Source organism: Pseudomonas sp. 06C 126, from assembly GCF_001855215.1.
Lineage (GTDB): Bacteria > Pseudomonadota > Gammaproteobacteria > Pseudomonadales > Pseudomonadaceae > Aquipseudomonas > Aquipseudomonas proteolytica.
Genome location: NZ_MIFU01000108.1, coordinates 51,819 through 165,241, shown reverse-complemented (window position 1 = coordinate 165,241; position 113,423 = coordinate 51,819). Strand labels below are relative to the sequence as shown.

General features: G+C 58.5%; 116 protein-coding genes, 1 tRNA gene and 2 pseudogenes (2 of these 119 cut by a window edge). 41 read left to right on the top strand and 78 right to left on the bottom strand.

The genetic code is table 11. The annotated features are described in order from the left end of the window. Positions 1–647 carry the 5' portion of a protease SohB gene (sohB, locus tag BHC62_RS21645; RefSeq protein ID WP_070996102.1) on the bottom strand. It extends 376 nt beyond the left edge of the window, so only the first 647 of its 1,023 coding nucleotides appear in the window; its start codon is at positions 645–647; its stop codon lies off the left edge, out of view. Between the two features lie 193 nt (positions 648–840). Here sohB and BHC62_RS21640 point away from each other — a divergent pair, with 193 nt between their 5' ends. From BHC62_RS21640 to BHC62_RS21625, 4 genes are all read left to right on the top strand, one after another. After that, complete coding sequence (locus tag BHC62_RS21640) at positions 841–1,551, top strand: histidine phosphatase family protein (protein ID WP_029293701.1); 711 nt, start codon at positions 841–843, stop codon at positions 1,549–1,551. Between the two features lie 56 nt (positions 1,552–1,607). Beyond that, positions 1,608–1,922, top strand: coding sequence for an SCP2 sterol-binding domain-containing protein (locus tag BHC62_RS21635; RefSeq protein WP_029293699.1), 315 nt, complete (start codon positions 1,608–1,610; stop codon positions 1,920–1,922). A 188-nt stretch (positions 1,923–2,110) separates the two neighbouring features. After that, positions 2,111–3,481, top strand: coding sequence for a VOC family protein (locus tag BHC62_RS21630; RefSeq protein ID WP_070996101.1), 1,371 nt, complete (start codon positions 2,111–2,113; stop codon positions 3,479–3,481). 263 nt (positions 3,482–3,744) lie between these two features. Further along, positions 3,745–4,641 carry an EamA family transporter gene (locus BHC62_RS21625; RefSeq protein WP_070996100.1) on the top strand — a complete coding sequence of 299 codons (897 nt, stop codon included), beginning with the start codon at positions 3,745–3,747 and terminating at the stop codon, positions 4,639–4,641. Between the two features lie 80 nt (positions 4,642–4,721). On the opposite strand, the gene BHC62_RS21620 is transcribed toward BHC62_RS21625, so the two are convergent. From BHC62_RS21620 to BHC62_RS21580, 9 genes are all read right to left on the bottom strand, one after another. Then, positions 4,722–4,943, bottom strand: a complete 222-nt coding sequence (locus BHC62_RS21620; protein WP_029293687.1) for a YdcH family protein — start codon at positions 4,941–4,943, stop codon at positions 4,722–4,724. Positions 4,944–5,021: 78 nt separating this feature from the next. Beyond that, entirely contained in the window at positions 5,022–7,559 is a 2,538-nt protein-coding gene (locus BHC62_RS21615; protein ID WP_070996099.1) for an excinuclease ABC subunit UvrA, read from the bottom strand. Between the two features lie 58 nt (positions 7,560–7,617). Then, positions 7,618–9,735, bottom strand: coding sequence for a PAS domain-containing hybrid sensor histidine kinase/response regulator (locus BHC62_RS21610; RefSeq protein WP_070996098.1), 2,118 nt, complete (start codon positions 9,733–9,735; stop codon positions 7,618–7,620). Between the two features lie 265 nt (positions 9,736–10,000). Then, positions 10,001–13,099, bottom strand: a complete 3,099-nt coding sequence (locus BHC62_RS21605; protein ID WP_218124029.1) for an error-prone DNA polymerase — start codon at positions 13,097–13,099, stop codon at positions 10,001–10,003. Then, on the bottom strand, positions 13,075–14,490 hold the full coding sequence (locus BHC62_RS21600; protein ID WP_070996096.1) for a DNA polymerase Y family protein: 1,416 nt from the start codon (positions 14,488–14,490) through the stop codon (positions 13,075–13,077). Before BHC62_RS21600 ends, BHC62_RS21605 begins: the two co-directional genes overlap by 25 nt. 7 nt (positions 14,491–14,497) lie before the next feature. Next, on the bottom strand, positions 14,498–15,109 hold the full coding sequence (imuA, locus tag BHC62_RS21595; protein WP_070996095.1) for a translesion DNA synthesis-associated protein ImuA: 612 nt from the start codon (positions 15,107–15,109) through the stop codon (positions 14,498–14,500). After that, complete coding sequence (lexA, locus tag BHC62_RS21590) at positions 15,109–15,717, bottom strand: transcriptional repressor LexA (RefSeq protein ID WP_070996094.1); 609 nt, start codon at positions 15,715–15,717, stop codon at positions 15,109–15,111. Before lexA ends, imuA begins: the two co-directional genes overlap by 1 nt. 63 nt (positions 15,718–15,780) lie before the next feature. Beyond that, a complete protein-coding gene (locus BHC62_RS21585) occupies positions 15,781–16,419 on the bottom strand; it encodes a ribonuclease T2 (RefSeq protein WP_070996093.1) in 639 nt (212 codons plus the stop codon). Between the two features lie 105 nt (positions 16,420–16,524). Then, entirely contained in the window at positions 16,525–17,493 is a 969-nt protein-coding gene (locus BHC62_RS21580; RefSeq protein ID WP_070996092.1) for a Gfo/Idh/MocA family protein, read from the bottom strand. A gap of 141 nt (positions 17,494–17,634) precedes the next feature. Here BHC62_RS21580 and BHC62_RS21575 point away from each other — a divergent pair, with 141 nt between their 5' ends. Then, positions 17,635–17,997, top strand: coding sequence for an NUDIX hydrolase (locus tag BHC62_RS21575; protein WP_029293678.1), 363 nt, complete (start codon positions 17,635–17,637; stop codon positions 17,995–17,997). Between the two features lie 3 nt (positions 17,998–18,000). Here the strand turns inward: BHC62_RS21575 and BHC62_RS21570 are convergent, their stop codons facing one another. Beyond that, on the bottom strand, positions 18,001–18,249 hold the full coding sequence (locus BHC62_RS21570; protein ID WP_029293677.1) for a DUF1652 domain-containing protein: 249 nt from the start codon (positions 18,247–18,249) through the stop codon (positions 18,001–18,003). 97 nt (positions 18,250–18,346) lie between these two features. Further along, entirely contained in the window at positions 18,347–18,493 is a 147-nt protein-coding gene (locus BHC62_RS28640) for a hypothetical protein (protein WP_176770983.1), read from the bottom strand. On the opposite strand from BHC62_RS28640, the gene BHC62_RS21565 reads away from it, so the two are divergent. Continuing rightward, positions 18,492–19,436 (top strand): sensor domain-containing diguanylate cyclase, encoded by a 945-nt coding sequence (locus BHC62_RS21565; protein WP_070996091.1) that lies wholly within the window; start codon positions 18,492–18,494, stop codon positions 19,434–19,436. The genes BHC62_RS28640 and BHC62_RS21565 overlap by 2 nt on opposite strands. 409 nt (positions 19,437–19,845) lie before the next feature. On the opposite strand, the gene BHC62_RS21560 is transcribed toward BHC62_RS21565, so the two are convergent. Beyond that, complete coding sequence (locus tag BHC62_RS21560) at positions 19,846–20,175, bottom strand: hypothetical protein (protein WP_070996090.1); 330 nt, start codon at positions 20,173–20,175, stop codon at positions 19,846–19,848. A gap of 169 nt (positions 20,176–20,344) precedes the next feature. Here BHC62_RS21560 and BHC62_RS21555 point away from each other — a divergent pair, with 169 nt between their 5' ends. Further along, positions 20,345–20,890, top strand: coding sequence for a hypothetical protein (locus tag BHC62_RS21555; protein WP_070996089.1), 546 nt, complete (start codon positions 20,345–20,347; stop codon positions 20,888–20,890). A 58-nt stretch (positions 20,891–20,948) separates the two neighbouring features. On the opposite strand, the gene BHC62_RS21550 is transcribed toward BHC62_RS21555, so the two are convergent. From BHC62_RS21550 to BHC62_RS21530, 5 genes are all read right to left on the bottom strand, one after another. Continuing rightward, the gene (locus BHC62_RS21550) at positions 20,949–21,587 is read right to left on the bottom strand and encodes a hypothetical protein (protein ID WP_029293673.1); all 639 of its coding nucleotides are present in this window, start codon (positions 21,585–21,587) and stop codon (positions 20,949–20,951) included. Between the two features lie 119 nt (positions 21,588–21,706). Beyond that, positions 21,707–24,184, bottom strand: a complete 2,478-nt coding sequence (locus BHC62_RS21545; RefSeq protein ID WP_070996088.1) for a TonB-dependent siderophore receptor — start codon at positions 24,182–24,184, stop codon at positions 21,707–21,709. A 102-nt stretch (positions 24,185–24,286) separates the two neighbouring features. Then, positions 24,287–25,231, bottom strand: a complete 945-nt coding sequence (locus BHC62_RS21540) for a FecR family protein (RefSeq protein ID WP_029293671.1) — start codon at positions 25,229–25,231, stop codon at positions 24,287–24,289. Next, the gene (locus tag BHC62_RS21535; RefSeq protein ID WP_070996087.1) at positions 25,231–25,773 is read right to left on the bottom strand and encodes a sigma-70 family RNA polymerase sigma factor; all 543 of its coding nucleotides are present in this window, start codon (positions 25,771–25,773) and stop codon (positions 25,231–25,233) included. The genes BHC62_RS21540 and BHC62_RS21535 overlap by 1 nt, the downstream gene beginning before the upstream one ends. Positions 25,774–26,025: 252 nt before the next feature. Continuing rightward, on the bottom strand, positions 26,026–28,173 hold the full coding sequence (locus BHC62_RS21530; RefSeq protein WP_070996086.1) for a TonB-dependent receptor domain-containing protein: 2,148 nt from the start codon (positions 28,171–28,173) through the stop codon (positions 26,026–26,028). Positions 28,174–28,343: 170 nt separating this feature from the next. Between BHC62_RS21530 and BHC62_RS28635 the strand changes: the two genes are divergently transcribed. The 5 genes from BHC62_RS28635 (at position 28,344) to BHC62_RS21510 (ending at position 31,611) form a co-directional block, all read left to right on the top strand. Next, complete coding sequence (locus tag BHC62_RS28635) at positions 28,344–28,505, top strand: hypothetical protein (protein ID WP_166647865.1); 162 nt, start codon at positions 28,344–28,346, stop codon at positions 28,503–28,505. Positions 28,506–28,510: 5 nt separating this feature from the next. After that, complete coding sequence (locus tag BHC62_RS21525; RefSeq protein ID WP_029293668.1) at positions 28,511–29,149, top strand: helix-turn-helix domain-containing protein; 639 nt, start codon at positions 28,511–28,513, stop codon at positions 29,147–29,149. Positions 29,150–29,215: 66 nt separating this feature from the next. Beyond that, positions 29,216–29,725 carry a hypothetical protein gene (locus BHC62_RS29385; RefSeq protein WP_029293667.1) on the top strand — a complete coding sequence of 170 codons (510 nt, stop codon included), beginning with the start codon at positions 29,216–29,218 and terminating at the stop codon, positions 29,723–29,725. A gap of 350 nt (positions 29,726–30,075) precedes the next feature. Then, entirely contained in the window at positions 30,076–30,912 is an 837-nt protein-coding gene (locus BHC62_RS21515) for a 5'-nucleotidase, lipoprotein e(P4) family (RefSeq protein ID WP_070996085.1), read from the top strand. A 258-nt stretch (positions 30,913–31,170) separates the two neighbouring features. Next, positions 31,171–31,611, top strand: coding sequence for an HIT family protein (locus tag BHC62_RS21510; RefSeq protein WP_029293665.1), 441 nt, complete (start codon positions 31,171–31,173; stop codon positions 31,609–31,611). Here the strand turns inward: BHC62_RS21510 and BHC62_RS21505 are convergent. From BHC62_RS21505 to BHC62_RS21465, 9 genes are all read right to left on the bottom strand, one after another. Then, positions 31,598–32,725 (bottom strand): fimbrial protein, encoded by a 1,128-nt coding sequence (locus BHC62_RS21505; RefSeq protein WP_070996084.1) that lies wholly within the window; start codon positions 32,723–32,725, stop codon positions 31,598–31,600. The genes BHC62_RS21510 and BHC62_RS21505 overlap by 14 nt on opposite strands. Continuing rightward, positions 32,722–35,319 carry a fimbria/pilus outer membrane usher protein gene (locus BHC62_RS21500; protein WP_029293663.1) on the bottom strand — a complete coding sequence of 866 codons (2,598 nt, stop codon included), beginning with the start codon at positions 35,317–35,319 and terminating at the stop codon, positions 32,722–32,724. The genes BHC62_RS21505 and BHC62_RS21500 overlap by 4 nt, the downstream gene beginning before the upstream one ends. Positions 35,320–35,352: 33 nt before the next feature. Next, positions 35,353–36,099 (bottom strand): molecular chaperone, encoded by a 747-nt coding sequence (locus BHC62_RS21495; RefSeq protein ID WP_029293662.1) that lies wholly within the window; start codon positions 36,097–36,099, stop codon positions 35,353–35,355. Positions 36,100–36,171: 72 nt separating this feature from the next. Continuing rightward, the gene (locus BHC62_RS21490; RefSeq protein ID WP_070996083.1) at positions 36,172–36,720 is read right to left on the bottom strand and encodes a fimbrial protein; all 549 of its coding nucleotides are present in this window, start codon (positions 36,718–36,720) and stop codon (positions 36,172–36,174) included. 321 nt (positions 36,721–37,041) lie between these two features. Continuing rightward, on the bottom strand, positions 37,042–39,384 hold the full coding sequence (locus tag BHC62_RS21485) for an ATP-binding protein (protein WP_070996082.1): 2,343 nt from the start codon (positions 39,382–39,384) through the stop codon (positions 37,042–37,044). Then, entirely contained in the window at positions 39,381–41,771 is a 2,391-nt protein-coding gene (locus tag BHC62_RS21480) for an ATP-binding protein (protein WP_083335471.1), read from the bottom strand. The genes BHC62_RS21485 and BHC62_RS21480 overlap by 4 nt, the downstream gene beginning before the upstream one ends. Next, positions 41,768–42,433, bottom strand: a complete 666-nt coding sequence (locus tag BHC62_RS21475; RefSeq protein WP_029293655.1) for a response regulator transcription factor — start codon at positions 42,431–42,433, stop codon at positions 41,768–41,770. Before BHC62_RS21475 ends, BHC62_RS21480 begins: the two co-directional genes overlap by 4 nt. A gap of 131 nt (positions 42,434–42,564) precedes the next feature. Beyond that, positions 42,565–43,230, bottom strand: a complete 666-nt coding sequence (locus BHC62_RS21470; protein ID WP_029293653.1) for a response regulator transcription factor — start codon at positions 43,228–43,230, stop codon at positions 42,565–42,567. A 384-nt stretch (positions 43,231–43,614) separates the two neighbouring features. After that, positions 43,615–44,949 (bottom strand): EAL domain-containing protein, encoded by a 1,335-nt coding sequence (locus BHC62_RS21465; protein WP_070996081.1) that lies wholly within the window; start codon positions 44,947–44,949, stop codon positions 43,615–43,617. A gap of 299 nt (positions 44,950–45,248) precedes the next feature. Between BHC62_RS21465 and proP the strand changes: the two genes are divergently transcribed. Beyond that, entirely contained in the window at positions 45,249–46,751 is a 1,503-nt protein-coding gene (gene proP, locus BHC62_RS21460; protein WP_029293649.1) for a glycine betaine/L-proline transporter ProP, read from the top strand. Between the two features lie 300 nt (positions 46,752–47,051). Here the strand turns inward: proP and BHC62_RS21455 are convergent, their stop codons facing one another. Beyond that, the gene (locus tag BHC62_RS21455; RefSeq protein ID WP_371128928.1) at positions 47,052–47,375 is read right to left on the bottom strand and encodes an aminoglycoside phosphotransferase family protein; all 324 of its coding nucleotides are present in this window, start codon (positions 47,373–47,375) and stop codon (positions 47,052–47,054) included. Between the two features lie 168 nt (positions 47,376–47,543). Next, positions 47,544–47,750, bottom strand: a complete 207-nt coding sequence (locus tag BHC62_RS21450) for a hypothetical protein (protein ID WP_070996141.1) — start codon at positions 47,748–47,750, stop codon at positions 47,544–47,546. A gap of 229 nt (positions 47,751–47,979) precedes the next feature. Here BHC62_RS21450 and BHC62_RS21445 point away from each other — a divergent pair, with 229 nt between their 5' ends. The 3 genes from BHC62_RS21445 (at position 47,980) to BHC62_RS21435 (ending at position 49,773) form a co-directional block, all read left to right on the top strand. After that, positions 47,980–48,585: a hypothetical protein gene (locus tag BHC62_RS21445; protein WP_029293642.1), complete on the top strand. Its 606-nt coding sequence runs from the start codon at positions 47,980–47,982 to the stop codon at positions 48,583–48,585. Between the two features lie 31 nt (positions 48,586–48,616). Next, positions 48,617–48,847 carry a DUF6434 domain-containing protein gene (locus BHC62_RS21440; protein WP_070996080.1) on the top strand — a complete coding sequence of 77 codons (231 nt, stop codon included), beginning with the start codon at positions 48,617–48,619 and terminating at the stop codon, positions 48,845–48,847. A 176-nt stretch (positions 48,848–49,023) separates the two neighbouring features. Next, a complete protein-coding gene (locus tag BHC62_RS21435) occupies positions 49,024–49,773 on the top strand; it encodes a nucleotide excision repair endonuclease (protein ID WP_029293638.1) in 750 nt (249 codons plus the stop codon). A 286-nt stretch (positions 49,774–50,059) separates the two neighbouring features. Here the strand turns inward: BHC62_RS21435 and BHC62_RS21430 are convergent, their stop codons facing one another. Next, on the bottom strand, positions 50,060–50,431 hold the full coding sequence (locus BHC62_RS21430; protein ID WP_070996079.1) for a hypothetical protein: 372 nt from the start codon (positions 50,429–50,431) through the stop codon (positions 50,060–50,062). A gap of 126 nt (positions 50,432–50,557) precedes the next feature. Further along, on the bottom strand, positions 50,558–50,878 hold the full coding sequence (locus tag BHC62_RS21425) for a hypothetical protein (RefSeq protein ID WP_029293635.1): 321 nt from the start codon (positions 50,876–50,878) through the stop codon (positions 50,558–50,560). A 369-nt stretch (positions 50,879–51,247) separates the two neighbouring features. Here BHC62_RS21425 and BHC62_RS21420 point away from each other — a divergent pair, with 369 nt between their 5' ends. From BHC62_RS21420 to BHC62_RS21395, 6 genes are all read left to right on the top strand, one after another. Next, positions 51,248–51,811: a phosphoglycerate mutase family protein gene (locus BHC62_RS21420; protein WP_070996139.1), complete on the top strand. Its 564-nt coding sequence runs from the start codon at positions 51,248–51,250 to the stop codon at positions 51,809–51,811. A 246-nt stretch (positions 51,812–52,057) separates the two neighbouring features. Then, on the top strand, positions 52,058–52,555 hold the full coding sequence (locus BHC62_RS21415; protein WP_224791095.1) for an RNA polymerase sigma factor: 498 nt from the start codon (positions 52,058–52,060) through the stop codon (positions 52,553–52,555). Between the two features lie 5 nt (positions 52,556–52,560). Further along, a complete protein-coding gene (locus BHC62_RS21410; RefSeq protein ID WP_071610057.1) occupies positions 52,561–53,496 on the top strand; it encodes a FecR family protein in 936 nt (311 codons plus the stop codon). A gap of 76 nt (positions 53,497–53,572) precedes the next feature. After that, positions 53,573–55,978 carry a TonB-dependent receptor gene (locus BHC62_RS21405; RefSeq protein ID WP_070996078.1) on the top strand — a complete coding sequence of 802 codons (2,406 nt, stop codon included), beginning with the start codon at positions 53,573–53,575 and terminating at the stop codon, positions 55,976–55,978. Between the two features lie 269 nt (positions 55,979–56,247). Continuing rightward, positions 56,248–56,850 (top strand): hypothetical protein, encoded by a 603-nt coding sequence (locus tag BHC62_RS21400; protein WP_070996077.1) that lies wholly within the window; start codon positions 56,248–56,250, stop codon positions 56,848–56,850. 55 nt (positions 56,851–56,905) lie between these two features. After that, entirely contained in the window at positions 56,906–57,214 is a 309-nt protein-coding gene (locus BHC62_RS21395; RefSeq protein WP_070996076.1) for a hypothetical protein, read from the top strand. A 115-nt stretch (positions 57,215–57,329) separates the two neighbouring features. Here the strand turns inward: BHC62_RS21395 and BHC62_RS21390 are convergent, their stop codons facing one another. From BHC62_RS21390 to BHC62_RS21375, 5 genes and pseudogenes are all read right to left on the bottom strand, one after another. Next, positions 57,330–58,370 (bottom strand): GGDEF domain-containing protein, encoded by a 1,041-nt coding sequence (locus tag BHC62_RS21390; RefSeq protein WP_070996137.1) that lies wholly within the window; start codon positions 58,368–58,370, stop codon positions 57,330–57,332. Between the two features lie 29 nt (positions 58,371–58,399). Beyond that, positions 58,400–58,615, bottom strand: coding sequence for a hypothetical protein (locus BHC62_RS21385; RefSeq protein ID WP_133714811.1), 216 nt, complete (start codon positions 58,613–58,615; stop codon positions 58,400–58,402). Between the two features lie 199 nt (positions 58,616–58,814). After that, positions 58,815–59,180: pseudogene (locus BHC62_RS29380) on the bottom strand (methyl-accepting chemotaxis protein); the annotation flags it as partial. A 186-nt stretch (positions 59,181–59,366) separates the two neighbouring features. Next, a pseudogene (locus tag BHC62_RS29375) lies at positions 59,367–60,083 on the bottom strand (PAS domain-containing protein); the annotation flags it as partial. A 90-nt stretch (positions 60,084–60,173) separates the two neighbouring features. After that, complete coding sequence (locus BHC62_RS21375; RefSeq protein WP_070996073.1) at positions 60,174–61,067, bottom strand: hypothetical protein; 894 nt, start codon at positions 61,065–61,067, stop codon at positions 60,174–60,176. A gap of 319 nt (positions 61,068–61,386) precedes the next feature. Between BHC62_RS21375 and BHC62_RS21370 the strand changes: the two genes are divergently transcribed. Next, positions 61,387–62,601 (top strand): aldose 1-epimerase family protein, encoded by a 1,215-nt coding sequence (locus BHC62_RS21370; RefSeq protein ID WP_070996072.1) that lies wholly within the window; start codon positions 61,387–61,389, stop codon positions 62,599–62,601. 343 nt (positions 62,602–62,944) lie between these two features. Next, the gene (locus BHC62_RS28325; protein ID WP_143007573.1) at positions 62,945–63,397 is read left to right on the top strand and encodes a hypothetical protein; all 453 of its coding nucleotides are present in this window, start codon (positions 62,945–62,947) and stop codon (positions 63,395–63,397) included. A gap of 152 nt (positions 63,398–63,549) precedes the next feature. Here the strand turns inward: BHC62_RS28325 and BHC62_RS21365 are convergent, their stop codons facing one another. From BHC62_RS21365 to BHC62_RS21355, 3 genes are read right to left on the bottom strand one after another with little or no spacing between them, the layout of a single operon-like run. Beyond that, positions 63,550–64,029: a YbaK/prolyl-tRNA synthetase associated domain-containing protein gene (locus BHC62_RS21365; RefSeq protein ID WP_083335469.1), complete on the bottom strand. Its 480-nt coding sequence runs from the start codon at positions 64,027–64,029 to the stop codon at positions 63,550–63,552. Between the two features lie 16 nt (positions 64,030–64,045). Next, positions 64,046–64,804, bottom strand: coding sequence for a TSUP family transporter (locus BHC62_RS21360; protein ID WP_029293609.1), 759 nt, complete (start codon positions 64,802–64,804; stop codon positions 64,046–64,048). A gap of 4 nt (positions 64,805–64,808) precedes the next feature. Beyond that, the gene (locus BHC62_RS21355; protein ID WP_256324407.1) at positions 64,809–66,068 is read right to left on the bottom strand and encodes a TauD/TfdA family dioxygenase; all 1,260 of its coding nucleotides are present in this window, start codon (positions 66,066–66,068) and stop codon (positions 64,809–64,811) included. On the opposite strand from BHC62_RS21355, the gene BHC62_RS21350 reads away from it, so the two are divergent. Continuing rightward, a complete protein-coding gene (locus BHC62_RS21350; RefSeq protein ID WP_070996070.1) occupies positions 66,004–66,936 on the top strand; it encodes a LysR family transcriptional regulator in 933 nt (310 codons plus the stop codon). The genes BHC62_RS21355 and BHC62_RS21350 overlap by 65 nt on opposite strands. 547 nt (positions 66,937–67,483) lie before the next feature. Continuing rightward, a complete protein-coding gene (locus tag BHC62_RS21345) occupies positions 67,484–67,783 on the top strand; it encodes a hypothetical protein (RefSeq protein ID WP_070996069.1) in 300 nt (99 codons plus the stop codon). Positions 67,784–68,041: 258 nt separating this feature from the next. Here the strand turns inward: BHC62_RS21345 and BHC62_RS29060 are convergent, their stop codons facing one another. Next, entirely contained in the window at positions 68,042–68,374 is a 333-nt protein-coding gene (locus BHC62_RS29060) for a hypothetical protein (RefSeq protein WP_256324411.1), read from the bottom strand. Here BHC62_RS29060 and BHC62_RS27545 point away from each other — a divergent pair. Beyond that, entirely contained in the window at positions 68,273–68,767 is a 495-nt protein-coding gene (locus tag BHC62_RS27545; RefSeq protein WP_256324409.1) for a LysR substrate-binding domain-containing protein, read from the top strand. The two genes, BHC62_RS29060 and BHC62_RS27545, sit on opposite strands and share 102 nt — an antisense overlap. A gap of 82 nt (positions 68,768–68,849) precedes the next feature. Here BHC62_RS27545 and BHC62_RS21340 read toward each other — a convergent pair whose 3' ends face one another. After that, a complete protein-coding gene (locus BHC62_RS21340; RefSeq protein WP_070996068.1) occupies positions 68,850–69,740 on the bottom strand; it encodes a LysR substrate-binding domain-containing protein in 891 nt (296 codons plus the stop codon). Between the two features lie 115 nt (positions 69,741–69,855). Here BHC62_RS21340 and BHC62_RS21335 point away from each other — a divergent pair, with 115 nt between their 5' ends. Both BHC62_RS21335 and BHC62_RS21330 read left to right on the top strand, forming a co-directional pair. After that, a complete protein-coding gene (locus BHC62_RS21335; RefSeq protein ID WP_029293593.1) occupies positions 69,856–70,296 on the top strand; it encodes a PACE efflux transporter in 441 nt (146 codons plus the stop codon). A gap of 50 nt (positions 70,297–70,346) precedes the next feature. Continuing rightward, entirely contained in the window at positions 70,347–70,877 is a 531-nt protein-coding gene (locus BHC62_RS21330) for a hypothetical protein (protein WP_070996067.1), read from the top strand. A gap of 341 nt (positions 70,878–71,218) precedes the next feature. Here BHC62_RS21330 and BHC62_RS28630 read toward each other — a convergent pair. Beyond that, a tRNA-Ser gene (locus tag BHC62_RS28630) sits at positions 71,219–71,322 on the bottom strand. 425 nt (positions 71,323–71,747) lie between these two features. On the opposite strand from BHC62_RS28630, the gene BHC62_RS21325 reads away from it, so the two are divergent. The 5 genes from BHC62_RS21325 to BHC62_RS21305 are packed head-to-tail and all read left to right on the top strand — an operon-like array spanning position 71,748 to position 75,163. Continuing rightward, positions 71,748–72,095 carry a metalloregulator ArsR/SmtB family transcription factor gene (locus tag BHC62_RS21325; protein WP_070996066.1) on the top strand — a complete coding sequence of 116 codons (348 nt, stop codon included), beginning with the start codon at positions 71,748–71,750 and terminating at the stop codon, positions 72,093–72,095. A 22-nt stretch (positions 72,096–72,117) separates the two neighbouring features. Next, positions 72,118–73,401 carry an arsenic transporter gene (locus tag BHC62_RS21320; RefSeq protein ID WP_070996065.1) on the top strand — a complete coding sequence of 428 codons (1,284 nt, stop codon included), beginning with the start codon at positions 72,118–72,120 and terminating at the stop codon, positions 73,399–73,401. A 28-nt stretch (positions 73,402–73,429) separates the two neighbouring features. Beyond that, entirely contained in the window at positions 73,430–73,900 is a 471-nt protein-coding gene (locus BHC62_RS21315; RefSeq protein ID WP_070996064.1) for an arsenate reductase ArsC, read from the top strand. 9 nt (positions 73,901–73,909) lie between these two features. Continuing rightward, positions 73,910–74,608, top strand: coding sequence for an arsenical resistance protein ArsH (arsH, locus tag BHC62_RS21310; protein WP_070996063.1), 699 nt, complete (start codon positions 73,910–73,912; stop codon positions 74,606–74,608). 9 nt (positions 74,609–74,617) lie between these two features. Beyond that, positions 74,618–75,163 (top strand): arsinothricin resistance N-acetyltransferase ArsN1 family B, encoded by a 546-nt coding sequence (locus tag BHC62_RS21305; RefSeq protein ID WP_070996062.1) that lies wholly within the window; start codon positions 74,618–74,620, stop codon positions 75,161–75,163. A 386-nt stretch (positions 75,164–75,549) separates the two neighbouring features. On the opposite strand, the gene BHC62_RS21300 is transcribed toward BHC62_RS21305, so the two are convergent. Both BHC62_RS21300 and BHC62_RS21295 read right to left on the bottom strand, forming a co-directional pair. Further along, a complete protein-coding gene (locus BHC62_RS21300; RefSeq protein ID WP_070996061.1) occupies positions 75,550–76,665 on the bottom strand; it encodes an HD-GYP domain-containing protein in 1,116 nt (371 codons plus the stop codon). Further along, a complete protein-coding gene (locus tag BHC62_RS21295) occupies positions 76,658–80,605 on the bottom strand; it encodes a response regulator (RefSeq protein WP_256324406.1) in 3,948 nt (1,315 codons plus the stop codon). Before BHC62_RS21295 ends, BHC62_RS21300 begins: the two co-directional genes overlap by 8 nt. A gap of 466 nt (positions 80,606–81,071) precedes the next feature. Between BHC62_RS21295 and BHC62_RS21290 the strand changes: the two genes are divergently transcribed. The 3 genes from BHC62_RS21290 (at position 81,072) to BHC62_RS21280 (ending at position 82,425) form a co-directional block, all read left to right on the top strand. Continuing rightward, positions 81,072–81,278 carry a hypothetical protein gene (locus BHC62_RS21290; protein WP_070996059.1) on the top strand — a complete coding sequence of 69 codons (207 nt, stop codon included), beginning with the start codon at positions 81,072–81,074 and terminating at the stop codon, positions 81,276–81,278. A gap of 96 nt (positions 81,279–81,374) precedes the next feature. After that, positions 81,375–81,722, top strand: coding sequence for a hypothetical protein (locus tag BHC62_RS21285; protein ID WP_070996058.1), 348 nt, complete (start codon positions 81,375–81,377; stop codon positions 81,720–81,722). Positions 81,723–81,744: 22 nt separating this feature from the next. Next, positions 81,745–82,425, top strand: a complete 681-nt coding sequence (locus BHC62_RS21280) for an SOS response-associated peptidase family protein (protein ID WP_070996057.1) — start codon at positions 81,745–81,747, stop codon at positions 82,423–82,425. On the opposite strand, the gene BHC62_RS21275 is transcribed toward BHC62_RS21280, so the two are convergent. The 22 genes from BHC62_RS21275 to BHC62_RS21170 form a co-directional block, all read right to left on the bottom strand. Then, on the bottom strand, positions 82,422–83,216 hold the full coding sequence (locus tag BHC62_RS21275) for a DNA adenine methylase (RefSeq protein WP_070996056.1): 795 nt from the start codon (positions 83,214–83,216) through the stop codon (positions 82,422–82,424). The genes BHC62_RS21280 and BHC62_RS21275 overlap by 4 nt on opposite strands. Before the next feature lie 67 nt (positions 83,217–83,283). Continuing rightward, entirely contained in the window at positions 83,284–83,802 is a 519-nt protein-coding gene (locus BHC62_RS21270; RefSeq protein ID WP_070996055.1) for a lysis system i-spanin subunit Rz, read from the bottom strand. After that, on the bottom strand, positions 83,802–84,227 hold the full coding sequence (locus BHC62_RS21265) for a cell wall hydrolase (protein ID WP_070996054.1): 426 nt from the start codon (positions 84,225–84,227) through the stop codon (positions 83,802–83,804). The genes BHC62_RS21270 and BHC62_RS21265 overlap by 1 nt, the downstream gene beginning before the upstream one ends. Before the next feature lie 60 nt (positions 84,228–84,287). Then, positions 84,288–84,503, bottom strand: coding sequence for a hypothetical protein (locus BHC62_RS21260; RefSeq protein ID WP_070996053.1), 216 nt, complete (start codon positions 84,501–84,503; stop codon positions 84,288–84,290). 68 nt (positions 84,504–84,571) lie between these two features. Continuing rightward, positions 84,572–84,826 (bottom strand): hypothetical protein, encoded by a 255-nt coding sequence (locus BHC62_RS21255; RefSeq protein WP_070996052.1) that lies wholly within the window; start codon positions 84,824–84,826, stop codon positions 84,572–84,574. Beyond that, positions 84,823–85,122 carry a hypothetical protein gene (locus BHC62_RS21250; protein WP_070996051.1) on the bottom strand — a complete coding sequence of 100 codons (300 nt, stop codon included), beginning with the start codon at positions 85,120–85,122 and terminating at the stop codon, positions 84,823–84,825. Before BHC62_RS21250 ends, BHC62_RS21255 begins: the two co-directional genes overlap by 4 nt. Beyond that, positions 85,122–85,559, bottom strand: coding sequence for a hypothetical protein (locus BHC62_RS28745; RefSeq protein ID WP_159908066.1), 438 nt, complete (start codon positions 85,557–85,559; stop codon positions 85,122–85,124). The genes BHC62_RS21250 and BHC62_RS28745 overlap by 1 nt, the downstream gene beginning before the upstream one ends. Before the next feature lie 22 nt (positions 85,560–85,581). After that, positions 85,582–86,235 (bottom strand): hypothetical protein, encoded by a 654-nt coding sequence (locus tag BHC62_RS21245; RefSeq protein ID WP_070996050.1) that lies wholly within the window; start codon positions 86,233–86,235, stop codon positions 85,582–85,584. A 325-nt stretch (positions 86,236–86,560) separates the two neighbouring features. Next, positions 86,561–91,126 (bottom strand): phage tail protein, encoded by a 4,566-nt coding sequence (locus BHC62_RS29055; protein WP_083335468.1) that lies wholly within the window; start codon positions 91,124–91,126, stop codon positions 86,561–86,563. A gap of 57 nt (positions 91,127–91,183) precedes the next feature. After that, positions 91,184–91,762 (bottom strand): tail assembly protein, encoded by a 579-nt coding sequence (locus BHC62_RS21230; RefSeq protein ID WP_070996048.1) that lies wholly within the window; start codon positions 91,760–91,762, stop codon positions 91,184–91,186. Beyond that, positions 91,759–92,514 (bottom strand): C40 family peptidase, encoded by a 756-nt coding sequence (locus BHC62_RS21225; RefSeq protein WP_070996047.1) that lies wholly within the window; start codon positions 92,512–92,514, stop codon positions 91,759–91,761. Before BHC62_RS21225 ends, BHC62_RS21230 begins: the two co-directional genes overlap by 4 nt. A 3-nt stretch (positions 92,515–92,517) precedes the next feature. Further along, positions 92,518–93,267 carry a phage minor tail protein L gene (locus BHC62_RS21220; RefSeq protein WP_070996046.1) on the bottom strand — a complete coding sequence of 250 codons (750 nt, stop codon included), beginning with the start codon at positions 93,265–93,267 and terminating at the stop codon, positions 92,518–92,520. 10 nt (positions 93,268–93,277) lie between these two features. Next, a complete protein-coding gene (locus tag BHC62_RS21215; protein ID WP_070996045.1) occupies positions 93,278–93,616 on the bottom strand; it encodes a phage tail protein in 339 nt (112 codons plus the stop codon). 2 nt (positions 93,617–93,618) lie between these two features. After that, on the bottom strand, positions 93,619–96,912 hold the full coding sequence (locus tag BHC62_RS21210) for a phage tail tape measure protein (protein ID WP_070996044.1): 3,294 nt from the start codon (positions 96,910–96,912) through the stop codon (positions 93,619–93,621). Positions 96,913–96,964: 52 nt separating this feature from the next. Further along, complete coding sequence (locus BHC62_RS21205; RefSeq protein WP_070996043.1) at positions 96,965–97,375, bottom strand: hypothetical protein; 411 nt, start codon at positions 97,373–97,375, stop codon at positions 96,965–96,967. Between the two features lie 20 nt (positions 97,376–97,395). Beyond that, the gene (locus BHC62_RS21200) at positions 97,396–97,818 is read right to left on the bottom strand and encodes a hypothetical protein (protein WP_070996042.1); all 423 of its coding nucleotides are present in this window, start codon (positions 97,816–97,818) and stop codon (positions 97,396–97,398) included. A 118-nt stretch (positions 97,819–97,936) separates the two neighbouring features. Then, positions 97,937–98,215, bottom strand: a complete 279-nt coding sequence (locus BHC62_RS21195) for a DUF1799 domain-containing protein (RefSeq protein ID WP_070996041.1) — start codon at positions 98,213–98,215, stop codon at positions 97,937–97,939. 47 nt (positions 98,216–98,262) lie between these two features. Next, on the bottom strand, positions 98,263–98,643 hold the full coding sequence (locus tag BHC62_RS21190; protein ID WP_032877397.1) for a phage tail assembly chaperone: 381 nt from the start codon (positions 98,641–98,643) through the stop codon (positions 98,263–98,265). Positions 98,644–98,646: 3 nt separating this feature from the next. Then, a complete protein-coding gene (locus BHC62_RS21185; RefSeq protein WP_070996040.1) occupies positions 98,647–99,303 on the bottom strand; it encodes a phage tail protein in 657 nt (218 codons plus the stop codon). Positions 99,304–99,375: 72 nt separating this feature from the next. Then, on the bottom strand, positions 99,376–99,795 hold the full coding sequence (locus tag BHC62_RS21180; protein WP_070996039.1) for a phage tail terminator-like protein: 420 nt from the start codon (positions 99,793–99,795) through the stop codon (positions 99,376–99,378). Beyond that, positions 99,792–100,448: a hypothetical protein gene (locus tag BHC62_RS21175; RefSeq protein WP_070996038.1), complete on the bottom strand. Its 657-nt coding sequence runs from the start codon at positions 100,446–100,448 to the stop codon at positions 99,792–99,794. Before BHC62_RS21175 ends, BHC62_RS21180 begins: the two co-directional genes overlap by 4 nt. Next, positions 100,445–100,813, bottom strand: coding sequence for a hypothetical protein (locus BHC62_RS21170; protein ID WP_070996037.1), 369 nt, complete (start codon positions 100,811–100,813; stop codon positions 100,445–100,447). The genes BHC62_RS21175 and BHC62_RS21170 overlap by 4 nt, the downstream gene beginning before the upstream one ends. 24 nt (positions 100,814–100,837) lie before the next feature. Between BHC62_RS21170 and BHC62_RS21165 the strand changes: the two genes are divergently transcribed. Further along, on the top strand, positions 100,838–101,146 hold the full coding sequence (locus BHC62_RS21165; protein ID WP_070996036.1) for a hypothetical protein: 309 nt from the start codon (positions 100,838–100,840) through the stop codon (positions 101,144–101,146). 1 nt (position 101,147) lies between these two features. On the opposite strand, the gene BHC62_RS21160 is transcribed toward BHC62_RS21165, so the two are convergent. The 11 genes from BHC62_RS21160 to BHC62_RS21110 all read right to left on the bottom strand — a co-directional run bounded on the left by BHC62_RS21160 (position 101,148) and on the right by BHC62_RS21110 (position 109,943). Then, entirely contained in the window at positions 101,148–101,651 is a 504-nt protein-coding gene (locus tag BHC62_RS21160; protein WP_070996035.1) for a DnaT-like ssDNA-binding protein, read from the bottom strand. A 59-nt stretch (positions 101,652–101,710) separates the two neighbouring features. Next, complete coding sequence (locus tag BHC62_RS21155; protein WP_070996034.1) at positions 101,711–102,295, bottom strand: hypothetical protein; 585 nt, start codon at positions 102,293–102,295, stop codon at positions 101,711–101,713. A 47-nt stretch (positions 102,296–102,342) separates the two neighbouring features. Continuing rightward, entirely contained in the window at positions 102,343–103,308 is a 966-nt protein-coding gene (locus BHC62_RS21150; protein ID WP_070996033.1) for a major capsid protein, read from the bottom strand. Positions 103,309–103,320: 12 nt separating this feature from the next. Further along, positions 103,321–104,049: a hypothetical protein gene (locus tag BHC62_RS21145; protein ID WP_029295015.1), complete on the bottom strand. Its 729-nt coding sequence runs from the start codon at positions 104,047–104,049 to the stop codon at positions 103,321–103,323. Positions 104,050–104,129: 80 nt separating this feature from the next. After that, on the bottom strand, positions 104,130–104,498 hold the full coding sequence (locus tag BHC62_RS21140) for a hypothetical protein (RefSeq protein ID WP_070996032.1): 369 nt from the start codon (positions 104,496–104,498) through the stop codon (positions 104,130–104,132). 32 nt (positions 104,499–104,530) lie between these two features. After that, positions 104,531–105,622, bottom strand: coding sequence for a minor capsid protein (locus BHC62_RS21135; RefSeq protein ID WP_070996133.1), 1,092 nt, complete (start codon positions 105,620–105,622; stop codon positions 104,531–104,533). Continuing rightward, complete coding sequence (locus BHC62_RS21130; protein WP_070996031.1) at positions 105,597–107,015, bottom strand: DUF4055 domain-containing protein; 1,419 nt, start codon at positions 107,013–107,015, stop codon at positions 105,597–105,599. The genes BHC62_RS21135 and BHC62_RS21130 overlap by 26 nt, the downstream gene beginning before the upstream one ends. After that, positions 107,012–108,334: a terminase gene (locus BHC62_RS21125; RefSeq protein WP_070996030.1), complete on the bottom strand. Its 1,323-nt coding sequence runs from the start codon at positions 108,332–108,334 to the stop codon at positions 107,012–107,014. The genes BHC62_RS21130 and BHC62_RS21125 overlap by 4 nt, the downstream gene beginning before the upstream one ends. Then, positions 108,309–108,785, bottom strand: coding sequence for a DUF2280 domain-containing protein (locus tag BHC62_RS21120; RefSeq protein WP_057959957.1), 477 nt, complete (start codon positions 108,783–108,785; stop codon positions 108,309–108,311). The genes BHC62_RS21125 and BHC62_RS21120 overlap by 26 nt, the downstream gene beginning before the upstream one ends. 31 nt (positions 108,786–108,816) lie before the next feature. After that, positions 108,817–109,431, bottom strand: a complete 615-nt coding sequence (locus BHC62_RS21115; protein ID WP_070996029.1) for a putative metallopeptidase — start codon at positions 109,429–109,431, stop codon at positions 108,817–108,819. 74 nt (positions 109,432–109,505) lie between these two features. Next, on the bottom strand, positions 109,506–109,943 hold the full coding sequence (locus BHC62_RS21110; RefSeq protein ID WP_070996028.1) for a GNAT family N-acetyltransferase: 438 nt from the start codon (positions 109,941–109,943) through the stop codon (positions 109,506–109,508). A gap of 331 nt (positions 109,944–110,274) precedes the next feature. Between BHC62_RS21110 and BHC62_RS21105 the strand changes: the two genes are divergently transcribed. Further along, positions 110,275–110,607, top strand: coding sequence for a hypothetical protein (locus BHC62_RS21105; protein ID WP_143007571.1), 333 nt, complete (start codon positions 110,275–110,277; stop codon positions 110,605–110,607). A gap of 104 nt (positions 110,608–110,711) precedes the next feature. Then, positions 110,712–111,158 carry a lipoprotein gene (locus tag BHC62_RS21100; RefSeq protein ID WP_029294999.1) on the top strand — a complete coding sequence of 149 codons (447 nt, stop codon included), beginning with the start codon at positions 110,712–110,714 and terminating at the stop codon, positions 111,156–111,158. A gap of 52 nt (positions 111,159–111,210) precedes the next feature. Here the strand turns inward: BHC62_RS21100 and BHC62_RS21095 are convergent, their stop codons facing one another. Then, the gene (locus BHC62_RS21095) at positions 111,211–111,546 is read right to left on the bottom strand and encodes a phage holin, lambda family (RefSeq protein WP_029294997.1); all 336 of its coding nucleotides are present in this window, start codon (positions 111,544–111,546) and stop codon (positions 111,211–111,213) included. A gap of 796 nt (positions 111,547–112,342) precedes the next feature. On the opposite strand from BHC62_RS21095, the gene BHC62_RS21085 reads away from it, so the two are divergent. Continuing rightward, on the top strand, positions 112,343–113,423 hold the 5' portion of the coding sequence (locus BHC62_RS21085; protein ID WP_070996027.1) for a GGDEF and EAL domain-containing protein. The gene runs 689 nt beyond the window's last position; 1,081 of the gene's 1,770 nt are visible here — the first part of the coding sequence; it begins with the start codon at positions 112,343–112,345; its stop codon lies beyond the right edge, outside the window.

The window sequence follows — 113,423 nt, the reverse complement described above, 5'->3', positions numbered from 1 at the left end:
GCGGTCAGCACTTCGAAGTCGATATCGTGCTTTTTCAGCAGGCGGTTGACGTTGGGCAACTGGGCTACCACGCCAATCGAACCGAGGATCGCAAACGGTGCACTGATGATCTTCTCGCCGATGCACGCCATCATGTAGCCGCCGCTGGCCGCAACCTTGTCGATGCACACCGTCAACGGCACGCCCGCCTCGCGGATGCGTGCCAATTGCGACGAGGCCAGGCCATAGCTGTGGACCATGCCACCGCCGCTTTCCAGGCGCAGCACCACCTCGTCCTTGGGCGTCGCCAGGCTCAGCAGTGCGGTGATTTCATGACGCAGGCTCTCGGTGGCCGAGGCCTTGATGTCGCCGTCAAAATCCAGGACAAACACCCGTGGCTTGGACTCGGGGGTTTTCTTGTGTTTTTTCTCGGCCTTGCCCTGGGACTTGCGCAGGGCCTTGAGCTGATCCTTGTCGAGCAGGGTCTGCTCCAGGCGCTCGCGCAGGCCTTTGTAGAAATCGTTGAGCTTGCTGACCTGCAACTGCCCGGCATTCCTGCGCCGGCCCTTGCTGCGCAACGCCGCGAAACTGATCAGCACCACCAGGATGGCGACGACCAACGTGACGGTTTTAGCCAGAAAACTTGCATACTCAGCCAAAAACTCCATGGGACTCCTTACAGATACGGTGCGCCAGGCGCGGATTGCCCCAGCATACCGATGGGACTGCCGGTGAGCCAGAGCTGAAACCCCTTGAAACGGGCCTCTAACGAGCTTTTAAAACAAGCGTATGTTTTTTCATTGACAGCTTCCCGGCATCCTCATAACCTCGCCAGACTTTCAACGTACCGGGTGAACGGACGTGGGCAGCATCTATTTGATTCGACATGGCCAGGCCTCCTTCGGTGCAGACGACTATGACGTCCTGTCGCCCGTCGGTGTGCAGCAGGCACAGGTACTGGGCAGCCACCTGGCGGATCTGGGCCTGATGTTCGACCGCTGCGTGTCGGGCGACCTGCGCCGCCAGCAGCACACCGCCAACGCCGCGTTCGAGTCCATCGGCGCCCAAGGCTTGCCGGTGCCGCCCCTGGAAATCGACAGCGCCTTCAACGAATTCGATGCCGACGCGATCATCCGCGCCCTGCTCCCGGATTTGCTCGACAGCGAGCCCGAAGCCCTGGAGATCCTGCGCAACGCGCCACACAACCGTAGCGAGTTCCAGCGGATCTTCGCCCTGATCATCGAGCGCTGGCTGAGCGGGACCTACGACACGCCCGGCCTGGAAAGCTGGTTGGGGTTTGTCGAACGGGTCCGGGGTGGCTTGCAGCGTCTGCTAGAGGCGGCGGACAACTCCCACAAGATCGCGGTATTTACCTCTGGCGGCACCATCACCGCCCTGCTCCACCTGATTACCCGCATACCTGCCGCCCAGGCTTTCGAGCTGAACTGGCAGATTGTCAACACCTCGCTCAACCACTTGAAGTTCCGTGGACGCGAGGTGGCACTGGCTTCCTTCAACAGCCATACCCACTTGCAACTGTTGAAGGCGCCGCAGCTCATCACTTTCCGATGAATTGCGGCCAACCGTGACCCCAAGGTCACTGGCACCACCCATAAAAGGATCGAACCATGACTGACGTAGCTAAAGCCGTAGAAGCAATGAAAGCCAAATTCAACCCAGGCGCCGCCGACGGCCTGGACCTGGTGTTCGGTTTCCGTATCGACGACACCCAGAACTTCTCGCTGGTGGTTAAAAACAACACCTGCGAACTGCTGGAAGGCGAAAACCCTGACGCCCAAGTGACCCTGGTCATGGACGGCGACACCATGAAAGGCATCGTCGACGGTTCCACCGACGGCATGCAGGCCTTCATGGGCGGCAAACTGCGCACCGAAGGCGACATGATGCTGGCGATGAAGCTGAGCGAACTGTTCCCGGCCTGATCCAGGGCAACCTGGGTTGACCAATCCCGCCTGCCCAGGCGGGATTTTTGTTTGTACCGGTTCCCGCAGTGGAACTCATTCATTTGCAGAATGAAGTCCAGAGGAATCTTCATTTGCACCCACGGGCAACGCCCAACAAAATCTGGCTCACGGCCCATACCACCGTTATCGCAGCCAGGATTTTTTCTATGCCTACCCCGCGCCATATCAGCCCCGACGACATCCGCAAAGACTTCTCCAAGGCCATGTCCGACATGTACCGCGAGGAAGTGCCGCTGTATGGCGCGCTGCTGGAGTTGGTGGCCGACACCAATGCCCGGGTGCTGGCGAGCGATCCCGACCTGGCGCGGCAACTGCAGCGCACCGGTGAAATCCAGCGCCTGGACATGGAGCGCCACGGCGCCATCCGCCTGGGCACTGCCCTTGAACTGGCAACCATCAGTCGCCTGTTTGCGGTGATGGGCATGCACCCGGTGGGCTACTACGACCTCACCCCGGCCGGCGTGCCAGTGCATTCCACGGCCTTTCGCGCAGTGCATGAAAGCGCCTTGCAGACCAGCCCGTTCCGGGTCTTCACCTCGCTGCTGCGCCTGGAACTGATCGAAAACCTTGAACTGCGGGCCTTTGCCGAAGCCGCCCTGGGCAAGCGCTCGATCTTCACCCCACGGGCGCTGGCCCTGATCGAACAGGCCGAAGCCGACGGTGGCCTGAATGCCAACGATGCCCAGGCCTTTATCCAGCAAGCCCTGGAAACCTTTCGCTGGCACCACACAGCCACCGTCAGCGCCGCCCAATACCAACAACTCAGCGCCCAGCACCGGCTGATTGCCGATGTGGTGGCCTTCAAGGGCCCGCACATCAATCACCTGACCCCACGCACCCTGGACATCGACCGCGTACAAGCCGACATGCCCGGCAAAGGCATCACCCCCAAGGCCGTGATCGAAGGCCCACCCCGCCGCCAATGCCCGATCCTGCTGCGCCAGACCAGCTTCAAGGCCCTCGACGAAGCCATCGCCTTTACCGATGCCACGGGCAGCCACAGCGCACGCTTTGGCGAAATCGAACAACGTGGCGTGGCCTTGACGCCCAAAGGCCGGGCACTCTACGACCAGTTGCTCAACGCCGCCCGGGATGAACTGGGCGCCTTCCCCAATGAGGCCAACGCCCGGCGCTACACCGAACTGATGGAGCAGCACTTCCAGGCATTCCCGGATAACCACCGGGCCATGCGCGAGCAGGGGTTGGCGTTCTTTCGCTACTTCCTGACCGACAAGGGCCGCGCAGCCGATAAGAGCCCGCTCCCCAATCTGGACGCACTGCTTGAGGCCGGTTACGTGGCAATCGAACCGTTGGTGTATGAGGATTTTCTGCCGGTCAGCGCGGCGGGGATTTTCCAGTCGAACCTGGGCGATGCGGCGCAGAGTCACTACGCGGCCAACGCCAACCAGGCCGAATTCGAACAGGCCCTGGGCCGCCAGACCATTGATGAGTTGCAGCTGTACGCCGACACCCAGCAGCGCTCGATCGACGCCTGCCTGCAGGCGCTGCGCACCTAGAGAGTAGAGTTCGCCCGACACCACAACGCAATCCATGCGCAGTCAACGTGCCCCAGGGTCGGGCGAACGGTTGGGATAATAGGCAGTGCAGGGGTGGCTGTCCTTGTGGCAATTCTGAAGAAATATGGAGACTCCCCGAGCAGGCTCGCGACGAGGAGTGTGACGTAGCGGAAAAGTACTACATTGATTTGGGACACCCTCGGTTTGCCATACATCCCACTCGATACAATGCTGAAGAGACACTCTGAACAATCCATCAGCTCATGCCTCAACTTTCCCATTCAGCCACTTACACTTGGGCATTCTTTTGCGGCGCTACAGCAAACATCCTGCTGGGCGCGTCGTCCCTCTATTGGCGAGAACTGGGAGAACTCACCCCCCAAACACTGGTTACCTATCGGGTACTCATATCACTAGCCACCGTAATCATGGTGATTGTTGCAAGCAGAAACCTCAGTAACTTAAGACTTTTAGACCTGAAAACGCTATTTCTGCATTGCGTAGCATCTCTACTACTCGCTATAAACTGGGGTGCTTTTATATGGGCCTCTATAAATGGGCACATTCTGGAAAGCGGCTTCGGGTATTTGCTAGCGCCCGCCCTGTCCATCGGCATAGGTTTATTTATTTACCATGAGCCTCTCAAACTCACTCAAGCACTGACACTCCTTATATTAGTTAGCTTGGTGATCCTGCTCATTATCTACAGCAACGAACTCAAGCATTGGGTTTATTTATTAATTGCTTCTACGTGGGGCGCATACACTTGCCTAAAAAAGGCTACCCCGCTAACGGCTATAAATGGTCTGCTAGTAGAAACTATTTTTTTGAGTATTTGCATAGTGCTAGGTTGGGCAGCAGGCATCTGGACATTTACCTTGCCCAAAAACGTTACAAGTCACTCGCAATGGCTGATTCTCTTGGCCGGATGCATATCCGTTACACCTCTAGTCTTATTCGCGTATGCAGTAAGAAAACTGCCGCTTTCCACAACAGCGGCCTTTCAATTCATACTACCTTGCACACAACTGATAGTTGCACTGACCTTTTACAAACAATCTATATCCGCAGGCACCATGATGGTGTTTCTGGCAGCTTTCGGGGTATTGCTGTGCTTGCTGATCTATGAAGTTTCCGGCTTGGCTCCCAATAAAACGTAAAAAATTGCCGCAGCCATCGTAAACCTTAAGCAGTCAAAGGCGCGATCTCCTCGCTCCCTTGACTGGCTTCACTTCGCGGATCAAAGCAACTGGGAAATTTCATCCTTGATCAACAAGCGCCTCTCCTTCAGCTTCTTCAATTCATCATCGTTGCCGGCTGCTTTTTCGGCGCTCAACACCAGTTCATCGACAGTCTTGTATTTATCAAGCAACGCGTTCAGGTGAGGGTTCTCTGCCCGGCGTTTGTCGACGACGTCCTTGCTCAACCCCAAATCCTGATAAAGATCATGTTTCACTGGCATGAAGTACCTCCGCAAGTTAATCAATGACTGGTACACCTTGAAGCTAGCCCATCCATGGGCCTCTTGTCATGCCCAAGGTCAATTCCCCGGGCCCAGCTCGCGTGCGAGGAACGGTGCGGTGCGGCTGGTTTTGCTTTGGGCGACGTGTTGGGGCGTGCCGCTGGCGACGACTTGGCCGCCCTGGTCGCCGGCGCCTGGGCCGATGTCGATGACCCAGTCGCTCTGGGCCACCACGCGCATTTCGTGTTCGACCACAATCACTGTGTGACCGGCGTCCACCAGATGGTTGAGTTGCAGTAGCAGGCGGTCAACGTCACGGGGGTGCAGGCCGGTGGTAGGCTCGTCGAGGACGTACAGGGTTGCGCCCCGCGCGGTGCGTTGCAGTTCGGTGGCCAGTTTGATCCGCTGGGCCTCGCCGCCGGACAGTTCGGTGGCCGGCTGGCCCAGGCGCAGGTAGCCCAGGCCGATGTCGCGCAGGACCTGCAACGCACGCAGTATGCCCGGCTGTTCGGCGAACACGTCCACCGCCTGTTCGACGGTCAGGCCCAGTACCTGGGCAATGTTCAGGCCCTGCCAGGTAATCGCCAGGGTCTGGGGGTTATAGCGCGCGCCGTGGCAGGTGGGGCAAGGGGCGTAGACGCTGGGCATAAACAGCAATTCGACGCTGACAAAACCCTCGCCCTCGCAGTTCGGGCAGCGACCCTTGGCCACGTTGAAGGAGAACTGCCCGGCATCGTAGTGGTGTTTTTTCGCGGCTGGGGTGGCGGCGAACAGTTTGCGCACGTTATCGAACAAGCCGGTATAGGTCGCGAGGTTGGAGCGCGGGGTGCGGCCGATGGGCTTCTGGTCCACCTGTACCAGGCGGCGGATCTGTTCCAGGCCCGCGCGGATGCGCCCGCCGCTGGTTTGCGGTGCCGGGTCTTGCAGGTCGGGCTCATCCTCGCTGACCACCGCCCGCCCCAGCCCCTCACCCACCAGGTCCAACAGTGCCTGGCTGACCAGGCTGGATTTACCCGACCCCGAAATCCCCGTCACCGCCGTAAAACAACCCAGGGGGAAGTCCACGCTCACCTCGTCGAGGTTATTGCGGCTGACCCCTTCCAGGCTGAGCCAGCCACTCGGCGCACGACGCGAAGGGTTCAGCGGTTGCGGCTCGGCAAACAGGTATTCGCGGGTCTGTGAGGCTTGGACCTGTGCCAGGCCTGCCGGTGGGCCGCTGTACAACACTTGGCCGCCCTGCTCGCCGGCAGCCGGCCCGACGTCGATCAGCCAGTCGGCGCGGCGCATGGTTTCCAGGTCGTGCTCCACCACAAACAGCGAGTTGCCGGCGGCTTTCAGGCGCTCAAGGGCGGTGAACAAGGCCTCGCCATCCGCCGGATGCAAACCGGCCGACGGTTCATCCAGCACGTAGATCACCCCGAACAACTGCGAGCCCAATTGCGTCGCCAGGCGCAGGCGCTGCAACTCCCCAGAGGACAGGGTCGGCGTACTGCGCTCCAGAGACAGATAGCCCAGGCCCAGGTCGGTCAGGGTGCTGACCCGCTCCAGTAAATCCTGGGCGATACGTTGGGCGGCCAGGCGTTTTTCCAGCGAAAGTTTTACCCGCCCTTTGCCCTCGGCCACCGGACGCAGGAGTTGCGCCAGTTGCAACAGCGATAGCTGCGACAACTCGCCAATATCCACCCCAGCAAACTTCACCGACAGCGCCGCCTTGTTCAGGCGCTTGCCCTCGCACAGGGGGCACGGGCTGCCTTGCATGAATTGCGCGACACGCTTTTTCATCAGCGCGCTCTGGGTGTGGGTGAAGGTATGCAGGATGTAGCGCCGGGCGCCGCTGAAGGTGCCCTGGTAACTGGGTTCGAGCTTGCGCTTGAGGGCGTCGCGGGTTTGCGCCGGGGTCAAGCCGGCGTACACCGGCACCGTGGGTGTTTCCTCGGTGAAGAGGATCCAGTCGCGCTGTTTTTTCGGCAGCTCGCGCCAAGGGATATCGACGTCGTAACCCAGCGTCACGAGAATATCCCGCAGGTTTTGCCCCTGCCAGGCCAGTGGCCAGGAAGCCACGGCACGCTGGCGAATGGTCAAGGAGGGATCGGGCACCATCAGCGCCTCGGTCACTTCATACACGCGGCCCAGGCCGTGGCACTGCGGGCAGGCGCCCTGGGGCAGGTTGGGCGAGAAGTCCTCGGCGTACAGCATCGGCTGCCCCGGCGGATAGCTGCCGGCACGGGAATAGAGCATGCGGATCAAACTGGACAAGGTAGTCACGCTGCCCACTGACGAGCGCGTGCTCGGCGTACCCCGCTGCTGTTGCAACGCCACGGCGGGCGGCAAGCCTTCGATGGAGTCCACATCCGGCACGCCCACCTGGTCGATCAGGCGCCTGGCATAGGGCGCCACCGACTCGAAATAGCGCCGCTGCGCCTCGGCATACAGGGTGGAAAACGCCAGGGACGACTTGCCCGACCCCGACACCCCGGTGAACACCACCAGGGCATCCCGTGGGATGTCCACATCGACATTGCGCAGGTTATGTTCACGGGCGCCCCGCACCCGGACAAAACCGGGGCGCGCGGCAAGAAGATTGGTGCCTGGCGGCAAGTGGCGCGCTGAAGTCATGGTCAACCTTGTTGAGGGTGGCAGGTCCTGCGGTGGAGCCAGGAACCGGGGCAAACGTTCAATTACGTGCATTGAGTACTGAGCGTACCCGCTGCGCGAGGGCATCAGGGCTATAGGGTTTACCCAGCAGGTGAATATCGGCTCCCAACTGGTGATTGCTGGAAAGCACGTCGCGGGTATGCCCGGAGGTAAACAACACAGCAACGGGCGGCTGTTGTACCTTGGCCCACTCGGCCAGGTCCGTGCTTTTGAACCGCCCCGGCATGACCACGTCGGTAAAGATCAGGTCCGGCCGCAAACCGGTGCGCAGCATCAACATCGCGTCATCGCCGTCCTCGGCAGTGAGCACCGTGTAGCCGGCCTGTTGCAGCAACTCCACCGCCGCGGCACGTACACCTTGGTTGTCCTCCACGACCAGGATGGTTTCGCGGCCGCCTTCCTGCAACACCACCTGGGCAGGCGTTTCCTCGCTTTCCGGCTCAAGGCTGTGGGGGAAGTACATCTGCACTACGGTGCCCTGGCCCGGCTCGCTGCTGACCTGCACATGCCCGCCACTTTGCTTGACGAAACCAAACACCATGCTCAAGCCCAGGCCGGTGCCGTGACCGTCTGGCTTGGTGGTAAAGAACGGCTCGAAGACCCGCCGCAGCACCGCCGGCGACATGCCGGCCCCGGTGTCGCTGACGGACAGGCGCACATATTCACCGGGGGCAATCCCGTTGCGGCTGCCCTCCTCGGGCGACAAGGTGATGTTTTCACCGGTGATGCGGATCACCCCCTCGCCCTTCATGGCATCCCGGGCATTGATCGCCAGGTTGAGCACGGCATTTTCCAGCTGATTGCGATCGACATGGATGCACCACGGGTCTTGCGGCAATTGCACATCGATCTGGATGGTTTCCCCCAGTGCCCGCTGCAGTAACTCACCCAGGCCTTCATAAATGCGCCGGGGGTTGAACACCGCCGGTGACAGGGGCTGGCGCCGGGCAAACGCCAGCAGTTGCGAAGACAGCTTGGCGCCGCGTTCGACGGCAGCCAGGGCAGCCCCGACGCGCCGTTGTACCTGGGGGTTATCCCGTTCATGGCGAGCCAGCAAGTGCAGGTTGCCGGCAATCACCTGCAGCAGATTATTGAAGTCATGGGCCACGCCCCCCGTCAGCCCGCCAATGGCCTCGAGCTTCTGCGACTGGCGCAACTGGTCCTCGGCGGCCGAGCGCGCCTGGACTTCGGCGGCGACGCGCTGCTCCAGATTGTGGGTGAGCTTGAGCAGGGACTCTTCCGCGATCTTGCGCACATGGATATCAATGATCACCCCGGGAAAGCGCAGCGGCTGCCCCTGCGCATCCAGTTCGCAGCGCCCGCTGGCCAGTACCCACAGATAGCTGGCGTCAGGGCGGCGCACGCGAAATTCGACGTTATATGACCCGCCGGCTTCCAGGGTGCGGGCGATCAGGCGGCTGACCCGCGCCAGGTCATCGGGATGGATGATCTCGGTGGCGGTGGCGATGGGCAGGCCCTGCTCCACATCGTCCATGGACAGGCCCAGGGTGCGGGCGAAACGCTCGTCTCCCGACAGGCGATCCGGCAACACATCCCAGACAAATGAGCCCAGCAACGCCCCGGCATTGAGCGCCAGTTGCAAACGCTCGTCCGCCACACGGTAGGCACCCTCGGCTTCCTGGCGCAAACGCTCGGACAGCACGTGCGCGGTGGTCTCCACGACAATCGCCAGCACCCCGGCCGGCTGCTGGTCGTTACCGGCTACCGGGCTGTAATAGAGGTCCAGCCACAAGTCTTCGGGTTGACCATTGCGCAGCAGCGTCAAGGCCTTGTTGCGATAGGACAAGGTGCCGCCGGCCAGGCAGGTGCTCATGACATGCCGGTTGAAGTCGGCCACTTCCGGCCAGCCCTGCTCCACCGGCATGCCCAACAGGGACGGATGCCGGCCGCCGGCAAACACCGAGTAACTGTCGTTGTAGATCATGTACCCGGCGCGCCCCCAGAGCATCACCATCGGCACCGGCGAGGCCAGGAGCATCTGCACGGCACAGGTCAGGCTGGTGGACCAACTGTCAATCGAGCCCAGGTCCGTGTTCGACCAGTCAAAGGCACGAATCCTTTGGGCCATTTCACCGCCCCAGCCGTCACAACCATGGGTATTGGATAAAAATTGCATGGACCCTGCTCATACAAAGAGAAGACGTTCGCCAAGGTTGGAGCATAGCGGTGCTGGATGGTTTCACTCTGTATCAATGTGGTTAGGGGGCTGCCCCTCGCTGGGTTGCGCAGCAAGCTCCAGAACCTGCCACCTCGGGGTGTCTGGTGGAGCATGGTGAGGGGGTTGGGGTGGCTTTGCCACCCAGCGCGGGGCAAGCCCGCTCGCCACGACAAGCCTCCCTCCGCCACAAAGGGTGTTTTTTGAAAGAAGAGCGTTGTACCCCTCAGCGGAAATCCCGGCTACGCACGCTGATCCCCGCCAACAGTGGCGTCAGGTCGCTCAGGCGGCCAGCGATCAAATGGCGGACTTCGCCCACCGCTTCCCAGCGACCATCCACCTTGAGCAGCCGTGAGTTCACCAGCACCTGGCGCTGACGCTCGGCCAGGTCGCGCCAGACCACCACGTTGATGTTGCCAAACTCGTCTTCCAGGGTCACGAAGGTCACGCCGCTGGCAGTGCCCGGGCGCTGGCGCCCGGTGACCAGGCCGGCAACGCTGACATTGCGCCCATGCTCCACCGCCTGCAGCTCCTGTGAGCTGCGGCAGCGCCGCGCGTGCAATTGATCACGCAACAGCGCCAAGGGATGGGGCCCCAGGGTGGTGCCCACGCTGGCATAGTCGGCGTACAGGTCTTCGCCGACGCTGGGTGCCGGCAGTTGCACCGCCTCTTCCTGCGGGCTCGATGCCCCGGCAAATAATCCCAGTTGCTTCTCCACCCCGGCCACGTCCCAGCGCGCTTGATGCCGGTGCCCGGTCAACTGGCGCAAGGCCCCGGCATCCGCCAGCAGTTCCTGGGCCCGGCTGTCCAGTCGGGCGCGCTCGCCCAGGTCGGCGATATCGCGAAACCCTGCGCCCTGACGGGCTTTTTCGATACGCCGGCCCTCGTCTTCGCGAAAGCCGCTGATCATGCGCAAGCCCATGCGAATCGCCGGTTGCTGGCCGTCGATGGGTTCCAGGCTGCAATCCCAATCACTGGCGGTCACGTCCACCGGGCGAATCTGCAGGTGATGGCGGCGCGCATCCTGCAGGACCTGGTCCGGGCTGTAGAACCCCATGGGCCAACTGTTGATCAGGGCGCAAGCGAACGCCGCCGGCTCATGGCATTTGAGCCAGCAACTGGCGTAGGTCAGCAAGGCGAAACTGGCCGCGTGGGACTCGGGAAAACCATAGCTGCCAAAGCCCTTGATCTGCTCGAACACCTGGGCGGCAAAGGCCTCGCTGTAGCCGTTGTTGAGCATGCCGGCGCGCAGCCGCTGGCGATGGGGCTCCAACCCGCCATGGCGCTTCCAGGCCGCCATCGAGCGGCGCAACTGGTCAGCTTCGCCGGGGGTGTAGTCCGCCGCGACAATGGCGATCTGCATCACTTGCTCCTGGAACAGCGGGATACCCAACGTGCGCTTGAGTACCGCTTCCAGCTTGGGCGACGGATAGGTCTCGGGCTCTTCCTTGTTCCGTCGGCGCAGATACGGATGCACCATGCCGCCCTGGATCGGCCCGGGGCGCACGATGGCCACCTCGATCACCAGGTCATAGAACGTCTTGGGCTTGAGCCGGGGCAACATGGACATCTGCGCCCGTGACTCGATCTGGAATACGCCGATGGTGTCGGCGCGGCTGATCATCGCGTAGGTTGCCGGATCTTCCGAGGGCACCGTCGCCAGTGTCAGGTCGCGGTGACGATGGCGGCGCAGCAGGTCGAAGCAACGGCGGATCGCGCTGAGCATGCCGAGGGCCAGGATATCGACCTTGAGCAGGCCCACGGCGTCCAGGTCATCCTTGTCCCATTGGATGATGGTGCGTTCGGCCATGGCGGCGTTTTCCACCGGCACCAACGTGTCCAGCGGTTGCTCGCAAATCACGAAGCCACCGGGGTGCTGGGACAGGTGGCGCGGGAAGCCGATCAGTTGCTGGGTCAAGCCCAGGACCCGTCGCAAGACCGGGCTGTCCGGGTCAAAACCACCCTCGCGCAAGCGCTCAAGGGGCGGCGCTTCATCGCTCCAGCGCCCGCAGCAATCGGCCAGGGCATTGACCTGATCCGGTGGCAGGCCCAGGGCCTTGGCCACATCACGCACCGCGCCGGCACCGTGGTAGCTGCTGACCACTGCGGTCAAGGCCGCGCGGCGCCGGCCATAGCGCTGGAACACGTATTGCAGCACCTCTTCGCGGCGTTCGTGCTCGAAGTCCACATCAATGTCCGGCGGTTCGTTGCGTTCCCGGGACAGGAAGCGCTCGAACAACATGTTCATCCGGCTGGGATCGATTTCGGTGATGCCCAGGGCAAAGCACACTGCCGAGTTGGCCGCCGAGCCACGGCCCTGGCAGAGGATCGAACGGCTGCGGGCGTAGCGCACGATGTCGTGCACGGTAAGGAAATAGCTTTCGTAGCCCAGGTCGCTGATCAACTCCAGTTCATTATCGATCTGCTCCAGGGTCTTGGCTGACGCCCCCTCGGGCCAGCGCTGGCTGATGCCCTCTTCGGTCAAGGCGCGCAGCCAGGACTTGGCGCTCTGCCCTTGCGGCACCAACTCCCTGGGGTATTGATAGCGCAACTGGCCCAGGTCGAAGGTGCAACGGCGGGCGATCTGCAGTGACGCCTCGAGCAAGCACGCCGGATACAGCGCACCGATCGCCTCCAGGCTGCGCAAGTGCCGCTCGCCATTGGGGTGCAGGCGCTCGCCGGCTTGCGCCACCGGCAGATGGTGCCGGATGGCGGTCATGGTGTCCTGCAAGGCGCGCCGGCTCCGCACATGCATATGCACATCGCCACAGGCCACGGTTGGCAGGCCCAGGCTGGCGGCCAGTTGCAGACGCTGTGCCAGGCGGCGGGCATCGTCCTGGGCGCAATGCAGTTCTATCGCCAGCCATAGCTGTTGATTGAAGGTGTCGCACAACCACTGGCCATCGGCAGGTGTATCACCCTCCTCGGCCAGCCACAGCACCAGCAACCCCGGCACCGGGTCGGCGAAGTCTTCGCGCAACAGGCGGTACTGGCCTTTTTCGGCACGGCGCCGGGCCTGGGTGATCAGCCGGCACAGGTGCTGGTAGCCCTGTAGGTTCTCCACCAGCAACACCAGTTTCGGGCCGTTCTCCAGGCGTACCTCACTGCCGACGATCAACTCCAGCCCGACCTCCTTGGCCGCCTGCCAGGCCCGCACGATACCGGCCAGGGTGCATTCGTCGGTGATTGCCAGGGCGTGATAACCCTGCTGCTTGGCGCGCTCGAACAACTCGCGGGCACTGGACGCACCGCGCTGGAAGCTGAAGTTGGACAGGCAATGCAGCTCGGCGTAGCCCTGCATCATGCAAACCAACCCTGCAGCCACAACCCGGCGCTGTCACCCACGGTGCGATAAGCCCAGCCTTGCTGCCCGGCGCGGGTACGCACCAGGTAGTAGTCGCGGCGGATATCCGCGCCATCCCACCAACCGGACTCGATGCGCTCCGGGCCCAGCAGGATCTGGACACCCTGCTCGGCCAGCAAGGTCGGCTCATTGAGCAACCAGCCAGGGCGTTGCACCGGGCTCAAGGGTGGGCAGACGCGGCTGTCGCTGCCCGGTAGCCAGGCACACTCGGGGCGATGGTCAGCATGAAAGCGCAAGCCCTGCACCGCCTCATCCCCCAGACGCGCCCGCAGACGCTCGCGCAATTGTGCCCAGGGCAGGGTTTGCTGCGGGCGCTCGTCGAACAGGTCCTGGCGCTGGGGCACAAACACCGGCAGGTCCTCGGCCAGCAGGCGCAGGGCATGTACGGGCGCGGCCACTAGCACCTGCTCCAGGCGGCCACGGGCCAGTTCAAACAGCATCGAAGGTTCGCGCTCGGCACTCAGCAGGCCCACCGTGATCACGCTGTCCGGCGCCTCGGCATGCTCCAGGTGCAGGGCAAAACGCTGCACGCCACTGTCGCGGCCACAGAGGAACGCCGCCAGGTCGCCGGTCAGGCGCCGTAAGGGAAACAACAGGGCCTGGTGGGACTGCACATCGAAATTCAATTCGATGCGCAGGTCAAAACGATCCGGCGGCTGATAAAAATCCAGGGCCAGCGGCCGTTGCCCGGTCAAGGCATCCAGGTGCTTGAGCAACCCTGCGTCAAACCGCCGGGCCAAGGTATGCCGGGGCAACGCCTGCACTTGGGCCAGGGTCCGCAGGCCCATGCGCGACAAGGCCGTGGCGGCTTGCGGGTCGATGCCGACGCGATCGATGGGCATCGGCCCAAGGGCTTGCTGGAGGCCCTCGGCATCGGCCACGGCCAGGCTGTCGTAGGCATTGGCCAATACGCGCGCGGCGGCCGGGTTGGGGGCGGCAACGATACGGTGGCGAAAGCCCAGGTCGGTCAGTTCCTCGCGCAAGCGTGCTTCCAGCAGCGGCCACGGCCCGAACAGGCCAAGGCTCGACTCGATTTCAAACAGCAAGGCCCGCGGATAGAACACGCTGACCTGGGAGCTGAAACCATAGGCCCAGGCCGCGAGCAGTTGCTGGCAGCGGTCGATCTCCACCGGGTCGTATTCGACGCAGGCAAAGGCCTTGGTCAGGGCATGGGCCGCGGTCAGGGATTGGCCGGGGCGCAGGCCCAAGGCACGCGCGGCGGCATTGACGGTTTGCAGCACCCGGCGTTGTGGCGGGCCGGCCAACAACGCCAAGGGTTGCTCGGGCTCGGGGCGCTGACGCAAGACCCCGTCCAACGCCAATTGCGGGAAGACAATACACACCCAGCGCATATCAACCTCAGTGCCCGCTGGCCAGGGCAATGGGCGCGGGATGGGCCAGGCCACCCCGGCACTTGAGTACCCGCACCTGATGCGGCTCGACGGCCAGGCGCAGGGCCGCCGGTGACGGGTTGATCGCCTCGCCCATGGCCCGCCAGGCAAACGCCAGGGTCTGGCCGGTCTCGGCAGCCACCTGCAAGCGGCGCAAGGCCCGGTCATCGGCCTTGCGCGGCCAGCACAGCACCGCGCCGCAACTGCCCGAACGCAGGCATTGCTCGGCCGCCCACAAGGCATCGCGGTCATCGGCCTGGATCACCGAGAGCTGGCGCAGGTCCACCCCGGCGTTCTGCCAGGCGTGGGGGTATGGGGTATACGGCGGTGCCACCAGCACAATGCGCTCGCCGGCCGCCGACAGCCGCGCCAGGGTCGGCCAGACCAGTTGCAACTCACCCACGCCCTGCTGGGCCACGAGGATTTCGCTCAAGGCCGATTCTGGCCAGCCACCGCTGGGCAACACCGCATCCAGGGCCGCCAGCCCCGTGGGATGCACACTGGCCGGCGGCGCGGCCGGCCGCCCCTTCCAGACCCGCCCGCCATTGAACAGCGAGTCCAGTGCAACCACGGCGCCCATCAGCCTGGCCTCACCAGGCCACAGAACACACCCTCGATGGCCAGGTCCTGGTCGGGACGGACCACGATAGGTTGATAAGCAGGGTTGCGCGGCAACAGACGCACACTGTCGCCCGCCCGCTCGAAACGCTTGATGGTGACTTCGCCATCCAGGCGCGCCACCACTATCTGCCCGTTCAGCGCCTCGGCACTGCGCCGCACGCCCACCAGGTCGCCATCGAGAATGCCGTCTTCGATCATCGAGTCACCCTGGACCCGCAACAGGTAATCCGGAACCCGGACAAAGGTCGCAGGGTCGAGCATCAACCGTGCGTGCACTTCGGCGTCGGCGCCGATGGGCAGGCCAGCTGCAACGCGGCCCAGCACCGGGACATCCAGCCATTCGGGGCGGGCCGGTTGATTGAGCAGGCGAATACCCCGGGCCTGGTTCGGGTTGACCTCGATAAACCCGGCCTCGGTCAACGCCAGCACGTGTTTGCGCGCCACACTGCGCGAGGCAAAACCGAAGGCCTCGGCGATCTCGGCGAGGCTGGGGGGCTGACCTTGCTGCGCGATACGCTCGCGGATGAAGTTCAGGATGGCGCAACGGCGGGGAGTGAGAGTCGTCATGGAGTACCTTTGTACTCCTGTGGGAATTTTCTGACAATAGCCGCTAGTCAGAAGCCCACCCACCTATCGCTGGGCTGGAATCCGCAGTTCGCCAGCGCGGCATTGCGTCTTGATGCTCTGCGGGCAACCGGTAAAGCGCAGCTCCTTGCTCAAGCAGACCCGCACCTCCGACAACACCTTGCCCTTGCAGATCACGGCCATGCCGTGGCGCCCCATGCTGGGGTTGCTCTCGCGAAACAAAGCTTCAATGTCCCTGGCTGCAAGGGGGCCCGGCACATTGAAAGGCTCGAACGCCTGGGGAATCTGCACCACACCCAATGCCGTATCAGTCTTGTCCAGATACTCGGATGCATCTACGCCGCTGCATGTGCCGTGCTTGGCCCACTCATGCTTGAGCAGTTTCTCGGTGACAAACAATGACATGCCCTTGGCCACGTCCTCGGCCGACAACCGCGACTGCGGCAGGCAAGATGCCGGCCAACCGCCTCGCGCATATTGTGGCCACAGGCCATGCAACACAAAGCCGTAGCCCTTGCCCGTGCATTGCTGGTCCTGCGGGTGGGTGAGGCAAAAAGTCGGCGACCAGGACAGTGACAACACATAAAAATCAAAGTCCCCGGCTTGCCCCTGATGACGGGGGGCGGCATCAGCCAGGGCGGTCAATACCAGGCACAGGGCGATCCAGGAGGTTCTCCATCTCATCAAGCAAATCCTTAAATAAACTAAGCGGCCATTGTTATGAACGACTACCCCGCAACGCCGTCAGGTAACGCGCCGCCCTACTGTCGAAAGCTCAACAACTGTGGGTCACGGCTTGCGCTGCAACACCCGATCCATGATGCGGTCGGTCTTCAAGGCCTCGATCGCCAGTGCCGGGTGCACACTCTCGCCGCGGATATGCGCGTTCATACCCAGCACGTGGTGCCACTGGATATGGGGGTGATGGGCAATATGCAGGGTCTCGCTGACCTCGGCTTCGAGCTGCAACGGCTGCTCGTCGAACACTGAAAAAGTGATACGCCCTGTGCTGCCGATCAACTCGACCCGGTCCTCGCGCCGGTCAGCCACAAAGTTCCAGCAGCCCATGCCCAACGCACCCGAGCTGAAGCTCCAGCAGGCGGTGACGGCGTCTTCCGCCACATAGCGCCCGGCCTGGCGCGCGGTATAACCCGTGACCTCGACGATATCCCCCGCCAGGTACTGGAACAGATCGAAACCGTGGCTGGCCAGGTCGGCAAAATAACCACCACCGGCAATCGCCGGATCCGTACGCCAGTTGCTGGCATGGGTATCTGTCGGCGCTGGCGGCTTGCACAAGGTCCAGCTCAGGTGCCGCAACTCCCCAATGCGCCCTTCCTGCAACCAGGTACGCACCTGCTGGAAGCGCGGCAGGGAGCGCCGGTAATAGGAGACAAACAGATGCAGCCCGGCCCGCTCGAAAGTGCGCTGCATCAAGGCGCTCTGCTCGGCATTCAGCGACATCGGCTTCTCGACGCAGCAATGCTTGCCCGCCGCCGCCACCAGCAGGCTGTATTCCAAGTGGCTGGCCGGTGGCGTGGCGATGTACACCGCATCTACTTCAGGGTCATCGATCAGCGCCTGGGCATCGGTGTAAAACCGGGCAATCCCGTGGCGTGCCGCATAATCGCGCACCGCTTCCTCACGACGCCCCATCACGGCGACCAGGGCCGAACCTGGCGCTTTGTAGAAGGCGGGTCCACTCTTGACTTCAGTAACACTGCCACAACCGATTATGCCCCAGCGGATGGTGCTCATCTGACTTTCCTTCACCGGTATTTTTTCAGTTGGGCAGTATCAGCGTTTTCCTGCACGGTCTCCAGCCTCTCCCCATAAAGACCCAGCATGACAATTGCATTACACTTTTGTGACAGTCATCCAGCTGCGGGGGCACAGACGATGAAAATACGCGCAACGGTGATTTGCGAACACGAGGGGCACATTCTGTTCGTGCGCAAGGCCAGGTCGAAATGGGCATTGCCCGGTGGCAAGGTCGAGCGCGATGAACGCCCGGTCGGCGCGGCCGAGCGTGAGCTGCAAGAGGAAACCGGGCTGCACGTGGATGGTTTGTTGTATCTGCAGGAGTTGAAGGCCAGTGACACGCTGCATCACGTGTTTGAAGCCTCGGTGGTCAACATCGACCAGGCCCGGCCCTGCAATGAAATCATCGACTGCCAATGGCATGCCTACAGTGCGCTGGAGCAGTTGGATGCGACCGACGCCACCAAGCGCATTGTCCGCTCGTTTCTACGCAGGCTCTAACGCCTAGCCGAATGCCGCAAACCCACGGCGCCCGGCCTTGAGCTCGGTGCGCAGCTCGCCGATCAGGTTGGAGATGGCACGGATGCTATCCAGGCCCTGGGGCGAGACGCCGGTCAACAGCAGGTCGACGCGACCGGACTCGGGCTCGAATACGCGGATGGTCAAGAAACCCTCGGGGTTGACGCTACAGTCGCAGGACAGCGGGACGAAACCGGACGCCATGATGCGGCTCAACTCAACGATGGGAATCATCCTGGGCACCCTTGTTCGCACATGACGCGATGGACGTGATCCCTGCAGGTTAGATCAGGTTATGCAACCCGTGTGGCCAATCCTACGAAAGTGTTAGCTACCCCACATTTTTGCGCGAACGCGCTGGTGCAATGGCGTCAGAAAAACCACGCCGCAACCTCTCATCCGAGGTTGCCAGCGGCGCTTGATTCTTGGCAAGGATCACCAGATGCTCATGGTTTTTGCCGATCTGGAGCATCTCCATGCGCCGCGACATCCCGAGCGAACCCGACAGCGCCGTGTACAAAACCCTGCTGGAGTCGACCAAGGCCATTCCCTGGCGCATCGACTGGCAGACCATGACCTTCAGCTACATCGGCCCGCAGATCGAAACGCTGTTGGGCTGGACGCCCCAGAGCTGGGTCAGCGTCGACGACTGGGTCGAACGCATGCATCCGGATGACCGCGAATACGTGGTCAATTTCTGCGTGTCGCAATCGCGGGCCGGCGTCGACCACGAGGCCGATTACCGTGCCTTGACCAGCACCGGCAACTACGTGTGGATTCGCGACGTGGTGCATGTGGTGCGCAAGGAGGGCGAGGTGGAGGCGCTGGTGGGCTTCATGTTTGATATCAGCGAGCGCAAGCAGACCGAGGAGCACCTGATCCGCCTGCAAAAACAACTGGAAGAGTATTCGTTCCAGGATGGCCTGACCGGCATTGCCAATCGGCGCATGTTCGACACCGTACTGGAGCGAGAGTGGAGCAGCGCCCTGCGCAGCCAGTTGCCGTTGTCGCTGATCATCCTCGATATCGACTACTTCAAGCAGTACAACGACCACTACGGCCATATCAAGGGCGACGAATGCCTGCGCCAGGTCGCGCGCACCTTGTCAAAAGCCGCCAACCGGCCACGGGATTTCATTGCGCGTATCGGTGGTGAAGAGTTTGTCTGGTTACTGCCCGAGACCGATGCTGCGTCGGCCAGGCGCGTGGCCGAGCGCTGCCTGCACCTGATCCGCCAACAACAGATCGAGCATGCTCATTCCAGCGTGTCGCCACTGTTGAGCTTGAGCCTGGGCGTGGGCACCACCACGGTCAAGCCAGGCAGCGAGGCCTTGACCTTTGTCGAGGAAGTGGACAAACAGTTGTATCAGGCCAAGCGCAATGGCCGGATGCGTGCTGAGTTTTTCGAAGCCATGGTGTGAGACCAAATCGCGGGCAAAAAAAATCCCAAGTAGCTGATGGAAACTTGGGATTTAAAAATGCATAAACCGTGGGAGGTGAACGCCCGGCCATAATAACCACAGAGACAACTTGTAACAAGTTTATTAATAGCCTTTCGTCGGATTGAAACAGCGCTAAGTCATTCAATAACCACACATTTTTTATGGAGCACGGCACTTGTCGTGCCACTTTTTGGTGCAACTTCCAAACTTGCGAGAGTAAAACCTTAATAACTATCGGGTTAATAAACATCTATGCATACCGCTGATGTTTTTGTAAGCGCCGGCTTGCCGGCGAAGCACCTGAGAGCACCACGGGGGCCAGACACCCCGCGTTATCGTTGACGCTTTTCGCTGGCAAGCCAGCGCCTAAGGTAGGTCTTGCGCCCTTCTATTTGCGCGCCAACTTGTAGCGCACGCACTCTTCATAAAAGCTCGAACGGACTGCCGCCGGCTTGAGACGCGAGGGGCTGTCATAGGTCTGCTCGGTGATGCCCATGGCCATCATGCGCATCCAGGACTTGTCGAACTTGTACCGCTGGATCTTCTGCCGCGCTGCATACAATGAAACGCCAGCCAACTTCAGCTCCTGGGCCCTGGCCGCCGTGCCCGCGCCCCAACTGCACATGTAGCGATCCCCTTCACGTAGCGCCTTGCCCTGGGCCGCCGCCGCCCCGCTGGCCAGGGCCAAGGCTAGCAGCGTGATTTTTACATTGCGCATTGGCATCCTACCTAACCACCTGAAAATAAAAGTGATTTTGGCGAAACATGCGGTAGACGGGGGCCAGCAAAATGCCTTCTTGACGTAATCCCCTCCCCGCCATGGTTGCCGCCCTACCCGCGCCTGACCATAATCGCGCGCCCCTATCCCCCTCACGCAAGGAAATGCCGTGAAGAAATTTCTTATGTTGGCCCCATTGGTATTACTGCTGCTGCAAGGTTGCGGCGTGACCATGACGCAATACGAGCCCAATTTCGACAACGTCCAGCGCCTCAAGCAGACACCCGCGTTGCAACCCATCAGCCAGGCCAAGGTCACTGCCGCCTCGAGCCAGGGTTCGTTGATGGTCCGGGCCAATCCGATCAGCTCGCCTGCCGGCAGTATCCCCGCTCACGTGCAGGCGGCAATCACCCAGGAACTGTCCCTGGCCGGCCTGCTGAATCAAAGCGCGCACCGGCGCCTTGACGTACTGCTGGTGAAGAACGAGCTGACAGCGGGCATGGGTTCCGGCCACGGCATACTGGCCGCACGCTTTACCGTGCTCAAGGACGACACGGTGGTGTACGACGCCACCAAGGAAGTGACTAGCGTGTGGTCCAGTTCATTCTTCGGTCCCATTGCGATTCCGAATGCGGCGAATGCCTACAACCCGCTGGTGCGTGACCTGCTCAAGGCCTTGTACAGCGACCCGCTGTTCATTCAGGCACTCAAGTAAAAACACCAGGTAAAAAAAAGGGAGCCGGTTAACCGGCTCCCTTTTTTTACAGCCCGGATCAGGCCCGTGGCACACCGGCATCCAGTGCCGAGTACTTCAGGTTATTGCTCTCGACCATCTGCTTGAGCAACGCATTGACCTGGCGGGTGAAGGTATCGGTCACCGCTTCTTTTGGCGTGTAGGCCATCATCGGGATAAACCAGATACCCAACCAGGTGTTGATCGCATCATGGTTGCTGCCTTTGCTCAGCGCCTGGCCCTGTGGGTCCAGGGCTTCCAGGCTCATGGTGTACTGGTCGGTACCCAGCGCCGGGATGATGGTGAAGGTGAAGCCGCTGATAAAGGCCAGTACCATCTGACCGCCACCTGGCGGATGGTTGTAGACCTTCAGGCGCAGGCTGTAGTCGCCTGGCTGCTTCTGGAACTCATCGAGGGTCACACGGCCGAACAGGCCGGAGTCGGTGAGGATTTTTTGCAGTTGCGGGCGCAGCATATCCCGCGCCTGAGGTACTTCAGCAGCGGCAGCGTTGGTCGGTTCGCCTTGATAAAAATCAAAGTCGACATAAACGTTCGGCTTGTTGGCGAAGCTCGCCTTCGATGGCAGGGTGACTGGCGCGACTTCGTCCTTGGTGAAGCTGGCGCAGCCACTCACTGCCAACATCATCAGGGCCAACCCCAGCATTTTTCCAATGTGCATTACGACTTCCTTAGTTGATGGAGCGTCTCCATGGCCGGAGGTGCTGGGGGCGGATAATAGAGAGTCAACGACCTTGGTAAAAGGCCGCTGTAGGAAAAAACCTCATCAACTACCCGCGCTTACCACTGATATGTCGCACTCGCCTGCACCGTACGCTGCGAGCCGTACCAGCACCACGAGTACGAATAGCAGGACGCAACGTACTCTTTATCCGCCAGGTTGGTGGCGTTTACCGCCAGGCGCAGGTTGTCGCCCGGGGTGTTGATGTGGGGGATGTCGTAGTGCACCGACGCATCGAACAAGGTGTAGCCGGGAACCTTCAAGGTATTGGCGGTATCGCCCCATGACGAGCCCACATAACGCGCACCCGCGCCTACGCCGAAGCCCTTGAGGTTGCCGTCATGCAGGGTGTAGTCGGCCCACACCGAGGCCGTGTGCCGTGGCACCGCGTAGGTGGTGGTGCCCTGGGTCGGCACGGCCGGGCCTACGCCAATGTCGGTGATCGGCGCATAGCGCACGGTGCTGTTGGATTTGCTGATGCGGTTATCGAGGTAGGCATAGGCCGCCGTGATATCCAGGTTGTCGTTGAGGCTGGCCTTGCCTTCAAGTTCAAAGCCACGGGAGCGCACTTCGCCGTCCTGGACCTGGCAGCGACCATTGCCGCACAGGTGGGTAGGATCCGGGTCCATGGTGGGCACGTTGTTCTGGCGCAGGTCGAAGATGGCAGCCGTGATAAAGCTGTTGCTGCCCGGCGGTTGGTACTTGATGCCGATTTCGTACTGCTTGCCTTCAGTGGGCTTGAACACCGAGCCGCCGTAGCCGGTACCGGTTTGCGGTGAGAAGGATTCGGAGTAGCTGGCGTATGGCGCCAGGCCGTTATCGAAGAGATAGACCACGCCCAGGCGACCGGTGAAGGCTTTGCTGTCCAGGGAGGATTTGGTTTTCTTGCCGTCGGTCAAGCTCAACGAGCTGTTATCCGAACTGGCCCAGTCATAGCGACCGCCCAGCAACAGTACCCATTTGTCCCACTTCGCCTGCTCCTGCAGGTACACACCGGTCTGCTCGCTACGCTGGGTCGCGTCGCTGGAAAATGCCGGGGTGGTCACCGGTGCACCGTACACCGGATCGAAGATGTCCAGGTCCGATCCCTTGCCGTAACCGGCCTTGGTATCGACGCTGGTGTTCTGGTAATCCAGCCCCATCAACAACGTGTGCTGCACCGGGCCGGTGTCGAACTTGCCCTGCAACTGGTTATCCAGGTTGTAGGCGTCCATGTCGACATCGGTGGCGATGGTCGAGCGGGTCAACGTACGGTAATCGGCCTGCAGGTTGCTGCTGTAGATACTGCGATAGATCCCTTCGCTACGCATATAACGGGCGTTCTGGCGCACGGTCCAGACGTCATCGAGGTGATGCTCGAAGGCATAGCCGATGGAGTAATGTTCGCGATCACTCTTCTCGAAATTTTTCTCGCCGTCATAGAAGTCGACATCGATCTTGCGCCCCAGCGGACTATGCAACACCGAACCCCACGCCGGCATCGACCCGTAGGACGCGCCCTTGGGATCCTTCTGGAAATGCCCCAGCAGGGTCAGCGACGTGGCCTCGTTCGGGCGCCAAGTGAAGGCCGACGACAGCGACTGACGGCGGGTCTCGGTGTGCTCGACCTGCCCGTCTGCATCATCGAACAACCCGGCGACGCGGTAGGAATACACCCCCTGGTCGTCCAGCGGGCCACTGAGGTCGAAGGTGGTGCGTTTCTTGTTGAAGGTGCCGTACTCCACGCCCACTTCATGGAACGGCGTATCCAGCGGGCGCTTGGTGACCAGGTTGATCACGCCGCTGGGGCTGCCCTGGCCGTACAACACCGAGGCCGGGCCACGCAGGACCTCCACGCGTTCCAGGTCGAAGGCATCTTTTTGCGGCGAGGCATCGCGGCTCGATGCCACGCGCAGGCCGTCCAGGTAAGTCACTGGCGAGAAGCCACGGATGGTCAACTGGTCCAGGCGCGAGGCAGTGGCACCACGGGTTTCCGGGACGACCGCAGCGCTGTAACGCAGGATCTGGTTGAGGCTTTCGGCATTCTGCGCACGCATCTGGTCCTTGGTGACCACCGAGATCGACTGTGGCGTCTCGATCAGCGCGGTGTCGGTCTTGGTGCCGGACAGGCTGCGCGTGGCGACATAGCCAGACACCGGGCCGATGGGGCTTTCACTTTGAGCAGCACCGCTGATGGTGGTGGCCTGCAACTCCATCGAGCCTTCCGCCTGGGGGATCAGCTCGATGCGGTAGCGCTTGGCAGACAGCGCCTGGGCACGCAAACCGCTGCCCGCCAGCAACTGGGCCAGTGCTGCGTCGCTGCTCAACTGCCCGTTCAAACCACTGCTGCGCTTGCCGCGGGTCAAGGCCGGATCAAAGGCCAGGACCAGCCCGGCCTGTTCGGCAAAGCCATTGAGGGCCTGGCTCAGTTCACCGGCAGGGATCGAAAAATGGCTGCTTTCATCAGCCCATGCCGTGGGTATGGCAAGGGGTAAAGCGGCAAAAGCCATCGCCACCGACAGCGCCAGTGGGTGCAACGGACGAGCAAAGCGTGACATGAGAGGTCCTGGAAAATGGAGTTCTATATTCCATGACGGCCATGTCGGGAAATCGGGTATGAATGAGAGAGATTTTTATTTGAAGGGGCGTTTCCAGCCCGTTCAGAGGGGTTTGACCACCACCATCAGGTCGGTGAAATATTCCACCTTGATCGGCAGGTTATCCGCCAGGGTCGCCAGCGCCGCGTCGCTGTCATCGAGCTTGAATACCCCCGACACGCGCATGCCTTGCAACGCTTGGGCGTCAAAACGCACCATTCCATGGCGATAGCTGGCCAGGGTCTGCAGCACTTCGCTCAACGGCCGGTCATCTACCGTGAGCAAGCCACGGGTCCAGGCAGCCGGGTCGCCACTGCCGACCGGCTGTGCCGGCTGCGCGCGGCCCTGCTTGAGGATCGCACGCTGGCCTGCGGTCACTTTCACCGCCGCGCTGTCGTTGCCTTTGGCGGCTACCGTTGACTCGATCACCGTGACCACGGTGGAGCCGTCCACTGCACGCTGGACCAGAAAACGCGTACCCAGTGCCGTCGCCGTGCCCTGGTCGGTGCGCACCACGAATGGCCGTTGCGCATCCTTGGCCACCTCCACCCACATCTCGCCCTTGAGCAATTCGATCACGCGTTGCCGGCCGTCGAACTTCACGTCCAGCGCCGAGTTGCTGTTGAGTTGCACCTGGCTGCCGTCGGCCAGGGCGAGCTGGCGCCGCTCACCGACACTGGTGCGTTGGTCGGCCATCCACAGGGGCAGTTGCTCGACGCCCGCCCAGCCGACCACCAGCACACCCAACAACCCCAGGACCTGCCCGCCGCGCACGGCGTACCCGGGTTTGCGTGGGATAAAGGCCTGATTCAGCGCCAGGCGTGCCGGTTCGGCAGGCAGTTCATCGAGGCTGCCCCACAAAGCCCCCATGCGCTCGAAAGCCACCCGGTGACGTGGGTCGGCTGCGCACCAAGCCTTGAATGCCTCGCGATCGGCCGTGCTGACGTCCTCGTCGTTGAGTAACGCCAGCCACTGCGCCGCTTCGCTGACAATCTGTTCAGAGGACATCAAAGCGGGTCCGCGCCATGCAGCGTCTGGTAGCAATGCACCAGCGCGCTGGAGATATAGTTTTTCACCGTGCTGGGCGAGACCTGAAGCTGGGCGGCAATTTCACTGTAGGTCAGCCCGTCTAGGCGACTGAGCAGGAACGCCTCGCGGGCCTTGTCCGGCAGGCCGGCGAGCATCAGCGCTATGCGCTCCAGGGCCTGCAGCGCCACATGAATGGTCGCCGGGTCTGGCATGCCGGCATCTTCGTACTGGATGGCCAGGGCTTGCATATAGGCTTTCTCGATCTTGCGCCGCCGCGCGCCGTCAATCAGCAAGCGCCCGGCTGTGGTCGCGAGAAATGCCCGGGGCTCCTGGATGTTGTGCGGTTCGGCCAGCAGCAATACCCGCACAAATGCATCCTGAGCAAGGTCCGCCGCATGCTGCGAGCAGCCGAGTTTCTTGCGCAGCCACCCCTGTAACCAGGAGTGATGGTCACTGTAAAGCGCGGTGAGTGTCTGCTGGCGGCGGGCCATATCACATTCGGCCACAGGAAAGTCATGCATGCGCAAAAATTTCTCAAACAAGAAAGATTACCAATCGCGCAAACGATGACAGTAAAACGATGGCAGGGCAAGGGGGCCTTTGTGGCTTGGGGGCTTGTCCCGATGGGCTGCGCAGCGGCCCCAAACCTGCCTCATCGGTGTGTCAGGAAAATGGGATGTGCCTTATTGGGGCTGCTACACAGCCCATCGGGGGAAGCCCCCTCGCCACGACAAGCTCTCTGGCATGACAGCCCCCCTTCATGGGGAGGCAGGTTAACGCAAGCTCCAGGAAACCCCGGCATATACGCCCATGCCGTCGCCCGGCGTCGAGCGCGCCATGTCGTTGCCGTGGTCGTCGTACCCCGGGGTCACGGTATTGGCGTAGCGCTGGTTGGTCAGGTTGCGCAGGTCGATCCAAGCTTGCCAGTCCTGTTTGGGCGCGTCATAGCCGATGGTGGCGCCCAATAAACCATAGGCTTTCGCGTAGTAGGAGTTGGCGTAGTCCACCGCCACCCGCGAGGAGTACTCGCCATTGAGGCTGCTGAAAAAGCCGCTGGGATGGCTGTAGCGCAACTGCGTCTGGTAGTAGTGCTTGGGGATGCCGGGCAGCGTGTTGTCGCCAAACCGTGGGTCGTCACGGTAGTGGAAGTTACTGTAGGTGTAGGCCTGGCGCAGGGCCAGGCGGCCAGCATTGCCACCGTCCCACAGCGGGCTGGTGAGGCTCAGTTCCACGCCTTGGTGGATGGTCGGGCTGGCGTTGGATTCGGCGACCACCTGCGACGTGTCAGGCGTAGCCGCCTGGGTCTCGACACTGAGCAGTTCGTGGCGCACCAGCGAGTGGTACAACGCCAGGTCCCATTGGCCAAACCAGGCTTCGCCGCGCCCGCCCACTTCCAGGGTGGTGGCGGTCTGGTTTTGCAGCTCCACGCCTTCGCGGGTCAAACCTGATGCCGGATTATTAGTCTCTTTAGGGAAGAACTTATTGGACCCCCAGATCATCGACCAGGCATGTGGCGGCTCCACCGACCGGCTCAGGTTGCCATACACCTGCAACTGCGGATTGAAGTCATAGCGCAGGCCCACGCGCGGCGCATAGTCCCAGTCGTGGGTGCTCAAGGGGGCATGGGTCTCGGGATAAGTGACTTCGGTTTCGCGGCGGGTGTAGATCGCCGCCAGCCCGGTGGTCAGCCACAGGTCGGGCAGCAGTTCCAGGTCGTTGCTCACGTGCAACACCGTGTCCGACCCCAGGTAGCTGTAGTCACGGGTCTTGGTACCCGGAGCGAATGTGGCCGTGGCGCCGGCGGGCACGCGCACGTATTCCGACACGCCGTTATTGGGCATCCCCTGGGTAGTGCGCAGGCCGACCGTGGTCTTGCTGTCACGCCCCAGCAAAGTGTCCTGGCGGATGTAGTTCAAGGTACCGCTGATATCGGTGTACGCCACCTTCAACCGGTTGGTGCCCTCGCGCAGGTCCATCGGGTAATCGTGGTACACCAGGCCCGCCTCGATACGCGCGTTATCGTCCAGTTGCAGGGTGGTCTTGTTGGCGATCCACGTAGAGCCCGGTTGCAAGCGCTTGGAGTCGCGCGCCAGGTTGACCGCGTTGGCCGCGCGCGGGCTGTGTTCGATCTGCTGGCGCGTGAGTTTGCCGGGGCTGTCGTTGGCGGTTTCGCGGTAGCGCAAGTAGAAGCGCGTTTCCAGGTCCGGGTTGAACCGGTAGCCGAAGTTGGCCGCCACACCCTTGCCACTGCCGGCGCTCTGTTGCTGGAAGCCGTCGTACTCGGCATCGGTCAGGCTGATGTAATAGTCGGCATCGCCCAGCACTTGCCCGGAGCTGATTTCCCGCTGGGCATAACCATGGCTGCCGGCCTCATAGCGCACGCGCAACTTGGGGGCATCGTAGCCTGTGCGGGTCACATAGTTGACCGCCCCGCCCAGGGCCAACGCGCCCCGGTCAAACCCGTTGGCGCCACGCAGTACTTCGACGCGGCTTAGCCATAACGGATCCTTGAGTTCGTAAGGCGTGCCGCCGGGGCCAGTGAGTGGCAGGCCGTCGATGGTTTCATACAGGCCGGACGCATGACTGCCAGGACCACGGTTGATGCCCGACCCGCGAATGGAGATTTTCGTCCCTTCGTTGTTCGCAGCCTTGGCGTAGATGCCGGCCTGGTACTTGAGCACATCTTCGTTGCTGCTGACCCGGCCCTGCTCGACGCTGGCCATGTCAACGTAGTTGGTCCCGCCGGGCACCTGCTTGAGTTGCGCCTGGGCCGCCTCGCCTTCGCTCAGCTCAGTGCTGGTGACTTGCAGCGGCGCCAGTTGCAGGGCCTCCTGGGCTTGGGCCAGGTGACTGATTGTCAGGGCGACGCCGAAACCGAGCCAACGAGGGGAGAGAAACAGCAAAGGTTGAGGCAGGCGCATGGGGCCGAATCCTGGAAAAGTTCAAGCGTTGGAAGAACATGGGATACGGCAGGTCACGTCTGTTTTTAAGTCCAAAATAGAATTAATAAATGCAAACTCAGTATTTAAGGAAATAAGCCGCACGCAGTAATGTGGAGCAACCGAGTCACCACCGTCAGCCGAGACTGCCCATGTCGATATCCGCCAACGTCATTGATTTCACCCTCCACCGCAAGCGCCGCCAGGCACGTGCAGCGGCCGAGCTGATGTGGGCAATGTACGCGGCGCGTGCCGGGCTGTCGGGGTTCACCTTGCAGACCAGCAACACATCCACCGATACACGCCGGGCGTAAGGCCGATGAGTTTTCTCCAGGCCATTCCCGAACGGCTGCCTCCCACCGTTCAACCCAAGGATTGCGCCACCCGCGACGACGATGCCATCGGCCAGTGCGTCGCGCATAACCTGCAGCGTCTGCGCAGCAAACGCTACTTATCCCTGGATGCGCTGGCCCGCGCCTGTGGAGTAAGCCGGGCGATGCTCGCGCAAATCGAGTCCGGGCGCAGTGTGCCGTCGATCAAGGTGCTGTGCAAAATCGCCAAGGGCCTGAAAGTGTCGGTGGCGGCGTTCCTGGAAAACCGCTCGTTCGAAGGGGTTGAACTACTGCCCGCCCACCAGAGCAAGCGTCTGGTGAGTGCCGATGGTACGTTCGTCAGCCGTGCATTGTTTCCCGACGACATGTCACGCCAGTCGGAATTCTATGAGATACGCCTGAGCGCGCGCGGTGAAGAGGTGTGCGAAGGCCGCAGGCCAGGAATCCAGGCAAACCTGGTGGTCGCTCAGGGCGTGCTGGAAGTCAGCGTCAACGAGGAGCGATACTTGCTGTCCACCGGCGACTCGATTCTGTTCTATGCCGACCAGCCCCACCGCTACCGCAACCCGGCAGACAGCGATGCGCTGGCGTTCCTGGTCATCATCCACCCCGAACGCCTGGACTGAACGCAAAAAGCCCCGCCTGAGCAATCAGGCGGGGCTTTTTCATGCCTGCGAACAGCCTGTCAGCAGGTGCAGCACATCATCGGCATGCCGTTGCAGCTCATCATCATCGGCATAGCGCAGTCATTCATCATTTTCTTCATCAGCATGCAGCAGTTGTCCATCATCGCCATGCTCATGCCGGGCATCGGCATCATCTTGCAGGTCATGCCATCGGCTTGCAGGGTGCATTCCATGACGCACTTCATCATCGGCATCGACATACCCATGGGCATGTTCATCGCCGGCATGTTGTTCATCATGGCCATGGTGTCTTGCGACATGCACATCATCGACAGATTGGCACACTGCATCATCATCGGCATGCCGCAGTTCATCATCATCGCCATCATTTCGGCGTTGTTCTTGAACATCGCCATGTCCATGCCGGCTGCCGGTTTCATCGTGCACATCATGGCATCACCGGTCATTTCGCACTGCATGGTGGCCATCATCATCGGCATGCCCATCATCGGCATCATCGGCATCGCGTTGTTCATTGGCATCTGCATGGCGTTCATCATGTTCGAAACTCCGTAATCGACAGGAAAGGACTAAATTCTGGGGCCGATTCTAGAGATGACGCATCACGCTGCAAGACGCCAGCCGAGCAGCGTAAATGGCTGCCAGACCGTCTACTCGTCACTTGCGGCAGACTTCATAGACGCGGCAGCAGACAGATACTTGTTATTGCATCCGCAGCCTACGCAGCAGCCTGGAAATGGACGCAATGGATATTCACTAAACAGCTATGTACCTTCGATAAGGAAATAAACGATCTAACCCTTGTGAAAATAGATGCCCGATGCAGGCTGGCGTGCAATATTGCGGTACTGTGCGGGGCCCGATCGTCGCTCCCCTATCGCCATTTTTCGAGGCCGACTATTTTTATGCGTCTGATGAATGTTGCCGGCGTATGCCTGCTTTCTTCGGTACTGATGGGCTGCCAACAGCGCCCACCCGCCAACGACCAACTGGATGCAGTGCTGTGGACCCAGACGTCCATCGAGCATGAGTTGATCTATCGCCAGGTGTTCGCCGACGCCACCCGCCAGCTCGACGTGGCCCTGGCCACCAAGGACTGGGACGCCCTGCCCTTTGCCCCGCGCAACCTGGCCGGCCTGCCGCCGGCGGTGATCGTCGATATCGATGAAACCCTCCTGGACAACGTGCCACTCAATGCCCGGGACATCGTCAACAACCAGGTCTACTCCTATGACCGCTGGAACACCTGGGTCGACCAGGCCAAGGCCCAGGCCCTGCCCGGCGCCGTGGCGTTTTTGCAGGCGGCCAAGCAACGCGGGATCAAGGTGTATTACCTGACCAACCGTGAGCACAGCCAGGTTCAGGCCACCGTCGACAACCTGCGTTTGCGCGGTTTCCCGGTAGAAAGCAATGAGCAGGTGCTGGCAGCCGCTACCCCGACCGGCCACTGTGAACAGGCGGGCTACGGTAAGAACTGCCGGCGCCAATGGGTCGCCAGCCAGGCGCGGGTGCTGTTGATGGCTGGTGATTCGCTGGGGGATTTCGTCCAGGCCGAACACAACACCCTGGCCGCCCAACGCCGGGCGGTCGAACCCTACGCGGATTGGTTCGGCCAGCGCTGGTTCCTGCTACCGAATCCGACCTACGGCAACTGGTACAGCGCCCCCTATGGCGACCGCGAAGATATTCCATTTGAGCAAAAGCGTTTCTTCAAGCGTGAGGCCCTTCAATTACAGCAATAACCTGCTGTATGTAGGAGCCTGGCTTGCCTGCGATGGCGGTGTACCTGCCACCAAAAATTGTGACTGAACCACCGCTTTCGCGGGCAAGTCGAATCGTCGCACCGCCGCTCCCACAGGGGGTTGGTGGCAGGTCCGGGATTTTGGTTGCGACATGGATCACATGTGGGAGCTGGCTTGCCGGCTACTACAGGAGTCAACCGCGCGCCCTCTGATCCGTGTTTCAATGCGGCATTTCGCCAGCCCCTTTAAGGACTACGGATGTCTCTGATCTCGCAACGTGTAGCACTGGCGCGCAGCGGCGCCAATGACAAGGTGATTTGCAAAATGGCCTCCGGTTGGGCCGTGATGGGCGATGTGCAGTTTCTGCCGGGTTACTGCCTACTGCTGCCCGATCCCGTGGTGCCGAGCCTTAACGATCTGGACACCCAGGCCAGGACCACCTACCTGCTGGACATGGCCCGCCTTGGCGATGCCGTGCTACAGGCAACCGATGCGCTGCGCATGAACTACGAAATCCTCGGCAACTCCGAGCCGGAGCTGCACTGCCACATCTTCCCCCGCTACGCCTCGGAAGCGGAGCACTATCGCAAGATGCCGGTCTGGTTCTATGACTGGAAAACCGCCACGCCGTACGCCGAAGACGTCCACGGCGCATTGCGACTGGAGATTGCGCGGTTGCTGGCCCTCACTGATAAATAATCGTGAACGTCGCCGAGGCATTGGCCGGCCCCGGCGTGACCGTGTTGGCCGTTTGCAGGTAACGCGCACGCAGGGGGATCGAATAGCTGCCCTCGGTGGTGCGCAAGGTAAGGCCGCTGGCTCGGTTGGTTGCCAACGGCACAGGCGTACCGTTGCTGGTCGCCACCTGCACGCCGACACCGGTTGCGGCAGGTGCCTTGCCCGTCCCGCTAGGGTCAAGGGCAAGCACGCCGTTGGTTGCGTTGATCGCCACACGCGCCGGGTCGATGCGGTACTGCAAGGAGTTGTTGACCCGGGTGCCGCTACTGGTAGTGGTGCCAGACGGTGAGGTGCCACTTTGCGAAACCCAGTTCGGCCCGCTAGTCGTATAGATCCCGCTGAACGCCGGGCAGTTGTTCAGGGCAATGGCAAAGTCTGTCCAACCCGTGGTGCTGTTGATCCCGGTGAATTTGGCAGTCAGGTGCGAGCCCATGGGCACCGACACATCCGGCGTACTGCAAGTGCGCGAGACAATCTGGATGCTGCCGGAGATGCCCATCCTGAAACCCTGCATCCTGGCGTCGCCGAAGTTACCGAATAGGCTCACGATCGGTAACGTACTGCCCATCAGTACACCCGGCGTCACATCGCCCAGCTTGATCAGGATCAGCTCAAAGTTCGACGGCCCGTCAAATGGGACCAGGCACCTCCAGCCACTCGTACAGGTGGTCCAGGCTCTGCCAGATTGCCTTGGCAACGGGCCACCCAAGCTATTGAAGGCGACCCCCAGCCCCGGAATGCTGGTTCTGTAGACTTTGTTGGCATACGTCCCGCTGGACACACTGGCCAGGGCATAGCTGGAGTCGACAGTCAGCTCGGTCCACTGCTGATACGGGGCGTAGAGGCACTCAAGCTTGGGCGCCTGGCCTGCCGCCATACTGAATTTCTGGCGATACACTTCAGTACCCACTGGCACATCGCGCCCGACAGTGATCGCCGAAACCTGCAATGGCATGGAGCCCACGGCCGGGCGAATACCGTCCATGTAGGTGCACGTGACCGCCATGGCCGTCCCGGCCACCGCCCACAATGCGCCGACGGCCAGGCCCGCCTTGATCAAAGCGCCGATGTTCATAACTGTACCTTTTGAAGAGTGTTGGGCTGTACGCTGCCAGCCACCTGTTTACCGGCCGCACATACGGCGTCCAACTGCTGCAACTGCTGCCCCTGGCCGGGGCCGGCCGGGATCACCAGCGCGCACTGCTGATGGGTCTTGCTGCCCCAGTTGATCAGCAACTGGCGGGTTTCAGGCTTGATCCGGGCGTACAACTGACCCCCCTGCCCGACCATGCCCACCGACGTGCCTTCGGCATCGGTCACGCCCGCACCAAAGGGCAGGCTGCTGCCATCGTCGAGGCGCACGTTGAGCAACACCGCGCGGCCCTGGTTGGTGGTGTATTTGAGGTGCACCACGGCGCCGGCACGCGGAGCCACTTGCTGGCTGGTTTCGTTGAGTTCGACATCCAGCGAACTGCCAATCGGGTCGATCGCCACTTCATTCAATTCATAAGGACGCAGGTACGGCACCACGGCGTTACCGCGGCTGTCGAGCTTGAGCCCTGGATACCCCGAGACCTTGGCGCCTTCGGCACCCGGCGCACTGACTACCGCCATGGTTTCACCGCGATACGGCGTCATGGTTACGCCGGCGGCATGGGCCACCACCGTGCCGCTGGCGCCCACCGAGGCGCTGGTATAGCCATCGCCGCGGCCCAGGGCAGCACTGAGCATGGCCCTTGCGCCGGTGTACTGGCCATTGAGGGCTGCGCTCTTGCTGTTGCTGGCGCCATCATGGCCGAAGGTTGCGCCGTAGCCATACTGGCGGTCATCGCCAGCGGTGCCGCTGATGCCGGCCTGTTCGCTGTAGTTGCCTTCGCTATCACGCCCCACCTGCGCGGTGATTTGCGGGCTGTGGCCAGACGCACCAAATTCCAGCGGCATACTCATGGTCAGCAAGAAGCTGTTTTGCATATCGCCCAGGCCCATGCGGCTGCGGTTGGCGTTCACGCTGAAGCTGATGCGATTGAACTGCTTGCTGTAGCTGAACTGGTACTGCAAGTCACTGCCCGGCAGGTTCCAATAGTTCTGCGCAAAACCACTGATTGCCACTTGGCCCCAGTCTCCCAGGCTCTGATCGGCAGTGACTGAGAAGCGGCTGCGTGGGCGCCCGAACATGCTGGTGTCCCAGCCACTTTTCTCGGCATCAAGCAGCTGTATGGCGTTGCTGAAATCCAGGTATTCGCTGGTGGAAAACCGATAGGCCGCAACGGAGAAGTTACTACCGGTACTCAGCACGTTCTTGCTGTAGGACACGCGCATGCTCTGCCCTTTGGCGGCGCCGGTGGCCAGGTCAGTCTGGGCGTGGGTCAAGTCGACGGCCATGGCCCCGATGGGCGTACCAAATGCCAGACCGGTAAGCACCGCGGTGTAGTCATCACTTGACTGCATGCCGGCAAAGCCTGTGAAGGTATTGTTCAGGCCATATTGCAACGTACCTTGCAACAGACGCGACTGCTGGTCGACGTAGTTGTTGCGGGTTTCACCTGCAGTCAGGCTGAAACGCGAGGTGCCAGGGCGCAATAATTGGCTGACCGAGGCATACGGCACGATGAAGTTCTGTTCGGTGCCGTCGGCCTCGGCCACGCTCACGTTGAGGTCGCCGCCGTAGCCGGTGGAGTACAGGTCATCGATCACGAATGCGCCGGGGGCCACGGTGGTTTCCAGCAGGATGTTGCCGGCCTGGCGAATGGTCACCCGCGCGTTGGTGCGGGCAATGCCACGGATCACCGGGGCATAGCCGCGCATGGATTCGGGCAACATGCGGTCGTCACTGGCCAGTTGCACGCCACGGTACGACAAGGTGTCGAAGATCTCACCGGTGGTGTTGGACTCGCCCACCGTCAACTGGCTTTTCAGCGCAGTGATATCGCGTTGGACGTAAGTGTCCAGGGCCTGGTAATTGGTACCCAGGCGCGACTGCCAATTCATCGAGGCATTGTGGCGCAAGCGCCAGTCGCCCAGGTTGAGACCGGCCTGCAGCCCCAGGAACGCCGAGTCGGAATTGCCGCTGCGGGTGTGGTTACGGTTGCCGCTGAAGTTGTAGCTGAGCATACCGGCGGTGACGCCACGGTCCCACAACTCGGGGCTGACATAACCGCGCGCATTTCGCTTGAGCACCATTTGCGGGATGCTCAGGTCGAGGGCCTGGTTGTCTGGCGAGAAGGTCGCGGTGGCGCTCGGGATCAGCGTACCCAGCGCTGCACAGCCCTGGCTGTCCAGGGCCAGGCTGGCCTCGGGTGACAGGCTGGACATCTCCACGCCTTGGCGCTCAAGCAAGCCACGGGTCATGCACACCACTGGCTTGCTGCCGTCGGCCTGGGCCTCGATACGGATATCCTGGCGGCTGTTCAACTGCCCGTTAAGAATCACGTCTGCGCGGTATTGCCCCGGCATCACCGGGTTGCCAGCCTGATAGGCATCAAGGTCGAGATTGCGCGAGTCCTCAGGCAGGAACGCGTCATTGAATTGCACCTCTTGCGCCAGTGCGTCCTGCACGGCCATTACGCCTGGAGCAACGGCCAGCACCTTGAGGATCAAGGCCGTGAGCGGATTCAAGGCGAAGCGAGGCCGCGCCCGCAGAAAAAACCTGCAGCTGAAAGAGGTCGACATAAGTGACTCGCGAGTAAAAACGTCAGGGATTGATCAGCGCTGGAGTGGTTTCCGAGTCGGGACCAGTGCGCCGTAATCATTGATGGCGTTGAACTCCACCTGGGCATCGCCGGCTGGTCGTGCCTTGAGCGCGGGCAGTACGAACTGCCGGGTTTCACCCGGAGCGATCATGCCGTCTTCACTGCGCTCACGCTGGGCGCCAGCCACCAGTTCCAGTTCAACCAGCGAGACATAGAACGCCGTCGGGTTGAACGCCTGCAAAGCCAGGCCTTGCCCGTCACGCGCCGGCACCAGTTGCCACTGCACCTGCTCAATCGCCTCACTGGCAGTGCCCGGCAAATCGCTCGGGCGGTAGAACAATTTGATCCGTGAGCGAAACGCCATTTGCAGGGTATTGAGGTCCGTGCCGGCCTCAGGCTTGGGCGGAATTTCCAGCACGTTAAGCCAGAACACCGACTCTTTGTCCTGGGCCAAGGGAGCCCCTGTGAACATCAGCCGCAGGCTTTGGCCCTTGGTCGGATCAATGCGCGCCACCGGTGGCGAAAGCAGGAACGGCGCCTGGGAGCTGGTCGGGGTCGATTTGACGTCGCCGGTGTCGATCCACGATTGGGTCAACGCCGGCTGCGTGCCGTTGTTATTGAGTTTTACGGTGATTTCTTTCTGGTCCGCCGGGTAGATCAGACGGGTTCCGGTAATCACTACCCCAGCCAAGGCCTGGGAACACATCAGTGTCGCCATCCCTGCCAGGAGCAGTTGCTTGAATGCAAGTGAGCAAGACATAAAGCAATCCCGTTGCCGCATGGAAGCACGCCCCTTGAAACATCAACAGGGCGTGTGTCCATGGCCTGCGACTTACTGATAGTTGATGGAGTAAGTCACGGAGCTGACAACGGTGCCCGGAGTAGTAGCCGCCTGGGCGAAGTACTGGACAGCGTACGGCAGGGTGGCAGAGGTGGTGGTAGCGTCGACATCGATACGGCTGGTGGACGTGACCTGCGCGGTGTTACCGGCCTGGATTTTTGTGCCATTGGTGGCGTCAACCAGTTGCAGTTGAACTTTGGTGGCAGAACCGCTCACGTTCTTCAGGTTGCCGCTGACCGGATCAACACTGCCGCCCGCTTCAAAGAATGCAGCAGCAGTCTTGATCGCGGCCGAGCACTTGCTCAACTCGATGTTGAAACCTGTCTGGCCGGCCACTTGACCTGCGGCAGCCAGGGAAGCAGTGGAGATGGTTGGCAGCGTGACGGTCGTGCCGCTCGCACCGCTGGCACCGTTCACTGCTACCTGACAGGTTTCGGCTTTGAGTTCGCCGTTGAAATCGATTTTTCCGTCCGAAGCCAGAGCAGCGCAAGAGACTGTGGCAGCGACCAGTACAGCGAGGGCGCGGGCTTTGTAATTCATGAGTAACTCCGAGAGAGCGATGTTCTACAGTAAGTTGTAAAGCTTCCGTTTATCGGAGAGCTTCTGTGTTGTTGCAGGATTAAGTTTAGGGACGGCGCATCAAACTCCATATAGGAGTGCTCTGAAAAACCCTTGAACGCCTCACCTTTCTTACACTTTCAACGCCACTGAAACTTACTGTTGCGCGCTGTCTTTATTGAAATAACAGCCACACTCCGTCAATAGGAGCACTCCTAAAAAGCAGCCCTGCCAATACTTATCAATGGTTAAACACACGAAATAAAAAGCAGCCGCTATGTAGCCCTGAGGTCCGCACCCAGCCTAGACCCCGCCAATAAGCCCACCCCTGTGCTCAAGCAGGCTGCGGGCATGGCCCGCGATAGCCTCTGCAGGCCAGCTCAGTTCATCTTGCAACAGCACTTCGATACGCTGCGCCATCGCTGCAAAGTCTGCCCAACCCACTTCCAACGCGGCAGAGTGCAGTCTCTGCGCTGCGTCCAACGCCAAGCTGCGATCGCGCAAGGCGAGCCGCTCTATCAGGCTGTTGAGTTCCTTGCGCAGCGCCTCCGGTGTCGCCGCCGGCTCCAGACTCCTTTCAACTGGCGGGGCCTGGGGGAGTTCGCACCAGAGCTCAATCATCTGCTGCAACTTGGCCAGTTGGATGGGTTTAGTCATTACGCCATCTAAACCGGCATCAAAACAACGCTGAAGGTATTCATTCCCGGCAACTGTCGAGACGGCGATGATCGGGCAGTATGAGCGTTCGTGTTCGCGCTCCAGCTGACGAAACGCGCCAGCCATACGCTCATCACTCTCTGGCGAATCACACGCTATCAACACCATATCGACCCGATGGGCGCTGAACAATGCCAGCCCCTGGGCTGCATCCGCCGCCAGCAGCGCGCCGCAGCCAAGGCTTGCGAGCTGTGCCTGCAATATTTGCCGACTGGGCAACGAGTCATCCACCACCAGCACCTGCAAACCGTTACCGGCCTCAGGTATGGCAGGCTCGTTCGCCGGCAAGTGGTGAGATGCAGCCAGTTCAACGGGCACTCTCACTTCGACCTGGGTCCCGACGCCCAGCAGGCTGCTGAGCACCAACTCGCCGCGCATCAGCCTCACCAGGCGCCGGCAGATCACCAGGCCCAGGCCGGTACCGCCAGTGCGCCGATAGGATTGTTTGGCCCGGGCGTAAGGCCGGAACAGCGAGGATTGCGCCTGTTCGGACAAGCCTATGCCCGTGTCGATGACTCGAATCACCAGGTGCCGCACCTCCACCGCAGGCGCCGTCAAAAGTTGCAACTGCACCTCTACCCGGCCGATCTCGGTGAACTTGACGGCGTTACCGATCAGGTTGCGCAGCACCTGCGCCAGGCGCAGCTCGTCCAGTAACAGCGGATCACTGGGACGCTCGCCGGTGACGAGCAGCTCGAGGCCCTTTTCCTGCGCTTGGGCTCGATGCTCGCCCACTATCCGCAAGACCAGCGCCCAGAGGTCCACCGGTTCAAGATTGAGGGCCAGTTGCCCGGCTTCCATCTTGGAGATGTCCAACACATCATCCACCAACCGCAGCAAGGTATTGGCGCCGCTATTGGCCAACGCGGTGAAGTGTCGTTGCCGCTCGTCGAGTGGGGTGTGCTCAAGCAGCTCGACGGCAGCCAGCACGGCGTTCATCGGCGAACGCACCTCATGGCTGATGACTGCCAGAAACATCGCCTTCTCCCGCTCGCTGTTCATGGCTTGGCGACGCTGCAGACGACTTTGCAAGACCAATGCAAGCAGCACTATCACCACCATCAGTAACAGCCACAATTCGCCCTGGTAATGCTCGGCAATAGCCTTGACCGTGGGTATGTCCAGGTCCATCTCCACAAACCAGGCATCATAGATCGCCTTGCGCTCATCGCCGCTGATGGACGCCAGCGCCTTGTCCAGGATGGACAGCAGAAGCACATCGCTGTCACGTATCGCCATGCTCACACCGGTATGCAGCATTGGAAGCACACCTGAAATCTGCAGCACCCCATGATATTGGCGAGACAGGTAGGGAATCAGCAGCCATTCCGAAGCAATCGCCGCATCCGTGCGACCATCCTTGACCATCGCCATCATGTCCACCGCATTCAGCGCAGAGACAACGGTTATCCCCGGGGCCTTATGCCTCAAGAACGCGACATAGTCCTCCTCACGGCCCAGCATCACCACCCGCTTGCCGGCGAGTAGCTCCAGGTCGGCAAAAGGTTGGTCGCCAAACCGACTGACGATAATCGTCGAACTGGTGTTGTAGGGCGTGGTGTAAAGCATCCCGATATCCTTTGCCGGGTCATCGTCGCGGCGCCGGGTGGGCAATATATCGACTTCGCCGCTGATCAACATGTCTTTGCGGGCGCTGCGCGTAGTGGTGGTGACAGGTTCGAAATGCAAGCCCGTACGCGCTGCAATCACCCTCAGGTATTTGGCTGACAAGCCTCTGAGCTGGCCGTTGCTGATGTATTCAAAAGGCAGCAAGTTATCGAATACGCCAACACGCAGCACCGGGTGGGCGGCAATCCAATCACGCTCCTGCTGGGTCAACTCCATCGGCGTCGGGCTGGCGTGTGACGCCCCACTCAGGTTGCACAACAGGATTGCCAGCAACAGCAGGCGTTGCAGGAAGGCGCTCATCGCTGCGTCACTCGCGCGGGCCGATTGGGTGGCAGCACGTCGAGGGTCGCATTCCCGCCCAAGGCCTGCCAATGCTCAACCAACGCCCGCAGGGCCTGGGCATAGGCCGGGTTATCCCAGCCCTGCGGCCCACGCAACAGGCGCTCCAGATGCTCGGCACTCTGCCCCAGGGCCAACCACTCCATGATCAGTGCGGCCCCGTGCAGACGATGGGCAACGTGGACCGCACTGGGCCGGTCACATAGCGCGATGGCCTTGATCAGGCTGCCGATGTCACTGGCCATTTCCCGATTGATCGCCGCCTGATCCAGCTGTGGGGCCATCAGGCTCGCACGGGGTGCCGCCAGCTTGACGTCGCACCAACGCTCAATCACCTCGCGCAGTTGCCCCAGGCGTATCGGCTTGCTCAAGGCTGCGTCCATACCCGCCTCCAAGCAGCGTTTCAGATGCGGTTCACCGGTCAAGGCAGAAATAGCGATGATCGGGCAGCGTGAACGCCCCAAATCGCGCTCGAACTCACGCAGTTCGCGCACCAGGCTGTAACCGTCCTGGTCCGGCAGGTCGCAGTCCATCAGGATCAATTGGTAAGCTCGCTCCCCAAACAAGCTGCGGGCCTGGGCGGCATCGGCGGCGATCACGGCCGCGCAGCCAAAGCCACCGATCTGCGCCCGCAGCACTTCCTGGTTGGCCAGGGTGTCTTCCACTACCAGGATCTGCAGGCCGCCCGTCACGGCCTGAGGCGCGGACGGCTGAATCTGCGGCTGTTCAGTAATCTGCGGTGCAACCGTCACCGGCACGCAGAGGATGATGGTGGTACCAACCCCCGGTTCACTGTTGAGCGTCAACGATCCCTGCATCAAGTTGGCCAACTGCTGGCAGATCACCAGGCCCAGCCCGGTACCACCGGAGCGCTTGTAAGAGTGAGTGGCCTGGGCATACGGCCGGAACAACGATGCCTGCACCGCGTCGCTCATACCGATCCCGGTATCGCGCACCTTGACTTGTAATTGCTGGCCGTCGGCCTGCGAGCCCACCAGGCACAGCTTGATGTCGACTCCACCGGCATCGGTGAACTTGATGGCATTGGATAGCAAGTTATGAAAGATCTGCGTCAGGCGGGAGCTGTCGAGTAACAGCATGGGCAGCGTAGTGTGGATGCTCACGTTCAGGCTCAGGTGCTTTTCCCGGGCGCGCAGGCGGTGCAAGCCAACTACGCCTTGCACCAGCGCGGTCACATCGGTCGGTTCAATGCTCAGGCGCAACGCCCGCGCACCCGAGCCTGGGGTGTCCAGCACGGTATCCAGCAACCGCACCAATGCGTTGGCGCCGCCATTGGCAAGGTGCACAAAGTGGCGCTGCTGCTCATTGAGCCGGGTGTGCCCCAATAATTCCATGGCCGCCAGCACGGCATTCATAGGCGAACGTATTTCATGGCCCATGACGGCCAGGAACATGGTTTTTTCCTGCTCGTTGCGTACGGCCTGACGCCGCCGGCGATGGCCGCGATAGACCAGCACACACAAACTGGCGAGCACCAACGCGCCCATGACCAGAACATGCAAGAAGTGCTTGTAGAGGGTAAGCAAGGTTGGGACATTCAGGTCGAGGTCGTGATACCAGTGGCTATAGATCACTCGGCGTTGCTCGGCGGTGATTGACCCCAGGACTTTGTCGAGGATCGAGATCAGCATGGCCTGGTCCGAGCGAACCGCCATGCTGACATCCAGCGCCTGGCTGCCGACCACGCCTGAAACTTCGAGGATGCCCTGGAACTGGCGGTACAGATAGGGCATCAGGAAGGTTTCCGATGCGATGGCCGCGTCGGCACTGCCGTCCTCGACACGGGTCAGCATTTCCAGGGCCGATTGGCTTTTGATCAGCGTGACCTTGGCCCCTGTTTCACTGACTATCTCATCGTAATGATCCACGTCGGGGACCATCACGGTTTTGCCTTGCAGTTGGTCGATGTCAAAGATATCGAGGCCGTCGACACGGGTCACGATGATCGGCGAAGTGGTGTGGTAGGTCAGCGCGGTAAGGCCCTTGGTCGCCCGCTCAGACCTGAAGCGCAGGTAAGAGGACAACAGATCGACCTGGCCATCGAGGAGCATCTGCTCGCGTATCTGCGTGGTCTTTCCTGGCACGTAGGTGAATTCAAGGCCCGTGGCATCGGTCACAAATTGCAGGTACTGCGCCGAACGCCCTTGCAGTCGCCCGTCACTCAGGTACTCGAATGGAATCAGCCCCTCCGCCACCCCCACCCGTAGCACCGGGTGTTGTTGAATCCACTGCTGTTGCTGTTCACTCAGTTGAACCCCATCCGCGCCGAGAGCAGGCGCTCCTCCTATCAACCACAGCAGCACGCCCCCCCATAACCACTGCCTCATGGCGAACCAATGATCTTGTTGAGCTTGAACAGTTCGTTGTTCGAAGTGACTCCCAGCTTGCGAAACGCCGAGGTTTTCTGGGTGCTGATGGTCTTGATGCTGCGGTTGAATTTCTCGGCGATTTCGGTAATGGTCATGCCCGCCAGGTAACACCGAATCACCTCCTGCTCGCGACTGGTCAACTCCGCCAGGATCAGCGCGTCCGGCACCTCGCCAGGGCCCTTGCGGGTGTCGCTGGTGACGGTTTCGGCAAGGCGATAGGTCATGTCGGGACTCAGGTACACCGCCCCCGCCGCGACTTTACGGATGGCCTTGACCAACTGGCCCATGTCCTCGCCCTTGCCGACAAACCCGCGCGCCCCGACACGCATGGCCAAGCCCACGGTCGCCGGGTCATGGTGGGTGGACAATACAAGGATGTGGCTATCGGGAAACTTGACCCGCAAGGCGCGGATCAATGACACGCCGTCCAACTCTTCGGGACTCAGCGAAAAGTCCAGTAGCAGCAAGTCTGCAGGCGCCGTGGCGAGGCCGGCGATCAGGTCCCGGCTGCGCTCATAAATGCCCACTACTTCAAAGTTCGCCTCGGCCGCCAGGGTATTGGCCAGACCATGTCGAACAACCGCGTGATCATCCAACAAAGCAATACGTATAGGTTTCATCGTGATCGAGCCCACTCAGCCCAGCGCACACCGCGCTGCCGAAAAACAGGGGTAACCCACCGCTACAACGTCTGGCACGCTCGTAAGTATATGCAACAACCAGCAAATCGCACGGCGCGTGGGTGGCGGGTTCAGACGCCTTCAATGAGGTGCTTGATCTTGAATAACTCGTTGTTGGATATCACGCCCAACTTGCGAAAAGCCGAGGCCTTTTGGGAACTGATGGTCTTGATGCTGCGATTGAACTTCTCAGCAATCTCGGTGATGGTCATGCCGGTCAGATAACAGCGGATCACTTCCTGCTCGCGAGCGGACAGGCTGACAAAGCGCAGGGCATCCTCACGGTTGCGGACTTCACCGTCATAGTTGACCGCAGTGGCCTCGGCAACCCGGTAGGCCATGTCCGGGCTCAGGTAGACCACGCCCGATGCCACCAGCCGGACGGCATCGATCAACTGGCCCATGTCTTCACTCTTGCCGAGAAATCCCCGAGCACCTACGCGCAAGGCCAGGATCACGGTGGCGGCATCATGGTGGGTGGAAAATACCAGGATGCGGCATTGTGGAAACTTCACCCGCAACGCTCGAATCAGTAAAACACCGTCCAACTCGCTGGGCCCCAGGACATAGTCCAGCAACAGCACCTGCGCCGGAGCCTTGGCCAGCCCTGCCAACAGTTCACGCGTGCGGGCGTAGACACCGACCACTTCAAAATCAGGTTCCTGCACTAAACGATTGACCAGGCCATGTCGCACGATTGCATGATCATCCAGCAAAGCAATTTGTAAGCGTTTCATAGATCACAGGACACTCTATATAACGAGCAAAAAGATGAAAAACAACTCCGCCTCATCATTGGTAAGTTGCCGTCATTGCAGACGGGCTTACAACGTCAATTCCATCCGTGCAACTGAGCAAGCGCACATTAAAAAGCAGCAGGCGAACTTTTGATCACGCAATACACTACGCACTGGCAAATTTGAAGTTGCCAGGCGAACAGTCGTTTTTTTTGAAATCAATGACCTTCAACAATAATTATTGAATAGTCAGATTGATTAACTCCAGCGGCAGATAATTTAAAAAATTCGACGAGGGTGAATTTAAGTCACCGATGAAAAAATGGAAATAAGAGTACTCCTAAAAACAACATCAGCAGGGCAGACAGGCAAACACAAGTCTATTTATTGATGTTTATTGCGCTGAATCAGGAAGCTCAAAAAAGCCTCGACTTCCATCGGTCGCGCCAGCGCATAACCCTGCCCGACGCGGCAGCCCAAGCGGTGCAACAAAGGGATTGTGGACTCATCCTCGATGCCCTCGGCCACCAGATTCAGATTCAGCAGGCCGGCCCAGCTGACGATGCCTGCAATCACCTTGCGTGATGAGGAGTGCTGCTCTACCGCACGCACGAACGAGCCGTCGATTTTCATCTCATCGAACGACAGGTTCGCCAACAGATTCAGGGTGGCCGCGCCCGTACCGAAATCATCCAGGGACACCTGGAAGCCCTTGGCGCGGATCGCCGTCAGCGAGGCTGAAAGATGCAGTTCATCCGGCTCGGGTACGTCCTCGGTAAGCTCGATTTTCAGCAAGCGGTTCGGCAACTCTGCCTGCTGCATCCGCGTGGCGAGACGGTCGGCAAAGTGCGGGGTGCAAAGGGTTTTGGCCGAGGCGTTCACGGCGATGGGAATCAAGATGTTTTCACGCTTGAGCGCCAGCATCGCCCTGATGCTCCACATCTCCACCAGGCTGAACAGCAGCAGGTCCAGGCCCAGGCGGTTGACCAACGGCATCAACACCGACGGCGGGATTTCTCCAAAGCGCGGGTGCTTCCAGCGCACCAGTGCCTCGGCCCCCACTACACGCCGGCTCAACAGTTCGAATTGTGGCTGGAACACAAAGCGCAACCCCTCCCCCGTGGTCAGCGCATTGATCACTTCATCCTCGGCCAAGGCGTCGAATGTGGTCATGTGCAACTGCGGGTCCGGTTTCGCGCGGGTCAGCACCACGGCTCGCAGGGCATCGCCCAGTTCCAGGGTTGCGCCTTCACGCAGGATCTCCACCAGAATCCCTGCGGCCCGGGCCAATCGTGCATGAGACTCCAGCGCACTGATGGCGACCCCGCCCATGTGCTTGATCCAGCGCTGCTGGGTGTCGGCATGCGGGGACACCACGCCGTCCTCCTCTGCAGCGCGCACCTGGGCATTCAACGTGGTTTCACCGGTCCAGAAGATGCTGGGCAACTGCGCCACGGTGCCGGCTTCGTGCAGGCCCTTGAGCAGGCTTGGCAGCATCAGCCCATCATCACACCCCGGACGAATTTCGCAGACGATAACGTCCACCGGCTGCTCAACCAGCCAGGTCTGCACGTCGCTCAACGATTGAGCATTGGTCAGCGCGGTCACGCCCATACTGCTCAACGCGCCGGCTAGCCGATTGGCACAGGTGGCGTCGGTTGCCAACGTGATAACGCGCAGGGCGTTGAACTCGTTGGGTACGGCGGCATTTACGATCATGACAAGAATTTCCCGATACTTTTCCAGGAAAAAAGCTTATCAGTGCCAAAAAAGAAGCAAATAGGATTGGGACTAAAAGCGCCCTTGCCTGCGGGGTGTGCGAGCCACAATGGCGCGCGGATTGCCTGGGATCAGGTCAGTTTTCTCGCGTTATCGTCGAGGAGCATCGCCAGCAAGCCGGCGCCTACAGGAAAAAAAACATAAAGCGGTGAATTATTTCGTGTCCTCATGTATCTGACCGAATAGACCATGCCATTAAAACAATGGCATCGACACCGTTCAGTGACAGAGTGACCTGTATGAAATCACGCAAGAAAAGCGTCAGCCCAATCGGGTTGAACGACATCACCATCGTTGACGACGCCAAGATGCGCAAGGCGATTACCGCCGCCGCACTGGGCAATGCCATGGAGTGGTTTGACTTCGGGGTGTATGGCTTCGTGGCCTATGTGCTGGGCAAGGTGTTCTTCCCCGGCGCCGACCCTGGCGTGCAGATGATCGCGGCGCTGGCGACCTTTTCCGTGCCCTTCCTGATCCGCCCCCTGGGTGGCCTGTTCTTCGGTGCGCTGGGGGATAAGTACGGGCGGCAGAAAGTCCTCGCGGCCACCATCGTGATCATGTCCATCAGCACCTTTGCCATCGGCCTGATTCCGTCCTATGCCTCGATTGGCATCTGGGCCCCGATCCTGTTGCTGTTGGCCAAGATGGCCCAGGGGTTTTCGGTGGGCGGTGAATACACCGGGGCTTCGATCTTCGTCGCCGAATATGCCCCCGACCGCAAGCGCGGCTTCCTCGGCAGTTGGCTAGACTTCGGCTCCATCGCCGGCTTCGTGCTCGGTGCGGGCGTGGTGGTGGTGATCTCCAGCGTGCTGGGCGAAGAGCAATTCCAGGAATGGGGCTGGCGCCTGCCGTTCTTCCTCGCCTTGCCCCTGGGCATGATCGGCCTGTACCTGCGCCACGCCCTGGAAGAAACCCCGGCCTTCCAACAGCATGTTGAAAAACTCGAGCAAGGCGACCGCGAAGGCCTGGCCCGCGGCCCGCGTGTGTCGTTCAAGGAAGTCGCCACCAAGCATTGGCGCAGCCTGCTGACCTGCGTCGGCGTGGTGGCCGTGACCAACGTCACCTACTACATGCTGCTCACCTACATGCCCAGCTACCTGACGCACAACCTGCACTACAGCGAAAACCATGGCGTGCTGATCATCATCGCGATCATGGTCGGCATGCTGTTCGTGCAACCCTTGATCGGCTTTATCAGCGACAAAGTCGGGCGCCGGCCTTTTATCATCGCCGGCAGCATCGGGCTGCTGGCTCTGGCGATTCCGGCGTTTATGCTGATCAACAGCGGCAAGCTCGGGCTGATTTTCGCCGGGTTGCTGATGCTGGCGGTGGTGCTGAACTTCTTTATCGGCGTGATGGCGTCCACCCTGCCGGCAATGTTCCCCACCCACATCCGCTACAGCGCCTTGGCCAGCGCGTTCAACATTTCGGTGCTGATCGCCGGCCTGACCCCAACCGCTGTGGCCTGGTTGGTGGAAAGCACCAACGATTTGTACATGCCTGCCTACTACCTGATGGTCATTGCCGTGGTGGGCCTGGTCACCGGGCTGACCATGAAGGAAACCGCCAACAAACCCCTGCGCGGCGCGGCCCCGGCGGCGTCGGATATCGAAGAGGCACGGGAACTGCTGCAGGAGCATCACGACAATATCGAGCAGAAGATCGAAGACCTGGACGAGCAGATCGCCGAGCTGGAAGCCAAGCGCGAGAACCTGGCGCAACAGCATCCGCGGATCGACTGATCCGCTGCCATAACGGAACTCGATCAGGCAGCGCGCTTGGCTGGGCGGCAAAAAAGTCTAGGGGCTGGCTTGCCGGCGATGGCCATAGGCATCTACACAACTTTCAGAAACTGACGATCTTCCCTGTGGCGAGCGGGCTTGCCACAACAGACCTATCTGCCTGGGTTTATGCGATGCAGCAAAGTTGTGTAGATACCTATGCGGCGATGGCGGTGGGTCAGTCACTTTGTCGGCGACCGGTCCTGCGCGATCGCTTCAAGCCAGCTCCTACAGGGGGGGGTGATGGCGACAGCTTACTGATCACCGCAGTGCCGCCGCCGCCAGTTGCGCCGCGCCGAGGGTGATTCCCGGTTCATCCCCCTCTTCAAGCATCCAGGTTGATGACAACCCTGCCCAGGCAAGCACCCATTGCAGGAGCCTGCGCCGCTCGATACCCGAAACACTGGCGACCACTTCGATCCGCCGCGCAAAGCACTCCGGGGCCAGGGCGCGTTCATCGGGGTTGCAGAACAGGTTCGCATAATCAAAGCCCCGTTCGCCGTAGAGGCCCTTGGGATCAATGGCCAGCCAGCCGGACGCGGCAAAATCCAGCACGTTGCCATGGTGAATATCGCCATGCAGCACCGTGACATCCCGAGGTGCTGCCAGCCTGCTCCTCGGCCACTTGGGAGATTTTGAGCATGGCAGGCATGCCACGCTGGCGAACGGGCAGTAGATTACCGTTGCGCGAGACGAATGCGTCGCCGTCGACGACCAGGTCCCATCGCTTGAGGTAGTGATCAAACATACGCATCACGGCTCAGACCGGAACCTCACAAAACCCATGGCAAACAGCCAACCGCTGAGCATTGAGAGATAGAGCGAGGTATACGAAGTAAAGGTGTAGTCCAAGACGAAGTTGAGCGCGGTGAAGGCAATGGCAGCGCACAGGAACTGCGTGCGGGTAAACCGACTCAGAAAGCGTTCCGTGGAGAGATTCAAGGTTCGCAGGTGCTTCATGAATTTACCCATCTGCACCGGCCACTATCCCGGCACAACCCAGCACCCGAATACTTCTGCTCGACGATTTCAGTTCCATTGCCGCAAGGCTCCCTTTCAAGAATCCGCGGAGTTTATCTCAGCCCTGGGCAAACAAGAACGTTTCTCGCCAGAGAATGCCGCACAGAGCTGATGAGAATTCACCGCAGAGATGACATAGTCGCGCTGACGACCAATGGAGTTGGCCCCAATGAAGCACTACGTTCTCTATATCCTCCTCGCGCTGCTTGCCGGATGCAGCACCGGGCCGTATCTGCACCCGCAATCGACAGTAGGCACAAATGCTCTGCTCGAACGCACCTGCCCCGGCCCGAAAGCCGCGATGAGCTTTGCCCCACGCTCGGCAGAGCTCGATTGGGTTCACGTGTTGGTCTATGCAGCACCGCCCGGAACATACAGCTGGCCGGACAAGCTGCGCTCAACCGACACCGAACTACGTCTGTTTGGTCGGCTTTACACCCCCCCGCGCCTGCGCAACCTGAATACCCCGGATGAACGCCGGGCGGCCTATCAACAGACCGATCCGCCATTGTGGGTCAGCGCCGCCTCACCCCTGGTCACCGTAACGCTGGCGACAGGTGAAACCTATCAAGTCAGTATCGAGCAGTTGAAAACCGGCTTTGATCCCAAGGAGCAATCGAACAGCAGCCGCAAGGGCACGGCCCTGGGCAAGGGCGATATGGATGACTTCACCCTCACCTTTCCGGCCATATTCGTGAACGGCGAAAAAGTGCCGATGGCGCCGATTCATTTCAAAAAGCGTGAAGAACGCTATGCTCCGGTCTTCAATTGTTGAGTCAGAAACCTGCATCACCCAAGGAGCGGCAATGATCTTCGACTGGCACTCGGGCCCCATCACCCGCGACACCCCACTGGACCCGCACTACCGGAATACGCAGAAGGTCCGCCGCTTCCTGATCGGCGAGTGCGGGGAGTCGTTCAAGTTCGATCGGGCGTTCATGGCGTGGATCAAGAGTGGCGAGCCCTTGACCATGGGCGACGTGGCAGATCAATGGAATCGTAATTCGTCATCCCGGCGGCAAGCGTTGGATCAGTAACCTGCCCAACGCAAGTTGAGTGCAGGTTCGCCGGCGCCCGACCGGCGGCACCCCATTTCTGCGGTTCATGCCGCACTATATTCGGCATGCCTCTACGCCCGACTCCTCCCGCCCCATCGTTCGAATACCCTGCCCACCTTCGCGCCCAGGCAGAGGCGGCGCCGCGTGCGCCCGGCGTGTATTTTTTCTACGCACAAGACGATTCGCTGCCGTTGTACATCGGTAAAAGTGTCGATCTTCGCAGCCGCCTGCTGGCGCACCTGCGCAACCCGGAAGAGGCGCGAATGTTGCGCCAGGCACAGCGGATCGAATACCAGCAGACCGCAGGGGAAATCGGTGCACTGTTGCTGGAGTCGCGCCTGATCAAAGAGATGCAGCCCTTGAAGAACAAACGCCTGCGCCGGCAGCGGCGCCTGTGCTCGCTGCGCATGCACAACGGCAAACTCGAGATCATCGACACCACCGCGCTGGCCGAGGGCCCGCAGTTGTACGGGCTGTTTCGCAGCCGACGCATGGCAATCGAAGCGTTGATGCTGCTCGCCGACGAGCACCGCCTCTGCCATAGCTTGATGGGTATAGAACCACCCAGCGCAAAAGGTTGTTTCCGCGCGCAGATCCGTAAATGCGCCGGGGCGTGCCGGGGCGATGAAACCCACGCGGCCCACACCGAGCGTTTGCTGCAGGCGTTGGCGCACTGGGCCGTCCATCGCTGGCCGTACCCCGCCGCCATTGCGCTGCACGAATGCCATGGCCAGATGGAGCAATACCACGTCGTGGACAACTGGCGGTACATCGGGACTTATGCCTCGCAGGCCGAAGCCCGATTGGCGCCGGCCCTGCCACCGCAGTCGTTCGATGCTGACAGCTACAAGATTCTTGTACGGCCCGTGCTATTCGAGAGCGCCCGTGTGGTGCTGCTTTCGTAGGTAGCGCCTTACCGCGTTCAGATCAGCGGGTGCGCTACCTGCCCGGCAGGAACCTTTTTCACAATCTGGAATCAGTGCTGCATGTTTTCATACCCATGACTCAGCGAATTCCCGATGATTTTAAAAAGATCCCTGCTCTGTATCGCGTTGCTGGCCATCGGCTTTCTTGCCGGATACGCCGCAAAACCCAATGATGTGCTTCAAGTGACGGCTGGCCAACTCATAGAATGTGGCCAGGTAACCATTCCGACCCTGGGCATGTAAGCCCAGCCACCAGCGCCAGCCCTTACTGCGGTTTGAATTCAGGCACCCATAAGGTGCAGGCGGTGGCAGCCTGGGCGACAAGCCAATCATGACCCCGAGTGCCGAAGGGGCGTGGCATCGTGTGGGAGATCCTTAGCGCCATGTTGTAGGCGCCCGTCATTTCATTCTCAGTCGGGTTTGTCTCTTCCAGCTTTGTATTGTTCTTGAGCCCATTAAGCGCCCCTTGTAGAGCGATTGCCTGTTTGTAGGTGTCTTCGCTTTCTTCAAGGATAGATACCGCGATAAACGCAGCAGTCGAGCAACGATCCATCTTTTCCCACTGTTTGAGTTGCGCGTCATCAGCGAAAGCAGTGGCGCACCCCAGCAAAACCGTACATCCCAGTAAATAACGCATTGATAGCTTCCCGGCGAATAGTTGGCGGTTTTAATAACCCATTGCAATCCAAATTGCCACAACGCTACTCGCCGCACCCGTCATTCATGCTCGGCTGCCACCTTGATCTTTGTCATGTGGTCCGCACTAGCCCGCCTTCACGCTGCGATGCGTAGTCAACACGCCTTTGTCATCGAACAAGAAAATCATCTGGTTCCCCCCATTGTCCTGGCAAATAACGCCTTCAGTGCCTGCGTCGACGATCCCTTGGCAAGCCATGTTCCAGACATAAGGGCGGATTTGGCATTTCAGTGTCTTACCGTCTTCTATCACCAGATGATTAGTGGCCGAAATGCTTTCTGGCGCGGGTTTGGGGCAAGCGCCATCTCCCCAATTGACACCCTGATGATTGGGTTGCGAAACACAACCAGCCAGCAAGAGCATGGGCAGCAGGCATCGGTAATTCATGAGCACTCTCCTTAGTTGCAATAGGGTTGAGCGCAACCCTAACTTCGGCTTCGCTGGGGAACGGGGATTTAATTAATTGCCGGACCAATAAACTTTTAGAGAAGGCACTAAAAAGAACCCTCTTTCACCACAAAAATAAAGCCCAAAAGTTAGCATTGATCCGTTCGCGAGTGAACTAGCACAGATGGGCTAGTGGCTCATTGCCTTTTATAAAAACCCTGATTATTTTTTCGGGATGCCGCGCGCCTATTGCCCAGGTGGTACCCTCCCGACTCAATGTTCTGCCTACCCAGTAGCCACCTGGCTTTAACTGCCCGTAAGCACTCATCCTTCACCCGCCCCCACCAGCAAGACAAGGACGTAAACACAGTGAACAGGGAGATCATCCTGATGCGCCATGGCCAGCCGAACCTGACCATGAGCGGCAAGGTTTCTTTAGTCGACATGCAACACTGGATCGAGCATTACAACTTATCCGAAATCATCAATCAGCCCCCACCAGAGGCCAGTGTGCAACTGGCGGCGAGCGCTCAGGTGATCGTATCGAGCAGTGCCCCACGAGCGCTGACATCCGTACGGGCGCTGTGCCTTCAGCCTAGTGTGGTAGACGCTGTGTTCTGTGAAGCACAACTGCCCCATGGTCGCTGGAGGCTGGCGCGGCTCTCTCCTTTTACCTGGGCATTTATCCTTCGTATCTCATGGTTGTGCGGTTTCTCAGGAGCGGTCGAATCCGCCCGTCAGGCCAGGGTACGGGCCAGCAAGGCCGCCCAACAGTTGCAAGACCTTTCCAGCACCGGGCCGGTGTTGTTGCTCGGTCATGGCTTCATGAATCGAATGATTGGTAAGCAGCTCGAGGCTAGCGGCTGGACTCGCCAGATGCGCAATGGAAACCGCTACTGGAGCGCGGTGGTTTATCAGATGTATCAGACGTGAGTTACGCAAGTAACCCGCAAAAAACCTGCGGCAAACATGCCCCAGATCCATGCGCCCTGCCGGCCGAACACAAACTGCCCAACAGCCCAAGGGTCAGCAGACTCATCCCCTGGCCGCACTCTGCCACTCGCTGCCATTTCCAGTCATAGGCCGATCAAGCTGGCAGCCCAAGAAAAGATTGTTAATGCGAAGCGCTATCATTAAAGTACGGGGCTTTCCTCTGCGTGATCTCTGCCAATGTCGAGCATGACCACCGAAGAGCTTGAGGTGGCGTTTCGGGCCCATGCCACCGAGTTGCGTTCGTTTCTTCATCGTCAGTTGCGCAATCCTGAGACTGCTGCCGATCTGACTCAGGAAACCTACCTGCGCCTGCTCCGTCAGCCACCCCGTAAACCGGTGCTCAACCTACGCGGCTTTATCTTTAAAATTGCCCGTAACTTGGCGATTGATCATGCACGCAGCAGGCAAACACGGGAGCGCCTCGACGAAGGTACCGCCTACCTTTACGAGGTAACGGGCGAAAGCCCGGCTCTGTTCGATGTCGTGGTAGCGCAACAGGAACTCGCCGCAATGGCCGCCGCTTTGCACCGCTTACCTATCCAGTGCCAGGAGATATTTACCCTGTGCCGGCTGCGCAACCTTCCCCATAAGGAAGTAGCCTCTCAACTGCAGGTATCTGTAAGTACGGTGGAAAAACAATTAGCTATTACTCTCGACTTTCTCAGCCAATGCCTGCAACGATAGCCGGTATGCATGATCAATCCGACACCCCCCAATCCATTAGCGAAGTCCAGCGCACTGCCCACGCGTGGGTGATTCGCCTTACCTCGGGCTCGGTGCAGCCCTCTGATGTGGCCGCGGCGCGGGCATGGTGCGAACAGGCACCGGAGCATCAGCAGGCGTTTGTCGAGGCGCGTCGGCTGTGGAGTTTAAGCGCACATCTGGCCGAGCCTCGTGCCGCAGCACGGCCGTCGTCGCGACGCGTGTGGGCAATGGGTATCGCAGCATCGTTGGTACTCGGGCTCGGCGTGGCATGGGCGCAATACATGGCGTTGGACGCAGACTATTACACCGGCACCGCTGAGCGTCGCCAGGTCACGCTTGCTGATGGTTCCCACATCACCTTGAATACCAACAGCGCCGTTGATGTGAATTTCACTGACGATGGGCGCCGCATTACCCTGCGCAAGGGCGAGGCCGTGTTCGATGTAAAGCCGGACCCACAACGGCCCTTCAGTGTGCAGGCAGGGGCCCTGAGCGCTACGGCCCTGGGCACGATCTACGCAGTGCGCCGTGATGGAGAGCACGTGGATGTCACCGTGCGCCGCGGGCGTGTGGCTGTCACCAATGCGCCTGACAAGGTGACGCTCAGCGCTGGCGAAACCGTGGGTGGGCGTGCCGTTGGCCTGGGCGCCAAGCAGAGTGTGGTCGTCGACACGATACTGGCGTGGGAGCAGGGTCGCCTGGTCTTCGAAATGACGCCGCTTGCGCAGGTGCTTGAGCAGGTCGAACGCTATCGTCCGGGGATCATCCTGATACGGGACACGAGCCTGGGCACACTCAAAGTCAGCGGCACCTTTCAACTCGACGACCTGGACGACGGCCTGGCGACGCTGGAGAAAGTCTTTCCCCTCAAGATCGAGCGCTACACCGACTATCTGCTGGTGATCTCCTCCAAGACTTGACTATTTTTACGGGTGTTGGCGTGTCACCCGTCTCCCCTCCCTAGAACGATAATGTTTCGTATTAGGGAGAGCACTGATGCAGCATCCGTTACCTGAAGGTTTGCCAATAAAATCTTTGTCCGCAGCCCCGCTTACACTGTTGTGCGTGCTGATATCCGGCCTGGCGTTTGCTGATCCCCACTCATTCAATATCGCACCGCAACCCTTGGCGAGCGCGCTGAACCGCTTGGCTGCCCAAAGCGGTTTACAGGTGATAGTGGATGGCACGTTGGTAGCCGGCAAGAACAGCCTTGGGGTGGTCGGCCCCAAAGAGCCAGAGGCGGCACTGGCTGAAGTATTGAAAGGCAGCGGCTTGACTTGGCGCGCGACCGGCGCAAACAGCGTGATGCTGGAGAAGGCTCCCGAATCGAGCAGCACCCTGCAATTGGGGGAAACGGCAATCGTCGGCCAGGAGATGGGCGAAACGACCGAGAACACCGGTTCCTATACCACCGGCGCCATGCAGACCGCCACCAAGCTGCCCTTGACCTTGCGTGAAACGCCACAGTCGGTCAGCGTGGTCACGCGCAAACGCATGGACGACAAGGCCATGACCACCATCAGTGATGTGGCCCAAAGCGCGCCGGGGATTTTCCTCAATAACTCCGGCGGCGTGGCGCGCCCCACCTTCAGCGCGCGCGGGTTTGACGTCGACACCGTCATGTACGACGGTTTTCCCACCAGCTTCCTCACCTACCTGCCCAGCAGCGAAGCCAACCTGGCCATGTATGACCGGGTGGAAATCGTTCGCGGCGCCACCGGCCTGGCCCAAGGCGCCGGCAGCCCTGCGGCCGCCATCAACCTGGTGCGTAAACGCCCGACACATAAGTTCCAGGCGGTGCTCACCGGCAGCGCTGGCAGTTGGGACGATTACAGCAGCACCCTGGACATTGGCGGCCCACTCAATGAAAGCGGCACTTTGCGCGCCCGTACCGTGCTCTCGCGGCAAGACTCGAAAAGCTTCCGCGAGTCGGTGGAAAGTGACGCGGACCTGTACTACGGCGTGGTAGACGCCGACCTGACTGATACCACCACTCTGACGCTGGGCGCCTATCGGCAGAAGGACTACACCAATTATGTCTGGGGCGGGTTGCCCATGGCCCGTGGCGGTGGTCATCTAGGACTACCCCGGGACACGTTCCTGGGACATGACTATGAATACATGAACAACCGCACCACCGGTTATTTCGCGACCCTGGAGCACGGTTTCGCCAACGACTGGAAGCTGCGCATGGCAGCCATGCAGTCGACGACCGACAATGACGTACTGGCCTCTTCCATTTGGGGATACAACCGCCACTATCTATGGACGCAAGCCATGGAGCAGAAGGAAAGAGGTTATGACCTGGCCCTCAGCGGCCCCTTCCAGTTGCTGGGTCAAGAACATGACTTCAGCATGGGCCTGAGCAAGCGCCAGCTGGATTATCGTACCGGTAATATTTGGGAAAGGTTCATCGACAGCAACGTCGATCTGTTCGCGTGGGACCCACGTGGCCATACCAAGCCCAATATCGTCAAAGGCCCCGATGGCCGTCTCGAGACGACGACTCAGGACAGTCTCTATGCCAGCACCCGCCTGCGCTTGACCGAACCTCTGTCGCTGATTCTCGGCGGTCGTCTGGACTGGTACGAATTCGAAAGCAGGGCCACCCCCGCAAGCAGCTACAAGGTCACGCGCAATTTGACCCGCTATGCCGGCCTGGTCTATGACCTAAACGCCAATCACTCGGTCTACGTCAGCTACACCGATATCTTCAAGCCGCAGACCGAAAAAGGCCTCGGTGGGCAAGTGATCGAGCCTATCTTGGGCGAGAACTACGAAGTGGGTATCAAGGGCGAATACTTCGATGGCGCACTGAACGCCAGCCTCGCTGTTTTCCAGATTGATCAGAAGAATCGCGCCCAGGAATTGCCTGACGTCAAAGGCTGCGGTCCAGCCGCCAACAGTTCGTGCCACGAGGCTTCCGGCCTGGTGCGCAGCCGAGGTGTTGACCTGGAAATCCAAGGCGCCCTGACCGAAAACTGGCAACTGGCCGCTGGGTACACCTACACCCAGACGAAATACGTCAACGACGCCAATGCAACCCTGGAAGGCCAGGACTTCAACCGCCGACTGCCGCGTCAGCTATTCAAGCTCTCCACGATCTACAGCCTACCCGGCGACCTGCAACGCTGGCGCATTGGCGGTGATGTTTACCAGCAGAGCCAGATCCGCACCGCGGGAGGCAGCGGTAGCAGTGCATGGCAAAATCGACAGGGCTCGTACACCGTGGCCGGCCTGGTGGCAGGCTACAAGGCCAGCGAGCAACTGGATTTGCAGTTCAACGTAAACAACCTGTTCGACCGTACTTATTACGTCAGCATCGCCAACGGGGGCTATGAACCGTACGACGTCTACGGCGACCCACGCAATTTCAAACTGACGGCCCGCTACAGCTTCTAAGACGCGGCTGGACTCTCATGTCCAAGGACGGACGTGGCGAGATGCTAGGACGATTGCGCTACGGGGTAAACGCCGCCATAGCCACACACGGGACCGCAATCTTACTCATTGCCACGCCCATGTGATTGATGACCGGCGCGTAGCGCTGGCGTTCCACAGAAGACTGGCGGTTCAGGGACGCTAATAACCCCATCGAGATTTTTCAGCTGTTACGCAATGCTCCTCTTTTTTTGTGGTCTCTACCCTGACTCCGCAACAGGACAGGCCCCATGTCGATACGCACTGCGCTCTGCCTGCTGGCTCTGCCGTTGTTCGCAGGCTGCCAGTATTTGCCACACACCGTTTACTTCACGGCACCTGAAAACGAGCCGAACCCCGCATGGATCCGCATCGTCAACGTCACTCAGCATGCCGATCTGTACCAATACGAAAACGGCATACGCTCGGGCGGCGTCATTCGCAGTGGGCCGCTTCCGTTCATCCATACGCAAGATGAGGGTATGCCGAAAGCAGGGCAAAACCTCACGTCGGACTATTACGAAACGCGGATCCGACCAGGCATCGAAACGCATGTGGGTATGTTCTGGGAGGGGGGGCGCACGCAATCCTGTTCTGTCACGGCGAAGTTCACGCCCCAAGCTGGGCGCTTTTACCAGTTCAGGCTGACATCAGGTTCAGCAGGCACCTGCACGCTGTATCCGTCTCTGATCGAGCGCGACAAAAACGGAGATGGGTGGCATCTCACACCAAACTCGCAGGTGTCGTACAAAGGCGAAGGGCCGACGGCCAAAACCCATTACAACAATAGCCGCTTCGAAGATCCCGATTATCATCCACCGGCGGATCTCTATCCTGGCATAGATGTTTTATAAAGCGGGCCACGGGGACAAACTCGTGGCTGCCAACACAACTACAAGGAGTCGTTCATTGGGTGTCAGAAAGTACTGGCCAGCGCTCGCCGAGCGAGCCTCAGAGGATCTATTCGCATGGTCGGCCTTTGTCGCGCAAACAGAATTCCTGTGGCAGGACACTGCTTTGGTCCAGGACACCGTCGCTTGGCAACGCCTCTGGTTCGAACTGGAGATAATCAACGGGCTTGCGTTGGCGCAATGGGAAGATCAGGGCAGGCCTGATGACTGGTCCTGCTGCTGGAACAAAGACTATCGCCAAGAAGCGGCCGCCCTGGCGTCTGAACTGGTAGCAATGCTTAGCGATGCAGATTCATCTGCCTCCTGAGTACACGAGCGTCAGCCACGGTGCCATGGACTCGGATCCCGGCAGACACACGCTCCCTGCGCTTCTTGCCGCGATTGTAAAGCTGGGGGCAATTCAGCCCTACCCAATCAGTTATTCACCGTGGCGTACCATGAGTTGGCGGCATGAGCTGCTTGCCATCCCGAAAAACACGATCCTTACCGTTGCGCTTGGCCTCATACATATTACAGTCGGCAGACTTAAGTACTGCAGACATGTCGGACGTCGCCGAGAATCGCGCGATACCGGCACTGCAGGTGTAGTGATGGGGTGGCGAGACGCTGTGCCGGATCGCCTCCAAAAGCCGCAACGCGTATTCATTGGCGACCGAATCATCGTCACCCAACAGTAAAACCCCGAACTCCTCCCCACCAATCCTTCCAACAGTGTGACTGCCAGGCGTGGACTGCAAGCACGCGGCCATTGCGCATAAAATCTTGTCGCCCACATCGTGACCATACTGATCATTTTTAATTTTAAAACTGTCGATATCCAACATTATAAAATAGCCATCGCCCCCACCTGCCATCACTTGCTGGAAACTCTCCATAAATGCTCGCCGGTTGAGTATAGAGGTAAGAAAATCGGTCTCCGCCAGGGTTCTGAACTCACTCTCGATCAATAACACTGAGCGCATATTTTTCAAATATGTAAAGCTCAGGGTAAAGCCAATTGACATGGACGATACGCAAAACAGCACCAGATATACTTCCAACCCCCTATACATGCCCACGTCAAGGTTTGACCACATCAAAATCCACACCAGTGCACTGGAAAGCAGATAGTCTTGAACCGTGATAAATAAGATGGCGCTACTCACCACAATTATAACGGCCAGAGGCAAGGCGAATACACGCAGCTCTGCACCGGAATCAATCACACAAGAAAAACCAAATGCCAATACAACGATGTATACGCCACCCAAAAGCCGCCATACCAGGAAGTTACCGGTCGCACGATGAAAGTGACAAACTAAGAGCAGGCACATGGTAATTGAAAAATTCAGCCAATTGATACTCGGCACTGGATCCACCAACAAAACACCCAGCCACGCCACCACCCCAACCAACTCAACTTTTGTTACCGCGGGTGATAACAATGTCCGCATTCGCGGCCTAATCTTGAAAGTCGCTGGCATCTCTAATTCCCTTTCCATAACGACTCAGATTATTCGACGTCTTCGCCCTGCCCCCTTTCAATCATTTCGATAAAAAAATTTGCCGACAGCCGTGCCATCTGCCGCCACTCCGTGTCGCTAACAAGGCCGCTGCGCAACAATTCGTCTGCCGCGTCCAACAGACCGAAATAGTAAGTTTCCAAATCCATTTCTGGCTCATATCGAACAATCAGGGCTTCCCAATCTTGCATAGCTGAACTTTTCATAGGCTCGTCCCACGCGGCTCACACATTCTTTTCGACATATACACAAGGTCGACCACCGCACGTTATTAGCATTTTTGGAAAGATAGTTTATTCAAGCTGCAATTTCAGAATAGGTAGTTTTTCTACGCGCAAGCAACGTGCACAAAAAAGGTCCAAGAATTACTTCCACTGCCTTGTAATGACATGCTAACGATGCTCATCAATCCAGGTCGCTGGTGACCCGCCCAATTGCTTCCACGACTTGCTTGGCACCCAACTGAATATCTGCCATCGCCCTGCCTGCCTGCTCAGCCAGCTCCAGCAACCTATCGGCCTGGTCTCGGCTGCACTGGACCTGAACAGTGGCTTGACGGGCCAACTCACCGTTCTGTCGCACTACGCTGGCAATCTCCTGTGTCGCCGTGCTGGTGCGCCCAGCGAGTTTGCGCACCTCATCCGCAACTACCGCGAAACCACGGCCGTGCATTCCCGCGCGCGCAGCTTCGATGGCTGCGTTAAGCGCCAAGAGATTTGTTTGCGTGGCAATGGCGCCGATAGTGTCAACAATGGATCCGATCAACAGCGACTGTGACTCAAGGGCACTCATGCTTGCGGTCACTGAAGCCATTTGTTGCGCGATGGTTTGCATGGATATTACCGAGTCGCCTACCAGGCCCATGCCCCGGTCCGCCTTGACATCGGTATCGAGCGAAACCTCGTAAGCCATGTGTGCTGCCTGTTTGACTCTATCGGCTCTCTCAACCTGCTTTGTCACCACACTGGCGAACTTGGCGACCTTGTACACTTGCCCGCAAGCATCCTTGATCGGGTTATAGGTTGCTTCTAGCCACACGACCCGGCCGTGTTTATCCAGGCGGCGAAAGCGCCCCGCAATGAACGCACCTTTATTCAACGACTTCCAGAAATCAGCGTAAGCCGCAGAAGCAACATCCTCGTCCAGGCAGAATAGGCGATGATGCCTGCCTTCTATCTCTGCAAGGCTGTAGCCCATTGCGTCGATAAAGGGCTTATTGGCATGTAGGACTTCACCAGCGAGGCTGAACTGCACAATTGCGGTTGACCGGTTCAAGGCGCTGAACATTTCCACGCTTTCCTGCTCGTCCCGCGCCAATGGCGGAGCGATACAGCCGTAGCCTTGAAATGTGCGTTCAGACAAAGAGAGCCAACACATGCCAAGCGTGACAATTTGGCCATTTGAACCGGTGTAGCGCTGCAACTCACTGGCCCGCAGATTCGGCGCAAACGCGCTGCGCGGCTCAGCCAGTATGTTGCTAATCTCCGAGCCGGATAGCTCATCTAACGAATAGCCAAGCACATCGGCGAATCGCTGGTTGGCCGAGATGATTCGGCCCGCCCGATCAACACGCAGTGAAATAAAAACCGATTCAAGGTTGGCGAATACGCCAAGTAATGTACCGAGCTCGCCCTTGCAGTCGAGCAGAGCATTTTTTATGCGACGGTTAAACACACTGACCTCCGATGCTAACGAGTACTACAATAAAGGACAATGTCTGTATATTATGCCGCCCAACAACACGGCCTTTCAAAAGCATTCACGCTACGAACCAAGCAACGACTTGGTCCGGGGATACTTATCATTAAACTCGCTATCCCCCATTCCTAATTTCAAGCTAATTCGCGCCACTGAAAAATTTATGGCCATGGTGCGCCTCACCAAATCCAGAAAAGCCGGAAGTAGTTCCACCGTATTCTTGTGGCATTTGAAATATCCGTGTAGCTCACCTTCTCGAACCATGCGTATGATATGAGTCTTCGACACGCCCAAGCGCGAAGAAAGCTCAATATACGTCGACACTTTATAACCGGCCTGAATTGAATCCTTACGCAAGCTGTCTACATACAACGCAAGCATCGGCAGATGCCCACCATCTCTGTTCATAATCCATTTTGCCTCAGGCAATAACTTGTCAAGCATCACATCAGCCTCCAACAACTTTGCGAAGCCATGAAAAAACACACGCAGCATGTCTTCCGACTCCCATACATCTTTCAGGCAAGCATCGTATGGAACTATCAACTGCGACGGCAGCAAATAAGATTTAATCATCCTGGTGGTTTCACACAGCGCCGCGCCGGTGGGTTTGAAAACACGCTGCCTACTGTCTTCGTCATGCATCCGGACTTGTATATAACCGGTAATAAAGAAAAACGAAAAGTAAGAGTCCAAGCTATTGCGCGATAAATAACCACGCTCTTGGCAGAACGCTTTAACCTTGGACAGGGGCACCAAATGATCTTTGTAATTAAAGCTCAACAAAGAAAGCGCTACCATAAACCTGTCATATTTGAGCAGATTTTTGTAAAACAGCGGTTTTTGTCGATAGTTCTCCATCACCAAATCGAAATGTAGGAGGATAGCGTCATCCATGTCGCATCGGGTCATCGCGGAACTGGTCTCTATCAGATACTCAAGCAGATCAGTTTTATTCATCGACGCTCAATAGACCTCACAAGACAACATCAAATAGCCACTACCTGCATCATGCCCAGTATATGCGTATTCAACCATCTGAAAATTTCACCCCAAAAATGTTCTGTCGCTTCCCCTTCGTATTAAACCTCGCATCGCTTTTGTGAAGCATTCGACCGAATGCAGACGTTTACGAAGGTCTGCTTTGGGCTATCAACGACACAACCGTGTTTGCCCCGCGCCCGCTGCCAGCCTCGTCGGCGATGGGTCGATTTTTTAGCTTGCTGAAACGTTTCATCACGTTTATAAAAATGGCACAACTCCAAGAAAGGCTGCCGCCATGACCCCGCTCAAACTCTTTGTTGCCCTCAGCGCACTGTCCGCTGCCTCCCACGCCATGGCCTGGGATTACGTTCTGCTCGACACCGACAAAGCCGCCCAGAACTGGCAGATCACTAGCCAGCAACTCGGAATAAAAACCGACAAACCCTTCAGCGTTACCCTGCGCACCTTGCACGGCGGGCGGCAGGAAGGTGTCAGCATCGTCGACATCGATAACGGCACGATGAAACTCTCGGTAGTGCCGACTCGCGGAATGAACGTCTTGCAGGCCTCGGTCGGCAATGTGCGCATGGGCTGGGATTCTCCGGTCAAGGAAGTGGTCAATCCGTCCTTCATCGAACTCAATGGCCGCGGTGGCCTGGGCTGGCTGGAAGGTTTCAATGAACTGGTCACCCGCTGCGGCTACGAATGGGTCGGCCACCCCGGCGTCGACAACGGCGAACTGCTGACCCTGCACGGTCGGGCCGCCAACACTCCTGCGAACAAAGTCACCCTGCATATCGATGAAAAACCACCGTACGCCATCATCCTACGCGGTGAACTGAAAGAGCAGGCGTTCAAGAAGGTCGACTTCTCGGTCGCGACCGAACTGGTCACCGAACCCGGCAGCGTCGTGTTCGCCCTCAACGACACCCTGACCAACAATGGCGACTATCCGAAGGAGTACCAGGCGCTGTATCACAGCAACTTCAGTACCCCGTTCCTGGAGCAAGGCGCTCGTTTCGCCGCGCCGGTGAAACAGGTGTCGCCGTTCAACGACAAAGCCAAGGGCGACCTGCCCGACTGGCAAACTTACCGCGCGCCGACCAAGGACTACGACGAAACGGTTTACAACGTGGTGCCGTATGCCGATGCCAAGGGCGATACGTTGACCGTGCTGCATAACAAGGCCGGCAGCCTGGGCGTTTCGGTCGGCTTCAATACCCAGACACTGCCCGTGTTTTCCCTGTGGAAAAACACCGATACCCAAGGCCAGGGTTATGTCACGGGGCTGGAGCCGGGGACCAGTTTTTCCTACAACCGCCGTTATCAGCGGCCACTGAACCTGGTGCCGACAATTGGGCCCAAGGAACACAAGCAGTTCCGCATCAGCTACAGCTTGTTGACGGATAAGGCGGCGGTGGATAAGGCCTTGAAGCAGGTGAGCGAGATTCAGGATGGGCGGGAGACTGAGGTGCGGCAGACGCCGTTGGTTGATCTGACCAAGGGGTGAGCATTGTCGGCCGACTGCTAGCCCTCGCGAAGGGCTGGCGTCGACCCACCGCAGACCTAGGCGGTTTCTGAAGCCATCCAGGTCAAAAAATCATGGAGCTGAGTCGTAACCTCTTTTGGTTTGGCGTATGGATTCCTTGCTTGGGACAAGAAAAAAGAGATCTGCGTTCTCATGTACGGGGAGTGCTCAACAAATAGCTCGACATGCTCCTCCAGTGTTTGCGGCCACATCAGGTCCTGTGCAGAACGAAGTACTTGAGTGGAACTAGCGATGGAAAGTCATACAACATACACTCAGCAATTGGGCGACAGAACCGTCGCCTAATAAATAGTCAGGAGCAGTTATGAAACTTTTCGCGGCATTCACAATTTTGTTATTTGCATTAGTCGGGTGCGCTACAACTGGGAGCCAATCGCCACAGCAAGCCGCACAATCTGCGGCAATTTTATTTGAGCAACAGAAATTCAATCTAGTTTGGGTTCCCGCAGCGAATAACGGCATTTCCGGAGCTATGGCATCCGCGCTTATCGGAAGTGCAGGTTTAGAATCTCCAATTGTTTCAGGCATCCACCAAATAATTGCCCCTGCAAGCAAAGCTGATGTGCGTGTCGCCATCTCAGGAACCGATAGTTCTTTTGCAGCCAACTCAGCTATTGCAGCTTTAAGTAACACATCAAGCATGCTTCCTAAGTTGCAACTTGCATTTATCGGCTCGACATCAGATGCCGCGGCAGTTCGCTCGGCAGTTGAAGCTAAAGGCGGTAAATTCTTACACGCCACACCAAATGGCTCCTAACTAGCGGTTTCTGCCTTTCATGATAGACGTCTGTCGGCCAAAAGCGGACTCTTGAGGTCTATCGCTTTCTATCCGTAGTAACCGGTCAGCCCGGTAGAGACGGAGAAAAAAGGCGACTGATTTATTCTTGAAACCTATGCGAAAACGTCTGCTCAGGCCTGGCTGATATCCAGCAATCGGGGCATGGCAATCGCCAGGTAATCCTGCGTATCGAGCACCATCGACGCATCCAGCCGCCCCGCGTTGAAGGCTATTTCAGCGTAGCCTGTGGTCAAGGCCGGATCGACGATCAATTGAATCCGCTCATCGAAAACAAAAGGAGGGATGGCGCCGATCCGGCACCCGGTCAGTTCCGTGGCGGTTTCGGCCTTTACCAACTCGGCTTTTTTCCCGCCCAGGGCCGCTCCGACTTTCTTCATGTCCAGCTTCTGGTCGCCCGGCAGTATCACCAGTGCATAGGGGCCGGCCTGGCCCTTGAGGGAGCAAAGCATGGCCTTCGCGCCTTGGCCCGGCTCGGTGCCACGGATTTCGGCGACGCGCGCCGACTGCCCCTCGGCATCATGCATCAACACCCGGTAGGAGGCTGAGCGGGCATCGAGTAGTGCCACAAGGCGATCGAACATGGGATGCATGTAGTTTTCCTCTGGTTTACAGGAGCAGGTCGTAGGACAGTTTGCTGATCAGAATCACCAGTAACACCAGGAATAGAGCCCGGACAAAGGGCACCCCTTTATGAACCGCCAACCAGGTGCCAGTGAGCGCGCCCAGGATGTTGAATGCCGCCATGGGGATTGCGATCAGGTAGAGCACGTTACCCGTCGGAATGAAGAACATCAGTGCCGCTACGTTGGTCGCGATGTTCACGAGCTTGGCCGATGCCGAGGCATGAAGAAAGTCAAAGGCGAAGAAGCGGATAAACAGGAAGATCAGGAAGCTGCCAGTGCCGGGACCGAACAGACCATCGTAGAAACCGATGGCACCGCCAATGACGATCGCCAGCAGTTTTTCCTTGGTCCCGATGCGCATGGGTTTGTGCAGGGCGCCGAAATCCTTTTTCCAGAAGGTGTAGATCGCCATCAGTACAATCAACACCAGCACCGCCGGCCGGATCATCGACTGGGGTACAAACGACACCGTGGCGGCTCCGAAGAAGGCCATGACAAAGGCCGCGCAGGCGGCCGGGATCACAAGCCCCCAGTCGATCACCACCTTGCGCACGAAGGACCGGGCCGCGAATGCGGTGCCGCAGGCGGCCGCGACCTTGTTGGTACCCAGCAGCGCCGCCGGTTGAGCGGTGGGCAGCACGTTGAATAGCGCGGGAATCTGGATCAGTCCGCCGCCGCCCACCGCCGCATCGATCAGGCCGGCGGCGAAGGCGAACACGCAAAGGATGACAATATCGACCATGAAATCAGGCTCTGACTATGTAGGGTTGATGAGGGTCCAGCGGCACCACGCGTGCCGGATCATTGACCCCGAAGACACGCAACATCCAGCGATCACGGCCGTCGTAGCGGGGTGTAAAACCATCCCGGGCATGCAGGGTTTGCTGGTTCTTGAAGATCAGCATGTCCCCTGGTTGCAGCAATATGTGGTGCACGACATCGGGATGATTGGCGACGGCGGCGAACAATTGGAGGGCAAACTGCGCATTGGCGCAGGTCGCCTCGACACTTGCTTTGTTGTAGCGGCAATACAGGCCATCGGTTGCGCTTCTGTACAGCAAGGGGACGTTTTCCAGCACATTCCCCTGTTTGCCGAAGGAAGCCGGTCGGCGAACGGTGAAGTTCGGGCGTGACAATTCTTCTTCAACGTAGGCCGGCAGAAGGGCCAACACCTCGTCAATAGCGACGATGCGCGTCGGCACGTCGAGCTCGCAGCGCAGGCCGGTCAGGGACAGGTACTCCGGACAGGCCGACAGTTGCGAGACGGGTTCGCAGGTCAAAGGCAGGTGGGGGTTGTCGACATGCATGCCCAGATCCGCGCGCGAGCCATAGGAGCTCTTTTCGGTCTCTCGCTTGTGCTTGGGCGATACGTGGCGGAACACGGTGTCGTTGCTTTCACCCTCGTACGCCAACGGACGGGTTTGCAGAGTTTGCAGCACCGACAAAATAGCCCCGGCCAGTGTCGACAAGTCCTCGATACCCGGCTCCCGGTCATAGGGTGTGGCGGGCAGCTGCGGGTCCAGCGGCAGCCCCCTGACGATCATCGCCACTTCACGGGCCCGTGGAAAATTGCGTAGCTGCTGGATTTTCTCGGTGCTCAGGACACTTTCCAGCAACAACCCCAGGTCCGGCATGTGGCGGATACCCGAGGCGCTATCGGTCACCTCCAGCGATGCCAGACCGGCCTGAAGTGCGCGTTGTTCTTCGAGCGACAGATGAATTTGCGGTATCTCCCGTCGGTTCGAACTCACTGATTTTTTTTCCAGCAACTCATGAATTACTTCATCAACACACGCTGCGGCCTTCCCGATTACTTCATCTAGCTTCGACACGTCCTTGCGCTCCTGTTTACCCCATCCTTGTGGGTTGAACAGGAAGATTAACGGAAGGGCCTTTTTTGTGTTGCAATGCCGCGTTGTGAAAAATGCAATGAGGTGGAGAGTGGCGTTGAATATGTTGGGTGAACTTGAAGCCTTCGCGACCGTGGCTCGCAAGCGCAGCTTCATCGCCGCGGCACGGACTCTGGGGCGCTCCCCTAGCGCACTGACCCGTGCGGTTCAAGCCCTGGAGGAAAGTGTGGGGCTCAAGTTGTTCAATCGCTCCTCCAATGCCGTGAGCTTGACCGAAGCGGGTGAATGCTTATTGCCCCACGCATACAAAATGCTCGAACTGCAACGTGAGGTGGATGAAGACCTGGCCGGCCTCAGCGGCCTGGCCTCCGGCTGGATCCGGTTTTCCGCCCCCGAGTTTCTCGGACACGGGGTATTGCCCCGGTTGATCGCGCAATACTGCGAGCGTTATCCGGACGTTAATATCGATGTGATTTTCACCGATGAGATCATCGACCCGGCCAAGAGCAAGCTGGATTTCTCGATTCGCGGCGCATTTCCACAATCCAGCGACTTGATCGGCTGTGCGCTCTGGAGTTACTCACGTTATCTGTATGCCAGCCCCGGCTACCTGGAGCGCAACGGCATGCCCGACTCCATCGAGGCACTGGAGTCGCATTCGCTGATCCTGCATACGGCGCCGCGGATTCTCAAGGAGTGGAATTTTCGTAGTGAGGAGCAGGCCATCAGCTTTCGGGTTCATCCTAAATTTCGTTTCAGCTCCGGTCTGGCGGTATTCCAGGCAGCCCTCGCGGGCGTCGGGATCGCCCGCTTGGCGGATTGGATGGCGGAGCCCGAAGTGCAAGCTGGGCGCCTGTGCCGGGTTTGTCCTGAGTACAAACTCACCTCCAGCAGCGGTGAGAGCCCACAGATGCACGCGGTGTACCCGGCCGGAAATTTACCGCTGCGGGTGAAGGCATTGATGGAGATGATCCGTGGCTTAGGTGAAAGCCTCGAATGTAAACGCGGCTCAGCACTAAAATGAGGTGCTGAACCCAACCCTCGCCTGCTCGCGATGGCGTAGTGTCAGCCAAAATCAATAAAAGCGCTGGCTTCATCGCAACCAGAAACTCAGCCTCTAGCCACAAACGCACCACATGCTCTGTGGAGATTAGAGAGTTTCGCACTTCTATTAGTTAACCAAGGCAGTAAAGGTCGCTTTGCACAAAGTACCAGCCTTGCACAGCCCGGAATAGGTAATCGCGGAACTTTGTAGAAGCTCACAAGCGGTCTCATCACCCTTAAATTAACGCGAACAAAAGGAGCTTCCCACGTTGCACGACCTCATTAGAGTGCAAAGCGAAACTTCTCCACCTCATCTAACAAGAAACAAATTGCAACAAAGACCTATTGAAATATTCTAAACACCAAGAAACCAACATTTACTGACCAAAAAATAAGAAGCCTTGCCTTTTATAGCTGGATGGAAACCCAGTTCAATAAAAAAACAACCAATGGTAACGTATGCTTTCGCATTGCTCAGAACAAGAAAAAACATGAGCAAACTTGTTGATTGAACAAAGGATTAACGAATGACTATCGAGCGAGAGATTTTCTCGGCCCTTATCGCGCAGAACGCATTTCAAGGTGAAAAGCCGAGCGTACAAAGCTACGCCAAGCTAGCCGTGGACAAGGGGTTTAGAGCGCTTTCGTCAAAACAGCAGGCGGTTGTAAGCCCCTTCCTGAAAAAACAATGCGCGGGAATGAAAGAACCAAATGAAAAACATAACAACTGCCAAAATAGTATAGTCGGTCGTGATCTGCTTACAGCGCTTGAGAAATCCGAAAGTTATAAGGGATGGCGTTGCGAGAGCTGCCGAAGCGCGTCTTAAAAACAATAAGGCAACACTAGAGAGCAGTAACCTAAAAACCTAAAGGAACAAAAAAACTATTGCTCTCGCTACTCATGAATGTCACTGCAGCAGGCCGCCATGGCCTGCTCGCAGGTCTTGCTTTTCTTAAGCCCTGATCAGCCCGCCACCAACTCGCCGCTTTTCATTACGCACCTGAGCGCTCCGGAAGAATACTGCACAATGCAACCTGATCCCTCTGCGCGTCTAATTTTTGCTGAGAGAAATAGTGCCCATATATCAGATAGCACGACTGGTTTTTTGGCATCGCCATACTCCGGTTGGGCTACCAATTGAATAAGAAGAACCGTCAAAAAGTATCGGCACGACAACCTCCCGCAATGCGCAGCCGACGAGCAGAGTCGTCAGCAGCACGGCGCAGCCTTCATTTTCAGCAAGATCATCCGCTTTCTCCTTGGCAGCCTGGCCCTGGCCTGTCTGGTGGATGTAATCGAGGAAGGATTCGATGCGGTGATCCGCACGGGTGAGCCGAGTGATTCCCGGTTGATGGCACGTAAGCTTGGAAGCTATCGTCGTATCATGGTGGGTGCACCGAAGTACTTCGAACAACATGGGGTGCCGAAGACCCCCGAGGATCTAATGCAGCACCGATGTCTACTATACCGATTCCCCAGCAGTGGCAAGGTCGACCAGTGGCCCCTAAGCCGCGCAGGCGAAACACTCACTTTTGATCTGGCCAGCTCAATGACGGCCAATACACTTGAACCGCTGGTTTGCTTCGCAGAGTCAGGCCTTGGCATCGCGTGTATGCCAGACGTAGCCATTCGTCAGCAACTGGAAATCGGCAGCTTAGTATCCGTACTGGATGGGTTCAATCGAGACCACACAATATTACGGGTGCTCTGGCCTTCAAGTAGGCATCTTTCACCCAAGCTGAGAGTATTCGTGGATTACGTCACCACCGCTCTATTTCCAGATGCAAGTAAGGAAACGACACCACGCTAAACTTCATCTTGCGTGGCGGAGTTAATACGAGTGCCATTTTTTTGAGGGGTAACGAACGCTTAAAGGTGCGAGTCGAGCATCGTCACCCATCCTGCAGAGCGGCGCCTGCCAGCCACATCAGGAACGCACTCACATGCACCTGCCGCTCACGTCCTGGCACGCACACCGCAACGTAACGCGGACCAGGCAGGCCTACTTCTGGTCTATAGGCCACTAATTCTCCATCCCTGAGGCTGTCGGCTACCAGTACATTGCTTGCCAGCACCAGCCCATGACCCGCAATCGCAGCGCTCAAAGCAAAATGCTCATCGTCGAACTCACGCATCTGCGCCGTTTCGAGCCAGGCCTGGCATTCTGCAGCCGCGCACCAGCTTTCCCAGTTGATTGAAAATGCTCCCGGAATTTTCCAGTGCAGGTTGATCAGTTCGATCTGTTTTACATTCAGCGAGGCCACCAGATCTGGGGCACCGTAAACCGAGAATTGCTCTTTCATTAGCTCCTGACAGAACAACTTCGGGTCATCGCGGCTGATCGATCGAATGGCGACATCGATACTGGAATCACGCAGTAGATCGACTATTTCGTTACGCGTATCGACCCGCACATTGACTTGTGGAAAGCTCCTATAGAAACCACCCAGCCGTGGAATCAGCCAGGCTGCCGCCAAGCCCGGCGTAGTGGAAATGGTCAGGGTTTGGGGAGCGGTGTCCGGATAAAACGCCTCCAGGCTGCGGCGAATGTCTAACAAGGCGCGATGAGTCTGGCGATATAGCAACTCGCCCTCTTCGGTCAATGCGACACCTTGTCCAGCTCGCTCGAACAGCATCGCTCCGAGGCGGGCTTCCAACATCCTGACCTGGTGGGAAATGGCCGCGGGGGTGACTGAGAGCTCCTCAGCTGCCGCTTTAAAGCTACCCAGTCGCGCAGCCGCCTCAAAGGTGCGCAGCGCGTTAAGCGGAAGAGTCGAAAACACGCATCGTTCCCTAGATGAATTGAATTGATGAGTATTCAATTTATCTCATTTTTCTTAGTGTGTACGGAGCGATACCGTCGCAGGTATTCGATCAATCCACCCTTCGGAAAACACCATGCAAGGACCATCGCGAAAAATTCTTCAAGCCATCCTCTATGAATCAATCGCTGTTGCGGTGCTATCGCCCAGCATCTCGTTGATATACGACGAAGGTTTGGCCCATGCGGGTGCACTGTCGGTGATGTTATCTGTGTGTGCGCTGCTGTGGAACGTGCTGTTTAACTACGCTTTTGAACTCTGGGAAGCGCGTCAGCCACAGCGTGCTCGCACGTTGGGCAGACGCTTGCTGCACTCACTGGGCTTTGAGGGTGGGCTAGTTCTAATGTTGGTACCACTGGTGGCATGGTGGCTGGAGATTTCTTGGTGGGCTGCACTGGTCACCGATCTGGGGCTGTTCGTTTTCTTCTTCTTTTACGCGCTGGCGTTTCAGTGGGTCTTCGATAGGATGTTTGATGTACCAGATTCCGCGAAGGGGGAAGTTTCGGTTAGCCCATAATCCGCGCGGAATCCAGATTCGCCAACCTGTAGCAGCACTAGGATTTGTGCATGAAAAATGCCACCAAAGCGATTGAGAGCTACATCTTCGGTAAGGACGGAAATCGGCCTGACTTGTTGCAGCGTGCTTTCAGTCTAGACGCAACTCTTAACGTGCTAGTGCAGACAAGCACCATCGCATTTCCTCCCAACGTCCAGGGGCGCGAAGATATTGCTGAAATTCTGGTGCGCGACTTTAGCCTGAAATATGAGAACGTTTATACATTTTGCTTGGGTGCCCCTCCAAAACCCGAGGCAAATGTTCATAAGTGCAAATGGCTGGTTGGCATGTCAACAAAAGCGTCTGGAGAGTTACGTGTAGGCTGTGGGGAATATCATTGGATCTTTTCACCGCAAAGCGGCTTGGCCATTCAACTGTCCATTACTATCGAACACATGTTGGAGTGTCCTTCCCAGCATATGCGCAAAATAATGGATTGGCTTCAAGGTCGCAGTTATCCATGGTGTGAACCTACCGACATGCTTCATTCGGCACCGCCGCTCAATTGCCTCCAGCCGGTTCTTGTCTACGTTGCTACATGATCCCTATCGATGTAAACGTAAGCGTTTGGCCGCTTGCGGACCTCATGACGGGCAGCAACCGACCCAAAGCGGACCAAGGATTATTGCAGGTGGGGTAGTTTCCTGACGCTTTTGTGCGCCGTATAGTGGCAGTAATTTTTCGGTCAAAGGAATGGCTATGACCCCGTTAAACGGCCTGCCCATCGGTGCACGTAAAGCCGACCCGTTGATAGAGGATCTGGCAGTAGTTGCGCAAAGCGTCTTAAACGATGCGGAAACTGTTAGTTTAAAACCCTGTCCAACTATCGAACGCCAGAAACACAAAAGCCCCGCAATCGCGGGGCTTTCGTATGAATCTTGGCGGGAAACCAGGGATTCGAACCCTGGGAACGCTATTAACGTTCGCCGGTTTTCAAGACTGGCGATTTTTTCTTTAAATACAGCAAGTTAACCTTTTATCATTTCCGCATCACTCCATTTATCGACGAGCTGAAAGCCCCGTAACTCAAGGGGTGCGCTTCAGGTTGCGGAAATGATTTACTCCCTCCCCGGCGTCCTGCCGACCGCACACAAACTACCAAATTGCCCACGATTCGTGGCGCTTGTCGTATGGCCGCGTTCGGCCGATTGTGTTGAAAAAGTCGACCCGGCCTGGTGACTCATGCATTGAGCGGTGAAAGCGCCTTTTTTGCACGCGGCTACGTCAAATCTGAGCCCTGAACCTTCTGCATTCAACACAGATTTCAATCTCAGGCGCGCACTTTTCTGCCGTGGAAACCAAAGCCGACTTTCTCAACACAATCGGCCAAAAGCAGACAGTCGACATGAAGTTACTTGCTAGATATATATGGATATGCGTATATTCGATTCTTCATATATGCAGAGCGACCCATGATCACTCCTCCCGAAGTCTTTAAGAGACTCGCTGACGAAACCCGCGTCCGCGCCATGCTGCTCATCGCCGATCAAGGTGAACTCTGCGTCTGCGAACTGATGTGTGCGCTTGACGACAACCAGCCGAAAATCAGCCGCCACCTCGCGCAACTGCGCAGCAATGGTTTGCTGCTCGATCGCCGTCAGGGCCAGTGGGTCTATTACCGTCTCAACCCGGATCTGCCAGCGTGGGTGCGCGAAATCCTGCAAGTGACGTCCCTGGCCAATGCTGACTGGCTCAAGGATAACGTCGCCCGCCTGCAGAACATGGACGGACGTCCGGTGAGCGAAGCTGCCTGCTGCTGAATCCGGATTAGAGAGTTTTGAAATGTTGCAGGCTTTCGCTGTTTTCGTCTTCACCCTCGCACTGGTCATCTGGCAACCCAAAGGATTGGGCGTCGGTTGGAGCGCCACGCTCGGTGCCGTGATCGCCCTTGCTGTCGGTGCCGTTTCGCTGCAGGACATTCCCACAGTGTGGGCCATAGTCTGGAACGCCACCGCCACGTTTATCGCGGTGATCATCATCAGCCTTCTGCTGGATGAAGCCGGCTTCTTTGAATGGGCGGCACTCCACGTTGCACGATGGGCAAAGGGCAGTGGTTATCGATTGTTCGCGTTCTGCGTGTTGCTTGGCGCGGCGGTAGCGGCGGTATTTGCTAACGACGGTGCGGCGCTGATCCTTACGCCTATTGTGATGTCGATGTTGCTGGCGCTGCGCTTTTCACCGGCGGCGACGTTGGCATTCGTGATGGCAGCAGGGTTCATTGCCGACACGGCCAGCCTGCCGCTGGTGGTGTCCAATCTGGTCAACATCGTGTCCGCCGACTACTTTGGCTTGGGCTTTGCCGAATACGCATCGGTGATGGTGCCGGTGAGTCTGGTGAGTGTCGCGGCGACCTTACTGGTACTGTTTGTGTACTTCCGGCGCGATGTACCACTGCGCTACCCGGTTGAGGCGCTTCAGGAACCCAAAGCAGCGATTCGCGACCACGCCACCTTCGTGGTCGGTGGCTGGACACTGCTGATATTGCTGGTCGGGCTGTTCGCACTGGAACCACTGGGGATTCCTGTCAGTGCCGTCGCGGCAGTGTGTGCGGCGATCCTTTTTGCGGTCGCTGCCAAGGGCCACAAGATCGCTACCCGGCGGGTTATGCGTGATGCGCCGTGGCAGATTGTGGTGTTCTCGCTGGGCATGTACCTGGTGGTGTATGGCTTGAAGAACGCGGGGTTGACTGACCTACTCGCCGTTGTCCTCGACCGCTTGGCCGAGCAAGGTTTATGGAGTGCCACCCTTGGCACCGGCCTGCTGTCCGCGCTGTTGTCATCGGTGATGAACAACATGCCCAGCGTGCTGATCGGTGCACTGTCGATCCAGGCGAGCGACGCCCAAGGGCTCGTTCGCGAAGCGATGATCTACGCCAACATCATTGGCTGCGACCTCGGCCCGAAAATCACTCCCATCGGTAGCCTCGCCACGTTGCTCTGGCTGCATGTGCTGGAACGCAAAGGTCTGCGCGTCACCTGGGGCTACTACTTCAAGGTCGGCATTCTGCTAACCCTTCCTGTTCTGTTGATCACTCTTTCGGCACTGGCACTGCGCCTGAGCCTTTGATGCCCGCCAAAAGCAATAGGAGCAATCCATGCGAGTTCTGTTCATGTGCACGGCCAACAGTTGCCGCAGCATCCTCTCTGAAGCCATGTTCAATCATCTGGCGCCAGCGGGATTCGAATCGGTGAGTGCCGGCAGTTTTCCCAAAGGTCAGGTGTTGCCGCGCAGTCTGTCGACGCTGCAACAGGCCGGCATCGCCATTGATGGCTTGCACAGCAAAGACAACGATGCCTTCGAAAGTAACCCGCCGGACATCGTCATCACCGTGTGCGACAAAGCCGCTGGCGAGACTTGCCCGGTGTATTTCGGCCCGGCGCTAAAATCCCACTGGGGACTGGAAGATCCATCCGATGTAGATGGTGATGACGAGACGATTGACGCAGCTTTCCGAGCGACATTGGCACGCATCGGACTACGCTGCCAGGCCTTCCTGGATCTGCCCTTTGCAACCCTCAGCCGTGATGAGTTGAAAACCGCACTCGACCGAATCGGCACGCTTTAAGGAGAACCCATGTCCGCCCATCTACCCAACCTCGACCTGACTTTGTTCGATGACGGCAAACCAGCGAAACCGGGCGAGCACAAACCGCGCATCCTGCTGCTTTACGGCTCGACCCGCGAACGCTCGTTCAGCCGTCTGCTGGTAGAGGAAGCCGCGCGCCTGCTCGAACACTTCGGCGCCGAAACGCGAATCTTCAACCCGTCCGGACTGCCCCTGCCCGACGACGTTCCGGTCGACCATCCCAAGGTGCAAGAATTGCGTGACCTGGTGCTGTGGTCGGAAGGTCAGGTCTGGTGTTCACCAGAGCGGCATGGTGCGATGTCCGCCGTGTTTAAGGCGCAGATCGACTGGATCCCGCTGGAACTCGGCGCTGTGCGCCCGACCCAAGGCAAGACCCTGGCCGTGATGCAGGTCTGCGGCGGTTCGCAATCGTTCAACGTGGTCAACCAGTTGCGCGTGTTGGGCCGCTGGATGCGCATGTTCACCATCCCCAATCAATCCTCTGTGCCGAAGGCCTATATGGAATTCGACGACGCCGGGCGGATGAAAGCGTCGCCGTTCTACGATCGTGTGGTGGATGTGATGGAGGAGCTGGTGAAGTTCACCGTTCTGCTACGCGATCAACAGGCACATTTGGTCGACCGCTACTCCGAGCGCAAAGAAAGCTCCGAGCATCTGATGGCGCGTGTTAATCAGCGTTCAATTTGAGAGGGTGGCATGTCTATTGAGTTAAGAATTGCCCATACGGATGACGCAGAAGAAATTCAGGCCATTTACGCGCCAATCGTTCAAAACACTTCCATCTCTTTCGAAGAGGTTACGCCTACGGTCGAAGATATGCGGCAACGCATATTAACCACCCTGAAAACGTACCCTTTTTTGGTGGCTACTCGAGAAGGTCGAGTGATCGGCTATGCCTATGCGAGCCAGCATCGGGCTCGTGCTGCCTATCGCTGGGCAGTCGACGTTACAGTGTATATCGCTCAAAGTGATCGTCGCACTGGCGTTGGACGCAGCCTTTATGCCGCACTGCTTCCCATCCTCACACGACAGGGCTTTCGCTCTGCCTATGCCGGTATTTCGCTACCGAACGCCGAAAGTGTCGGCTTGCACGAGCGAGTTGGCTTCAAGCCCATCGGCATATTTTCCGAGGTTGGTTTCAAACTCGGAGAATGGCACGACGTGGGTTATTGGTGCTATGTATTGGCCGGGGCAACAACTCCGCCGAGTGAAATCCAGCCATTTACCGCTTTCAATGAATGATTAATCGTGAAGTATTGCATGGATTTTTTTATAAAGTTCGCGAAGGACGTGATCATTTATGAATGTCTGCTTTTGGCCGATTGTGTTGAAAAAGTCGGCTTTGGTTTCCACGGCAGAAAAGTGCGCGCCTGAGATTGAAATCTGTGTTGAATGCAGAAGGTTCAGGACTCAGATTTGACGTAGCCGCGTGCAAAAAAGGCGCTTTCACCGCTCAATGCATGGGTCACCAGGCCGGGTCGACTTTTTCAACACAATCGACCCATAACGGACGTTCAAGCAGATGATGCCAAATAATCGATGGAGTTCGCATTGCCTCTAAGGGGCATTTCAAAACCTCAAAAAAATGACCAAAAGCCCTTGACATTGATTTCACGGCGACGCTTTGATTAGCCATCCTGACCGCGATCAGCAAAACGCACCGCGATAGCCCGGAATTGCTCATGGTTGGCCAGGAAAACCTCGCAGATATCTGGATCGAAATGCGTAGCACATCCCTCTCGGATTATATCCAGCGCCTGATCGTGTGACATGCCTTTCTTGTATACGCGTCGGCTAATCAGCGCGTCATACACATCCGCCACCGCCATGAGCCTAGCGCTGATGGGGATGTCATCGGCACTCAGCCCGTCTGGATAACCGGTACCATCCCACTTCTCGTGGTGGCTGTAGGCGATCTCCTTGGCAAGGCGCAAAAAACCCACCGAGATGCCCAACTGCTCTTCGGCATGCCGGATGGCATCGCGTCCCAGTATCGTATGGGTCTTCATCGTCTCGAACTCTTCCGGCGTGAGGCGCCCCGGCTTGAGCAGTATGTCATCGGGTATGCCGATCTTGCCGATGTCATGCAACGGAGCTGACTTAAATAGCAGGCGGATACTTTCGTCATTGAGAAACTGCTGGAACCTCGGATGTTCGCGAAGCATCTCGGCCAGTAGTCTGACGTAGTGCTGAGTTCGTCGAATGTGGTTACCCGTCTCATTGTCGCGGGTTTCGGCCAGCGAGGTCATGGCCTGAATGGTCACATCCTGGATGGCGATGACCTCGGCGGTGCGGCGCTGGACTTCCTGCTCAAGGTAAGCCTTCTGATCACGCAAAAAGTCGGCGGCCGCCTTGATCTTCAATTGGGTTTCCACCCGTGCCAGCACGATGGGTGGGTTGATCGGCTTGGTGATGTAGTCCACGGCGCCCATCTGCAAACCCAGGATCTCGTCTTCCATTGTCGCCATGGCGGTGATGAAGATGATCGGGATATGAGCGGTGCGCGGATCGCGCTTGAGCTGCTCTGCTACCTCGTACCCCGACAGATCAGGCATCATGATGTCGAGCAGAATCAGGTCCGGGCGAGGCTCTTGCACCGCTGCCTTCAGCGCGCGCTCACCGCTGATGGCCACCCGCATGCGGTAGATGTCCTTCAGCAGGCCATTGATCAGCGTAATGTTCTCCGGCGTATCATCGACAATGAGGATGATCGGGCGAAGTGAGTAGTTTTGCGTTTCACTCATGATGCTCCCTCCAGCACGTGGTATCGCGGGCCGTCGATGCACGTTTGAGTGTTAGCCGTGCGGCCTCGAAGTCAAAGTTGTTCACCTCATTCATCAACTGCTCGAAACTGTCCTGGCCGAGTGCTCCGCGCAACGAATCCGCATACTGTTCCATATAATCCGGCGCTGCTCCGTCATTGGCCTCCAGTAGGTGGATGAGCGCAATGGCATGCTGTGCCCAGTCGACGCTCGATACCACCGCCGGTGCTGCCTGGCCGCTACCCAGCGCTTGGCGGATTGCATGCACGGCCAGCGAGAGCGCCTCGATCAATTCATTCACCAATGCGTCCGACTCAGCGTGCGCCCTGATCGCGGTTTCCAACTTACCGGCCATGGCTTGCAGGCCGCTGAAGCCGAGGTTGCCTGCAACGCCTTTCACGGTGTGGGCCATTCGCTCGGCCGTCGCCCGATCACCCGCGCGTAGCGCGTTCCCCAGCGCTTGCCCTTCCAAAGCCCTGCGGTCGGCAAATTGACCCAGCAGCTTGATGTATAGCTGGCGATTGCCCGCCACTCGCCTCAGTCCGTCAGCGCTATCTAGCCCTGGAATGTCCGGTAGGCGCTCCTCGCCCGATGCGGCGCTGGACGGCTCCACTGCCGCCGACCGAGGTACGACCCAGCGCAGAACCGTGGCAATGAGTGCTTGCGGATCCACGGGCTTGGTCACATGGTCGACCATGCCCGCCTCGATGCAGCGCTCCCGGTCCTCGATCCTGGCATGTGCGGTCATAGCAATCACCGGGATCTGTGCGCAGTGAGGCCCGACGCGAATACGCCGGGTCGTCTCGAGACCATCCATCTGCGGCATCTGTACGTCCATCAGCACCGCGTCGTATTGCGCTGCAGCCAACATCGACAGCGCCTCGCAGCCGTTGCCGGCAACTTCCACCTGGGCACCGGCAGCCTCGAGAAGCTCCCTGGCAATCTGTTGGTTGATTTCGTTGTCCTCCGCGACGAGCAGGCGCACTCCGGCGAGCACCTTCGCCTGCGCAATGGGTACGGTTAGCGCCACCACGCCCGTTTGCGGCGCGAATAAGTTGACCAGGACCTCTACCAGCGAGGACTGGTTGACCGGCTTGACCAGGAACGCGCGAATGCCGGCCGCTTGCGCAGCGGCGTGCATTTCGTCATGCCCAAATGCACTGACCATGACAGCGTGCAGTGCAGGCTGCAGGCCAAGCGCCCGGCGCGTCGTCTCGATGCCGTCCATCTCTGGCATTTGCCAATCCACCAATAGCACCCGGAACGGGTCGTCGGCCGCAGCACCGCGAAGGCTCTCCAGAGCTGCCTCGCCTGACGCCACCGCGACCGGCGAAAGCCCCGCTACGCGAAGCATGTCGGAAAGGATCTGGCGCGCGTCAGCATTGTCATCGACGACCAGGACGCGCGCTCCGGCGAGCTCCGCAGGGACAATCTGGCGCTGCGTACGCATGTGCTGGTCAAGACCAAGCCAGACGCTGAAAGAGAACGTGCTGCCGTTGCCCGGTTCTGAGTCAACCGCGATCGTTCCGCCCATCAGCTCGACGATGCGCTTCGAGATGGCAAGGCCCAGGCCGGTACCGCCGAATTGTCGCGTGGTGGAGCTATCGGCTTGGGCAAAGGCCTCGAAGAGTCGCCCGGTTTGCTCGGGAGTCATGCCGATACCGGTATCGCGGATACGAACCTGCAGTTGAACTTTGTCGCCGGTGCGGTCCAGGTTGCGAACCACGACCGTAACCTGCCCCTGTTCGGTGAATTTCACTGCGTTGCCTACCAGGTTCAGGATGACCTGGCCCAGACGCAGCGGATCTCCAAGCAGCGTCTCGGGAACGTCCGACGCCCGGTCGAACAGCAGCTCAATGCCCTTGTCGTAGGCCTTTTGCGCAATCAGCGAGGACACGTTGTCGAGCACTGCGTCTATCTCAAATGGCACTGCCTCGACGCTAAGCTTGCCGGCCTCGATCTTGGAGAAGTCGAGGATGTCGTTGATAATGCCAAGCAGCGAAGTGCCCGCGTTGTGGATCTTCGAGACATAATCGCGCTGCCGCTGGTCCAGCGAAGTCTTCAGCGCAAGGTAAGACATGCCGATGATCGCATTCATGGGCGTGCGGATTTCGTGACTCATGTTTGCAAGGAAGTCGCTTTTTGCCCGCGTCGCCTCTTCAGCAATCTCCTTCGCCCGCTGCTGCGCGTGCTCTGCTGCCTTGCGCTCGGTGATATCCTGCAGCCAGCCGAGCAGCCCTTGCTCCCCCTGGATCTGGATTGGCAGGTAAGTGACAAGTATGGTGCGTTCGCGCCCCTGCCGGTCACGCATCGGTACTTCCTGGTCCTTTGCAATGCCGTCGTCCGTGAGGCGTTCGACGATGGCTTCGCGATCATGCTCATTCGCGTAAATCTGCGAAGCAGCGTCACCGACGCCTACGCCGAACGTTTCACAGAAGCGGGGGTTGGCGAAGCGGATCACGCCCTCGGTAGAAAAGGCTATGTTGATTGGACTCGTATCGAGGATTGCCTGCAGCCGCGCGCGTTCTTCGCTAAGCGCCGCTGCTGCCGCATGATGATCCGTGACATCGCGCACCCAGCTGGCGACCAGGGTCTCACCGTGGATTGTCACGAATGATGCACCAACCAGAACCCAGAGAATTGATCCATTTTTGTGCAACAGGCGGGTCTCGAAGTTTTCGACCTTGCCGTTTCGTGTCAGCAGTTCGAGGAAGCGTTCGCGCTCCTCAGGGTCGACATACAGGCTCGTGGCGTCGCGCCCTAGCAGGTCCTCGCTGACATAACCGGTCGCCTGTGAAAAGCGTTGACTTACTTCCCTGACGGCCCCGTTCCGATCTGCAAGCACCAGGCTGGCGGGGCTGGTATCCATGAGCGCGCGAGTGAAAGCCTCGCGCTCGGCTAGCTCTGCGGCAACGCGCTTGCGCTCGTCCACTTCTCGGTTGAGGCGTCGGTTCCAGGCCAGCATGGCGCCGAGCAACAGCAGGACCGCGACCAAGCTCGGGATCGCCCAGCTCATTACGGTTTTGATATCAAGGCTGTCCTCGTTGAGGGACTCCTCGAACAGCCGGTATTCCATGAGCGATACGCGATAGTACCGCCGCCAGCTCGCATCGAGCGGCGAATCAATACGATTGCTGGACTGGAAGAACTGTTCCAGTGCTCGCGCAAGATCCGGGGCGTTGCGCGCAACACCCCACCCAACGCTGGTCGCTTCGCTGACCGGAAACGCAATGGAGAGACGTTCGGGATCTTCACGGGCCCAGCGCAGCGCGCTTTCACTACCCAACACCGTGAAATCCACCTTCGCATCGGCTACCAGTTTCACCGCCTGTTCGGTTGTCGCATAGACCATTCTGACCGGCTTACTGGAGAGAGGACCGCGATTGGCTTCATCGATCCACTGCTCGTAGCCCGTGCCCTTCTGCACTGCCGCCGTCAGACCGAGCAGATCAGACACCTCATTGCCTAGGGACTGGTTGGAGCGATGGGCGATGACCAGGTTGCGTACCCGGTAATAGGGCACGAGCAGCATCTTCGTTTCGCGCCAAGGGACGATCTGCAAGTCATTTGGATAAAGATCACAGCGGCCTTCGGCGAGTAGCTTCGGGTCGTAGCTTGCCTCGCGTACGGTCTCGCCCCGATCGTCGTGAAACTGCGCATCGAAACTCGGCAGTTCCGTTACCTGTGGGCGTAAACCGAGTGACCGCGCGAACGCCTCCGCGTTAGTCCGGTAGAAAGAAGCGCTTGAGCCAGCCACGCATATGCGCAGGACGCCGCTTTCCCGAATCTGGGACAGCGTACGTGCTTCCACGCATGGCATGCCCAACACCAACAAGCTTACCAGTGCAAGCAACGCTCCCAAGCGCGGCTCTGTTTTCAAAATGCTCCTGCTGGTAGGTAATTGCTCACTATCCAACTCCACATATCCTTGTGAACGCCCTTGCACGAGCTTGTACGCCGTTCTGCACTGGTATTATAGGTTTTTGGAGTGTAGGCATACGGTGCAGCAAGCGCCAGCAACAAAAACAGGGCCAGCTAGCAACTTCCCACTGCTACTCACCGTCCGGAGAGTGAGTTTCCGGACGCTTACTTAATACTCGCACACCTAAGTTTCTCCACTATCCGCTATGGGTCAATTCTGTTGAAAAAGTCGGCTTCGAACTCTACGGCAGAAAAGAACGCGCCAGAGATTGAAATCTGAGTTATGGGCTGACGGTTCAAAGCTTTGAATTCACGTAGCAGCGCGCAAAAGAGGTCATTTCACCCATCAGTATTCGAGCGTTTTGGGCAAGCCGACTTTTTCAACACAATCGGTCGAAAGGAGCCCCCCCTAGAACATGCGTGGCGCACACCAACTGCTACGCTGTTCACTCCAAGGAGGAACAACGATGCCGAACTCAGACCTGCTCCCTTCCCTGCTGTCCAAAATCAACGAAAACCAACTCGCCCTTGAGGCGGCCATCATGGAGCTTACGAACTGGGTTGAGCAGCAAGGCGGCACCGAAATCGCCGACAACGTTCGCGGCGCGTTGGACGCCATCGACCGGAACGAAGAGTTCATCAAGCTGACCCTGGCCGTTCTCAATGCTCCCTAACTGATCGTCGGGAACACCTGCAGCTCGTCGCCTCGCAACCTCAGTCCGCACGAATCTCGATTACTGTATAAACATACAGCTTCGGATTACCCCACCATGAAAATCGATGAAGACACCTGCGAGTGGCTTGGATGCCCTACGCCTCTAGAAATGCACAAGCAACACGCCCTGCTCCTGGAAAACGAGATCCAGGAACTGCACCTGCAGCTTCGCAAAGCCCGAGAGGACATCTATGGCCTGGTGCGAATGCACGCTGAGTTATCTACCGAACGCGACAAACTTCGGGCAGAGCTCAAGACCTCCAATTGCGCCCTTGCTAGCTGCAAGACAGACCTGGGTTTTGTCAGAAGCAAACTCAACTCACTTGAATGGGGGCTTGCGCGAGCGACAAATGGGGCCTGGGGAAGCAAACCCTTAGAAATTTTGCCGCGTGATCTAAGCTGAAATTTCTACCGAGGGCTTGCCGATGTGCGGAAGACTTTCACAGTACAGCGGAATTCATGACTTCGTTGCAGCACTGAGCATGCCGAACGCCCTGGTGAATTCCGTGGGTGACGCGCCACTTGAGCGCTACAACGTGGCACCGACAACCCAAGTCGCCCTGCTCCACCTGCAAGATGAAACCTTGCACGCAGACTTGGTGCAGTGGGGTTGGCGGCCGCACTGGGCCAAGGACCGTGCCGCGGCGATAAACGCTCGAGTCGAGAAAGTGGCCTACGGCCCATTCTTCCGGGCGATCTGGCCACACCGAGCAATCACGCCCGTGGACAACTGGTTTGAGTGGATTGATGAAGGCGGGCCAAAGAAACAGCCCTACCTGATCCGCCGGCGGGATGGCGCGCCTGTGCTGTGCGCGGCCATAGGCCAGCTACCCGACGCAGATGAAGGCCAAGGCGAGCATGACGGCTTTGTGATCATCACCGCCGACAGCGCCGGCGGCATGGTGGACATTCACGACCGGCGGCCCGTGGTGCTAACGCCAGAGCTGGCCAGGGAATGGCTGGACCCAGCCACGCCCAAGGAGCGTGCCGAGCAGATGGTGTTGCACCAGGGCGAGCCGGCCGAGGCTTTCGAATGGTTCAAAGTCGATACGGCCGTGGGCAACGTACGGAACAAAGGCCTGGGACTGATAAAGCGACTGGCCTAGAAAAGCCCGCCGAGGTCAGAGGGTTTCCAATTCATTATCACCAACTCCCCGCTGACCTCAGCCTTCCCCTGCCGCTGGTTCGTCGTGGAATATCGAATATCTACAGTTTCAAAGTGAAACCCCTCAAATACCCGCCGTATGTCCGGATGGTCATTGATGCTGACCATCACCTTTCCTTTGCAGCGCCGCATGAAATCAGCCATCCGTTCATAGTTCTCAAACGGAAAGTCCACACCGTAACCAGCGGTCTGCCAGTAAGGCGGGTCCATGTAATGGAAGGTGTGAGGCCGGTCGTAACGTTCGGCACATTCAAGCCAGCCGAGGTTTTCAACATAGGTTCCGGAAAGACGCTGCCACGCTGCAGAAAGGTTTTCCTCGATCCGAAGCAGGTTGATTGCCGGACCAGTGGTCGCAGTACCAAACGTCTGCCCCGTCACCTTGCCGGCGAAGGCATGGTGCTGAAGGTAGAAAAATCGAGCAGCACGCTGAATGTCGGTAAGGGTTTCAGGGCGGGTCATCTTCTGCCACTCGAACACCTGCCGAGAACTGAGCGCCCATTTGAACTGGCGCACGAACTCTTCCAAGTGGTTCTGCACGACGCGGTACAGCGTCACCAGGTCGCCGTTGATGTCATTGAGGACTTCAACTGGCGCGGCCTGAGGGCGCATGAAATATAGCGCAGCACCACCAGCAAACACTTCAACGTAGCATTCGTGCGGTGGGAACAGTGGAATAAGGCGATCAGCCAGACGACGTTTGCCGCCCATCCATGGAACGATTGGGTTTGTCATTTTTGCAATCCTTTGCAAAGTGGGTGTGTATTGGTGTCATGTTAATTTTTGCGACCGGGAATGTAGGTCAGGGCGCGACGGCCCTGACATACGCCTGGCACGCCCGCAGAGCGATCAATCCTTGGTCGCCGGCATCGGTGATGGCGATAATTCGTTGAGCATGCGCTGGGTCAAGTTGGGCTCGACGGGCTCCATGAACCACGCCGACGGCGCCGGAGGTGGCAGACACTCCGCAGCCACTGGCTGAATCCGTGGCGTCGAGAAGGACTGACAGCCGCACATCAGCAGTAGCAAGGCGGTCAAGAAGGCGGGTCTGGTTGCGTTTAGCATCGGAAAGTTCTCGGGTGTGTTGTTGATCGGAGGTGGCCAGCGTCTTCTCCAGGCCCAGGCGCCTGTCCTGCTCGTCGCGCACTTGCTTGATGGCCACCGCGCTGATCCTGTCCAGCTCGTCCTGGTGCAGGCTGGCCTGCTCGGCAAGCGTCTTGCCCGTGCGCCACTCCTGAACCTGCCAGGTGACGCCGGCGGCGCTGGCCATCAGCGCCAGGATCAACACCACCAACCCGGCCAGCTTCTGTACGGGCGTCATCACGGCACATCCTTGAAGAAGACGTGGTGCCCGAGGCGCAGCGTTTGCTTGGCCTTCGCCGCCCAGGCCGGGGCCTTGGGCATCGTGGTTGCATAGTAGTGAGTGGCCCCGCCAGTCGGATCCGGTACAGCGCCGGTCATCACCTGGTCAGCAGCACGCTGGGCCTGGGCGAGCTGCGCGGCCGGTATCGGCTTCGCACCGCTGAGGTAGACGTAGTTCGGGTCGTTCTGGTTCCAGCAGCTGAACTGCCACGGCTTCAGGCACACCTCGGCGTAGCCCTCGCCCCACCAGGACTTGGCCTTGCCGTCGAACACGCGGTTGCGGATGGTCCAGGCCACGGCGATCTGGCCGGCCAAACCTTCACCGCGGGCTTCACCCCAGAGCGTGCGCGCCAGGATGTCCCGGTCTTTATCGGAAGTGGTCATGCTTTTCTCCAGGCAAAAATAAACCCGCACAGGGCGGGTGTCAGGCCGATCGGTACGTAGCTACTCGTCGGCGGCTGGGACGATCTCAGGCACGGCCTCAACCTTCACAGTTACCTTGGCGCTGTAGGTGTTCAGCAGCTGCGCTGTACGGACAACGGCCTGGGGCTGCGAGGCCAGCAGCTCGCGAGCCTTTGAATCCGCTTCATCCGCCGTGGCGAATTCCATAAGGTTGAGGGGATCGAAGGCGTTGCTGGAATTGATGACGATGTAAGGCACGGTGTGCTCCAGGTATTTTTGGCAAAAATAAACCCGCTCGATCGCGGGTGGCGGTGTTCGACAAAAGCTCAGTCGCTCAAAGGTTCGGCGGCGGCTGGCAGCGGGAAGCGTTGCTTGATCGCCGCTACGGATGCCAGCCACTCGGTGTAGTCGGGCTCCAGCCCCTGACTCAAGGCATCGTAGTCAGCTTCCAGGCGCAGCGGATCCGACTCGGAGAGATACGCTGCTCGCCGCGAAGCCAGGGCGGCCTCCAGCGCTTCGCGCTCACGCTCTTGCTGCAGCTGTTCGGCAGTCTTCATCATGCTGTAATCGATATTGCTCACTGGGGAAGCCTCACATTGCCGCTGGGTGGATTGAAGATGTCGGCGGGGTAAAGCGCAGACGCAGATGCATCAGGGCCAACAGGTAGTCGAATGCAGATGATCAGCCTCCCGTCGACACGGCTGACAGGCTGAGCAATCCACTCGCTGAGGATCGCCTCCATTGGCAGCGTGGCGCCTTCTGGAACGGGCCCAAAGTCGAAACACTCACCATTAATTACTAACGCTTCACCGCGTCTTTCGAGGGTTATTTTCTGGGCGGGGTCGATGGGGGAAAACGGTGACAACTTGATGATCATTACTTCCACCTCCCAACTGCAATGTAGCCGACCATATAGTTATTATTTTCCGCAGTAGTCAGTTGAATTAAAGCCGCGCTCGGGCCAGTCGCTGTTCCGGTAAAGCGCTTAACCGCGACATTGTTGTTATCGACTACCGTGGGATATTGAAGGGTTGGAACCAAAGTCGGCGTCGCCAAAAACGCGGCAGGAAAATTCAAATTAGTATCCTTCCTTACATTGGCCGTCGCTTGAATCGAAACAAGAGCGGCATGACAAATCATCGTGCCATCGGCGAACCTAATAAATGTGCCGTTGGCATTACTTCCACCCGTAGTAGCGCCCAGCGCATCATAAAGCTCTTGCGTCATATCGTTGATCTTAGTGTTCGCAGAGCGCGGAGTATCGCCCCCTACACCGTTCGGCAATGCGCCGAGGTTAATTGCCTGTCTGGCCATAAGTAGGTTCTCTTTATCTAATTTAAGAAATCGGCTTCGCAAAGACTACCGAGAGATACTGTGCGGTCGGCAGGTCCACCCCAGTGGCCTGGATAACTAACCTGTTCCCGCCGTAATCCCATACCGCTTGGACTACGCCCTGCCTCGACACCGTGCCCGCCATGTCCATGGCAATATTGTTTAGCATCATGTAGTCGCCAGTGTTTATCGGTGAAAAAGCGGACCAGCTGTACCTGAAAACCCCCGGCTGAGTTTGCTCTGCCCCGAGATAGTTCCAGGCGGATATGGTGCGCGTAAATTGTGCACACGGAGTTCCGCTATCAAAAATAATCTTCGAGGTCGCATCCCACAGCCGCAGGCCGTAATCAGCTATTGGCGCGGATTTGAATGCGGCGATAAACCACTTTCCGCTGGAGTGACTTCCTTTCAGTGTGTTGAACCTAAAGGCGTGCCAGTTTCCAGCGCTCCCTTGGACGAGGCAAGCGGCGAAGTAGTCGTCCTGGTCTGGCCTAACAAACACAAGCGGGGGCTCGTCAGTTGTAATTACACTTGAAAAGGCAATGCCTATACCGCCGCTGCCCGCCCACGTTCCGCTATCGAGAATTACAAGTCTTGAAAATTCAGAGTCCAGAGTCACGACGTTGTCATTGTTTGTGAATGTCAGTCCGAACGACACTATCTATTCCTCATTACTATCAGTCTTTGAGTGGTTAACCCGGTCGGCCCAGTAGTGGCCGCCGGACTTCCAAAGAAGACCCGGACATAGCCCTCATAGACGTAGGGGATAAATGCTATCGCGTCGATGCTTTGCCCGTTCGTACTGTAGGGCACGATAGGGATACAGACGCAGGAGTCTGTTGCGGGCGTTACGCCCGCAATAGCTATGTCGATAAAGCGCCCGGCCGTTTTGGGTATAAGCGCCGAATATATAACCCTGACAGTAAAGGATGTTTCATCCAGCTGGAGGGCTCCGTCAGCCCCCCATATCCGCATACCGAAACTCATTCCGATAGGTCTCCTAGCTGCACCCTTTTTTGTCCAGCGGCGTCGTATACGCGCAAAGATCTGTTGGTCATGGTCATGCGCCCTTGCCCTGGAACAGATCCGTTTATTTCAAAAACCCCGGTCTTGCTCAGTCGCCATCCAACGGAACCCGCAACATAGTCATCGGACTGGATGTAAGCCCCGATTTTTGCATTGGTGATCGTGCCATCCTGGATAAACGCGGCTTTAATAAACGTCTGGCCGTCCGTTACGGCAAAAGGAATCGTGCCTCCCTGCCCAAGGGCGAACAAATCCGCATCAATAATGAACTTGGACTGCAAGCCGCCAGGGCCGTCTTCCAGGCCGAGCCCCACACCAGCATATTTATATTCACCTGTAGCCGAGGTGTACTGCAGGCGCACCGACCAGGTAGCCGAAACTTTGTCGCCGACCGTCTGAATAGCCTGGGCGTTCTGTGCGATCGATAGGTTGGCTCCGCTGAGATTGGTTTCTACGGTCGCAATTTGCTGACCCATTACCCCTTCAGCATTAACTCGCGCAGTGGTCTCAGCAGCAATGGCAACCGCGTTACCGTTGACCTTTGCCTCAACCAAGTCAGTTCGTTTACTTTGGGCTGAATCACCCTCGGCAATCGCTGACCACACGGACCACACGCCCGCGCTGACAGTGTTGTCGCCTGCACTGGTCGCGGTGTCGCCTGCATAGGCTGGATTGATCTGAGCGTAAACCCCATCAACCTTTTCAGATGTTGCAACCAGCTTGCCATCGATATCGCTAACCATGGCCGCCAAGCTTGAAGTAGCGGACGCATTTGCAGCGTCTGCTGCCGTAACTCGGCGAGCCGCGATGTTGCACCACAGAGCCCGCCCCGTACTGTTCGCGACCATGATTCGGGTGACGAACCTGGCAGAAACCGCATTCGCCGGCGCAGTGATACGGCCCGAGAACTTTTTGAAACCCGCGCCAGTGGTGGCCGCGAATGAAAAGGCCGTCACATAGCCCAAGTTCACATTGGCGCTGTTGTAGAACTGCATCTGGAAGTTGCCGGTCTGCCCCGGGGTCATCTCATCCCCAGAAATCTCCGCCGTCACATCGAACTGCTCACCCGCCACAGTCAGGATGTTGAAGTTGATCCCGCAAAAGCTGTTGGCATAGAAGGCGATCGCCTTGCTGAATGCCGTCGAACTGGATGCAGTGGCTACGACCGCTGTTGCTGGGGACCCAGTAGATGTGGTCCAAGGATCTGCCAGGCCATCCTCGAAGTTACCTCGAATAAGCAGGTTATCCAGTTGCTGGCCGATAGAAGCCCGGATGCCGGTGATCGCCGTACCCTGCGCCGTGATGGTGTTGCCTTGCTGCGTCACGGTGTTGCCCAGAGCTGTGACGGTCGATGCATCTGCCTTGGTTTGCGCGACCGACAATGCATTGGCAGCTGCCGTCGCTGCATCCGTGGCCACCTTGTCGCTAACAGCCGCCCAGGCGGAACCCGTCCAGCGTTTCGGCGTGTTTGCACCTCCAGTGATATCGATCCAAAGATTCTGCACAAGCTGATCAGCAGCCCCTGGAGCTGCCGCCTGCACCAGCACCTTGCCCTTACCGCCTGCCAGTGTATTGGCCGCGTTTGCAGCGTTTTGCGCCGCAGTGACGTTGCCGTTGGTGGTGGTGAGGCTGGTTTGCAGTCCAGTGATTGCCGTGGATTGAGCGGTGTTCACCCCCTCGATATTGGTGATCTTGGTTTCTGACGTAGTGACACGCGCGGCGACGCCGTTGGCAGTCGTTACAGCCTGCCCCACGTTGAGCCAGTAGTTTGCATCTGGCGGTGCTGCGCCAGCGGGAACACTACCCTTGGCCTGATACAGAATGCCGTCAGTGAACAGCACGCTTTGACCTGCCGTGTAAGGCTTTTCAGGATCGTAAGCCGCCGAGTCTGCAATATCCGCAATCGCATCAATTTGCGCCTGTAGCTGGGCGTCCAGCTCTTGCAAACGCGCATTCATCGAGCCAGGACCATCTCCCGAAATAAGCTCGATCTCTTCGCGCAACTCCTGGTACAGAGCCCCCTTGCCGATCTTGTCCGCGAAGTACTTCTCGTACTCGCTCTGGTCCGAACTGGCCTGGCCATTTACCGCACCTGGGATCGGATAGAACGGCCCGACGTTGCCGGTACGATCCACCAGGCGCGCCCAGAAAAACAGGCTCGCCCCCGCCAGCAGGCTGTGCATCTCATGCTTGGCCTGCGGGTAGCTGAAGTCGCTCAGCTTCTCAGCAGTCTCCAAATCGGGCGCCTCGCTATACCAGAGTTCCGTGCGCTGGGTGTCCTCTGCACCTGGTGGAAAGCCCCACTGGATGCCGATGCCGTAGACCAAGCTGGAGGTGGTCAGGAACGCTACCGCCGGCGGCAGACCCTCTTTACCCTTCAGGTTGGTCAGGTTTGAGCTCTTCCAAATCGAAGAGATCTCGAAGGCACTCACAGACCGTACCCGGGCCAGATAGGCGCCCGAATAGATGCCAGTAACGTCCACGCTCGTCGAGCCAGTGCGCTGCAGCTTGATCCAGTTGCCGCTGTCCTTGCGCCACTCCACGTCATAAGCGACCGCACCAGGTACGGATGGCCAGGAGATGTTCATGGTGCTGATTGCCAGGCCTTGGTCGATCGCGAGGTTCGACGTGATGTCGACGCTCGCAGGTGCCGGTACCACTGTGATCGGCACAACACTGATTGGGCGTTCTTCAAGGCGTGCGCCAGTGTCGATACTTGGAAACTTGCTCGGCTCGAACTGCAGCGCACTGATGTCGTAGTCGCCCTCTGGGGTCCGGGCGGTCCTCATAACCCTATACAGAGGAATAGCCAGATCATCAGCGTCGATTGCCCACTGAAGCTGCGCGGCCGGCGCCTCGCTGTAGGCGACAGTCACAGTTACCTTGCGGCCGTTCACGCTTTCCACTGTGCGCCCTTCCGCCCGCCCGCCGGGAAGGTTAATCACCAGCCGGTCACCGGCCTTGACCAGGGTATCGCGGTCCAAGGTGACGACCTTCCCCGCCGCGGCTGCAATGCGCCCGCCTATCTCCCGGCCCGCCAACAGCGAGTCGGCCACGGGGATAATGAACCCAGGCAGCGGAATACGGCCTTCCATGCCGGTCCTGAAGCTGATGGTGCGGTCCTGGTTGTTGCTCAGCACCAGCCACTTGGCACGGCGCTGGGCCTCAGATGCCCGAGTGCAGCCGATGGCACTGATCTCCGTCGGCTTGTCGCCCAGGCGGCGCTGCAGCGGCAAATCGGAATAGACTGTGACATCGGTATCGTAGTTGTTCAGCGGGTTATCGTAGCTGACAAGGCAGCGCGTGAAGCGAGTCTTCGCCGATGCGCTGCCATAGGAGATCTTGCCGTCGATGACATTCGACCGGGTGAAGACGTAGTCCATGTCCTGTGCCCGAGGCATGTCAGCCTGCATCACCAGTTGGCCCTGAGCCCAGTACGTCATGCCGCGATAGATGCCGGCGATGTCCCGCAGCAATGACCATGCATCGGCCTTTCCCTGCAGGTTCATGTCACACAAGAAGCGCGGCTCAACGCCGCCGGCACCATCGGACACCAACTGATCGCAATATTGTGAGATGCGGTATAGCTCCCACTTGTCCACCATCCACGGCTTGATTCGGCGACCCAGTCCGAAACGATCCTGGGTGCAGATGCCGTAGGTGACCCAAGCCGGGTTATTGGTCCACGCCTCTTTCATTGTGCCATCCCAGGCACCGGTATATGTCCGCGCCACCGGGTCATAGTTGCTCGGAACCTGCCAACGGCGCGCTTTGCATTTCACGGTGACGGCCGGGATGTTGGTGAACTGCTCGGCGTCGAACTCGACGAACAATAGCGCGGTGTTCGGGTAGCGCAGCTTTGCGTCGATCACCTGGGTGTAGCCGGCGATGAACAGGCTGTCGGCAACTTTGTCAGTGCTCTGCGAGTTGGGGGTGATTCGGCGAACACGAATCAGCCAGCCGCTGGCAGCCGGCGGCAGGTCGACGCGTAATGAGCGCTCGTAGCGCGTGGTCGTCTTACCGTCCATGGCACCTAACAGAACCTGCTGGTAGGCGCCGCCATCAGTTGCCACGTCGACCGCATACTCGACGCGATAGCCGTTGATGTTGTTTGCGCCATCCTGGCTCGCCAGTCGCGGTGTGGCCAGGCGAATACGCGCCGCAGAGAGCTGAAGGTTAGTAAACGACTGCACCCACGGCGTGCCACTGCGCAGCTCGATATTCAGGGAGGTCTCGTTGTCGACTGACGGAATACCTGGGATGTAAGTCTGCTCAACCGAGCCTGGTCGCCAGTCCCACTTCACATTGCTGAAGTTATAGTTTCCGCTGGCGTCCTGGATCGGGGTGTTATCGAGAAAAATGTCGCGTGCGGTGGGCACACCATCGAACTCACCCTCGCCCACTGCGATGAGGATCTTGGCCACGTTGGTGGAGCGCAGACTATCGGGTGCCTCTACCGGCGCCTTTGGCTTGCTCTCGCCACCTTTGGCACCGTGAATATCCAGATTCTGTGCTGCGCCCATGCTTTCCTCCAGGCAATAAAAAACCGCCTCTTGGGCGGCTTGCTCGACGTGTCGAGGTTATGTCTTGTCTTCGGCGTAGATAGAGGCCGAAATGATTGCGCCGCCCCACCGGCGCTCACCGATGCAGATGGGGACGGGGTTGCCACTGGCCGTGGTGTTTTTCGCGCTGCCGAATGCGTAGCTGGGCATGTTTTCAGGCGCTGCGCTCTGCTTAAGGCCTGATGCCTGCGGGCTGAGCATCTGAATCACCCCCCCGGCGAGCAACGCGATACCGGCGGGCGCCGTCGGCGCGCCGAAGTAGCTGGCCGCAATCAGCACGACGCCCAGCACAATCTGCAAAATGCCGCCCCGCTTGCGACCTTCTACGACTGGGACAATCCTTATCTCCCTGGCCCCGCCCATGCCGAACTCATCCGGCCCGACGTTTTTACGGTTGCGGAAGATGGCGAAGCGAAGACCCAGGCGGTCAAGGCGGCGAATCTCGGCCTCGAATCCCTCAATGGTGGCCTTAAGCGCCCGGAAAACTTCCCACGTATCACCCGGGCCAACCTGACGCCGGTGCAGCCTGCCGAACTTCTGAGCCAGCGAGCCGGACAGTTTGACGGTGGTCATTGGCGAATAAACGATGGCGCTCATCGTGCCTCCTTGTGTCGAAGAATTAAGCGTGTGCGCTGAAGCCATGGCCCGCCGTAGACAATCAACTCTGATGGCCGGCCATAGAGGTGGTGCAGGACGAAGGGCCCGGGACCAAAGACGCCGGATTCTTCATCGGGCAGCGCCGGGTCAGTTCCCAGGTAGATTCCCGCGTGGTTCGGATGCGCCGTGCGCCCGACCTCCATCACGATCATGTCGCCGCGCTGTGGTTTGTCGACTTGCTCGAAACCGGCAGCGGTATAATTCGCCTCGTACAGACTGGTGCTATCTGCACTCTCCCACCAGCCCTCTGTTCGCTGGAAGGCTTCGAACTCAAGGCTCCACTCACGTCGGTACCAATCGGCGCAGACCTGCCAGCAGTCCCAGGCACCATGCACGAATGGGCGCTTTAGCAGCGGCGTGTTGCCGCTCGGGGTGACAGTGCGCAGGTCGCCCTCGGGCCAGCTCAATATGTGCCAGGGCAAGGCCGTGGCCTCGCACATGGCCAGGTCGCGCGATGACGGGCGGCTGGTGGCGTCCGGATGAGAATGGACGATGCCGATCACCTGGCCCTGGTCTTCCGCCGCGGCGTAGTCCTCTGGATCAAGCCGGAACTCTTCGTTCGGCTCCGTGGCGATGTTCCGGCACGGGAAATACTTCTGTGCCCGGCCCACGGAAATCAAAAGCCCGCAGCACTCTTTCGGGTACTCGGCCGCCGCATGCACCTGGATGGCGGCGATAATGTGTTTGCGCATTTCTCAGCTCCGGGCAATGAGTGACACAGCGGGAAATCCACCGAATGGGTAAGGGTTTCCCTCGCCGAAGCGGGGAATGCAGCAGCGGCCCAGCGTTCCGTCAGGTATGTCATTCTCAGGGTTATCTGTCAGATTCCCATCCTTGTCCCGGTACGGCCCTGTGTAGCCACAGTCGGGCCCCCTGTACCCGCCGGTTAGCGCCCAGTGGCACAGGGTTGTCATCTGTCTGCCGATTGTTTCGCCGCCGACATCACCAGGGCTGGCCAAGTCCCAGCTGACCGTCTCGCCGTCCTCGTTGGTCTTCTGGTCGACATACCAGACTTCGATCGATTCCTGGGTGGGATCGGCCGCGGGGTTGCCGTCTTCGAAGTTCACCGCGTCCAGGAACTCGGCCAGCGTGTTGCGAACTGTCACCTTGAACTCGAGCAGATCCTCGAAGGCCAGGCATAGAGCGGTGATTCGTCCATTGACGTTGCCCACCGACAGCTTTGGCCGTACTGCGGTGCCGTCGCCGTTCGCCTCGCTGCCCTCGTACTGCATTGGCCAGGCGCCATACTCTTCGCCCTTCCACCAGATCGACTTGGCCGGCAGCTGGTCAGCGTTGCTGCCGGCGGCCAGCAGTTCGGCAGGCGTATGCGGTATCGCATGGCCGTGGAAGCGCAGCACATCGGCGCCGTAATCGCTGCCATCCAGTTCAAACAGCATGATTTCGTTCCCAGGCTCAAGGGTCTGGATAGCATTGATCAGCGACATGGATTGACCTTTACGGGTGGAAGGCGCGCTCGAACGTCGCCGTCACTTTGAATACGCCCCCGCCCATGGGAGTGGGGGTCGGGTTCTTGCAGGTAAAAAGGCCAAGCTGGCCAAGCGGGGTTGTCCAGAGGAAGGCTTTGGCACCCTTGTGACGATCGAAGAACGCCATAATTTCCAGCGCTCTTGCTTGGCCGCCGGTGTGGGTGATTGGGTAGGCATCGACTTTGTTGTTGATCCCATCCCCGACCTCTTGCTTGTAGCCGTCCCCAAACTGCGAGGTGCGCACCCGATAGGTAATATCGGGTGCCTCCCCGTTCTGGGTGGCCCAGGTGAATGTCTCAATCGCCATCGTTACCTCCCGTTGATAGCTCGCCAGATAGCCCCGCCAGGCTGAACACCGCGTGCGATGGCAGCCTCGGCTTCGGTCTTGGCGACCTGCTGGATATTCCTTCCGGCCTGCGAGGTGTCTTCCTGAGTTGCATTACCGCCGTCGCCAGCCGTTTGCACGGATACCGACACGGGAAAGTTGTAGGTGTTGCCGCCTCCCCCACCCCCTCCGCTGCCAGCTGCAGCCATGATTGAGTTGCCGCCAGTCATCAGCGGAGTGACGCTGCCGCCCTGTGCGCCCGTCATGAGATAAGAGCGGCCGCCCTGACTGAACAGCTCAGGCCCCCTTTCGTTTACCTCATACAGGGTGTTCGGATCGACAGGACCACCTGACGCCCTACCCTCTACTAGAGCGCTGCCGATGCTGGAGCCGAAACTGCCAGCGCCTGCACCCGCCGCTGCACCGCCACCGAACCAGGCACCGATCGCAGTGCCCGCCAGCCCCGACAGCAAACCGGACGCAGCCTGACGAGTAGCGATACGCGCCATGTCAGCGATGATCGACTTGGTAAAGTCGGAAAACGAAAGTTTGCCGGTAATGGCAAAGTCAGCGACCGCGTCCTCCATGCTGGAAAAGGCATTGGTGAACAGGCTTTTGGTTTGCCCGGCAACGTCGTTGGCTGATTGCAGGTAGTTCTGGAAGGCAGAAGAAGCGCCGCTGCGCCAGTCGCCTTGGGCCTCCGACATCTTGTCGTAGTTGTCGACCACTGTGTCGCGGTACTTCCTTTCCGCATCTTCCAGGCTGGCCAGGTCGCGCATGTAGTCTTCCTGGCTGTACTTATCAGGCGCTGTCTTACGGCGATCCAGAAGTTTGGCGCGCTCGTCGTTGAACTTATCAGTGGTTGCGTCGAGGCTCGCCTGCAGTGCTGCTTGCCGGTCGCCCAGACCCAGCCCGTTTGCTGCACGGGAACCGGCCGCTTCCAGTGCGGCGCGCTGGCGCTCCAGCTGATTGACGTAGGCCTCCGAGGCGGCCGTCAGTTGCTCCAGGCGGCCCTTCTCGTTGGTAGCGATGACCGTCAGCTGACTATCGGCATCCTTTTGAGCCTTGACCATCCCTTGCCTTGCATCGGCGATCTTCTGGTCAAGCTGGATGCTCTGCGCCGCCGTTGTGTCTTTCTTGGCCTTGGCCGCTTCCAGGGCATCGATCTCAGCCTGGTACGCGGCCGTCACATCGTCCTTTTCCTGATTGATCAGGGCCGATCGCTGCTTTGCGTAGTCCGACAGCGACACCACGCCGGCCTTCTGCTGGGCCTCCAGTTCCTTTTGGGCGTTTCGGTAGTCCGTGACGATGTCGGACAGGTTGTTTTTAGCGTTATTGAAACTGGTCAGATCGACTTGAGCTGAGGCGGCCTTCGGGCCTTTGTTTTTATCGTTAAGCCCTTTAACCAAGGTATCGTAAGCCCCCCCTGAGAACTTTTTACCGTCAAAATCGACACCCTCCAGAAGCTTAGACTTTTGGCCGATCCTCTCAGCATTCTCGTAAAGCGTTCTGAATTTATCGTTGAGCTTGTCCAGCCCTGCTGTGCGCTTATTTAGAGGGTTAATCTCATCGAGCTGCGCATCCAATTCTTTTTGGATCTTAATAGCTTTCTGGTTTGCGTCGGTGTTCTCGCCAGTGATGATTGCCAGATTGGCGTTGGCTGCTTGCCTGGCTTTCAGGTTCGCGAGCTTCTTCTCCAGCGCCTCAGTAGAGTCGTCATGCTCGCCGGTACCCAAGCCTAACGCAGTATTGAGCGAGCTCAGCCCGCTGGAGACTGCGCCGGCGAATCCGCCACCCTTACGGGTATCCAGCACGCGCTGGGTAATCTCGATCTGCTTTGCGACGTCTGGGAAAGCTTCCGACCTAATATATGAGTAAGCGCGTTTCGTAGCTTCCCCGACGTCGTCCCAGTCTCGCTCAATATCGGATAGAGACCCGCGATAGGCCTTGAGTCGCTCTAACGCCGCCTCATTCAAATTGCCACTCAGGACATCAAGCGCGCGCTGATGATCGCCCTGGTCATCAATCCCCTTGATCACCTGGTACTGCTCGAGGGTCAGCAGCCCATACTGGCTGCTGATTTTGCCCGCAGCCTCCGTAGCTGTATCCCCAGCAGTGGCGAATGACTTTGCGAGCTCTCCGGCACCCTGCCCCGTGATCTCGCTGATCGCTGTCGCAGCCTCAGCCAGATTGCGCATCTGCGTGCCGCTTGTGGCGGCCCCCGACGCAAGCGACACAACCGCTTCGCGCGCGCCAGATAGATTTCCAGTGATGCGCCCGGCACCTTCGGCCATATCCTTCAGGCTGGCGATTGTCTGACCGGCGCCGTTGGTGCCGCCATTGATAGCAGCATTGAACTCGCGAGCCTGCTTCATTGCATCGAAATAGGCGTATCCAAGCGACCCAAGAACGGTCACCAGTAGGCCGGCTGGAATTATCATCCCCGCCAGACTTCGAGCTGATTCGCCGGCACCGGCACCCAATTGCGCAATGGCCCGCGCACCACTCCCCAGATCGCCAGATTGCAGGGCGTTGGCGAGCTGCATCACGTTCTCTTGTGCCTGGCGAGTGCCAAGCTTCAACTTGTCGAACGCGGTTTCCGTAGCTGTCAGCCCTGCACGATCCTTGCCGATTTTTGCCAAAGCTTCGTTGTAGCGGTTGGCGTCAGTCTCGCCTAGCTTATGAAGCTCGTTGAGTGCTCGCTCACGCTCTTCAAGCTTCGCCAGCTTGGAGGTTAAGGGGTCCATTCCATTCACGGTGCGCTTCAGCGCTTCGATCCGTCGGCCCTCAACCTCTATCAGGCGCTGCTTCTGCGCCAGTTCTTTGGCTTCAGCCTTTTCAAGCCTGTCGTGGGCCTTCCCCAACTGATCCTGATACTTGACCTGGTCCTCTATCGTTACCAGTCCACCTTTCTTGGCACGCTCGAGCAATCCCTCAGCCTGGATCAGCGACTCCATGCTGGTGATATTGCCGCTCATCGCCTTGTCTAGCTGGCTGATGACATTGATCTCAGCTACCGCACTGTCGGCGGCTTTGCGACTTGCACCGGACCTGCGATCTATCGCGGCAGTAGACTTGTCGACGCCCTGTGCCACCTCACTTTCAGCTTGAGTGATCTTATTTCCGGTGCTGGCCAGGCCATCGCCGGCTTTTCCCAGATCGACAATCGCCTTCTCCGCGCCTTCTGCCGAGTCGACCAACTTGTCCAAGTCGCCGGCAGCGTTCACCGCCTCCGATGAGTTTACGGCAATGCCCAAGGACGTGAAGTTGGTAGCCATGCTTTCTCCAGGCGTAAAAAAACCCGCTCTAGGCGGGCTTATGGAAATATATTTAGTGCTGGCTAAAGTAGCCGAAAACCGCAACAGCTATTCCTAGCAACAAAACTAGAATCGTTCGGTGGCTTCTCATGGGGCCGTACACAGCCTCGTGCGCAGAGCTTGCTTCAGCGTCAGTAATTGGCGTGATACCACTTCCGCAGTGCTTGCACTTAGACGCCTGCATTTTTACAAGTTCTGAGCAGCTAGGGCAGGCTCTCTCGCCGCTAGAGTTGACGAGAAGACCTTCTTTAATAGTTGAAGTTTTTTGTGGGTTTGGTTTGATTATTAGGTAAATGACCAGTCCGAGAACAGGAAAGAAAATCCCCACCAAAAAGCCTTCGAACGCAGATCTGTTCTTCGCGTTCGCCGCCACGGCTGTGAGTCCGACAACAATAAGCCAGCCCAAAACGACCACCTGTGACATATCAACTTCTCCTTAAATACTTAGAAGCTGCTCGGCTGTACGGCTATCGACCCACCACCCGCAGGAATAAAAACCCTGAATTTCTTTTGCTGGCCCTGCTTCAAAACTACTGACGTTTCCATTCGTTCGGGGTTAGCTGCGCAAAGCGCTGAACCGTCCAGCGCGGCACCTAGCAACCACTCGCCTGAAGGCACCTGGAAGACAGCCTTCTCGCCAGTGTCCAGCTTCGCCACGGGTGCACCATTTAGGAAAATCGTTGCAAAACATCCGCCACCTTGAAACCCAGTGTCTCTCGTCACAATCAGCGAGCTGCCACCAGGTACTGGCTTCTGGTAACCGCTCACCCTTTCAGATGGTGCTGAACGCGCCTTGTCAGAAGGTACTGGCGATGTAGCACAACCAGCCAGCAACGTTAACGCCAGAGCACCTACGAATAATTTCATGTCGTTCCCTCGTTGAGTTATCGCGGAACTTTATCATCAACGAGTGAGCAACACGAAAGCCCCGCATGGGGGGGCTCATCCCTAGGCTGCTAGTCTTCTATAGCAGTACACCGACGCTTTACCCGCCCCTGGCGCTCTCCCTCTGTTCCGCCATCACCTCCAGGGCTTCAGCCTCCATACGGCGGAAGTCGCTGAAAATGGTTTGTCGCTGGCCGATCGGCACGCCGCACATCCGAATCACACCCGGGAGAACGCTGTAGTCCATGCCTGTTGCGCCGCACGAGCCTGTACGCCACTGGGTACTCATGGCCTCAAAGACTTTGAAGACGTCCCAGTTGTCGGGCCAGATCCCAACTTCCTTGTCGGGAATGTCTTGGCGGGACAAGCCGAAGGCCATCAGGTCTGCATCTGATGGCCCAGGCTCATACAGGGCGCGGGAAGCGCTTAGGAGTTTCCCAGGCGGGCCTCGCTGAATGCCTCTGCGTAAGCATTCAGCACCGCCTTCGGGGCGGAGTTGATCGAGTTGACGAGGATGCGCACGTTTTCAGGCGTGAACTCCTCCTCAATATCCCAGCCCACCACCACATCCAATAGCTGGTCGGCTTGCAGGGCGATCTGGGCGGCAGTGAAAGCTTTGAGGTCCATGTCCCCGACCTGCTTTCCCAGCTCGTCGTGCCGCTCGTTCCAGCCGGTATACAGCTCGGCTAGCGCGGTTCGGTCCAGGTACTTGAATTCGAACTCAACCTTTTCAGCGTTGTAGCCCGCGCGCTGGATCATCACCGGAGCCTTGAAGGTTGGCTTTTGGATCAGCTTGAACTTGGCCATGGGTTACACCGTGGCCGCGTAGCGGGTAGGAAGACCAGTCAGGGCAACACTGATAACACGGGTCATCAGGTTGTTGCGCGACATGGTCGGCGTCGCAGTGATCGACACGTAGCCGTTGTAGAGGATGCTGCTACCACCTGGGAGGTTGAGGCGGAGCAAGCGAGGCTGCTTGTCATCGTCCGCCGCCTCGCAGACAGCCACATAGGGCTTGGACGGATCGTCAGCAACGGTGTAAGTCAGCGTGATCGGATTCTTGGTGGTCGGCATCTGGCGGTCGTTGTCGTCGGCCACGAAACCAAACGTAAGGAACTGCTGATCGCCACCGGCCGAGTTCATTTCAGTGACCTGCGAGATCTCAGTGAAGGCCGTCACCTCGCGGACAGAGCCGATACCGGAGCCCGCGGGGTACTGCTGAGCGTTGGTGGTGTTCACGCCAGCCAGGGCGAAGGTGCCGCTGGCAATTACCCCCACACGGACACCGCGGCCGTCGAGGCGAGTCCAGCCGGAACTGACGGCGACTACATCGCCCTCGGCCAAGCCATGGGCTGCAGCAGTTGCGATTGCCGGATTGGCATTGGTCAGCGCAGTGAATGGGATTGCAACGCCGTAAGTCGACGCAATCTCAAGGGTGGCGCCGTTGGGCATTTGGATGCCGGCCATGGGTGTTTCCTCTTATCAGAAATGACAAAACCCGCACAGAGGCGGGTTTCGGGGTTTGCCCAACGGGCGTATTCAGATGGCGATGTCAGCTCGATACTCGAACGACACCGGCACGGTGTATGTGAGCGGGTCAGGAATGCCAGGCCCAAGATCAACCGGCGACATCGTGATGACGGTGACGCCTGCCTTTGTGTCTCGAGCATAAAGCGGGAACAGCACTGCCAGCTCGGCTACAAGCGGATTTGTCTTGGTTTTGCCAGTATTGGCCGGGGCCACAATGCTGACCTGGTAGACGCCGATGAAAGCGCGGTGGTCGCCGGCAAGCGTGCTGCTTGCCGTGTCGCCTGGGAGCATGAACGCCCGCAGATAGGTCTCGGCGTCCGCCGGGTCGTACTGAACGTTCTCGAACACCACCTTGATCGGCTCCGTGCGCGCCTTGCTCCAGGCAATCAGCTTGGCCTCGTAAATGGACGCAATGATGGCGTGGCTCATACCTGGTTGTTCCTTGTGGCTTCGTCGACGATCTGCTGGAAGCGGGCCAGAGTGATTCGGACCATGCCGCCGGGCGCTTGGGTCGAGTGCCCGTACTCAAGCGGGATTGCGTAGGGCAAGTTGTTCACGATATAGGCAGTTTGTCCTGCCGTGAGCGACTCCACCTGCAGCTTAAGCTTGGCCAGCGTCACGCCACCGGCCGGGTCGACCTGATCAAGCGTGCCTTCTGCGGGTGTGCCGATGGAAAACTGCCAGTTCCCGCGGAACCGCCCACCGACGTAGTCCCTGCCGGCGACCAAGCCGTTCACATTGAAGTTCTGGTCGCGCTCGGTCTTTGTCAGGGGTTTGGCATATTTCACGCCGCGCCGCAGCTTGCCGGCCTTCGTGAAATTCGACTCGTTGAGGTTGATGATCGTATTGCGGACCGCGACCTTGAAGTCGTAGTCATCGGCGGCCCGCTTGTTCGCCTGTCGGTGAACGATGTTCGCAGCCCAAATCTCTGGATTGCCCACCGGTGACATGCGGATAACGCTGCTGCCGATCTCGATAACGATCTCTCGGATAGTTGCGTCAATACCAGCCTGGGCGCGCTCAGCGAAGTCGCGAATGTTCTCGGCGAAGCTGCCGTTCATGCTCGCGTATTTGTTTGTCATGACCGTACCTGCAATTCATACAGGATCGGCGTGCCGGCGGGGTTGACCTCTTTCAGCGGAGGGACAATTGACCAGATGCGGCCTTGGGCGATTACCTTGTCGAGCAGGCCGGGCACCCAGGCCAAACCCTGCGCGGCGATCTTGAGCTTCTTGTCGCCCTGCTTGATGAGGCTATTGTTCTGGAATTCTTGGCCGGTGAAGTCGAGCAGGATGCCCTGGGCGACCTGTTCGACGGTTACGCCAGGAGCTTCGCCTCCGATATCAGGGTCGTATTCGCCTGGCTGCGTCTTGCTGATAGTCACGGGCTGGCCGAACTCTGTGATCATCTCCAGAGCCATCACGGCCATTTCTTCGTAGAATGCCATTTAGTTACCCTATAAGGACCTGCGATGACTAACGGCGAAAAAGCATTGTTTTTGATCGACGCCGCTGGCCGTCTAAACAATGCATTGGCAGACTTCACTAGCATCGACAAATGCTCAGCGAGAAAGGATTTCAAAAAGGCAATACGCACCGTCTTAGCTGGAACGCGCGCAGAAGAATTTACCGACGAGCTGATCGCGGAGCATGCTCAACACCATGTCCCGTTCCACTCAAATGAATTTTCTACTTTTACTGAGCTCGTATCTGCTAGCAGCAACGAAGATTTATTCAGTGTTTTTGTCCACTATACAAACCTGAAAATGTTGGATATTTGATTTAGACCCGCACCGAAAACAATCCACGCTTCTGTAAGTAGTCAGCGAACTGAGTGGCACTCGGTCGATCCGGCGCTGCCGGCAACAACCGATTGCTGGTGTTGGGGATCGCCGCGTACTGCCGGGTCACCGCCCCTTCAACACGATCAAGCAGAACCGCGCCCTTGCGCTTCTCCACCGGGTCGATATCGTCCTGATGGATCTCAGCAGCCAGGGCCATCTGCCCGTACTGGATCCGCGCCGGTAGGTAGTTGTTTGGCTTGATCTCATAATCCAACCGCACCTCCCGGCGCGGCCAGGACAAGCCCTGCTCGCTATTCGTCTTGCGCCCTTTCCAGGTCATGCCATCCATCGCCAGTGCGGCCCGTCGCAGCAACGCTTCCTGCTCAGGAACACCTGCAGGAATGACCGTGCCGAATTTCACGGCATACCGGGCCAGATCCTCGGCGCTCGCGTAACTTTCGGCGTCAGGCTTGCCGGTGCCATCCTCGATGATCAGTGTCATGCGTTAACTCGCTGGAATGGTTTGAAGAGTGGCCGCCAGGTAACCGACAGCCAGCAGTATTACTCCTTGGTCAGCTCAGCGACGAGCTTTTCCAGGGATTCTTTCGAAGCATTGGCCCGGTACGGAACCTTGGCCTCATCGAGCTTTGCTTTCAGCGCGGCGATTTCATCGACCTCTCCAGCCGGCGGTGTGATGGCGGCTCTCTTCAGAGCTTCAACATCATCGCGCAGCTCGTCGACAGTAAGAAGCAGGCCGTCACGCTCGGCGGTCAGCTCACCAACTGAGGCATGGATGGTGCCCAGTACTTCATACAAACGCACCGCCAGCTCGCCCGACCCGGGACGGTGAATCTCGCCAGCTTCCAGGCCGTCAACCAGGACCTGGATAGATCCATGTTCAGCCCGTAAAGCTGCGATGAGTTTTTCCAGTTCGCCCTGATTGGCGGCGCCAACAATCTTTACCTGCTTGGCCTCCTTCACCGACACGTCAATGCCGGCCGCTTCGTACGCATCAACAACGCTCGGCCAATGGCCGACTACCAGCACACTGGTTACTCCCGCTTCTGGCTTGTCGAAGTGTTCCGGGTTGCGGTAACGCTTCTCCGGGTCGAAGCCGGAGAGTTGGTTGCTGTAAGTCAATTCCATGTATTTCTCCAAGGCGGCCATCGCTGACCGCGCGTTGAGTTTGAGACTTAGCCGCCAGAGGCAGGAGGCGTCGCAGTGAGCTTGATCATCACGCCGGCGGTGACCTTGTTGCTACCCGCGTGCTTGACCCAGTTGGCAGCGGAGCCGACAGCGGCCAGGGTTGGGTTGGAACCGCCAGTGGTGGCCTTCCAGCTGTAGCCCAGCACATCGATGTTCACGGTGCCCTCCGCACGGTAGCCAATGCTCAGGTTCTCTTCGTCGTTCACTTCGTACGAACGGAAGCCCGGGGCCTGCGACTCGGTGATTGTTACGGCATTCGGCAACAGGCCAAAGATGACATCCGCCGGCGCGGTGTCGGTTACCAGTACAGGCTTGCCCAGGGTGCCAGGCAGGCCGCCGTAGATCACGACGCCCGCTTCTTCGTAGATCTTGTTGGTGATGGCTTCGTCGACGATGTCGAAGTAAGCGCTGGAGTGCATGACCCACAAGGCGATCCGGCCGAACTTGTCGCCGAACTTGCGCATGCCGCGAGTCAGGGTTTTCTTGCCGTCGGTTTCGATGTTGGCCGAGACCACCATGTCAGCGTTGGAGCCAATAGCGGCACGCAGACCAGCCGTTGCGTACTGGATGAAGCCCTCCAGGGTCGCGTCAGCAACGTCGGCACCAACGATCTGGGAGAACTCCTCGACCGGACGACCGCGGCGCTTGAACGCCTCTTCGGTGGTCTGGTATGGGCCGTACTTCCAGGGAGCCTTGACGCCGACAGCTTCGCCGGCGCTGATCTTCTTGGCAGTTACCTTGCCTTCGGAGTTGACGTCACGGTGTTCCAGGGAGCCGTTCAGCTTGTAGAGGGCGCGCTTGCGGAAGTCGCCCTCGATCAGTTCGTTGTCTAGCACCATCGCGCCGTTGGACGATGCGTTGAACACGTCGAGGTTGTCCTGGACTCGCTCCAGGTATGCGGTTTGCGCCTCATCGTTATAGATGATCAGGTCGCTGTTAACGGTTGTAGCCATGGGTTAATCCCCTTACTTGGGCAATGCGAGATATGCGGTTTGGCCGTGCTTGCGCTGGAAGTCGCGCTTCTGCTCGGAGGTCATTTCGGAGCGCTTGAATGCAGCCTTGCCGCCACCCCCGCCCGGGGCAAATGTCCCTGAAGCCCTTGGCCACAGGTGAGGTGCGCTTTCGCGCAGAGATTCCGCCCATTCGAGCGGAGTCAGAGGGGTCTTGCCGTCTTTCCCGAGGATGACCTGGCCGGATTCATCAACGGCGACCGCATCGCCATCTTCGTTAAGGGTGAACACGCCTTTGGCGCGCAGGATGATGTCGTCGGTTGCTTCAGGTAGAGCGCCGGCTTTCAGTGCTGCGCCGCGCACCGAGTCGCCCAGGACTTTGCCCTGGAACTTGGCAGCGAAGGATTCGGCCTTCTCGGCGCGCTCGCTGATGGCCTTCAACTGCTTGTCGTAGTCGCCGCGAAGACGCTCAGTGCGGCGGTTGAAGACCTCGTCCACCTTGCCCTCGGTCAGCAGCTTGGTTTCTTCGTCCTGGCCGGCACGACTGAGCAGGCCTTTGACGGCGTCGATGTCGATGCCTTCAAACTGGGTTTCGAACTGGGTCAGCTTGCCGGAGGTTTCCTTCAGCTTACCCAGCAGTTCCGAGTTTTTAGTTTTCAGACCAGAAACGGATGCTTCAACGGCAGTCGCGATAGCGGCCTTGATTGCCGGGTTTTCCAGGTCAATTTCGTTTTCTTCTGCCACGTTGATGCACCCCTTGGGTATGTTTCGCCCGTTTTGCAGGCATAAAAAAACCCGCCGAAGCGGGTTATATTCATAATCGTTTATTCTAAATACATCTCTAATGTCTCAAGTGTTTCATCATCTTGAGCGAACTCGCATATAAGGTCTGTGATCGCAATTAATCTGCGTCGCGCCTCAACTTCCTCTTTGCTACCAGAGAGGGCAAAAATAAAAGTGTGGGCTTGTTCGCGTACGTGCAATCTTAACCATCTATTATTCCGAATACTTGCCAGCACCAGCAAAATATCATCCTTATACTGGTGGGAATGGGCAAACACTTTAATGCAGAAAATAGCATTGCGTTGATTCCACAGCCGATCACCAAAACTATGAAATCCTGCTAACCCAAAAGCTCGCACAAAATCATTGAGAAGGTCTCCTTGCTCTTGTCCTTGGAGTTTACCCAGCATCCTAAACCTTCCTTGATATAGCGCTAAAACAATCAGATTAGCAGACCAGCCCTTTCAAATGATAACGGTTCTAGAGCGCGCATCTGCACCAGAGTCAACGGGGCGAAGTTGCGATCAAGCTGCATCTCGGCGAAACGCTCCACGGTCAGCCCACCCTCCCGGAAAAGCTTGGCCCGGACTGGGCCGATAGCAACGTCCTGGAACGAAGCTGGCTGCTGCTGGAGCCAGTGGTAGTAATCCAGGCTTGCACTGACCTGCTGGCCGCCATTGGCACCCACTGAAGCTCGGGTAGCGCCCTTGGCGAACATCTCGCTAAGTTTGGTCAGCAGGATGAAGGTGGTGCGGCAGTTCGGGTGAAACGGCGGCCGTGGGCCTGAATCGACTGGAAACCGGCGTTTGTCCATCGAGCGACATAGCTGGCTGGTCTTGCTGTCGAGCGTAGCGACCATCTCGACTTCGGACACGATGTCCTTATTGGCCTTGGCCACCTCCATCCTTGCCTGGGATGACACATGCTGAATGGCGGTGTGCACGACGCTGCTGGCGTTACGGTTGGTGGTCGCCAGGATGCCGTCTTTGTACCCCGCCGCCTTGGTACCGCGAATGTTGCGGATGATCTGGAAATTCGTCTGTCCTTCGAAGAAGCCCTGGCGGATGGTGCCGGTGACGCGCTCATGTTCGGCGCTGGTCCAGCCCTTGATGAAAGCCCTCAGCAGCTTCCCGCCACCGGTACCGCGCACGCTGAGCGGGTTCGTCAGCACTGCGGTGCGGATTGCAGCGGCTGTCGGGGCGACCACATCCAGCGACACGCCAACCGGTGCCGATCGGGCCAAGCTCGTCGCTTCGAACTCAGCCTCGTAGTTGGCGATGTCCACCAGGTCAAGGTTCAATTGCGCGCTGTAGCGGTCGAAAATTCCCAGTAACAGGCTGTCGACCTCTTTCAGCAACGCTTCCAGGCGCTTCACGTTGTATTCGGTCAGGTCCGACTGGGTCAGCCGATCACGGATAGACCGGTCAATCTCCTTGAGGAAGGGAGCGAACTTGCCCACCTCCCCCGCCTTGAGCTTTTCGAGGAACACTGCGTGCCGGATGGTCGCATCAAGTATCGCCTGGTTCACCGCCATCTACTTTGCCCTCGTCGTCCAGTCCCAGGCCGTCGCCCTGCTCTTCCAGCTCGCCATCGATCTGTTGGTCGGTGCGCTCTGGCGCAATCAGCCCAAGCTTGCGCAGATATGCTCGAAGATCCGCTTTCGCAAAGCCTCCGTTCTGCCACAAGCCCACCAAGGCCGTGATCATCTGCGGATCAGCCGTCAGTTCGACGAACTCTTGATTGACCTGGTAGGCGACCTTCTTGTCGGTGATGCCCATGTAGGCGCAGCACCACATGATTGCCTGGGTGTAGGCCTCGCTCACGTTCGCCACGCACCCGGCCAGCACCGATGTTGAGGCTGACTGATCGCCGCGGGACTCCGTAGCGGTCTTGGTAGCAAGTGACGCAACCACCATCCGGGCGCCCAGCTCGATCATCATCTGGTTCTTGTCGGCCATGGCCTCTTTGACCAGGGTGTTCGGTAGCGGCTGCGCATAGGCGAAGGCACCGCCGGCAGGAAGCAGCATTGGCGCCCGGGAACCAACGTAAATGCCGTTTTTCTCCATGTGGTCACGCCATTGCTCATCGAGCCCAGAGATATAGGGCTGAGCCTGCCCACACCAGAAAACGCTATCTTCGTAGTCAGCACTGTTCCGGTAATGGCCTAGGTTGATCATCGCGATGTCGTAGAGCGGCGACTCGTCGATGCTTGGATCGTTGTTCTGTGCGCCGACGAAGGTGAACGGGATCTCCTTGAGACGCCCCGTGACTCCTTCCGGCCTAAATTCCTCGGTGACCGCCAGTGGCCCGCCACCTTTTGGCCCAGACCGGCGCCAAACGCGACAAACGAAACCGTCATCTTCCAGTGCCAGCTCCCGGTACTGCTCAACTGTCTTGAACCCGAAACCCTCCGGAATCTCGGGAGACTCGTGCAGCACCACCAGGGTCAGCACACTGTGCCCGTTCACCATGCCCGTGCGCCAGTTGATGATGTCCTCGGCGCAGTAGGAAAGGATCACCGAGTGCCCGCCGACACCATTGTCCTGGTGATAGTCGACGTACAGGCCGTGGCGACCAGCCTCAAGCACCTTTTCAAGCGTGCCCTGCGAGTGCTGGTAGATGCTCACGCCCGAACCGTTGGCGTTGTCCTGCAGGTATTCCAGCTTCTTCGACACCGTCAACGTTGGGTCTTTGTGGAACGCCAGGCCGAGCAGCCCGTTACGGGTGTGCCCAGTGGCGTTCTTGAATACCGCACGTTCGCGATAGGCCTTGTTCCGGTCTACGTTCTCAGGCGACTTGTCGTGTGAGTTGATGTACGGCAGTCGGTCGACAACCCGGTGCTGGCCGGCACAAACGTCGCGAACGGTCGCCCAGCGATCCAGCACAGCTATGTATTCCGCCCGCTTGAAGGAGACGTCGTTGCTCATCGGGCGTATCCCATTTTGATGGAGGTGACGATTGCTTTGATCGGGTAACGCTTGGCGATGAAGTAGCCCGCCGCGTCGTTCATGTGGTCATGGCCCTTCTTCGGGTCTTTGTCAGGCTCGCCCTTGTCGGTGTAGGTCTGTCGCTCAAGGCACAAGGTGAGCTGAGGGCACTGGTCGATGTTGACTTTCAGTCGTCGCTCGCCGTAGCCGTTCAGGAACATGGCGTTTACCGAGTTCACGCGGTCTTTCACACCAGGGTTTGTGGAGTCGACGATCACCGTGAATTTTGCTTTCTTCAGCAGTGACAAGTCTGACTCGCTCGCGTTTTTGCTGCTGGTGTTCTGCCCACTGGCGTCGGGATAGACCGCCACCGAGTGACCCGGGAACCGTGACTGGATCTTCTCGATCATCTCAGGCGTGTCACGAACACCATGAAACTCATCCAGGGCCATCGGCAGATCGTTACGCACGACATAGACAACGGCCGCCATCTTCATGACGTTGAAGTCCATGCCGATGTGCAACGCCTCGCCCGGCTTGATTCGCTCGCTGGTTCGGCACTCATCTCGATTGAACGTGTAGTAGACGACGCCCGCGTAGTTCTCAAAGCCGGCTTCGTACTCTTGCCGGAAGGTGCGCGGGTCCATCTTCCGGCGTGCCGCCTCAAGCTCTTCAGGAGGAACGTTGCCGCCTTGTAACGAGGTGTACTGCCAGCTCTTGTGGTCCGGCTCGCCGCCTGGTTTACCGTCCAGATAAGTGTCGTAGCAGTGGTTGAAGCCCTTCGGAGTGCCAATGCGCAGCGCATGGCCTCCCTTTCGCATACCAACGTCTGGAATCTGGTACTGACAAGTCGATAGCATCGGCCGCAGCACTTCTTCCCACGCCGCCCACGGACAGTCTGCCCATTCATCCACCAGGACGAAGAACAGGCCAGAGCCCCGCAGGTTATCGTAGTTGTCGAGCCCCACCACGCGCATGACGTGGCCGGACTTAAGGGTGATCGAGCATTCGGTCTCGTTCGGGCGGTGTGCACGCCATGCTTCGGGGATCGCTTGCTTCAGGCGCCTCCAGAACACGCGCTTGGCCTGTTTGAACGTCGGCGCGCCATACCAGATCTCGTCCTCAACACTCACGCCCCACTCAGCAGCCAGGCGGGCAGCACGGCGCATTTCGGCCTTGCCCAGGAACGTCTTGCCGAACCGGCGGCCACACACCGCATCGCGGAAGCGGGCCTCAGGCTGGAAGCCCCAGCAGTAAATGTTCGCCTGCTTGGGCGTCAGCTTCACCGGCGGGTCAAAGGTACGGGGTAGCGGGGACATTCTCATCAGGCTCCAAGGTGTACTCAGCAACGGCGTGCTGCTGGTCCGCTTGGGAGCCCAGTGGTTTCTCAGGTTCGAGGCGACGATTCACGTAGACGTCGCCCACCTCCTTGGCGGCCTGCTCGTACAACTGAGCGGTCAGCGCCAGGTTGCGCATGCTCTCGGCCTTTTCAGCCATTCGCCCCAGGCCACGAAGCCGGTAGGCGCGGTTGGCGATGGGTATCTCTGCGGTCTCTTCGCGGAATCGCTTGCGAGTATCGTGAAACAGGGTCACCCACTTCACCGCCAGCCCCTTCCCTGCAGACTTGGTTGGGTCGTGCGTCTCCACCTGCTGGCGGCTCACCACAAGCCCGTATTCGTTCTTGACGGCTTCCACCACCTGGGAGGGGGTGTCAAAGCACGCCAGCGCCTGAACGATGAAGCTCTTCACCTCATTTTTCAGGGCTGCCATAAATTCTCATCCGTCTAGAGCCTGTCAAAAATCAGGCCGATCTCAGCAGACAGGTTCCGCAGGCCCTCGCAATGTTCAATTTCCCCACCTCAGCAGGACTGTTTGCAGCATCTACCAACGCTTGAACGTCAGGGCTTGCACCGTAGCGGCGGACCACACCGACGAACTCTTCCACGTCGTGGCCCTGCAGCTTGATCTTCGGTGCGCCATCTTGGGTGAATGCTGGTTGACCGTACTTGTCGGTCGCGTGAGCCAAGTGATACAGCTCGTGTTCGATCAGGGCGCAGAACTCAAGGTCGCTGCACTGGGCGCAGTAGTCAGCAGCCAGAGTGATGATGAAGGCCGGCACATCGCCGAACCAATCACGCATCTGTTGCTCCATCCGGGCTTTCTGCCAGCCGCCAGCGCGGAATGCTACCTGCTCGGCCTGGTCCAGGACTGTGCGGCCCTGCTTCTCGAAGCTCGACGACGCCCACATGATCCGGATGTCTGCATCCAGTAGATGGGCGTGGTCTTCGTTGTGAATGCTGCCGGTGTCGGCAAGGATCTCGGCTTGGAGCCACTCCCACACTTCGGGAGCTGGAGTGAGGCGGACGCCGAAGTCGGACAGTTCAAGCAAAGACGTCGGAGGGTACGGCCTGCACATGAGTCCTCCCCGAGATATGAACATGAATGGCAAGCCACTATCAGTGCAGATGAATCAGAGGAATACAGGGGCTTCTACTCGTCAAGAACCTTCATGAAAATTAACTCCGGATCACCAGGATCAAGATTCTCCACTACGCCGCTAGATTGGTATCCAAGCTGCGCGAGCAATTGCCGCATGGGTGTATTGGAGTTGTTGGTTGAAGTGAAGATCTTTTTGGCAGAGGAACAACGCTCTAAGTGAGCAATGATCTTCCTACCTATTCCGCATCTTCTGTGTGCATCCGAGACGATTACGAGCGGAACAAACCACTCACCGAAAAAACTTCTATCCAAGCATCCGTAACCGACCGGGACAGCGGGATCGTCTTCGTCACAAGCAACCCAGCAGTGGCCCTTGCTTATTGCACTTGCTATTTGCGCCCGACGGCCATCGTCTTTCTCCGCTACAGAATCCACGCACACCAACGATCTAAAGTCGCTGGGGACAGCCTCTCTGATTTGCCAGCTCATGATCGCAATCCTACGGTCAAATTCTGCAGAGTGTACTTCATCATAGTTGCCACAGATGCCATTACACCTGGCTGTGGATTTGATGGAAAGCGAACCAGCCCGGTAGGCGCGTTCGATTGCCTCCCATTCGGGTTGCTTGGCTACCACGAACTCACTGCAATACTTGAAATCGTGGCTGGCTGCCGGTATTGATGATGCAAATTCAAAAGTAAGGAAGCTCAGTTCAATGCCCCGTATTAAGTCAACTTCTCTTATCGCGTTGGCGCTTGCCGCCGCAACTCTCTCAGGATGCGTTACCCCTCCTACCTGGGTTAACAGGGGCCCAGTAGATATGAATGTCTGGAACGGCCTGATGAACTGCTACACCGATGCCAATATCATCGACGGAGAAAGGATGGAGGGTACGCTCTGCGCCACGCAGGAATCTGGTTTCTTCGGAGGCGGCGAACCTGAAGTCTATTTCGGACCATGGAATCGGAAATTCATGAAAGAGTACGCTAGCGCAGCCACTGCTGGGATAGCTCAGGACTGGAACGGTAAAAAAGTGTTTTTGCAATGCGAGCCTACGCTCGCGACTGATAACAAAACAGTTACGAAGCGTTTTTGCAAAGTCACGGTCAACGATCAGTTGCTAGTGAGTGCAACCGTAAAATACGTGAAGTAAAACACGGCGGTGTCCCTACATAAGCCACGGCAACCCTGTTCGCAAGCTCAAGAACCGTGGATTGGACTTGCTCACGACACCTCAGCCAAAGGATGCTGCCCTTTATGAAATCAATGATTCAAGCTGCCGTTCTGATATTTGCGGCTAGCCTTATCACAGCCTGCCAGAGCGGGCCGTACACACCGCCGGCAGTGAAGACAGAAATTCCCACTAATAAAATGAGCGTTGGCAACTTCATCTCACCGAAAGCGTGTACGAGTGGCACCAATACGCTGAATGGCAAATTGGTCGGGGCCAGCCTTTGTATCCGATCGCAGAAATATGAAGTCTTCGGTGGTCCCGATATCACACTGAGTTTCAATCGTGAGCTCGTTGCGGTGCTTACCCCTGAAGAAGCAGTCAAAGGGTTCACAGCTACAAAATACGGCATCACTGTTTCATTCAAATGTGAAGATGCCCCGAAAAAGAACACCGATGATGGGCGCTCGTATCATTGCTCCTACGATGCAAGCAACCTTCCCATGATCAGAGCTGATATCACTTTCCCATAGAAGAACATGCTATCCGCGCCACGATTTGGTGCATTCGAAAACGTGGCGCGGATTACTGCCCTGCACCGCTCCTGGGAAACTTGAATTCGGCGACCCGATCAGCAAAGTCGGCCAGCTTCTTCACGCCCAGGAACCCGATAAACACTCCGGCAGCCGTCGCAAGGTTCTGCGGCAGTCCGAAGTACTCAAGGACCGGAATCAGGCCAATGGTGATCAAGGTGCAGATCGCCGCCTCGAGCAGAGCCTGGCGCCGGGTACCGCCGCCATAGATGATTCTGATACCAGCCATCAAGGCAGATAGGCCTGCGGCATAAAGCGTCGGCGAATGCTGACTCAGCCATGCAAGCACGATGAGCCAGGTGTCTGGTTTGTCTGGCATGTTGGACATCTCGGTTCCTCCCCGTCAGGGAGTTGGGAATAAAAAAGCCCGCTCAGTGGCGGGCACCCGTACGGGCGATAAGTCTTTTGCAGTTACCGCACATGAATTCTTTCAACATTTGCAAATTCCTTTTGCATTGTCTTTTCGGCGAGCAATAAAAAGCCCCGCACTTGGCGAGGCTTAGAAAAATACGTAGCGATTATGTCGATCGAGCGAACGAGTTCCACTCTTCAATGGCGTCATCGGCCGCCGACTTATGCTTACGAATTGCGTCCTGCTGCTCCTCTACGAAGTCAGTTATGCACGTTTCGTATTCCTCAACATCAGCCTGAAATTGGTCACGCTCGTACTGGTCTTGAAACTCGTACGGCACGTCCGGCTGGTTGCAGTCATGCGAGGGCTCGGTTAGGTCGGCGAACGCCAATGGCGAGAGCAACATTCCGAGAAGTAAGAGAGTTCGCATCGTCCTGTGCCTCTCATGAAAAAGCCCGACTTCATGCCGGGCTTTACTGTGCAACCTCAACGCGCAAGATCGACAGGATGGGTAAATACTCTCTCACTTTCTCATTCGGTGCAACCACGCTTTGCAAAAAGATATGTTTTTTCGTCAACCTAACGAATTAGGCCTTCAAAACCCTGAGGTGGAATTTGGGCTACGTAGCGCAAAATACCGGGTGCATCACTTCGCACAGCACCAGTGGGCTCGAAACACTTAATGCTATAGCTTCCATAGATAAATGCAGTCGTAGCAGGCTAGGGCATCTGATACCTTTCGAGTATTTAGACGTTCCACGCGAGGGAGACCATGGACGCTAACGACTCAATCCCAGATTACGAAACGATGCGCCTGAAGCGCGTGACAGAATTTTGCTCGCGCGACGATCAACAAGATGAAGTATTCGAAAAAATGATCGCGATGACTTCGGAGTACTTCAATGCACCGATCGCGCTGATTTCAATCGTGGATGAGCATGAGCAATGGTTCAAGGCGCGGATTGGTATTGAAGATAATTCAACTCCGCGAGATGTTTCTTTCTGCGCTCATTCGCTGCATGACAAAGAACCATTGGAAATCTTAGACGCACGCAAGGATGAGCGCTTCAAAGATAACCCTATGGTGACCGGACCACCATATATCAACTATTACGCTAGCGCCCCGCTCCTTACAAAGGATGGTTTTTCATTAGGTAGCCTTTGTATAATCGATACTAAACCTAGAGATCCAATGAGTGAGCGAGATGCAGTAATGCTCGTTTACTTCTCGCAACTCGTGATAATGCGAATCATGGGGCTACGTTCCCGCAACTACATTGATCAACCTACAGGTCTATTCAATCGACTTCGGTTGGAGGAAGACATCCGACAAGTGAGTTCTAGCGGCAAACGACACAAACTTTACGCAGTAGATGTAATTTCTCCAAAGTTTCTAAACGATGTCGTGAAGGCCCTAGGATATAGCTTCTCGCAAGATTTAATGCTTAACGTAAAGGCTCGACTTCAATCAGTGCTGCCCAAAAATTGCACCTTATATAAAATTAGCCCCACACGATTTGGTTTCCTCCTGAGTGCAGACGAGCCCATCGAAGCTATTTGTTTGAAAATCCTATCAGATTTTAACGACCCAGTTGACTGTCAAGGAATTCCAATACTAATGCAGACAGGCATCGGAGTGTTGCCTATCATCGACTCAGAAGAGAAAGACTGGCTTCGTTTAGTAGTTGGCGCTGCCGATGACGCTAGAGTCCGCAATATCGGCTGGACAATGTATCAGCCCAAACTAGATGCTGCGCAGAAACGGGTATTCGCAGTGCTAAGCTCACTGTTAGATGCCGTCCGATCGACAGACCAACTAAATTTAGTGTTTCACCCAAAAATAAAACTACCAA

Coding starts and splice junctions, on each gene's coding strand:
- BHC62_RS21160 (WP_070996035.1), bottom strand. CDS start 101,651: ATGACACTGATCATCGAGGATGGCACCGGCAAGCCTGACGCCGAAAGT.
- BHC62_RS21500 (WP_029293663.1), bottom strand. CDS start 35,319: ATGTCGACCTCTTTCAGCTGCAGGTTTTTTCTGCGGGCGCGGCCTCGC.
- BHC62_RS21585 (WP_070996093.1), bottom strand. CDS start 16,419: ATGAGATGGAGAACCTCCTGGATCGCCCTGTGCCTGGTATTGACCGCC.
- BHC62_RS21475 (WP_029293655.1), bottom strand. CDS start 42,433: ATGAAACCTATACGTATTGCTTTGTTGGATGATCACGCGGTTGTTCGA.
- BHC62_RS21320 (WP_070996065.1), top strand. CDS start 72,118: ATGTTGCAGGCTTTCGCTGTTTTCGTCTTCACCCTCGCACTGGTCATC.
- BHC62_RS21345 (WP_070996069.1), top strand. CDS start 67,484: ATGACTATCGAGCGAGAGATTTTCTCGGCCCTTATCGCGCAGAACGCA.
- BHC62_RS28640 (WP_176770983.1), bottom strand. CDS start 18,493: ATGGAGATGCTCCAGATCGGCAAAAACCATGAGCATCTGGTGATCCTT.
- BHC62_RS21515 (WP_070996085.1), top strand. CDS start 30,076: ATGCGTCTGATGAATGTTGCCGGCGTATGCCTGCTTTCTTCGGTACTG.
- BHC62_RS21270 (WP_070996055.1), bottom strand. CDS start 83,802: ATGACGCCCGTACAGAAGCTGGCCGGGTTGGTGGTGTTGATCCTGGCG.
- BHC62_RS21445 (WP_029293642.1), top strand. CDS start 47,980: ATGAAGCACTACGTTCTCTATATCCTCCTCGCGCTGCTTGCCGGATGC.
- BHC62_RS21440 (WP_070996080.1), top strand. CDS start 48,617: ATGATCTTCGACTGGCACTCGGGCCCCATCACCCGCGACACCCCACTG.
- BHC62_RS21465 (WP_070996081.1), bottom strand. CDS start 44,949: ATGATCGTAAATGCCGCCGTACCCAACGAGTTCAACGCCCTGCGCGTT.
- BHC62_RS21505 (WP_070996084.1), bottom strand. CDS start 32,725: ATGAACATCGGCGCTTTGATCAAGGCGGGCCTGGCCGTCGGCGCATTG.
- BHC62_RS21615 (WP_070996099.1), bottom strand. CDS start 7,559: ATGACTTCAGCGCGCCACTTGCCGCCAGGCACCAATCTTCTTGCCGCG.
- BHC62_RS21335 (WP_029293593.1), top strand. CDS start 69,856: ATGCAAGGACCATCGCGAAAAATTCTTCAAGCCATCCTCTATGAATCA.
- BHC62_RS21430 (WP_070996079.1), bottom strand. CDS start 50,431: ATGCGTTATTTACTGGGATGTACGGTTTTGCTGGGGTGCGCCACTGCT.
- BHC62_RS21360 (WP_029293609.1), bottom strand. CDS start 64,804: ATGGTCGATATTGTCATCCTTTGCGTGTTCGCCTTCGCCGCCGGCCTG.
- BHC62_RS21125 (WP_070996030.1), bottom strand. CDS start 108,334: ATGTCCCCGCTACCCCGTACCTTTGACCCGCCGGTGAAGCTGACGCCC.
- lexA (WP_070996094.1), bottom strand. CDS start 15,717: ATGACGACTCTCACTCCCCGCCGTTGCGCCATCCTGAACTTCATCCGC.
- BHC62_RS21365 (WP_083335469.1), bottom strand. CDS start 64,029: ATGCATCCCATGTTCGATCGCCTTGTGGCACTACTCGATGCCCGCTCA.
- BHC62_RS21105 (WP_143007571.1), top strand. CDS start 110,275: ATGAATGTCTGGAACGGCCTGATGAACTGCTACACCGATGCCAATATC.
- BHC62_RS21175 (WP_070996038.1), bottom strand. CDS start 100,448: ATGACAAACAAATACGCGAGCATGAACGGCAGCTTCGCCGAGAACATT.
- BHC62_RS21610 (WP_070996098.1), bottom strand. CDS start 9,735: ATGCAATTTTTATCCAATACCCATGGTTGTGACGGCTGGGGCGGTGAA.
- BHC62_RS28325 (WP_143007573.1), top strand. CDS start 62,945: ATGAAACTTTTCGCGGCATTCACAATTTTGTTATTTGCATTAGTCGGG.
- BHC62_RS21305 (WP_070996062.1), top strand. CDS start 74,618: ATGTCTATTGAGTTAAGAATTGCCCATACGGATGACGCAGAAGAAATT.
- BHC62_RS21190 (WP_032877397.1), bottom strand. CDS start 98,643: ATGGCCAAGTTCAAGCTGATCCAAAAGCCAACCTTCAAGGCTCCGGTG.
- BHC62_RS21405 (WP_070996078.1), top strand. CDS start 53,573: ATGCAGCATCCGTTACCTGAAGGTTTGCCAATAAAATCTTTGTCCGCA.
- BHC62_RS21600 (WP_070996096.1), bottom strand. CDS start 14,490: ATGCGCTGGGTGTGTATTGTCTTCCCGCAATTGGCGTTGGACGGGGTC.
- BHC62_RS21110 (WP_070996028.1), bottom strand. CDS start 109,943: ATGAGCTGGCAAATCAGAGAGGCTGTCCCCAGCGACTTTAGATCGTTG.
- BHC62_RS21140 (WP_070996032.1), bottom strand. CDS start 104,498: ATGCTGGGTAAACTCCAAGGACAAGAGCAAGGAGACCTTCTCAATGAT.
- BHC62_RS21130 (WP_070996031.1), bottom strand. CDS start 107,015: ATGAGCAACGACGTCTCCTTCAAGCGGGCGGAATACATAGCTGTGCTG.
- BHC62_RS21230 (WP_070996048.1), bottom strand. CDS start 91,762: ATGAGCGCCATCGTTTATTCGCCAATGACCACCGTCAAACTGTCCGGC.
- BHC62_RS21280 (WP_070996057.1), top strand. CDS start 81,745: ATGTGCGGAAGACTTTCACAGTACAGCGGAATTCATGACTTCGTTGCA.
- BHC62_RS21385 (WP_133714811.1), bottom strand. CDS start 58,615: ATGAAAAGTTCAGCTATGCAAGATTGGGAAGCCCTGATTGTTCGATAT.
- BHC62_RS21545 (WP_070996088.1), bottom strand. CDS start 24,184: ATGTCACGCTTTGCTCGTCCGTTGCACCCACTGGCGCTGTCGGTGGCG.
- arsH (WP_070996063.1), top strand. CDS start 73,910: ATGTCCGCCCATCTACCCAACCTCGACCTGACTTTGTTCGATGACGGC.
- BHC62_RS21425 (WP_029293635.1), bottom strand. CDS start 50,878: ATGAATTACCGATGCCTGCTGCCCATGCTCTTGCTGGCTGGTTGTGTT.
- BHC62_RS28635 (WP_166647865.1), top strand. CDS start 28,344: ATGTCGATATCCGCCAACGTCATTGATTTCACCCTCCACCGCAAGCGC.
- BHC62_RS21150 (WP_070996033.1), bottom strand. CDS start 103,308: ATGGCTACAACCGTTAACAGCGACCTGATCATCTATAACGATGAGGCG.
- BHC62_RS21115 (WP_070996029.1), bottom strand. CDS start 109,431: ATGTGCAGGCCGTACCCTCCGACGTCTTTGCTTGAACTGTCCGACTTC.
- BHC62_RS29055 (WP_083335468.1), bottom strand. CDS start 91,126: ATGGGCGCAGCACAGAATCTGGATATTCACGGTGCCAAAGGTGGCGAG.
- BHC62_RS21525 (WP_029293668.1), top strand. CDS start 28,511: ATGAGTTTTCTCCAGGCCATTCCCGAACGGCTGCCTCCCACCGTTCAA.
- BHC62_RS21415 (WP_224791095.1), top strand. CDS start 52,058: ATGACCACCGAAGAGCTTGAGGTGGCGTTTCGGGCCCATGCCACCGAG.
- BHC62_RS21580 (WP_070996092.1), bottom strand. CDS start 17,493: ATGAGCACCATCCGCTGGGGCATAATCGGTTGTGGCAGTGTTACTGAA.
- BHC62_RS21470 (WP_029293653.1), bottom strand. CDS start 43,230: ATGAAACGCTTACAAATTGCTTTGCTGGATGATCATGCAATCGTGCGA.
- BHC62_RS21530 (WP_070996086.1), bottom strand. CDS start 28,173: ATGCGCCTGCCTCAACCTTTGCTGTTTCTCTCCCCTCGTTGGCTCGGT.
- BHC62_RS21275 (WP_070996056.1), bottom strand. CDS start 83,216: ATGACAAACCCAATCGTTCCATGGATGGGCGGCAAACGTCGTCTGGCT.
- BHC62_RS21485 (WP_070996082.1), bottom strand. CDS start 39,384: ATGAGCGCCTTCCTGCAACGCCTGCTGTTGCTGGCAATCCTGTTGTGC.
- BHC62_RS29060 (WP_256324411.1), bottom strand. CDS start 68,374: ATGTTGTTCGAAGTACTTCGGTGCACCCACCATGATACGACGATAGCT.
- BHC62_RS21205 (WP_070996043.1), bottom strand. CDS start 97,375: ATGTCACAGGTGGTCGTTTTGGGCTGGCTTATTGTTGTCGGACTCACA.
- BHC62_RS21300 (WP_070996061.1), bottom strand. CDS start 76,665: ATGAGTGAAACGCAAAACTACTCACTTCGCCCGATCATCCTCATTGTC.
- BHC62_RS21575 (WP_029293678.1), top strand. CDS start 17,635: ATGAAAATACGCGCAACGGTGATTTGCGAACACGAGGGGCACATTCTG.
- BHC62_RS21480 (WP_083335471.1), bottom strand. CDS start 41,771: ATGAGGCAGTGGTTATGGGGGGGCGTGCTGCTGTGGTTGATAGGAGGA.
- BHC62_RS21375 (WP_070996073.1), bottom strand. CDS start 61,067: ATGAATAAAACTGATCTGCTTGAGTATCTGATAGAGACCAGTTCCGCG.
- BHC62_RS21355 (WP_256324407.1), bottom strand. CDS start 66,068: ATGAAGCTGCGCTTGCGAGCCACGGTCGCGAAGGCTTCAAGTTCACCC.
- BHC62_RS21120 (WP_057959957.1), bottom strand. CDS start 108,785: ATGGCAGCCCTGAAAAATGAGGTGAAGAGCTTCATCGTTCAGGCGCTG.
- BHC62_RS21200 (WP_070996042.1), bottom strand. CDS start 97,818: ATGAAATTATTCGTAGGTGCTCTGGCGTTAACGTTGCTGGCTGGTTGT.
- BHC62_RS21550 (WP_029293673.1), bottom strand. CDS start 21,587: ATGCACATTGGAAAAATGCTGGGGTTGGCCCTGATGATGTTGGCAGTG.
- BHC62_RS21250 (WP_070996051.1), bottom strand. CDS start 85,122: ATGATCATCAAGTTGTCACCGTTTTCCCCCATCGACCCCGCCCAGAAA.
- BHC62_RS21540 (WP_029293671.1), bottom strand. CDS start 25,231: ATGTCCTCTGAACAGATTGTCAGCGAAGCGGCGCAGTGGCTGGCGTTA.
- BHC62_RS21625 (WP_070996100.1), top strand. CDS start 3,745: ATGCCTCAACTTTCCCATTCAGCCACTTACACTTGGGCATTCTTTTGC.
- BHC62_RS21410 (WP_071610057.1), top strand. CDS start 52,561: ATGCATGATCAATCCGACACCCCCCAATCCATTAGCGAAGTCCAGCGC.
- imuA (WP_070996095.1), bottom strand. CDS start 15,109: ATGGGCGCCGTGGTTGCACTGGACTCGCTGTTCAATGGCGGGCGGGTC.
- BHC62_RS21290 (WP_070996059.1), top strand. CDS start 81,072: ATGCCGAACTCAGACCTGCTCCCTTCCCTGCTGTCCAAAATCAACGAA.
- BHC62_RS21330 (WP_070996067.1), top strand. CDS start 70,347: ATGAAAAATGCCACCAAAGCGATTGAGAGCTACATCTTCGGTAAGGAC.
- BHC62_RS21510 (WP_029293665.1), top strand. CDS start 31,171: ATGTCTCTGATCTCGCAACGTGTAGCACTGGCGCGCAGCGGCGCCAAT.
- proP (WP_029293649.1), top strand. CDS start 45,249: ATGAAATCACGCAAGAAAAGCGTCAGCCCAATCGGGTTGAACGACATC.
- BHC62_RS21390 (WP_070996137.1), bottom strand. CDS start 58,370: ATGCCAGCGACTTTCAAGATTAGGCCGCGAATGCGGACATTGTTATCA.
- BHC62_RS21400 (WP_070996077.1), top strand. CDS start 56,248: ATGTCGATACGCACTGCGCTCTGCCTGCTGGCTCTGCCGTTGTTCGCA.
- BHC62_RS21325 (WP_070996066.1), top strand. CDS start 71,748: ATGATCACTCCTCCCGAAGTCTTTAAGAGACTCGCTGACGAAACCCGC.
- BHC62_RS21370 (WP_070996072.1), top strand. CDS start 61,387: ATGACCCCGCTCAAACTCTTTGTTGCCCTCAGCGCACTGTCCGCTGCC.
- BHC62_RS21180 (WP_070996039.1), bottom strand. CDS start 99,795: ATGAGCCACGCCATCATTGCGTCCATTTACGAGGCCAAGCTGATTGCC.
- BHC62_RS21220 (WP_070996046.1), bottom strand. CDS start 93,267: ATGTCGCTGATCAATGCTATCCAGACCCTTGAGCCTGGGAACGAAATC.
- BHC62_RS21565 (WP_070996091.1), top strand. CDS start 18,492: ATGCGCCGCGACATCCCGAGCGAACCCGACAGCGCCGTGTACAAAACC.
- BHC62_RS21635 (WP_029293699.1), top strand. CDS start 1,608: ATGACTGACGTAGCTAAAGCCGTAGAAGCAATGAAAGCCAAATTCAAC.
- BHC62_RS21225 (WP_070996047.1), bottom strand. CDS start 92,514: ATGCGCAAACACATTATCGCCGCCATCCAGGTGCATGCGGCGGCCGAG.
- BHC62_RS21215 (WP_070996045.1), bottom strand. CDS start 93,616: ATGGCGATTGAGACATTCACCTGGGCCACCCAGAACGGGGAGGCACCC.
- BHC62_RS21135 (WP_070996133.1), bottom strand. CDS start 105,622: ATGGCGGTGAACCAGGCGATACTTGATGCGACCATCCGGCACGCAGTG.
- BHC62_RS21155 (WP_070996034.1), bottom strand. CDS start 102,295: ATGGAATTGACTTACAGCAACCAACTCTCCGGCTTCGACCCGGAGAAG.
- BHC62_RS21185 (WP_070996040.1), bottom strand. CDS start 99,303: ATGGCCGGCATCCAAATGCCCAACGGCGCCACCCTTGAGATTGCGTCG.
- BHC62_RS21535 (WP_070996087.1), bottom strand. CDS start 25,773: ATGCATGACTTTCCTGTGGCCGAATGTGATATGGCCCGCCGCCAGCAG.
- BHC62_RS21100 (WP_029294999.1), top strand. CDS start 110,712: ATGAAATCAATGATTCAAGCTGCCGTTCTGATATTTGCGGCTAGCCTT.
- BHC62_RS21620 (WP_029293687.1), bottom strand. CDS start 4,943: ATGCCAGTGAAACATGATCTTTATCAGGATTTGGGGTTGAGCAAGGAC.
- BHC62_RS21165 (WP_070996036.1), top strand. CDS start 100,838: ATGACTAACGGCGAAAAAGCATTGTTTTTGATCGACGCCGCTGGCCGT.
- BHC62_RS21490 (WP_070996083.1), bottom strand. CDS start 36,720: ATGAATTACAAAGCCCGCGCCCTCGCTGTACTGGTCGCTGCCACAGTC.
- BHC62_RS21450 (WP_070996141.1), bottom strand. CDS start 47,750: ATGAAGCACCTGCGAACCTTGAATCTCTCCACGGAACGCTTTCTGAGT.
- BHC62_RS28745 (WP_159908066.1), bottom strand. CDS start 85,559: ATGGCCAGACAGGCAATTAACCTCGGCGCATTGCCGAACGGTGTAGGG.
- BHC62_RS21195 (WP_070996041.1), bottom strand. CDS start 98,215: ATGGCCTTCGGCTTGTCCCGCCAAGACATTCCCGACAAGGAAGTTGGG.
- BHC62_RS21560 (WP_070996090.1), bottom strand. CDS start 20,175: ATGCGCAATGTAAAAATCACGCTGCTAGCCTTGGCCCTGGCCAGCGGG.
- BHC62_RS21495 (WP_029293662.1), bottom strand. CDS start 36,099: ATGTCTTGCTCACTTGCATTCAAGCAACTGCTCCTGGCAGGGATGGCG.
- BHC62_RS21095 (WP_029294997.1), bottom strand. CDS start 111,546: ATGTCCAACATGCCAGACAAACCAGACACCTGGCTCATCGTGCTTGCA.
- BHC62_RS21265 (WP_070996054.1), bottom strand. CDS start 84,227: ATGACCACTTCCGATAAAGACCGGGACATCCTGGCGCGCACGCTCTGG.
- BHC62_RS21285 (WP_070996058.1), top strand. CDS start 81,375: ATGAAAATCGATGAAGACACCTGCGAGTGGCTTGGATGCCCTACGCCT.
- BHC62_RS21210 (WP_070996044.1), bottom strand. CDS start 96,912: ATGGCTACCAACTTCACGTCCTTGGGCATTGCCGTAAACTCATCGGAG.
- BHC62_RS21315 (WP_070996064.1), top strand. CDS start 73,430: ATGCGAGTTCTGTTCATGTGCACGGCCAACAGTTGCCGCAGCATCCTC.
- BHC62_RS21570 (WP_029293677.1), bottom strand. CDS start 18,249: ATGATTCCCATCGTTGAGTTGAGCCGCATCATGGCGTCCGGTTTCGTC.
- BHC62_RS21630 (WP_070996101.1), top strand. CDS start 2,111: ATGCCTACCCCGCGCCATATCAGCCCCGACGACATCCGCAAAGACTTC.
- BHC62_RS21170 (WP_070996037.1), bottom strand. CDS start 100,813: ATGGCATTCTACGAAGAAATGGCCGTGATGGCTCTGGAGATGATCACA.